The organism is Subtercola boreus (genome assembly GCF_006716115.1).
In the GTDB taxonomy this organism is placed as follows: domain Bacteria; phylum Actinomycetota; class Actinomycetes; order Actinomycetales; family Microbacteriaceae; genus Subtercola; species Subtercola boreus.
In genome coordinates, this window is the sequence record NZ_VFOO01000001.1 from 2,571,323 (window position 1) to 2,683,964 (window position 112,642).

The following is a 112,642-nucleotide window of genomic DNA, read 5'->3' on the forward strand; positions in this document are numbered from 1 at the left end:
AGTCCCATGTCGAACGTTCCCCCGCCGCCGCCCCCACCCGCTGGCGATGTGCCGCCGTACGCCGCTCCGGGGGCAGGATCCGCTCCCGGGCCCGGCTATCCCACCCCTGCCGGCCCGGACAAGTACAACGTGCTGGCGATCGTCTCGCTCGTCACCGCCTTCTTCGTCTCGCTCGTCGCGGTCATCACCGGGCACATCGCGCTCCGTCAGATCAAGCGCACCCAGGAGAAGGGCCGCGGGCTGGCGATCGCCGGGCTGATCCTCGGCTACGCCGGAATCCTCGCGGGGATCATCACGATCATCGCCCTCATCGTGATCTTCGCCTTCGCCGGCAACAAGATCGCCACCGATCCCGACTTCGGTTCGGGTTCAGGCTTCGACAGCACGATCGAGCCCTTCCCCAGCGCGACCTCCGACCCCGGCGCCTCGGGCTCGCAGACCACGGCTGAGGCCTGCGACCTGCTCTACTCCGCCGTGTCGGACGACGCCCAGAATCTGTCGCAGAACCTTTCGGAGCTGCAGACAGACCCCGCCGCAGCTGTCACCGCTCTCCAGAAGCTCTCCACCGACTTCGACACCGGCCTCGCCCAGATCGAGGACCCCGACGTCTACGCGGCGGGCGACCAGGCGAACACCTCGCTGAAGATCATGATCTCCGACATCCAGGCCCTCGTCGCTGACCCCAGCGCCGGGAACAGCACGATCCTCGACGATGCCCAGGCCGTGCAGGAGGACTTCTCGGCGATCGACACCGTCTGCGGCTAGGGCCGGAACGCCCTCCCGCGGCACTGCGCCGGCCGCACAACGAAAGAAGCCCCCCGAGACGGCGAGATCTCGGGGGGCTTCGTAGCGGGAGCGGGACTTGAACCCGCGACACCACGATTATGAGCCGTGTGCTCTAACCACCTGAGCTACCCCGCCCTGGACTCCGTTCCTGCGAGCTGAAAGCCGCGGGACCGGATCCGGAGCCCCCTGTGGGAATCGGACCCACTACCTCTTCCTTACCAAGGAAGTGCTCTACCAATGAGCTAAGGGGGCGCACTCGGCTGCCCCCATCAGGGGCAGCGTTTGGCACCGTAAGAGAATAGCATCACACGGGGCATCAGAAAGACCCGGCCGCTCCCATTAGGGTTTTACCATGACAACCGAGCTGAATCCCGAAATCGGCGAGCCCACAGAAACCGTCACGTCCGGGTCGGTCGACCCCCTGACGCTGGTGGCGACGGGTTCCGAGTGGTGGCGCTCCGCCGTCATCTACCAGATCTACCCGCGGTCGTTCGCCGACTCCGACGGTGACGGGCTGGGCGACCTCGCGGGCATCACCAGCCGGCTCGACTCGCTGAAGGAGCTGGGCGTCGACGCTATCTGGCTCTCCCCGTTCTTCACCTCCCCGCAGCACGACGCCGGGTACGACGTGGCCGACTACTGCAACGTCGACCCGCGGTTCGGCACCCTGGCCGACTTCGACACCCTGCTGGCGGCGAGCCACGCCGAGGGTATCCGCGTGATCGTCGACCTCGTGCCGAACCACACCTCGTGGGACCACCAGTGGTTCCAGGATGCCCTGGCCTCCCCCGAGGGCAGCCCGGAGCGTGAGCGCTACATGTTCCGCGACGGCCTCGGCGAGAACGGTGACACTCCCCCGAACAACTGGGAGTCGGTGTTCGGCGGGCCGATGTGGAGCCGCATCACGAACCCCGACGGCACCCCCGGCCAGTGGTACCTACACATCTTCGACATCTCGCAGCCCGACCTGAACTGGGAGAACGAGTGGGTGCGGGCGCAGTTCCGCGACATTCTGCGGTTCTGGCTCGACCGGGGTGTCGACGGTTTCCGGGTGGATGTCGCACACGGCCTCATCAAAGAGGACGGTCTGCCCGACTACACTCCCCCGGCCGAGGCGGGCAGCATGGGTGGCGGCGCGATCCCGCTCGAGGTCGAGCCGGAGAAGCTCGACGACATCCCCACGCCGCCCTACTGGGCGCAGGACGGCGTGCACGAGATCTACCGCGACTGGAACGCCGTGCTCAGCGAGTACGACGGCGAGCGGGTGCTCTGCGCCGAGGCCTGGGTGGAGCCGCTGAACAAGCTGGCGCGCTGGGTGCGGAGTGACGAGATGCACCAGGCCTTCAACTTCACCTACCTGTCGGCGAACTGGTCGGCCGAGGAGCTGCGGCTCGTCATCGACACGTCGATCGCGTCGTTCGCGACGGTCGGCGCCCCGAGCACCTGGGTGCTGTCGAACCACGACGTGATCCGGCACGCCACGCGACTCTCGCTCGGCCCCGGCCACCTGCAGGGCGACGGCATCGGTCCGCGCGATCAGGACCGACCGGATCCCGTCGCGGGCGTGCGCCGCGCCCGTGCCGCCTCAGCCGTGATGCTGGCCCTCCCCGGCAGCGCCTACATCTACCAGGGCGAAGAGCTCGGCCTCCCCGAGTCGATCGACCTGCCCGACGAGGCCCGGCAGGATCCGACCTGGTTCCGCACCCATGGTGAACGTTATGGGCGCGATGGATGTCGCGTGCCGATCCCCTGGGAGGCCGGGGCCCCCAGCTACGGTTTCGGCCCGGCGGATGCCGCGTGGTTGCCGCAGCCCGCGGGCTGGGACGAGTACGCGCGCGACTCGCAGAGCGGCGTTCCCGGCTCGACCCTGGAGCTCTACAAGCTGGCGCTCGTGCTCCGCGGTGAGAACGACCTCGGCTTCGGGCGCGTCGAGTGGCTCGACGACCTCGGGTTCGGCAGCGACGTGCTGGCGTTCACGAACCGGGGCATCACCGTGATCGCGAACACCGGCACCACGCCGGTCGAGCTGCCATTGGAGGGTCTCGGCGAGCTGCTGCTCTCGAGCGCCCCGGTCACGGAAGCCGTGCTCCCGCCCGACACGACGGTCTGGTTGCGCGCCGCCTAACTCGCCGCCCCCTCCCCCCATCAATCGAGTGGGCGATTAGGGCCCTGAAACTTCGTTTTTGGGGCCCAAATCGCCCACTCGATCAGGTTTGGGGGGGGCGCGAGGGGGGTGGGGTCAGAGGCCGGCTTCGGCGAAGAGGTGGGCCAGGAGGGGTTCCAGGCGCGCGGCGAGGGTCGGCTCGGCGGCCAGGGTGAAAGCGGCGGAGGGCGGCGCACCGTCGAACCCGCCCACGTGCGCCCCAGCCTCCCGCGCGATGAGGGCGCCCGCGGCGTGGTCCCACGGCTTCAGTCCGCGCTCGAAGTACGCATCGTGCCGCCCAGCCGCGACGGAGCACAGGTCGAGGGCTGCCGAACCGATCCGGCGGATGTCGCGCACCTCGGGCAACAGCTTCGCGATCACCAGGCCCTGCTTCGCGCGGATCTCCGCGCTGTAGGCGAACCCCGTCGCGACCAGCGCCTGCGAGAGGTCGGTCGGCGGGTTGACGTGCAGCGGGGTGTCTCCGAGGAAGGCTCCCCGGGCATCCGACGCCGTGAACACTTCACCGAGCAGAGGATTCACGACGCAGCCGGCGAGCGCACGCCAGGTCGTCGGATCGGCGTCGCCCTCGACGACGGCGATGCTGACGTTCCAGGCCGGGATGCCGTAGAGGTAGTTGACCGTGCCGTCGATCGGGTCGACCACCCAGGTCAGGCCGCTCGTTCCGGTTGTCGCGCTGTCGGTGGACTCCTCGCCGAGGAACCCGTCGTCCGGCCGGAGGGTGAGGAGCGAGCTGCGGATGAACGCCTCGACCTCCCGGTCGGCGAAGGTCACGATGTCCTCGGCGGACGACTTGCTCGCCGCGACCTGCACGCCCTCTGCCCGGCGGCGGGCCGCGAGGGCGGCGGCGTCGACGGCGAGGGAACGGGCGATCTCGAGGAGGGAACGGTGCGGATCGGTTGTCATATGATCCGACGGTAGCGCATGGCCGTCGGGCCTATGTCAGCTTTCGGTTGTCAGCGAAATGCTTCGAAAAGGTGTTGACGCGCCATCGAGCCGATCCCTATGCTCGCAGGTGACCCCGGCCAAGACCTTGTCGAGGAACTCGAGCCACCAACGTGTCCTCCAGTCCTGCGACGACGGAGGACACGTTGGTCTTCTTACTGCACGTGTGTCAGCCGGCGCTGACGGTGACGCCGATCTCCCCGCACCGCGTGCTGAGGTCAGTGAAGAGTTCCTGGCCCTTCGCCATGCCCTCGCTGCTCGTGTCACCGGCCAGAGCGACCAGCTCGGCCATGTCGGAGGCCAGGGGCTGCCAAACGGAGTCCGACGACGCCGCGCCCGCTGCGGACTGCGCGGCCTGGGCCTGCGTCGCGGGGAAGGTCGCGGCATCCTGGGACAGGCTCGACTGCCAGGATGTGCACGCGTCGACGACCATGGCGAGCGGGGTGGACGTGGGAGGCGCCGGATCGGGCGTGGACGGCGCCGGAACGGAGGGCGCGGTCGTGGCAGGAGCCGGGGCTGTGGCCGAGGGAGTCGATGTCGGCGTCGATGAGGGTGTCGCCGGGCTGGATGACGCCGTCGCCGAGGGCGATGCGGTGCTGCCGGCGGACACTCTCTCGCCCGCGCAGCCTGAAAGCAACAGCACTCCCACGAGTGCCACCGGAACCATCCACCGCATAAATCTCCCTGTACCGTGAGCCTGCCGGCGTTCATGCTCCAAGAGACATATTGCCCGCCGCATGTCAGTATGAAGCTATCGCATCCTGACCCCCATGTGGGTGGGACACTCCTCAGACCGAAAGCCCAGATATGACAGACGCACGATGGAGGCGCCGATGGGGTGCCATGGCGGCGGCGTTCATCGTGCTCGCGGCGAGCATCCTGGGCCTGGCTCCGCTGCCGGCCACCGCGGCGGGGGGACCGCCGGCCGTCTCGAGCAACCCCATCGAGCTCGCCCAGACACTGGTCAAGGCAGAGAGAGCCGGGGACTTCAGAACGAATCCGTCCACCATCTTCGACCGTGAGATCGCACCGCTCGCGAACGGGGAGGCGATCGCCGGCTGCGCCCTCGACATCCGGGTACTACAGGTTCTCGTGCTGACACTGCAGAACTTCGGCTCACTCTCCGTCTCCGACCTGCAGCGCCCGTGTATCGGGTCGAACCTGAACTGCGGGGCACCCACCTATTCGGTGCACTGCCTCAACCCCGGCGAGGCGATCGACTTCACCAGCGTGGGCGGCCGGGGGCTGAACGGGGCGAACACGGGGACCTTCGAACTGCTCCGCTTTCTCGACTCGTTCGTTCCCCGCTCCACGAATGCCGGGCAGGCGAACTGCCGCAGCGGCCTCTCGCTTGCCAACATCAACCAGTTCTCTGACTCGTGCAACCACCAGCACGTCGACTTCCGCAACACGAACGCGCCTCTGAACGTGACGGAGGCGGCCGGTACGCTGCCCTCGATCGACGACAGCGGGGCCTACGTCGCGGCGCTCTACAAGGACTACCTGAGTCGTCCGGCGTCCGGCGACGACCGCCTCTGGTGGGGTCGACAGTTGGCGTACGGCTCACCGCGCACCATCGTCTCCGATGCGTTCGTCACCAGCGACGAATACCGGCTGATCCGCATCGACGCCGCCTACAAGAACATCCTCGGCCGGACGTCGGACGACGGCGGACGGGTCTTCTGGCTCGGGCTGATGAAGGCCGGCTCGATCTCGACAGACGACATCGAGACCCTGCTCTACGCCTCGGATGAGTTCTACGCCCAGCACACCGGCACAGACGCTGGCTTCGCTGCGTCTCTCTACACGCTCCTGCTGCACCGCAACGGGTCGGCCGACGACTACGCGTTCTGGGCCAACCTCGTCGCGGTGAACGGCCGCACCTGGGTCGTCGACCAGTTCTGGGATTCCACGGAGACGATCAGCGAGCGGGTGAGCCTGATGTACAAGAAGTACCTCGGGCGTTCGCCTGACGCCGGCGGGCTCGCAGGCTGGGTGCAGTCCGCGCTGCAGCTCGGAGACTCCGGGCTCCGCTCGGGGCTGACGTCGAGCGACGAGTACTTCGCCCGCTCTCTCAGTCGTTTCGGCTGAGCTGCCTCAGGCCACGCCGGCCAGACGGGGTGCCGAGGTGGCGGTGGCCGCCTCTTTCGCCACCCGGCGGAAGTGGTGCAGGATCGGCTCGGTGTAGCCGCTCGGCTGGCGGGTGCCCTCGAAGACCAGCGCCCGCGACGCGAGGAACGCCGAACCGTCGAAGTCGGGAGCGAGCGGCCGGTAGAGCGGATCCTCCGCGTTCTGCGCGTCGACGATCGCCGCCATGCGCCGGAGCGACTCGTCCACCTGCTCTGCGGTGATGACGCCGTGCAGCAGCCAGTTCGCCACGTGCTGCGACGAGATCCGGCAGGTCGCCCGGTCTTCCATCAGCGCCACATCGTGGATGTCGGGCACCTTCGAGCATCCGATGCCCTGGTCGACCCAGCGCACGACATAGCCGAGGATGCCCTGCACGTTGTTGTCGAGCTCGGCCTGCCGCTCGGCAGGGCTGTACTCGCGCGTCGCCAGCGGAATGCGGAGGATCTCGCTCCGGGCCGCCGGTGTGCGCTCGGCGAGTTGCCGCTGCACGTCGGGCACATCCACACGGTGGTAGTGCAGCGCGTGCAGGGTGGCCGCGGTCGGCGAAGGCACCCAGGCGGTGGTCGCGCCCTGGAGCGGATGCTGCACCTTCTGTTCGAGCATGTCGGCCATCAGGTCGGGCATCGCCCACATACCCTTACCGATCTGGGCCCGGCCCGGAAGCCCGGCGGCGATGCCGATGTCGACGTTCGACGCCTCGTAGGCGGCGATCCACGGCTCGGCCTTCATCTCGGACTTCCGAACGAAAGGCCCAGCGAGCATGGACGTGTGGATCTCGTCGCCGGTGCGGTCGAGAAAGCCGGTGTTGACGAAGACGACCCGGTCGGCGGCTGCACGGATGCACGCGCGGAGGTTGACCGAGGTGCGCCGTTCCTCGTCCATGATGCCGAGCTTGATCGACCGATCGGGCAGCCCGAGGAGCTGCTCGACCCGGGCGAAGAGTTCGACGGCGAAGGCGACCTCCTCCGGCCCGTGCATCTTCGGCTTCACGATGTACATCGATCCGGTGAGCGAGTTCGGCAGGGCACTTCCGCCCCGGATGTCGCCGACCGAGCCGAGCGCAGTCATGACGGCGTCCAGCATTCCCTCGAACACCTCCTCGCCGTTCTCGTCGAGGATCGCGTCGGTGCGCATCAGGTGCCCGACGTTCCGCACGAAGAGCAGTGACCTGCCGCGGAGGGCGGTGGTGCCCCCATCCGGAGCCGTGTACTCGCGGTCGGGATTCATGCCACGAACGAAGGAACGACCGCCTTTGGTGACCTCTTCTGACAGGGTTCCCGTCATCAGTTCGAACCAGTTGCGGTAGCCGATCACCTTGTCGTCGGCATCGACGGCGGAGACCGAGTCTTCGAGGTCCATGATGGTGGTCACCGCGGATTCGAGCAGCACGTCGCTGACGCCCGCACGGTCGGTGCGGCCGACCGGATGCCCGGGGTCGATCTGGATCTCGAGGTGGAGCCCATGGTGCACGAAGACGAGCGCCTCGGGGGCCACGGGTGTTCCGCGGTAGCCGAGGAATGCTGACGGGTCCGCGAGAGCCGCCACGCCCTGCGGCGTGCGCACCTGCACGGCGCCGTCGGCCACGGAGTAGCCGAGCGCGTCGGCATGGCTGGCGCCATCGAGCGGGATCGCTTCGTCGAGAACCTGGCGCGCCGCCGCGACGACGGCCGCACCGCGCACCGGGTTGTAGGCCGGACCCACCGCCTGTTCGCCCGAGCGGTCGATGGCATCGGTGCCGTAGAGGGCGTCGTAGAGCGAACCCCAGCGCGCGTTCACCGCATTGGCCGCGAACCGGCGGTTCAGCAGAGGAACGACGAGCTGCGGGCCGGATTGGGCGCGGATCTCGAGATCCACGCCCTCGGTGGTCACGAAGGCGGCACCGGGTGCCGCGTCGCCCTCGTCGGCTTCGAGATACCCGATGCGTTCGAGGAAGGCGGTGTACTCCACCGGATCCACCGCTCCGGGGTGATCGCGGTGGAAGTCGTCGATCTGCCCCTGCAGGGCGTCGCGGGTGGCGAGCAGCCCGGCGTTCCGCGGGGTGAGATCGCCGAGCAGGCCGGCAACCCCACTCCAGAACGTGACGGCGTCCAGACCCGCCTGGGGCAGCGCCTCGGCGACGAAGCGGTGGAGGGGGGCTGCGACGGAGAGACCCGCCGCCTGTATTCGATCGGTCATTGTTCAGATCCTTTCACGACGGGTCACGGGCGTCACGCGATCACGCCGCAATCGCCAGCTCGTCGGAGATGTCGACCAGGTAGTGCGCGTACGCGGGGATCGTGAGGTAGGTGGGGAACTCCTCCTCGAGCGCCACGAGACGCACGAGGTCGGCCGCGGTGTCGAACTGGTCGCCGTCGAAACGCTCTGCAGAGCGCACCTGCTCGTCGAGCTCGGCCAGGACCGATTCTGTTGTGATGCGAGTGCCCTCTGCCGTGACCACGGAGTAGTGGATCCACTGCCAGAGCTGGGCGCGCGAGATCTCGGCTGCGGAGGCATCCGCGACGATGTTCTCGAGCTCCACCGCGCCGATCCCGCGCAGCCAGCTCTCGATGTAGCGGAGCGCGACCGAGATGTTCGAGCTGACCCCGGCATCGGTCACCAGCTTGTCGAGCGAACGCACATCGAGCAGTTGCTCGGCCTTCACCTCGACCTCCGGGCGCAGCCTGTCGATCTGGTTCGGGTGGGTGCCGAGCACTTCGTCGAACTCGGCACGGGCGGTCAGCACCAGGGCCGGGTTGGCGACCCAGGTTCCATCGAAACCGTCCTGCACCTCGCGGCGTTTGTCTTCAGACACCCGAGCGAGTGCGGCCTCCGTGAGCTCGGGCTTCGAGGCATCCGGAACGAACGTGCTCATGCCTCCGATGGCATATGCCCCGCGCTTGTGGCAGGTCGCGACCAGCAGCTCGGTGTAGGACCGCATGAACGGCACCTCCATCGTGATGTGGTCGCGGTCGGGGAACACGAACTGCGGTCCGCGGTCGCGGTAGCTCTTGATGAAGCTGAAGATGTAGTCCCACCGGCCTGCGTTGAGCCCGGCGCAGTGGTCGCGGAGCTCGTAGAGGATCTCCTCCATCTCGAAGGCGGCCGAGATCGTCTCGATGAGCACGGTCGCACGGATCGTTCCGGGGTGCAGGCCCAGCGCATTCTCGCTGAACGTGAAGATGTCGTCCCAGAGCCGCGCCTCGAGGTGGTCCTCGATCTTGGGCAGGTAGAAGTACGGACCCTTGCCCGAGTCGATCAGCTTCTGGGCGTTGTGGAAGAGGTAGAGGCCGAAGTCGACGAGCGACGCAGACGCCGCCTGGCGCTGCCCGGTGCGGTCGACGAATCGGAGGTGCTTCTCCACGAGGTGCCAGCCGCGCGGTCGCATCACGATCGTCGGCAGCTCCCCGGTGCGGAGCCGCTGCACGAGCCCGTCCTCGTCGACGAACTCGAGCTGGCGACGCACGGCGTCGAAGAGTGTCAGCTGGCCGTCGACGATGTTGCTCCACGTCGGGCTGGTGGCATCCTCCAGGTCGGCACCCCACGCCTTCGCCCCGGAGTTCAGGGCCCGCACAGCGCTCTCCCGGTCGACGGGGCCGGTGATCTCCACGCGTCGGTCCTCCAGCCCGGGGCCCGCGCCGGCGACTCTCCACGTGTCGTCGGCGCGGATCGGGGCGGTCGCTGCGAGAAAGCGCAGGTCGCGGCCGTTCTCAACCGCGAGACGGCGTTCCATGCGGGCGTGCAGTCGCTCCTGGCGGCGGTGCGCGAACGCGTCGTGCAGGCGCGTCACGAAGGTGAGAGCATCGGGAGTCAGAATCTCGTCGAAGCGGGCGGCGTCGGCGCCCCGGATCTCGATGCGGGTCTGTGTGGTCATGATCGTCTCTTCCCTTTCAGCACGGGGCGGGTCACGGGTTCCCGTTGCCTCTGCTTCGAATCCGGCAGTCGGCGTGTTTTCCGACCTGCGTCCACTCTGGGGTCGCCAGATCGACGCCGATGCGGATTCGCCACCAGAAGATTCCCGAATCTTCTGCAAACCGAAAAGAGGGAACCGCAGGGGCGTTCACTTTCTCTCCCGTTTCACCGATGTGACACGCTGTTGCGCCACTCGGATGCGCGCAATACGCCCGACCCGCGGCCGTAATCCTCCTGTCGCATTCGGCACATAGCGTCAGTCCGGCGGGTTGCATCGAACCTGCGACGACGCAAGGAGTACCGGATGTCAGGTTCGCTGGCCGGAAAGCAGGCCCTGGTGACGGGCTCCACGAGCGGGATAGGCCGTGCCATTGCGCGGGCCATGGCCGCGGAGGGGGCATCCGTCGTCGTGACAGGCCGATCGGAGGAGCGGGGACGCGCGGTGGTCGACGGCATCACGGCCGACGGCGGCACGGCATTCTTCGTGCGTGCCGACCTGAATGACGGAAAGGCCGGCATCGACGCCCTGGTCGCCGCGATCCAGGACCGCACCGGCCGGGGCGTCGACATCCTCGTCAACAACGCGTCGTACAACATCGTCTCCGCCATGTCGACGGTGGAGACCCCCGAGTCGCTGATGGATTCGGCACTGCTCGGCAGCGTCAAGGGCACCTTTCTCGTCACCGCGGCCTGCCTGCCCTGGATGATCGCCCAGGGCTCGGGGCGCATCATCAACATGGGGTCTGTCATGGGCATCATCGGCAAACCCGGTGGCTCGTTCTATACGGCCGTGAAGGCGGCTGTGCACGGCATGACGCTGGGCTGGACGGCGGAGTATGCGTCTCTCGGCATCAACACGAACACCATCGCCCCGGGCACGGTGCTCACCGACGCCGTCAACGACGTCTACGAGAACGTCGCCCCGCAGCTGCCGTTCACGCCGACGCAGAAGTTCAGCACCCCCGAAGACGTCGCGGCCGTCGCGGTCTTCCTCGCCGGCCCCGGCGCCGCGAACATCTGCGGCGTGACCATCCCCGTCGACGGCGGGTGGGTCGCGGTCTGAAGGCCCGGCCAGTCGGCCGCGCGTCAGGACGCGTGCGACTCCGTGCGCACCGTCACCCGGTCGCCGCGCGCATAGCTGTACGACAGCACCAGCACCCGGTCGTTCACATCCCGCAGGTGGTATTCGCGCAGCAGGATCGGTGCTCCCTCGGCGACATTCAGCAGCGTGGCCACCTGGGCGTCACAGGCCACGGCCTCGATGGCGGTCGAGACGCGGCCCATGTCCTGTCCGAGCAGGGCTCTGAACCGCTCGGCGAGCGTCTCGTAGGAGTCGTCCTCGTCGATCTCCAACCCCCTGCTGAACAGCGCCACCGAATCGAAGTCCGGCGGGTAGTAGTTCAGCTGCACCGAGATCGGTTCGTCGCCCATCATCGACATGCATTCGTAGAGCAGGGCGTACTTGCCCTCGATGCCGAGACATTCGCGCACCCAGGGAGGCGCGATGACGGTCTCCATCGCGGTCGTCACGATGCGGACCTGCCCTGCGCCGCCGTCCCGGGCGTTGACGGCACGATCGTCGTTGGAGTCGAAGAGAGCGGCGTCGAAGGTGGTTCCCACGCGCTGCTTGCGCTGGATGAATCCCTCGCTGCTGAGCGTCGTCAGCGCTGAGCGGATGGCGCTCCGCGTGAAGTTGAGCGAACGGGAGAGGGCGCGGTCGTCGATGTCGAGGGCACGCATCACGCCCTCCCGCATCGCGGACCGGATCGCGACGTACGCGCGGAGGCTCGACTTCTGGGCGGCGAGTTCGTGCGGCACCACGAGGTCGATGGGATCGGACTCCTGCATGCTCTCCCCTTCATGATCGACGTGACGAGAAGTGTCCCGTAGTCAAAGGTAACGGATCGTGCCTGAACGAACGAGGAAAGCGGGGTACCGACCGGTGCGAACCGGCCGGTACCCCGCCCACGGTGGTGCAGAGGGGCGCGGCGCCCTACTTCGTGCCGGCGAAGGTGTCGAAGTTCCAGGCCGTGTAGATGTTCGGGACGAAGCCCGAGACGTTCTGGACGGCGTACTGCGAGGCCACGTTGATGACGCCGACGAAGTTGAACTGGTCGTTCATCGCGTCGATGATCTTCTTCAAGGCCGTCTGGCGGTCGTCGAGCGTGACGGCCGACTTCGCAGCGAGCAGGTCCGCTGCAACACCGCTCGGGTCAAGGCCCGTCCACGGCCAGTAGGCCACAGGAACCGGCGAGAGCGGGTCCATGTTGGTGGGCGAGGTGCCCCAGTCGTCGACCGCACCCATCTGGTAGTTGCCGCTCGACAGCGCACTGATCACGCCGGCCTGGTCTGACGCCTTGAGGTTCAGCGTGATGCCGACCTCCGCGAGGTTCGACTGCATGACCTGGGCCGTCGCCGTGGCGACGGTGTCGGCCGCGTTGTAGAGGTAGTCCACGCTCAGCGTCGTGACTCCCGCAGCGGCGAGGAGGCTCTTCGCCTTGGCGACGTCGTACTGGTACGGGTTCGTCGGCTGCACCTCGTCGGGCATGTTGATCGAGTTGGCGCTCTTGGCCGCAAGGGCGCCACCTCCGGTGAGCGACGCGATGTCCTCACGGTTGATCGCGAGAGAGATGGCCTCGCGCACGGTCACGTCGCTGAACTGCGGCAGGGCGGCATTGATCAGGTAGCCCTTGACCCGATCCGGAACCGCCGTGACGACCTGGTCGGCCGACACCTGGGCGCGCTGGGCATCGTCGGGATCGGTGATGATGTTCACCGCGCCGTTCTGGAACTGCAGCAGGCGCTGGTTCGCGTCGGCGATCGCCTCGATGGTGACGCTGGAGGCCTTGGGGTAGCCCTCGCTCGCACGCCAGTAGTTCGGGTTCTTCTCGAACACGAGCTTCTCGGCCGCGCCACCGATGTCGGTGGCGGAGGTGACCTTGTAGGGTCCCGCGCCGATGGGGGCCTGCAGGTAGGCCTCCTTCGTCATTCCGGCGTAGTCCTTCGGGTAGATGGGGCCGTTGCACCAGGTGAGCTGGTAGGCGAAGAACGAGTCCGGCACGCCCAGGTGGAAGACCACCGTCTGGGTGTCGGGCGCCTCGGCCGACAGGATGTTCGTGTAGTACCCGCCCGAACCGGTTCCCGCCTTCCAGACCCCGAGGTCCCAGACGATGTCGTCGGCCGTGACCGGGTTGCCGTTGCTGAACTTCGCCGCCTCGCGGATGTGCACGGTGTAGGTGAGGGCGGCTGGGTCGTAGGTGTAGGTGTCGGCGAGGCCCGGCTCGAGCCCGGAGGCGAAACCGTCGACCGGAGCGGCCTTCGAGTCCTGCTGGAACCGCAGCAGGGAGTCGTAGACCAGGGGTCCGGTCTGCTGGCAGCCGGCCAGGTCGCCGTCGAAGGTGCTCGAGGGGTTGGCGCGGGCGATGACCACGGGGCCGGAGCCCGAGTCGGTGCTGGTCGCCGTCGTGGATGAACCGGCGGAGCAGCCGGTGATGACGACGGTCGCGGCGACTGCCACGGCCGCCGCGATGAAGCCTGTACGTTTCTTCACGGTGAACCTTTCAGGGTGTGTGGTGCGGAAGGTGGAGCCGGGTGCAGGTGGTCGTCGTGCGGGTGTAAATCGGGGGGCGCGGTGGGGCGTCAGAACGCGAACAGATTGTCGCGGAAGTGCTCGTTCGAGTACTCGGTGCGGGTCAGGCCGCGGCGCTGCAGCTCGGGGATGAGACCATCGGTGATCTCGGCCACGGCCTTGCGGGTCATGGTGGGCAGCAGGAAGAGGAAGCCGTCGCCGCCGACCTCGTCCATGATGTGTTCCATCGTGTCGGCGCAGGTCTTCACGCTGCCGATCACGTCCATGCGCCTCGTCCAGGCCACCTTCGCCGCGAACTCGCGCACCGTCAGGCCCCGCCCGAGGTTCAGGTAGTCGTCGAGCGACGACTGGTTGCCCGTCGTCTTCATGCCCTTGGTGGCCTCGTCCATCATGGCGTCGGGGTCGAGACCGGAGAAGTCGACCTCGGTGACGTACCCGATGCCGGCGAAGACATTGGCAGGGTCACGGCGGGCCGCTTCGCGGATGTCCTCGATGCGCTGCTCGGCGAGCTCGTCGGTCTCCGCGACGATCGGATGCACGACGAACAGCACCTTCACGGCGTCGGCACCGCGGCCGTTCTCGATCGCGAGCCGGCGCACGTCTTCGCGGTAGGCCTTCGCCTGCTCGATCGTGGTGCAGCTGGCGATGATGACGTCGGCGTTCTTCGCCGCGAACTCGCGGCCCCGAGCAGATCCGCCGGCCTGCACGATGACCGGGCGCCCCTGCGGTGTGGGCCCCGAGACGAGGGGGCCACGGGATTTGAAGTACTCGCCGTCGTGGTCGAGGGTGTGCACCTTCGCCGGGTCGGCGAACCGGTCGTTCTCCTTGTCCATGACGATGGAGTCCGGTTCCCACGAGTCCCAGAGCTTGAACACCACGTCGACGAACTCGTCGGCCCGCTCGTAGCGCTCGTCGTGCGGGTAGATGGCGTCGCGGCCGTAGTTCTGCACGGCGAGGTCGGAGCTGCCGGTCACGACGTTCCAGCCGGCCCGGCCCTTGGAGATCTGGTCCATCGTGCCCACCATGCGGGCGACGGGGTAGGGCTGCCATTCGCCGGTCGAGAGGGTCGGGACGACACCGATCTTCGAGGTGCCGGCCATGATCAGGGTCGTCAGCACTCCCGGGTCCTGTTTCGGCACGGAGTAGCCGTGTTCCACGTAGTAGTCCGTCGAACCGCCGAACGCGCGGGGCACCCAGGACGAGTCCTCGCAGACCATGAAGTCGAAACAGGCCGTCTCGAGTGTGCGGGTGAATTCGATCCAGCGGTCGGGAGACATCCAGTCCTTGCCGTTGTCGCCGCCGAAGGCGACGTTCCAGGCCTGCGGGTAGTACCCGCCGAGAAACCAGCCGAGGTGGAACTTGTTTGCTGTCACGGTTGAGACGTCCTTTCGGGGCGCGCCGGAGACACGCGTGGCGCGTGTGTCCTGTGATGAGGTGAGGGTGAGGGGTGTGGACTGTGTGGGTATGGGGGGCAGGAGGACGGGTGGATGATCGCCAGGGGTCAGCCCGCCAGGAGAACGTCCTCCGGGGCCCGGCCGAGCGGGAAGAGGCAGACGACGTCGCCGTCGGCGGACACGACCCGGGGCGGCACTGTGGTGCGGCACTCGTCCCTGGCGATCGGGCACCGCGGATGGAAACGGCAGCCCGACGGTGGATCGATGGGGCTCGGGGGTTCCCCGGTGAGGGCGTTCGAGCCGGGTCGCCTGAGATGGTGGAGTTCGGGGGCTGCGCGAAGCAGAGCGGCCGTGTAGGGATGCTGCGGAGCGGTGAACACCGCATCGGAGGTCGCCTCCTCGACGATCTCACCGAGGTACATCACGGCCACCCGGTCGCAGATGTTGCGCACGACAGACAGGTCGTGCGAAATGAAGACCATGGTGAGCCCGAGCTCGGCCTTGAGCCTCTGCAGGAGGCCGAGAACGGAGGCCTGCACGCTCACGTCGAGAGCCGCGACAGCCTCGTCGAGCACGAGCACCTCGGGATCGGCGGCGAGCGCCCTGACGATGCCGACACGCTGCCGCTGGCCGCCCGAGAGCGACCCGGGGTAGCGCGTGAGCACACTCGGCGGCAGTTCGACCAGCGCCAGCAGTTCGAGACTTCGCGCTTTCACGCGGGAGCGGGGAACACGACGGTGGAAGACCAGCACCTCTTCGATGGTCTGGCCCACGGTCATCCGTGGATTCAGCGACGACATCGGGTCCTGGAAGACCATCTGCACGCGGCGGGAGTCCTCGCGGCTCCGGGTGCGACCGACGGGCCGCCCGTCGAGCGAGACCGTGCCGGAGGTGAGGTCCTGCAGGCCGATCAGGGCAGCCGCCAGCGTGGACTTGCCGCACCCCGACTCTCCGACGATGCCGAGGGACTCGCCGCGGCTGACCGCGAAACTCACATGCGAGACGGCGGTCAGGTGCGCAGTGTGCGACCGGAGTCCGCGTCCCGCCTGTTTGATCGGAAAACGCACGACGAGGTCGTCGGCCCGCAGGACGACGTCGGCGAGAGGGGTCTCGACCCGCTCCCGCAGGGCGAGAAGCTCGTCGCTCATGCGGCCACCCCTTCGGTCTCGAGGGCCAGTTCGCTCTCACGGATGCAGTTCGACACATGCGCGCCCACGCCCAGAGTGGTGGGCACCGTGCGGCAGGAATCGGTGGCGAACCCGCACCGCGCCGCGAACCGGCAGGTGTCGGTGAACGTCGTCGGGTCGGGCGGCAGCCCCGGGATGGGCCGGAACGGCCTCACCTCCGCGGTGATCGACGCGTCGAGCAGTGCCCGTGTGTACGGGTGCTTCGGCGACGTCAGCACCTCGGCGGCCGGACCCACCTCGACGATCTCGCCCGCGTACATCACCGCGATGCGCTGGCAGAGGTTCGCGACGACCGCCAGGTCGTGGGTCACGAAGACGAGCGCGACGTTCCGCTCCCGGCGGATCTGGTCGAGCAGCCCGAGGATCTGGTCCTGCACGGTGACGTCGAGCGCCGTCGTCGGCTCGTCGCAGAGCAGCACCTCGGGGTCGGTGGCGAGCGCCATGGCGATCATGATGCGCTGGCGGAGGCCGCCCGAGAGTTCGTGCGGCCACATGCGCATACGGCGGGCGGCGTCGGAGATCCCGACGTCCTTCAGCAGCTGGAGCGCACGCTCCGCCGCCTGCTTCTTCGTCACACCCTCCCGCGACAGCGCGGCATCCATGATCTGCCGGCCGACGCGCCGGGTGGGGTTCAGAGCGCCGAGCGGATCCTGGAAGATCATCGCGACGTGTGGGCGACGCTGATCGGGCTTCATGACATCGCCGTCGACGAGGATGTCGCCACCACTGATCTCTGCACCGCGGGGCAGGGCGCCCATCGCCGCCCGCAGGGTGAGACTCTTGCCGCTGCCGGACTCACCGACGATGCCGAGCGTCTCGCCGCGTTCGAGGTCGAAGGTCACCCCGGTGACGGCGTCGATGATGCTGTGCCCGCGGGAGATCGCGACATGCAGGTCGTCGACGCGGAGTCCGGCCGAAGGAGCATCCGGTGCCCGGCGCACGAGGGGTTCGCTGAGTGCGGTCATCGCCTGTTCCTTTGGTCGAGCCCGTCGCTGAGAACCGAGAACGCGATTCCCACGACGAGGATGAAGAGGCCAGGAAGGGTGGAGATCCACCAGGCCGTGCGGATGTACTGCTGGCCGTCGGCGATCATCGCACCCCATTCGGCGGTGGGTGCAGGCACGCCCACCCCGAGGAACGAGAGGCCCGCGAGGCCGAGCAGGCAGAAGACCATCTGCGAGGCGGAGAACACGATCACCTGCGGGATGGCGTTCGGCACGATGTGCCGGAACAGCTGCCGGAACTTCGAGTAACCGAGGCTGCGGGCGGCCCGCACGTAGTCGAGTTCTTTGATCAGCATGACCTCCGAGCGCACCAGCCGGGCGAACGGCACCCAGAAGATGACCGCGGCCCCGACGAGGTAGGCCGAGACGCCGCCACCTGTCGCGAACACCATGACGAGGAAGAACACATAGGTGGGGAATGCCTGCAGCACGTCGCAGAGGCGCATCACGAAGGAGTCGAGGATGCCGCCCACATACCCGGAGAGGGCGCCGAGCACGGTGCCGATGATCGCCGGCCCGATGGTCGCGGCCAGTGCGAGCGGAATGTCGATGGTCGCCGACGCGAGCGTGCGGGTGAAGACATCACGCCCGAACGAGTCCGTGCCGAACAGGTGGGCTGCAGACGGGGCGAGCAGCCTCGAGGTGAGGGCCTGGGCGTTCGGGTCGTAGGGGGTGAGCACCGGGCTCAGGATGCCCAGCAGCAGTATGAGCGCAGCGAGGGAGCTGCCGACGATGACGCGCTTCGTGGCCGGGGACAGCTTCGTGCGAGGAAGACGGGCACTCCGGGCGACGGCGCGGCCGGCGGGCGACGCTGCGATGGCGTTCATGCGAGCCTCACTCTCGGGTCGAGGAGGCCCCGCACCACATCGGCGACGATGTTCGAGAGCACCACCAGCACCCCGATGATCAGCACGACGCCGAGCACGATGTTGGCATCCCTCGACTTCGTGCCCTGCACGAGCATCTGGCCGAGACCCGGCAGCCCGAATGTCGTCTCGATGATCACCGTTCCGCCGAAGAGGTAGGCCATCATCGACGCGGCAAGAGGGATCATCGGGATGACGGCGTTGCGGAAGAGCGTCTTCGTCAGAAGCCCGAACCCCTGGTTTCCGAGGCTCCGCGAGACGTGCACATAGTCGGAGTCCCCGATGGAGATGAGCGACGAGCGCAGGCTCTTCAGCAGAACGGGGATGATCGTGAGCGACAGAGCGAAGGCCGGAAGGATGATCGCATTCAGCCGGGCGCCCGTGTCGGCCGGCCAGCCACCGATCGGGAAGAGACCGGTCGGCAGGGCGATGAAGACCACCAGCATGATGCCGATCCAGAAGCTCGGCATGGCCATTCCCGCGACGGTCAACCCGCCGGAGATGACGTCGACGAAGCCGCCGGGCCTGCGGGAGGCCAGAATGCCGAGCGTGATCGCGATGACGAGCGTCATGATGATGGAGGCCCCCGCGAGCCAGAGCGTCGGAACCGCCGCATTGGCGAGCAGCGGGCCGATCGGGGAGCTGCCGACGATGGTGGTTCCGAAGTCGCCCCGCACGACGTTGCTGAGGTAGTTCCAGTACTGGGTGATGAGGGGCTGGTTGAGGCCGAGGCTCTCCCGGATGGCCGCCCGCTGTTCGGGGGAGGCCTGGGTTCCGCCGATCAGGTCGGACGCGTCGCCGGGAGCCAGTCGAACCAGCAGGAACGAGATGACACTGAGCGCGACGAGCGTGACGACACCATGAAGGAATCTTCGGGTGAGGTAGCGGGTCATGGGTACCATCCATCGGGTTGGGTGGGGGGTGTGGGAATGACGTTACGGTGGCGACGTTCCAGTCGCACGACATGCGGGTTACAGTCTGTTTACGCCGACAAGAAAGGCTGGTCAGCGGCATCTTCTCGACCGAATCTGCCGAGCATCCTGTGCCGTGGGAGCATCAGAATTCGAGAAGGTTCTCGGCCAGGAGCGTCGAGGAGTACCCGGTGCGCATCGCTCCCCGGGCGACCAGCTCGGGCGCGAGACCGTCGACGACCTCGCTGAGGTAGCGCCGGTTGCCGATACCCGCGATGAGGAAGCCGTCGCCGCCGATGAACTCCATCGCCTCGCACATCCGGTCGGCCACGTCGGCATGGGACCCGACGAGATCCAGGCAGCTGATCCCCCACTGCTGGGCGAGCTCACGCAGGGTCGTCATCGACTCCCCCATGCGCATGAACTCCTGCAGGTAACCGAGGTGCCCGTTCGTCGTCAGCTCCGTCGGCACCGGTGCGTCGAGGTCGAACAGCGAGAAGTCGATCTCGGTGATGGCCGAGAGCGCGCCGAGGGCGATCTCGACCTGAGCGGATGCACGGCTCTTCTTCGCGACCGCCTCTGCGGTGGTGTCGCCGAAGGTCGGCATCACGACGAAGAGCAGCTTCACGCTGTCGGGGTCGCGGCCGGCGCGTTCGATGCGCTGGCGCAGGTCGTCGCGATAGGCCTTCATGGCGGGCAGTCCGTGCGCCGACACCAGGATCGTGTCCGCATGCTTCGCGGCGAAGTCACGGCCCCGCGGCGAACTCCCGGCCTGGCAGTACACCGGTTTGCCCTGCCGGGAGGGCATCGTGCCGAGTTCTTCGGGCGAGCCGAAGAGCCGGGTGACGTTCGCCACATAGTCGTCGGCGCGTGCGTACCGGTCGTCGTGCTCCGGCAGCTCGGGCAGCCCGTAGTTCTGGGCGGCCCTGTTCTCACTCGAGGTCACGATGTTCCAGCCGGAGCGACCCCGGGTGAGCCCGTCGAGGGTGGAGATCGTGCGCGCGAGCTCGTAAGGGGGGAAGAAGGTGGTGGATCCGGTCGTGACCAGACCGATGTGCGACGTGGCGTGCGCGATCATCGGGATGAGCATCAGCGGGTCGTTCTTCGGCGCGAACATCCCGTACCGCAGGTCGGCCTCGGAGGTTCCGCCGTAGGCGTCGGAGACCATCACCGAATCCTCGAACATCACGTAGTCGAAGTGCGCCCGCTCGAGTTCGGTGACCATGTCGACCCACAGGGAGCCGTCTGCCCACAGGTGCTTGTTCTCGCCACTGAAGGCGCTGCGCCAGTCGAGCGGCTTGAAGGAGGTGAATGCACCGAGGTGGAAGCGGTCGTCAGACATGGAGGGGCTCCTTCGGGTCGAGTGCAGCGACGGGTTCTGCTGCGGCGAGGCGGTCGAGGGCGGGAACCAGCCCCTCCGCGATCTCGGCGACGTACCGCCGGTCGGCCGGGCCCACGATGACGAATCCGTCGTTGCCCGTTTCGTCCCGCAGAGCGTGCAGGCGTTCCGCGACCTCGGCGGGCGTTCCCACCAGCCCGAGGCGGACCGCCGCGCCGACACCCGGGTGGCCCGCTTCCCGCGCGCTCCGCGCCTCCGCGTCGGCCCGGGTGTCTGCGAGCACCGGATGCACGCCGAGCAGCACCTCGAGCTCAACGGGGTCGCGCCCGGAGTCCGACACGGCCAGGCGTACGTTGGCGACGCGTGCGGGGAGGTCGTCGGCCTCCGCGGTGAGAACGAGAACGTCGGCGCACCGTGCGGCGAAGGCGCGGGCATCCGGAGTCTGCTGGGTGACCGTGATCAGGGGTGTGCGCACCGGCGGGAGGGCGTTCAGCGGGCCCCGGCTGGCGAAGTGCCTCCCCCGATGGTCGATGGGCAGCACCTTGGTGAAGTCCGCGAAGAGCGGGGCCTCGGCATCCAGCACGAGCGAACCGGGCTGCCACGATGCCCAGAGGGCTTTCATGACCTGGCTGAACTCCACCGCGCGCTCGAGAGCATCGGGACCGTTCTCGAGCCGTGCGTTCCAGCCGACGCGGCCGCCGAGCAGATTGTCGAGCGTGGCGAGGCTGCGGGCCACGTGGTACGGGGCGAGCGTGCCCGTCGAGGTCGAGCCCACGATCCGGAGGCGCGAGGTGACCGAGCCGAGCAGCCCAACGAGCGGGAACGAGTCGTGCCGGGCTCCCTCGCCGTCGGCGGCGGTGCGGGGCCGGCCGTCCGGTCGGTCGCCGGGTGCCTCGTCGTCGACGATCACGAAGTCGAAGCCTGCCCGTTCGAGCTGGCGCGCGAGGGAGACGTGGGCGCTGCCGTCGGCCCAGTCGTCGGCGGCGGCCGGTCGCGCGGCGTTCGGGCCCGTCGGCCCTGTCGGTGCCGCGAACGTCGTCAGCCAGCCCAGGCCGAGTGGTTGAGTGGTCATGGTGTGCGCCTTCCTGAAACCCGTCGCGAGTCGTTGGCTGCGACGGCGCGGTAGTAGTCCGTGTGGGTGAGCCCTGCTGCCGCCTCTTCGTCGACGAGCACCGTGACGTGCGGGTGCAGTTGCAGAGCCGACGCCGGCCAGAATGCGGAGACCGCGCCTTCGACCGCCGCCCTGACGGCATCCGCCCGCGACGCGCCGAGGCCGAGGAGCAGCAACCGGCGGGCATCCATGATCGTCGCGATGCCCTGCGTCAGCACCTGGAACGGAACGAGATCGACGCTTCCGAAGATCGACTGGTAACCGGCCCGCGCCGAATCCGGCAGGGTCTTCGCGCGGGTGCGGGAACCGAGCGACGACGTCGGCTCGTTGAAACCGAGATGGCCGTTCGGCCCGATGCCGAGCACTTGGAGGTCGACTCCCCCGGCAGCCGCGATGGCCGTCTCGAAGCGCGCTGCTTCGGCGGCGACATCCGGGGCGCTCCCGTCGAGACCCACCACCCTGTCTTCCGGGATGCCGACCGGGTCGAGCAGCTGCTCACGGATGACCGAGCGGAACGACTCCGGAGCGGAAGCGGGCACGCCGACGTACTCGTACAAGGTCACGGCGCGGGTGTTCGCGAACGACAGGCCCTCGTCGTCGTGACGGCGCACCAGCTCGCGCCAGACGCCGAGCGGGGTGGACCCGGTGGAGACGCCCAGGGTGAAGCCTGCGTTCGCCGGAACCGCCGGCCCGGGCACCGCGGCCCTGTCGATCTCCGTCTGGATCACCTCCGCGGCCGCCGCCGCAACGGACTCCGCGTCGGGAAGAATCAGAACGCGCACCGTCAGGCTGCCTTCGGCACAGCGACGCTGCTGGAGAAGGCGATGCGGTCACCGCGGTACTGGGTGTGGAAGAGCATGCGGGGCACGCCGTCGCGGCCGAAGAGCACCGTCTCCCGCCACAGCAGCACCGCGGAGAAGGCGTCGGCGAGGCCGAGCAGCGCACCGACGCGGTGGTCGCACGAGATCGCTTCGCTGGCCGACTCGGTGCGGGCCGGGGCCTCTCCGTACCGCCGCTCGAACTCGGCCTCGACCGTCAGGCCTGAGGAGGTGTTCGCGTGCTCCTCCACCGTGACGTCGGTGTAGAGGGTGCGCACACCGACGGGGTCACCGTCGACATGGATCACGTCGACCACCACCCGCGCCACCCCGCCGGGAAGATCGATGCGGCCGGCAAAGGGCCACCCGAGTGCGAGCTCCCCCGAACTGACCCGGCGGAGGTCACCCGGCGGCACGCTCGCGTCGGGCAGCGCGATCGACGTCGGCCGGCGCGAGACGATCGTTCCGACCCGGGGACGCCGCGCCAGCACACCCTCCGCGGTCAACTCGCCGAGCGCGAGGCGCACCGCGGTGCGGCTGAGGTGCAGGGAGTCGACGAGCCGGCGTTCCTCGAGCTGCTCGCCGAGATCGAACTGGCCGGAGCGGATCGCCGACCGGATCAGCAGGTAGGCGCGCCGCGACGACATCGCCAGCGGTTGCCGCTCACGGATCGGCCCGCGCACTGTGCGGAAGCCTGCCTCCCGGGTCAGGGCCACCTCGCGATAGATGTTCATGCTGAGAAGCATCCTCGAGCCTTGCGTCGAGGATGTGTCGCTGTCGTAACTTTCTGCTTGCGCCGACCGTCGACGAGAGGATGCCCGGATCAGCGGCCTGATCGGGCATCCGGCCGAGGCGAAAACGCGCATCGCTCCCACGACGTTCCACGTGCCCCGACCCGTTCGACAGGGCAGAATCGAAAGGGGGCCGGATGCCCGGCCCACCACCCTCGCCTCCCCCCTCTCTCCCCGACCGCCGTGTGGAAGCAGCATGAGACCCGATCCGAGCACGACCGTCGCACGCACCTACGAATCCGTCCGTTCGGCGATCCGCAGCGGGGCACTGCCCTCCGGCACCCGCATCGACGAGGCCGACGTCATCCGTTCGCTCTCTTCGAGCCGCACCGCCGTGCGGGAGGCATTCACCTGGCTCGCCGAGGAGGGTCTCGTCGAACGGCGCCAGAGGAGCGGCACCGTGGTCACGCGCGTGCCGAACAGCTTCACGGGCGACCGCTTCACCGGTCTCGTCGAGCATCTTCTGTACGACCGTGTCGACCCTGCACCCGGCCCGGTGGCCGCGCGGATCGTGTCGGGCGGCCGGATGCGGGTGCTCTCCCATCTCCTCCTCACCGGGGGTGAGCCTGTCGCCGTGCGCACCGTCTACCGCTCGGCGGAACAGCCGGCCGAGGGAGCGCGGCCGGAGGTCTCCGGGTCGGCGCAGAGCGACTTCCGGGCGACCTTCGGCATCGACCTGGCGCGTATCGACACGACGGTCGAGGCGATCGGTTGCGACGAACAGACCGCGCAGTTGCTTCGCGTCGCGCCCGGTTCACCGATCCTGCTGCGGGAACAGGTGCTGGTCGGGGTCGACGGGGCGGCTCGGCTGCTCTCCCAGGCCCACTACGCGGGAGCCAGGTCGTCGTTCGTCGCCGGGCTCGCTCCCGAGCATCCAGACGCCGGCTGATCGCTCGCGGCCCGCGTTTTCGCCACCGACCGACGTCGCTCTCCCGCGCTCGCGCTGGCCAGCACACCGGTCGGCGGTGTCGGCCAGACGCGCAAAGGCGGCGTAACAGCGCCGGTTCCCGGGCGAAACGCCGACCGACCACGCTCGCAGCATGAGCATCCGTCCGCCCGACACCACCCCCGCACTCCCGCCGAAGAGACAGCGTCGCATCGTTCTCGGCCTGATGATGGGCGTGGCCCTGTCGTCGCTCGACAGCATGGTCGTCGCCACGGCGCTGCCGACCATCGCCGGCGACCTCGGCGGCCTGAGCCAGATCGCGTGGATCGTGATCGCCTACGCCGTCGCGACGACCGCCGTCATCCCGCTGTACGGCAAGCTCTCCGACGTGTTCGGGCGCCGTCCCATCTTCCTGCTGGCGATCATCCTGTTCATCGTGGGTTCGGTCTGGTCGGGTCTCGCTCAGAACCTGCCCGAACTCATCGGCGCCCGGGCTCTCCAGGGTCTCGGTGGCGGCGGACTCATCGGTCTCGCGCAGACCGTGATCGGAGACGTCGTGCCGCCCCGCGAACGCGGTCGGTACCAGGGGTACATCGGCGTGGTCGTGGCCCTGATGAGCATCATCGGCCCGAGCGTCGGCGGAATCGTGACAGACGCCTTCTCCTGGCGCTGGATCTTTCTCGCGAACCTCCCCCTCGGGCTGATCGCCATGATCTCGACCTCGCGGGTGCTGCGCGGGGCACCGCAGCAGCGGGTTCGGCACTCGATCGACTATCTGGGGTCGGTGTTGCTGCTGCTTTTCGTCGTGCCGCTGGTTCTCGGGCTCTTCCGGGTACCGGATGCCGGACTCGCCGACCCCGTGACCATCGCCCTGCTCGGCAGCGGCGTTCTGTTTCTCGGGGCGTTCCTCTGGCGGCAGCTCGTGGCCCGGGAGCCGATCATGTCGCTCAGCCTGTTCCGTCTGCCGGACTTCCGCCGGGCATCCCTCGCCGGCTTCTGCGTCGGACTCGCGACAGCCGGCATCACGCTCTACTTCCCGTTGCTGCTGCAGACCGTCAAAGGTCTCTCCGCCGCGGAATCCGGGCTGCTGTTCATCCCGCAGTCACTCTCCCTCATGGCGATGAACCTGGTCTGCGGTCGCATCATCAGCCGCACAGGCCGCTACAAAGCGGTGCTCGTGGCCGGGCTCTTCACCCTCGCGGCCTCGGCGGCGCTCCTCGCGCTGTTGCCGGGCGACGCCCCGGTCTGGCCGTACGTGATCGGCATCGTGCTGTTCGGGGTGGGCATCGGATGCTCGACCCCCGTCCTGATGCTCGTCGTGCAGAACGCGGTCGGCCCCGACCAGCTCGGAGTCGCGACCGCCACCCTGGCCTTCACCCGGTCGATGGGAACCACCCTCGGCACGGCGGTCTTCGGCACGATCACCACGGCGGTTCTCGTCTCGCGCCTCGGCAGCGGAACCGACTACCTCTCGGCGGCGCCTTCGGACGTGGCCGCCCTGCCTCCGGCGCTCCGGGACGCCGTGCTCTCCGGCATCACCGATGCCGTCGGCGCGGTGTTCGCCGTGAGCATCCCGATCGGCATCGCGGCGGCAGTGCTGGCGCTCGCCATTCGGGAGACGCCGCTGCGTGCACGCGTCTGACGCGCGCAGCCTGCCGCCATCAGAGAGCGGCGGCCATCCTGCTGCCGATCTCGGCGAGCACATGGGTGGGCGTGCCGATGTTCAGGCGCACGCAACGGAAACCCTCCGGTCCGAAGTGCTGCCCCCGGGACATCCCCACCTTCGCGTGCTCGATCAGGTACGGGGTGGGCTCGTCGACCCCGAACTCGCCGAGGTCGAGCCAGACGGTGAACCCCGATGCCGCCCGGGCAATACGGATGCCCGGCAGCAGCTTCGGGAACTCCTCCTCGACGAAACGCGCGTTGCGGTCCAGGTAGGCCGTGAACGAGGCCAACCAGCCGTCGGTCGAGGTCAGCGCCGTGACGAGCGCCTCCGTTCCGACGAAACTGGCCTGCGACATGACCCGATCCATTCCCGGCGTGCGGAGCGTGACTGCCGTCGCTTCGTCGGCGGCGTACAGGATGGCCGCCGGGAACGCCCGCAGATTCCAGACCTTCGAGCCGGTCGTCACGGTGACACTCCGCCTGGCGGACTCGGCGTCGAGCGAGGCGAACGGGGTGAACGTCTCGCCCGGGAAGGTCGACGGCGCGAACACCTCGTCAGCGAAGACCCGAACGCCGTAGCGGTCGGCGAGCGCGGCGAAGGCGGCGAGGTGATCGCGGCTCGCCACGAAGCCGTGCGGGTGGTGCGGGTTGATCAGCACGAAGGCACGCACGCCGTCGGCGAAGGCGGCCTCGATGACGTCGAGATCCATGTACTCGGCCGGCCGGTCGAGCTGGAGGGCATGGTTGATCTGACGCGGGACAAGGCCCGCGCGCTCGATGATGCCGACGACGGAGGCGAAGCCGGGCGTCGTGTACGCCACCTCGCTGCCCGGTTCGAGTAATGCGCGCATCGCCTCCGAGAGCCCGTTCGTCGGGTAGTCGGTGCAGAACGACAGCGCGGCATCCGGGGCCCAGCCGAAGTGCCGGTCGGAGAAGCCCGCCCACGCCTCGAACAGGTGCAGCGGAGGTTTCGGGAAGTTCGCGTAGCCGGTTCGGCCCGCCTCGACCATCTCCATGATGCGGCTCTGCACGGCACCCGCGACAGGGAAGTCGGTCTCGACCGTGCACGCCGAGATGACGTCCCGGTCGTACCGCCCCCACTTGCCGCCGCCCCGGTCGAAGAGGGTCTCGAGCGTGATGTCGTCGTAGGGGTGCGCCGTGAACAGGGAGGTCTGCAGAGTCATGCGCCGATCATCCGGCACCGGGCGCGCGCCCGCGTTCCGCGCTCATGACGGGCGGATTACGCGTGAACCGCACCGGCCGATCGGCGCGGGCGCGGGGTTGTCGCCGGAAGAACGCCGGTCGCGACGACCAGATCCGTCCATCGAGGGTTGTCTGCTCCGAGACTATGAAAAGTCATTTGAGATTTTCGGCCCCGCGAGCCCCGCCGGTGTGATGTGCCCGGGGGACCGCCATGCGATGAATGAACGCCAGTGCCAGGTGAAAGCATGTCAGTCGAAACGCCTGATCAGGAGCTCCTCCGCTTTCTAAAACATGCTTGTAACATGCCGTGGTAGTCTTCATTCATAAACACCGGCCCCTCTTCCAGCTCCGAGCTGGTAAGGGCCGGTTTTCTTTTCAGGTGAATTGACGACATGCCGATCTACGCAAAGCCTCATCTCAGTCTTTCCGATCAGGTTCGCCACCTGAGTGCTCAGGGTCTGGATTGTGATCCGGAGGCCTCCTCAATCGAGGCTCTGCACGACTACGGCTACTACCGGCTTACGGCCTACACCTACCCGTTCCGGCGACTCTTACTGCCCAGCGAGCCGAAGGATTCGGCCTACCAGTTCAGGGCGGACGACTATCTTCCGGGAGCGCGTCTGTCGGAAGCCGCCGAACTCGCTCGGTTCGACCACGGTCTCAGAGACAAGCTGTTCGACGGTATCGCTGCATTGGAGCTCGCGCTCCGATTTCAGATCGCCCATGTGCTTGGCAAGAGAAATCCTTTTGGGCACACCGATCAGGCGTCGCTGGACGGAAGAGCTTGCGCCGAACCAGCTCCGCATCGAGTACGCGCAAGGTTCGCGTCAATGTTCGACTTTTGGATCGACGAATACGGCAAACTGATCGACCGAGCGGGTGGCGAAGACTTCATTCGGCACGTGAGGGCCAAATATCAAGGCGAAGTTCCGGTTTGGATCGCGGTTGAAACTTTCGACTTTGGAGGTCTGGCCAGGCTCTACAGCCTTTTGGAGCGCTATGACCAGAACCTGATCGCAAGGAGGTTCGGCATGTCTGACGGGCGCCAGTTCCACCAATGGCTTGTCGGACTGGGCGTGATCCGAAACCATTGCGCGCACCACAACCGACTGTGGAACCGTCAGCTTCCGCACGCCCTCGCAAAGATTCCACCACTGACGGTCAAGCCGGATCTGCACCATCTCTCGAATGTGGCTCACCGCCGAAAACTCTACGGATGGATTTCAGTGCTCGCCTACACGCTCCGCAACTATGACAACACTTCGAACTGGTTTCGAACCATCAAGACTCAACTCGGCAAGTTTCCTGCCAGCAATTTCGTCAGTTTGTCCGTCGATGTGGGCTTTCCTGCTGGGTGGGACGGTGAGTCTCTGTGGAACGGTGCGCCGTCCGCCACGCGAACCCTGCCCACTCCTGTTTAGAGTGCGCTCGACTGCCATTCTGCGGTGGTGAATCTGATGGGTCGAGGCCCGCACAGGATGGCCGTATTCCCCGGATCCGCCGGGCCTTGGTTGCGGATCCGCCGGGGCCGCGTTGCGGATCCGCCGGGCCTTGGTTGCGGATCCGCCGGGGTCGCGTTGCCGATCCGCCGGGCCTCCGTTGCGGATCCGCGCCGTACCGACCCGCGATCGATGCCCCCCGCGCGGCCCGGCAGCCGTCTCGCCACTAGGGTGGGCTCAGCGGAGCATCGCAGAGCTGGAGGTGGAGAACGGTGGCCCTCCCGAAGCAGCACGGCCAACGCGCGCCGACGATCTACGACGTCGCCCGCTCGGCCGGGGTCTCCCACCAGAGCGTCTCGAGGATGCTGAACGGCGAGACCGTCAGGCCGCTCACCCGGAGCCGCATCGAAGCGGCGATCACCGAACTCGACTATCGCCCGAACCCGACGGCCCGCGCCCTGGCGACCAGCGTCTCGTACCGGTTGGGTGCGCTGGTCTACGAGTTGCAGGAGCTCGGGCCGAGCCAGATCGCGCAGGGCGCCGCCGACCAGGCCCGGGCCGCGGGTTACCTGCTCGACATCGTCGCTCTCAATCCGCGCGACGACGCTTCCATCGCCCACGCGATCGAGCTGCTCGACCAGCAGCATCTCGCGGGGATCCTGGCGCTCGCTCCGACACAGCGGCTGGTGGATGCCCTGCAGACGGTCGACTACCGAATCCCTGTCTACATCGACTCTGAACCGCTCTTCGACGGCACGGCGGCGACAGAGACTCTGAACACGACCGGCACGAGGCTCGCCCTCGATCATCTTGTCGGGCTCGGTCACAGCCGCATCTTCCACATCTCGGGCCCGCCGGAGTGGATCTCTGCGCGCAACCGCCTGGCGGCGTACCGCGGGTACGTCGCCGACCACGGCCTGCCGGCGTTCGAGCCCGTGTACGGCGACTGGACGGCGGCGTCGGGGTTCGAGGCGGCCGCAAGGATTTCCCGCGACGCCGGCATCACCGCCGTCTTCGTCTCGAACGACCAGATGGCGATGGGGGCGCTGCGGGCGTTCTCGGAGGCCGGCATCCGGGTTCCGGAGCAGCTGAGCGTGGTCTCGTTCGACGATGTTCCCGAATCGGGTTTCACGATCCCCCCGCTGACGACGGTTCGGCTGGACTTCGCCGAGCAGGGTCGCCTGGCGGTCGAACGCCTTGTGGCGATGATCAGGAACGACCCGGAGCCGCCGCTGCCGGAGCGGCCCCGGGTCTCGCTGGTGGTGCGGCAGTCGACCGCCGCCGCCCCGCCGGTCTGACATTCCGCTGGCTGCCCCGACTTTTTCCGGCCGCTCTTGCATTCTCGGATGCTGTCGCTTATGTTTGCTCCAACGACAAACTGTTACCGGTAAAAGTTTGTCGCCCACACAGTCACGACAACGAAGTCCACGAGCTCAGCGGCTTCTGAATCGCCCATCCGCCCGCACCCCTGTGGGCCACCCACACAGCGAGACCCGCCGAACCTCCGGCGGTCATCCGAGTCCCTCAGCGAAGGAAGAATACCCATGCCACGATCTGCACGACGAACAGCAATGACGCTGGGCGCGGGAGCGGTTGCTCTCGGCTTGCTCCTCACCGGATGCTCCGCCGGAGCCAGTTCCGCGCCGGCGGCGACAACGTCGCAGGCCGACATCGACAAGGCGATGACGACCCCCACCACGATCACCTTCTGGACCTCCAACAAGCTGCAGGAGGAGGTCGACCTCTTCGAGAAGAAGTACCCGGCCATCACCGTCGACCTGGTCGACGCCGGCTCGGGAACCGACTACTACACCAAGCTCCGCAGCGCGATCAAGGCCGGCAACGGTGCTCCGGATGTCGCGCAGATCGAGTACCACCACATGCCCTCGTTCATCCTCCAGGGTTCCCTCGTCGACCTGACCCCGTACGGTGCAGCCGATGTGAAGGACCAGTTCGCGACCTTCGCCTGGGACCAGGTCGCCACCGACAAGGGCGTCTACGGCATCCCCCAGGACACCGGCCCCCTCGGCCTGCTCTACCGCAACGACATCTTCGCAGCAGCCGGCATCCCCGCCCCCACCACCTGGGACGAGTTCGCAGCCGACGCGGAGATCATCCACGCCGCCAACCCGTCGCAGTACATCGCCAACATCTCGCCGAGCAACGCCAGTGCCACCATGGGGCTCTTCTGGCAGGGCGGCGCGCAGCCCTTCTCCTACGACGGCGACAAGACGGTCTCGATCAACCTCGACAGCCCTGAGATGGTGAAGGTCGCCGAGTACTGGCAGAGCATGGTCGACGCGGGAACGGTCTCGACCGACCCCGACTTCACCGACCAGTGGTACCAGGGCCTCGCGAGCGGCCGTTACGCCTCATGGGTCTCCGCGGCCTGGGGTCCTCTCTTCCTGCAGGGCACCGCAGCAGACACCACCGGCAAGTGGACCGCCTCCGAGCTCCCCCAGTGGAACGCCGGCGAACACAAGTCGGGCAGCGTCGGCGGCTCCGCCAACGCCGTCATCTCCACCTCCGCCGCCCCGATCGCTGCCGCGAAGTTCGCCGAGTTCATCAACAGCGACCCCGAATCGAGCCTGACCATGGGCACGAAGCAGTTCCTGTTCCCCGCCGCCACCGCCACCCTGGCCGACCCGGCTTTCACCGACCAGGACGTCGAGTTCTTCGGCGGCCAGCAGATCAACAAGCTGTTCGCCCAGATCTCCCCCACGGTCAACCCGAACTTCCAGTGGCTGCCCTTCATGGACCCGGTGTTCGAGAGCTACAACGCCACCTTCGGCAAGGCGCTCACCGACAAGACCAGCCTGACCGACGCTCTCTCCGAGTGGCAGAAGCAGGTCGTCGACTACGCGACGAGCCAGGGCTTCACAGTCAAATAGACCCACCGAACGAGCGAACGCACCAGCGAACGAAAGCCTGACATGACAACGAACACGCCTGTGGTCACCGCCCGGCCCCCCGCGGCCCGGTCGAAGACCAGGAGTCGAACCAGCCCTGCCCGCCGTCAACAGAACCGCGCCGCCTACTTCTTCGTGGCACCGTTCCTGCTGTTCTTCGTGCTCATGCTGGTCATTCCGCTGGTCTACTCCGGTTACCTCAGCGTGTTCCGCGAGCAGCTGATCGGTGGGCTGTCGTTCATCGGGCTCGACAACTACGCCCGGGCCCTGCAGGATCCAGAATTCCTCGCAGGGCTCGGCCGTGTCGTGCTCTTCCTCGTGGTGCAGGTGCCGATCATGCTCGCGCTCGCGCTGCTGTTCGCGCTGGTGCTCGACAGCGGGCGACTGCGGTTCGCCCGGTTCATCCGGCTCGGCATCTTTCTGCCCTATGCGATCCCCGGTGTGATCGCAGCACTGATGTGGGGTTACCTCTACGGCCAGGACTTCGGACCCTTCGCCCAGGTGGCGCAGTTCTTCGGCCTGCCCGCCCCGCAGTTCCTGTCGGGCCAGTGGATGCTCGCCTCCATCGGCAACATCACGACCTGGTCTTTCGTCGGCTACAACATGATCATCATCTTCGCCGCCCTCCGCTCGGTACCCGAAGAGCAGTACGAGGCGGCGACGATGGATGGCGCGGGTCCGATCCGTATCGCCTGGAGCATCAAGATCCCCGCCGTCCGGCCCGCCCTCATCCTCACCGTGATCTTCTCGGTCATCGGATCGTTCCAGCTGTTCACCGAGCCCCAGCTGCTCAAGTCGATCGCTCCCACCGTGATCGACGGCGCCTACACGCCGAACCTCTACGCCTACACGCTGGCCTTCAGCCGCAACGAGCTGAACTACGCCGCCGCCGTCTCGTTCCTGCTCGGCTTCATCATCATGGTCGTCTCGTACGTCGTCCAACTCAGCACCCAGCGCAAGGAGCGCACTCGATGACCGTCGCCCTGTCCCCCGTCCAACCCTCCGCGACGGCTCCTGTGCCGGGTCGCCCGCCGGTTCCGCCGCGAAAGCGTTCGAAGACCGGAGCCGCACCGCGGAAGAGCACCTTCATCACCGTCGTGATGCTTGCAGCAGCCGCGTACTTCCTGCTGCCCATCGCGTGGCTGGTGATCGCCTCCACGAAGACCAACAGCGGACTGTTCCGCTCGTTCGGGTTCGCCTTCGACCGCGACTTCGCGCTCTTCTCGAACATCGCCGATGTCTTCACCCGCGACAACGGGATCTTCGTGCGCTGGCTGCTGAACACCGTCGTCTACGCGTCGGTGAGCGCCGTCGGAGCGACCCTGCTCGCGACCCTCGCCGGCTACGCCTTCGCCAAGTACCAGTTCCCGGGTGGTCGGCTGCTGTTCAGCGTCATCCTCGGTGCGATCATGATCCCCTCGACGGCACTCGCCATCCCGACCTACCTGCTGTTCAGCGGCGCCGGGCTCACCGACACCCCGCTGGCGGTCATCCTGCCGAGCATCGTGAACCCCTTCGGCCTCTACCTCATGATGGTCTACGCCCAGGGCGCCATCGACACCAGTCTGCTGGAGGCCGGCCGCATCGACGGCGCGGGAGAGTTCCGCATCTTCTGGCAGCTGTGCCTGCGGGTTCTCGCTCCCGGCATGGTGACCGTTCTGCTCTTCTCGCTGGTGGCGACCTGGAACAACTACTTCCTGCCGCTCATCATGCTGAACACCTCCGACCTGCTGCCGCTCACGGTCGGCCTCGCCCAATGGCAGTCGGCGGCCTCGCGGGGCAACGGCGGCGAGGCCCTGTTCTCGGCGGTCATCTCGGGTTCGCTCGTCTCGACGATCCCGCTTGTCATCGCGTTCCTCTTCCTGCAGAAGTACTGGCAGTCGGGCCTGACCGCCGGAGGGGTCAAGGGATGACCCTGCGATACGGCGGCGACTACAACCCGGAACAGTGGCCCGAGGAGATCTGGGCCGAAGACGTACGACTCATGCAGGAGGCCGGCGTCAACTTCGTCACGGTCGGAGTGTTCTCCTGGTCGCTGCTCGAACCCTCCGACGGGGTGTTCGAGTTCGGCTGGCTCGACCGGGTGCTCGACCTGCTGCACTCCGCGGGCATCCGCGTCGACCTCGCGACCGCCACGGCCTCGCCTCCCCCCTGGCTGACCACCGCCCATCCGGAGATGCTGCCGCAGGATGAACGCGGAATCGTTCACTGGCCGGGCTCCCGCCAGCAGTACTCCCCCACCTCACCCGCCTACCGCAGGTACGCCGCGCGGCTGGTGCGCCGCATGGCGGAGCGCTACGGTTCCCACCCCGCCCTCTCGATGTGGCACATCAACAACGAGTACGGCTGCCACACCAACCTCGACTACTCCGACGACGCCGCCATCGCGTTCCGCGGCTGGCTGCGCGACCGCTACGGCGACGTCGAGACCCTCAACCGGGCCTGGGGCACGACCTTCTGGTCGCAGCGCTACAGCTCGTTCGACGAGATCCTGCCACCGCGCATCGCGCCGAACTTCCGGAACCCCTCGCAGTTGCTCGATTTCCAGCGCTTCAGCTCGGATGCCCTGCTCGAGTGCTTCCTGATGGAGAAGGCCATCCTGCGGGAGTTCACCCCCGACATCCCGATCACGACGAACTTCATCGGGGCCTTCAAGCCCGTCGACTACTGGAGCTGGGCGCCGCACATCGACGTCATCTCCGACGACAACTACTACGACCCGCTCGACCCGCGCTCGCCCATGAAGGCCGCCCTGACCCGCGACCTCATGCGCTCCCTCGGGGGTGGCCGGCCGTGGCTGCTCATGGAGCAGGCGACCAGCCACGTGCAGTGGAGAACCACGAACGCCCGCAAACCCACCGGGCAGATGCAGGCCCTGTCGCTGCAGGCTGTGGCGCGGGGCGCCGACGGCATCAACTTCTTCCAGTGGCGGCAGTCCGCGGCCGGCGCCGAGAAGTTCCACACCGCGATGCTTCCCCACGCCGGAACTGACAGCCGGATCTGGCGGAGTGTCGTCGAACTGGGCAGGCAGCTCGCTGCTCTCGCCCCGGTCGAGGGCAGCGGCGAAAAGGCCCAGGTGGCGATCGTGCTCGACTGGCCGAGCTGGTGGGCGAGCGAGGCCGGTGCCCTGCCGCAGACCCTCTCCTACATCGATGCCGTCGAGAGCTGGTACGAGGCGCTGTACGACGCGAACGTGCCTGTCGACTTCGTGCATGCTGCAGCCGACCTCACCGGCTACAGCGTCGTGTTCGCGCCCCAGCTCTACCTCCTGCCCGACACCGCAGCCCAGTCGCTCGACTCCTTCGTGCGGCAGGGCGGTGCCCTCGTGCTGACCTACTTCTCGGCGATCGCCGACGAGAACGACCATGCTCACCTGGGCGGCTATCTCGGCGGTCTCCGCACGGCCCTCGGGCTCCGGATCGAGGAGTTCGCACCGCTCGCGCTCGACCCGTCCTCACTCGGCTCGGTCGTCGCGGTCACCAGCGAGCGGCTCGGCGACTTCAGCGGCACCCTCTGGTCGGAGCTGGTGACGGCCGACACCGCAGAGGTCGTGGCACGGTTCGCGGGCGGCGACCTCGACCGGCTGCCGGCGGTGACGACGAACCATCACGGGCGGGGAACCGCCTGGTATGTCGGCACCCAGCCCGACCGGGCCGCCGTGGCACGGATCGTCGGCACGATCCTCGGCGACGCAGGCGTTGCCCTGCCCTTCCCCGATGCGGGCGCCGGCATCGAGGCGGTGCGACGCGGCGGGATCCTCTTCGTCATCAATCACGGGCCCGAGGCCGCGCTGCTCGACCGGTCCGGCCTCGACCTGCTGACGGGCGAAAGGTCGGAGGGCTTCACCCTGCCGCAGTACGGTGTCGTCGCTCTTCGAGAGACGCCCTCGCACGAGCATCCGGAACCCCACGCCCCGGGCGTCGGCAAACCTTCCCACTTCGAGACACGAAAGGCTGAGAGTGAAGTTCACTGACGGCTTCTGGCAGCTCCGACCCGGCGTCACCGCCCTCTACGCTCGCGAGGCATACGACATCGAGAGCACGCCGAACGGTCTCGTCGTCACGGCGCCGACCGCGGTCATCCGGTCGCGGGGAGACACCCTCAACCGAGCCGTGCTGACGGTCGAGCTGAGTTCACCGCTCGACGGGGTGATCGGGGTTCGGGTGACCCATCACGCGGGCGCCCACCGGCACCCCGGATTCGAGCTGCCGGGAGCCGAGGCGGGCCACGGAATCCCGCGGGTCACCACCGCGGCTGACGGCGGCCTCTCCGCCGAACTCACCAGCGGCAGCCTGACGGCCAGAGTCACCGGGGGCTCGCCCTGGAACCTCACCTTCGAGGCAGACGGCAGGGTTCTGACCCGGAGCGGCGACAAGTCCGTCGGCTACATCTCTCTCAGCGACACGGCGTCGGTGGATCGCGGCCCTGCCGGGAACGCCCGCGCCGGCACCCCCGGCCCGAGCGCCACCGTCTTCACCCACGAGCAGCTCTCGCTTGGCGTGGGCGAACTCGTCTACGGCCTCGGCGAGCGCTTCGGTCCGCTGGTGAAGAACGGCCAGGTCGTCGACATCTGGAACGCCGACGGCGGAACGTCGAGCGAACAGGCCTACAAGAACATCCCGTTCTACCTCACCAACCGCGGCTACGGCGTCTTCGTCAACGACACCGGGCACGTCTCGTACGAGGTCGGTTCCGAGACGGTCGAGCGCGTGCAGTTCAGCGTGCCCGGCGAGAGCCTCGAGTACTTCGTCATCCACGGCCCGACCCCGAAGCAGATCCTGGAGCGGTACACGGCACTCACCGGTCGACCCGCCCACGTGCCGGCCTGGTCGTGCGGCCTCTGGCTGTCGACCTCGTTCACGACCGACTACGACGAACAGACCGTCACCGGCTTCATCGACGCGATGGCCGAGCGCGACCTGCCGCTCAGTGTCTTCCACTTCGACTGCTTCTGGATGCGCGAGTTCGCCTGGTGCGACTTCGAATGGGATGCCCGGGTCTTCCCCGACCCCGAAGGGATGCTCTCCCGCCTGCACGACCGCGACCTGCGGGTCTGCGTCTGGATCAACCCCTACATCGGCCAACGCTCCAAGCTCTTCGCCGAGGGCAGGGATCTCGGCTACTTCGTGAAACGGCCCGACGGCAGCGTCTGGCAGTGGGACCTCTGGCAGGCCGGCATGGCGCTCGTCGACTTCACCAACCCCGCGGCAACCGCCTGGTACCAGTCGAAGCTCCGCGCCCTGCTCGACCAGGGGGTCGACTGCTTCAAGACCGACTTCGGCGAGCGCATCCCCCTCGAGGTCGACTACTTCGACGGCTCCAGCCCAGACCGTATGCACAACCTCTACACCCAGCTCTACAACGCGGCCGTGTTCGAGGTGCTGCGGGATGCCCGGGGCGAGGGTGACGCGGTGCTGTTCGCCCGCTCCGCCACCGCCGGCGGGCAGCAGCTGCCCGTGCACTGGGGTGGGGACTCCACCAGCACCTACGAGTCGATGGCGGAGACCCTCCGCGGCGGCCTCTCGCTGGCGCTCAGCGGTTTCGGCTTCTGGAGCCACGACATCGGTGGGTTCGAGGGCACACCCGACGCCGGTGTGTTCAAACGCTGGACAGCGTTCGGGCTGCTTTCGTCGCACAGCCGCTTCCACGGCTCCGACTCCTATCGTGTGCCGTGGGCCTTCGATGAGGAAGCGGTCGAGGTGACCCGGTTCTTCACGAAACTGAAGCTCTCGCTGATGCCCTACCTCTACGCGGCCGGCCTCGAGGCAAGCGCCTCGGGCACCCCGGTGCTGCGGCCCCTTCAACTCGAGTTCCCCGACGACCCCGCCACCGCTCACCTCGACCGGCAGTACATGCTGGGTGCAGACGTCCTCGTGGCGCCCGTCTTCACGGCCGACGGAACGGTCGAGTTCTACCTGCCCGAGGGGGTCTGGACGAACCTCCTCACGGGTCACCCGGTGACCGGGGGCCGGTGGCTCCGGGAGCAGCACGGCTTCCTCAGTCTGCCGCTCTATGTGCGGCCCGGGGCCGTGCTGCCGCGCGGCGCGCGCGACGACCGGCCCGACTACGACTACCTCGACGGGCTCACACTCGAGGTGTATCCCGGAGCCGGCGACCGCACCATCACGGTGACCGAGCCGTCGGGCAGGAGCGCCGAGTTCACGGTCAGCCACGACGCCGGTAGTGACATCCACGTCACGTCGACGTCACCGGCCGGCTTCGAGGTGCGCCAGGTCAGCGCGGCCACCGAGCCACCCGTGCGCTGACGCGCGCCGGGGGGCCGGGCAGCCGGTCCAAACCGTCTGGCAGGCTCCCGCGCCTACTTCACGCCCCGGATCGGCAGCACGAGCACCGCACCGATCACGGCGGCGATCGCACCGGCGATGAAGAGGGCGGCGTAGTTCTCGGTGAGCGCCGCCGTGGCTCCGATGGCGAGGATGGCCGGGGCGATCGCCGGCACGATCGACGAGGGCAGCGTGTTCGCGAGCGCGATCACACCCATGTCCTTCGCAGGGTTGTCGGGGTCGGGCAGCACCTGGGTGACGAGGGCGAGGTCGACAGCGAAGTAGATGCCCTGGCCGACGCCCACGATCCCGATCGCGAGCAGGAAGCCCGGGAATGAGTTCGCGTTCGCGGCGATCAGCAGCCCGATCGCGAAGAGGATGGACGAAGCCATCACGAAGGGCTTCCGCCGGCCGATCCGGTCGGAGACCTTTCCGGCGATGGCGGCGAAGATGAGCGCGGCGATCGTGAGCACGAGGGTCGACAGGAACACCGCACCCGCCACATCCTGCGGGCTGAAGTGCAGCACGAAGATCAGGTAGAGGGCCTGGTACGCCTGCACGGCGGCGACCCCGAAGAACAGCAGGCACCGGCTCCACCACGCCCAGGCGAAGGCTGGGCTCTTCGCGGGATTGACCCAGAACGTGCTGAAGAACGACACCGCGGTGAAGGCGGGGCGGCGGTCGCGCGGGAACGGCTGGTCGTGCAGAACGACCGCGAACAACAGGATGCCCACCACACCGACCGCCGCGGGAACGAGGATCATCAGCGAGAGCGTGGGTGAGAACAGCTGCGCGATGAACAGTCCGATGACCGCTCCGACCGGTAGCGAGACGCCGACGATCGACGAGGCCGGGCCGCGCTTCGCCGGCTCGAACTGGTCGGGGATGACCGAGGTGACCGCCACGGTCGCCGCAGCGAAACCGACCTGCGTGAAGACACTGCCCACCGTCAGTACGGCAGTGGTGCTCGAGGCGAAGGTGATGACAGCGCCGATCGCGATGAGTACGGCACCGAGCACCAGGAGGGGCCGGCGGCGGCCCGAACGCGACGTGATGCGGTCGCTGATGCGGCCGAACAGCGGCAGGGCCACGAGCGAGAAGAGCGCTCCGACCGCGACGGCGATGGAGACGATCGTTCCGGCGTTGGCGGGATCGATGATGGTCGCTTTCAGTGAGATCGTCAGCACCGCGGGCACGAGCAGGGCCATCGCCGTTCCGATGGCGGCGAAACCGAGGAAGAACAGAAACCCTCCGCGAGGGTTGGCCCAGCCCCCGACGGGGACGCTCTGGGTGTACAGGCCGGGCGAGGCCGCGGCTGTGTCACGGGACACGGGGTTGGTCATGGCGGGCACCTTTGCATCGCGACCGATCTCGGTGATCGGTTCTGGCACAAGTTCTAGCACAATTAGTTATAACTGTTTAGTCTTTCGGTAGAAAAGTTTTCGACTCGACGGGGAGAATGAAGCCATGACCACCCGAACATCGCTCACCCGTGCCGAGGTTCTCGTCGAGCAGGTCGAGGCCGACATCCGACAGCGCGGACTGAAGCCCGACGATTGGATCACCAACAAGGAAGAGCTGCGGATCGGGTCGGGAATGGCCCGGGCCACAGTCAACGAGGCTGTGCGATTGTTGCAGGACAGAGGGATGGTCGTACCGAAGCCGGGCCCCGGCGGCGGCCTGTTCGTCGCCTCCCAGCATCCGATCGTGCGCCTCGGCCGCACCCTCCTCAGGGTCGAGGATTCACCCTCATCGATCGCAGACGCCATCGAGATGCGCGAAGAGCTGGAGGGCCTGGTGATGGCGCAGGCGGCTGCGAACCGAACCGAGACCGACATCGACGATCTGCGGGAGCACGGCCGGTCGATCGTCGACGCGACGGGAGACGCCGAGCTGTTCATCCATCGCAACTGGGCCCTGCACCGCCGCATCGCTGCCATCGGCCAGAACCAGGTGCTGAGAAGCACCTACCTCGGCTTGCTCGAGTACGTCGACTCCCGGTCGGTCGCGGCCAGCCGCGAAGACACCCACGACGATGCGTCGTACTTCGCCCACCGCATCCGGCTGCACCTCGACCTCATCGACGCAGTCGCCTCGGGCGACGAGGCCACCGCGCGCGAGGCGGCCGCGCGGCACTCGCACCGCGGCTGACGCACGGCTCGGGGTGCCCTCGGTTGACATCCGTCGCGAGTCGGCCTATCGTTCCAAATGGTTATACCTAATTGGCACACACCCTCAGCACGACGCCCACACCGCGCAGCGCACAACCCGGCAGAGCAGCCGGAGATCGGATCCCCATGAGATTCATCGGCCTCGACATCGACGGCTCCCCGTGGGTGGCCCGACTCGGTGACGACGGCGTGCTGCCGATCACGACCGTCGACGAGTTCTGGGCCGACGCCGCAGGCTGGATGAAGCGGGCCGAGGCCGCGACCGGCGACCTGCTCCCGCGCGGCGAGCGCCGGGAGATCCCGTTCGTGCCGCCGGCAGCGCGGGTCTTCTGCATCGGGCTCAACTACCGGGCCCATGCCGCAGAGGGTGGATTCACCCCGCCGGAATACCCCACCATCTTCGGTCGCTGGACCGCCTCGCTGTCGGTGAGCGGCGTCGCCGTTCCCCTGCCGCTCGGCGAACAGGGCCTCGACTGGGAGGCCGAGGTCGCCGCCTACATCGGCACCCCGGTGTGGAACGCCGACGAGACCGAGAGTGCGGCATCCGTCTTCGGCTATTCGACCTTCAACGACCTCACCGCCCGTCGCGCCCAGAAGCTCACCGCCCAGTGGACCCTCGGCAAGAACGCCGACAAGAGCGGCCCCGCGGGCCCCCTGGTGACGGCCGACGAAGTGGGCAGCCTCGAAGACGGCCTTCAGGTGCGCACCCGGGTCAATGGCACCGAGGTGCAGAACGGCAACACGCGTGACCTGATCTTCTCGATCCCGAGCATCATCTCGTTGATCAGCAGAACCCTCACCCTGCACCCGGGGGATGTCATCGTGAGCGGCACACCCGAGGGCGTCGGTTACGTGCGCACCCCGCCGTGGTACCTCGGCGACGGAGACGTCGTGGAGGTCGAGATCGAACGCCTCGGCACTCTGGTCACCCCGATCGGCGGGCCGAGTGCCCGGGAGGGCGCGTGATGACCACGCCACCCGCCACGCCGCAGCCGACGCCGCTCGCCGCGCTCCCCGACCACGTGCCCGTGCTCATCGCCGGCGGCGGGCCGAGCGGGCTGTTCCTGGCGCTCGAACTCGCGCACCGCGGCATCCGTTCGCTCGTCGTCGAACCGCGAGTGGATGTCGACCCCCACCGCCCACGCGCCAAGACCACGAACTCCCGCACCATGACCCATCTGCGCCGACTCGGGCTCGCACAGGCCCTCCGCGCCGCGGCCGCGCTCGACGCCGACTACTCCGAAGATGTGATCTTCTGCTCGAGCCTGACCGGTTTCGAGGTGAAGCGGTTCCGGCACGCCTTCCAGCTGCACCGCGAGAGGTTCGAACTGCAGCCGGAGGCCGGCCAGCAGATCGCGCAGCCGGTCGTCGAGACGGTGCTGCGGGAGGCGGCCCGCCGCTCCGACCTCGTGACGCTCTGCACAGGGCTCCGCGTGACGGGCGTCGATGGCCACACCGTGACCGTCTCCACTGCCACACCGATCTCCACCACCGCAGCGGCCTCCTCCACCGCAACGACTCCCGCCGTCACAGACGCCGGCAGCCGACAGGTGCACGCCGATTTCCTCGTGGGAGCGGATGGCGGAACCTCCGTCGTTCGCAAGAGCCTCGGCATCGCGATGCAGGGCGGCTCGGCGAACCGGTCGAACCTGAACGTGCTGTTCCGGTCGACCCGCCTCGCCGACGTCGTGACCCTCGACCCCGCGGTGCAGTACTGGGTGATGGCTCCGGAGGCCTCGGGCATCATCGGCCGCGCAGACCTCACCGACACGTGGTGGGCGATCGTGCAGGGCGTGGACATCGAGCGGAGTGACCTCGACCCCGCGGCACTCATCCGCGCCATGGCCGGTTCAGACATCGACGTCGATGTCATCGCCACCGACCCCTGGACCGCCCGCATGCTGCTCGCCGACAGTTACGGCCGCGACGGCGTGTACCTCATCGGCGACGCTGCCCACCTCAACCCTCCGTGGGGCGGCCACGGCTTCAACACCTGCATCGGCGACGCCGCGAACCTCGGCTGGAAGATCGCCGCCACCCTCGACGGGTGGGGCGGTGACGCGCTGCTGGCAAGCTACGAGCCCGAACGCCGGCCGGTCGCGGCCCGCACGATCCGCGAGGCGGCCGCGAACGGCCACGCCCTCGCGAACGACTTCGCCGACGCCCTGCTCGGCAGCGACAGCCCCGAGGGCGAAGCACTGCGTGCCTGGGCATCCGACGCCCTCGACGTTAAAAGGAGTGAGTTCAGCTCTCTCGGCCTGGTGCTCGGGTACTCCTACGCCGACTCCCCGCTCGTCGCCCCCGACCCCGAACCGGCACCCGCCGAGAGTCCCATCGACTATGTGGCCTCGGCTCGGCCCGGGATGCTGCTGCCCCACGTCTGGCTCGCCGACGGCACTTCGGTCTACGACCTGCTCGACGACCGGGGTTTCACCCTGTTCGTCGCCGCCGGCGCGGACTTCGACCTCGACAGCAGGCACGGCATCCCCGTTCACACCGTCGTGCTCGCCGACACCGCCCTCTTCGCCCGCTGGGGTGCGCCGGCCGTTCTGGTGCGACCCGACCAGCACGTCGCCTGGCGCGGGTCGACCGCTTCGCATGCCGCGGCCGCACTCGACCGCGCCGCAGGCTGGGCGCGCACCCTCCAGGAGGCAGCCCCGTGACCAGCTCGAACTTTCGCGACTACGTCTATCCGCCCGAGCATCCGAGAGTAGCCTCGCTCCGCGGCCTCGACGCACGCGCCTACGCCGAGACCGCCACGACCGACAGCTTCGCCGGCCCGATGATCGAGGGCTGGGCGAAGCTCTACCCCGTGGCCTATGTCGGGCTCACCACCGACGGGCACGTGCAGCCTGGTCTCTTCGACCTCCGCGACGAGAACGCACCCGTGCGGGAGATGACGGCCGCGGCATCCACTCTGCTCGACTCCCTCGAGACCGCGGAGGCCGCACGGCTCCGCTACCCGCTCGACGCGCACGAGTGGCGCAGCTGGGCGAACCCCGAATTCATGCAGCACGACACCGGTCTGCGGCTCGACGAGCTCTCCGACGAGACCGTCGCCGCCATCCTCGCCGTCGTCGAAGCGAGCCTCAGTCCGGAAGGATTCCGGCTCGTGCGCGACCTGATGTACATCAACGGCTACCTCGGCGCGGTCGTCGAACTGCCCGCGCTGATGAACGAGCGGAGCTACAACTTCGCCCTCTACGGCGACCCCTCGCCCGATGCACCCTGGGGCTGGCAGCTGTTCGGTCACCACGTCGCGCTGAACTGCCTGGTGGTCGGCGGCCAGCAGGTGGTGTCACCCGTCTTCCTCGGCGCAGAACCGAGCTCGGTCGACAGCGGCCCGCGCGCCGGGCTGCGGGTCTTCGACGACCGCATCGCGACCGCCCGCGCCCTCATGGCCGCCCTCGAACCGTCGGTGCGGCATCGGGTCGTCAGCTACGCACAGCTGGTGGATCCCGCCATGCCGCCCGGACGCATCCACCCCGGCGACGAACGTCATCTCGGCGGATGCTTCCGCGACAACGCGGTCGTGCCCTATGAGGGCGTGCGGGTCACCGAGTTCGACGCGCGCGGGCAGCAGCTCGTGCTGGAGCTGGCGCGGCAGTTCTTCGCCATCCTCCCGGCGGGACCAGCCGCGGCGAAACTCGCCGACGTCGAAGCGCACCTCGACGAGACGTGGTTCTCCTGGATCGGCGGCTTCGAGGGTGCTGCTCCCTTCTACTTCCGCATCCAGAGTCCGGTGACCATGCTCGAGCTCGACCACCACACGGGTGTGTTCCTCTCGAACGACGAGCCGGGCGACTTCCACATCCACACGGTCATCCGCACCCCGAACGCGAACGACTACGGCCGCGTGCTCGTCGAACTCGCGACCGGCCGGAAGCTCATCGCGTGAGCGCCGTGGGTGTGCAGGATCACAACCGAACGAGGGGATGGCAATGAGAACGGTGGAATTCGCGGCCGGCCTGAAGGCCGACATCTACGTGCCTGCCAGTGATGCCCGGGGTGCCGGCGAGGCTGGCGACGCCGGCGTCGCGCGCGAAGCCCTGCCGGTCATCCTCTGGCTGCACGGCGGAGCCTGGCGGGTCGGCGACCGCACCCTCGCCCCCGACCTGCAGCGCTACTTCGCCGACCGCGGATTCGCGATGGTGAGTATCGACTACCGGCTCAGCGGCGACGCCGTGTTCCCCGCGCAGCTCGATGACGTGCGCACGGCGATCCGCTGGGTGAAGGAGCACGCCGCCGACTACAGCTTCGACCCCGACGCGATCGGCCTCTGGGGCTCGTCGGCGGGCGGGCACCTCGCGGCCCTCGCAGCGGTGACCGCCGATGCGGCGGATATCGCCACCGCCGTGCACGCGGTCGTCGACGGTTACGGCGCGGCAGACCTGCTCGCCCCCGACCAGGACGTTCCGCCGACCGTGGGCCTCCTCGGCGGCCCCGTGCAGGAGCGCCGCGACCTCGCCATCGCGGCAAGCCCGGCCCGCCACGTGACATCCTCAGCACCGCCGTTCCTCATCCTGCACGGCGGCGCCGACCCGCTCGTGCCCGCCAGCCAGAGCGTCACCCTCTTCGAGGCGCTGGCGGCCGCCGACGTGCCTGCCACCCTCTACGTGATCGACGGCTTCGGCCACGGCTTCTTCAACCCGGTCGGGGGCGAGGAACTGGCCGGCCCGCCGATCGACGCGGGGCACCTCGAAGCCGACCCGCACGCGAACGCGACTGTGCGCGTGCACCCCGCGGCTCCCGGCGACGCCATCAGCCCGCCCGCGGCATCCTTCGACCTCATCGAATCCTTCTTCCGCACCCACCTCACCCGCCCCTGACGCCCATCCCCACCAGGCGATCCCACCCGACGACCGCCCCACCTGAAAGCGACGACGATGCCCGACACCCCACCCACCCCCGTGGTCAACCAGCTGCCCGGTGAGACCCTCCCCTACGTCATGAGTGCCGGCGAAGGTGCCCGCTACGAGATCGACGGACGCCTGTTCACTCTCATCGCCCGCCCCGAAGACACCGGATCCCTGTTCGGCGCCCACTACGTCTCCGGCGGGCGCGGCGCCGAAGCCCCGTTCGCCGTGCACGCCACCGAGCACCAGACCGTCGTCGTCTTCGACGGACTCGTGCACTTCTGGCTCGGCGACCGGGCCCGCATCCTCGCCCCCGGCGACACCGTCTCGATCCCGGCCGGCACGCCGTTCGCCTACCGCTTCGCCAGCAACTACACGCGCATCCTCCTCTACTCCGCGGGCGGCGCCTCCCTCGGGCTCGTGCCCCGCGTCGGCCTGCCGGTCGATGCCCACGTGCATCCGGCCCGCCCCGAGCATCCGGTGACCGTCGACGAACTGCGCGACGTCGGCGCCGAATTCGGTATCGGCTACCCCGACCTGCAGAAGACGGATGCCGCCCTGCAGCACGACGAGACCCGGCCGGCCGGCACGGTGCCCTACTTCCTGAGCTCGGGCGAAGGCGAGCGCACGCGCACCTTCAACCAGCTCAACACCTTCCTCTCGCGCGGCGAGAACACCGGCTCCGACTACTTCGCGATGCACACCACGGGGGCGAAGGCGGGATACATTCCCCTGCACTTCCACCAGCGGCACACCGAGAACTTCCTCTGCCTGGAGGGGCGCATCTGGCTGCACGTCAACGGACGCGAGGTGCTGCTCACCAAGGGCGATTTCGTGCACGCGCCAGCGGGCACCATCCATTCCTTCTCACTCGACTCGAACCACACCCAGATGATCGGATTCCTCGCACCCTCCATCTTCGAGAAGTTCTTCGACTACATGAACGAACCGACGACGGATGCGGTCTACCCCGAAGGCGGCGAGTTCTTCTTCCCGGGCGAGGGTTTCGCCCGGGCCCAGGCCGAACTCGACCTCGTCGTCGTCGGCGCTCCCCCCGCCCGGACGGTGGCGCTCGATGTCTGAAACCTTCGCGCCCGACTTCCTCTGGGGCGTCGCCACCGCCGGCCACCAGGTCGAGGGTGACAACAACACCAGCGACACCTGGTTCCTCGAGCACGTCACGCCCACCATCTTCCGCGACCCGTCGGGCCGCGCCTGCAACAGCTGGGAGCTCTGGCAGACCGACCTCGACCTCGCCGCCGGCATGGGCCTGAACGCCTTCCGCTTCTCTGTCGAGTGGGCGCGCATCGAGCCCTCCCCCGGCGAGTTCTCGGAGGAGGCCCTCGCGCACTACGAGGCGTTGATCGATGGATGTCTCGCCCGAGGCCTCGCGCCCGTTGTCACCTTCAGCCACTTCACCTCGCCCCACTGGTTCGCCGCGCGTGGCGGCTTCCTCGACCCGGAATCGGCCGATCTCTTCGCCCGCTACTGCGGCATCGTCATGGACCGGTTCGGTGACCGCATCGCCCTGGCCGTGACCTTCAACGAGCCCAATCTCTGCCAGATGCTGAGCTGGGCGAACCTGCCCCCGTTCATCGCCGACCTCGAACGAGCCACCCTCGAAGCCGCCGCTCGCGCAGCCGGCGTCTCGTGCTACCGCGTCGGCAACGTCATGCTCCCCGAGGACTTCGCCGCCATGACCGAGGGCATGACCCGAGCGCACCTCGCAGCGAAGGCCGCCATCAAGGCCCGGCGCCCCTCACTCCCCGTGGGTCTCTCGATTGCCATCGTCGACGACGTCGCCCTCCCCGGCGGCGAGGAGTTGCGCGACCGCAAGCGCGCCGAGGTCTACGACCACTGGCTCGACCTCGCCCGGGCCGATGACTTCATCGGCGTGCAGAACTACGAACGCCTGACCTACGACGCCTCGGGCGAGGTCTCGCTGCCGACCGGCACCCCCGTCAACGAACAGGGCACCGCCGTCGAACCCGACTCCCTGCGGGGCGCCGTCGCCTACGCCTTCGCACGAAGCGGCGTGCCGGTCTTCGTCACCGAGCACGGCATCAGTGCCGCAGACGACACCCTGCGCGCCGGCTTCATCGAGCCGTCGCTCGCTGGCCTCGGCCAGGCCATGGCTGCGGGCATCCCGGTGCTCGGCTACTGCCACTGGTCGCTGATGGACAACTTCGAGTGGATCTTCGGCTACTCCCGCCACCTCGGCCTGCACTCCGTCGACTTCACCACCTTCGAGCGCACCCCCAAGCCGAGCGCCGCCGCCTACGCGGCGGCCGTCGCCGCCCGCCGCACACCGACCGCCAAGTTCCGAGAAGGTTTGATCGCCAGCAGCTAGATTCGGTCGAACTGAAGGCCGAAGTTGAACAATGCCCTCAAAACTCCACTCTCGATCAACCTGCCCTAACCGAGATTCTTCTATCAATGCAGAAGACCCGTTGAGTGCGACGCATGTATTCAAGGATGCTGTGCCCGAACACACATTGGGTGCTTGGTGGGACTGTTGGCTAGGACCCGGCTATTACCCCCAAAGGCTGTCCGATCTGAGTAGACCGTTTTGAAACGACGTCATGCTGCCATTGGAATAGCCTGCTACCAGAGCACATTGTCAGTCCGGGTGGGTCGGGGGATTTAGTAATGGTGAATTTTGGGTCAGAAAGCGATCTAGTCGCAAGACTTTCTTATGCGATAAGCGACAATAATCCGCGACCGATTGCCTTCCTTACGGGGTCGGGTCTAAGTGTGCCGTCAGTTCCGGGAGTCACTGCGACATTGCAGATACTCCGGAAAGCGTTCCCGGTCGAGGAGCAGGTTGAACTGGATGCACTGCTGGCGAAACATAGAGAGGCGGGAGAAAAGTATCGACAAGCTTTCCAGTTTCTCGGTATTCGTCGCCCTCCGGCATTGTCCGAGCGCGTCCTAAAAATTGCCACACTTAGGGCATACGACCGAACCGGGATCGATGAGAATGACCTATTGTCCATGGCTCCGGAACTGGAAGCGAACCAGAGCGGATGGAAGCTTCCGCCGGGACAGGCCGCACTCGGCCGAATTCTCTCGGGTCTTCCACCTCGTTTGCGTGGCCCTGTCTTCACGACCAACTTCGATCCCTTAACCGAGATTGCGGTACGACGAGCGGGCGGGGTTGCAACACCCTACATACATGCAGACGACAGTTCATTTATTGCTAATTTACGAGTACAGACGGGCGCGAGCGTCATCCATCTGCACGGCTATTGGCGAGACTCGCAGGTGCGCAACACCTCAGATCAGTTAGAACAAGATCGGCCCAACCTAGCGGCTTCCCTTCGAGTGACTTTGGAGAGACATACTCTCTTGGTGATCGGTTATGGCGGATGGTCCGACGTGATTTCTCGATCGCTCCTTAGCGCGATAAGGCAGCAGCAGAGCGGCGAGCTTGACGTTTTGTGGTGCTTGCATGAAAGTGAACGTGAACTCACGACGGGATCATCAAGCGAAGAAACCCTGAGCGGTTTCTCAAGTGCCCCGGGAAATGTGCAGTTCTACGCGGGAATCGACGCGAACGTGGTGCTGCCAATGCTCGAAAAAAGAATTGCTAGCGTCCTCAGTTACGACGACGGGCGCCGCCTAAGCGGTGCCAGTCTCCTCGGCTGGACGACCATCACCCGCTCGGAGCTCGATGAGGTGAAGCCAAACGCTACCGTCGCTGCGGCTTTGACCTTTTTTGACGGCCGAATTCCGTCTTGGCACGACGCCGTGAGTTCTCATATACCAAGACGTGACTCGACGATACAGATCTTCAACGAAATTTCAGCTTCAGATGCCGCGAAATTGTCTACTTTGACCGTGCTAACGGGGCCTAGTGGCGAAGGAAAGTCTACGGTTTCGCGTCAGGTGGCTGCGATGCTAGCAAGCGATGAATCTCAAAACTTTCGCGTCTTCGTTCTGGAGGGTGATCACTTTGGAACGCTTGCTTCCATTCTTCGGTTACCGACGGATGCCTCTTACCTTCTGCTGATAGATGAGGCCCATAGGTTTGTAAATCGAATCCAAGATTTGGTAAAGGATCTTCAAGCCTCTGGCCGCTACGGAATCCACCTTCTTGTTGTTAGCGGCGATACTGATTGGGCTTCGGTTGGAGGCTCGAATTTTGCGTGGAACCGATTCGTCTCAACGAACGTCCACCAACTAAACGGCTTGACTCATATCGACGCTACGGCGATGGTCGGTGCGTGGGAAGCGATTGGCGCCAAGGCGCTGGGTGAACTTCAGTGGTACGACTCACAGGAACAACGTGTAGATGCGCTCTTGGATTTCTCATTTGGCGAGGCGATTGCCGGACCGGGAACACTCTTGGGTGCGCTGCTCACCACGCGGTACGACCGCAAAGGACTGCGAGAACACATCAAACAACTTTTGGAGCGTTTGCGCACCCGACTCATTCCCCCAGCTAACAATTCGTCGTTGCTGGACGCGTTGGTAGCTATCTCGGTCCCGCACGCCTACGGTGTTTTCGCGCTAAACTCCTCTGTCCTGGCTGACGCGTTCGACATGAGTCCTGTCGAACTCAACGCCTACATCCTGATTCCGCTTGGCGAAGAAGCGGCAATCACTTTTGCGTCTGGCCACATAGTTGTGCGTCATGAGCTGATCGCTTCGGCAATCATCGACCTCTGCCTGGAAACAGGCTACGACCTTGAGTCGGCAACCAAACGCATTGTCGCTGCAGCGGCCCGCCACATACTTCATGGCGGCTACAGCCCTGGGATGGCGCAGATTACATACCTTGCGTCCCGCATTACGGACATGCCAAAGCTCGCTTTAGTTGCTGCCGATGCCGCGGTTGAGGCTGCACCGGACAGACTCTCCTACCGGACTTCGAGGAGTAAAGTGCTCCGCACCGCGAGAAGAGCGATTGACGCAGCAACCGAAAACGAATCTTCGTTACCGTTAATCCTTCACCCTGACAATGTGAATCAGGCTCGAGGTTACTTTGTGGAATGGGGGGTAGTTGAGGGGTTGCTTGAGAACTTCGCACGCAATGCGATGTTGGCGGGAGTAGCGCTTCAAGATGGAGTATCCCTCGGCGGGCTAGACACGGAACAATCCGAAAGAGGACTATCTTGCCTCGTATTAGCCCTCCGCCGGCTGCAGGAAAACAATCCACAACCCGAGATCCTGCAGGCGCTTGCTGCTGCCACTGTCCTTGCTAGAGCTTGTGGGCAGAAGTCGGCAACTGGGCGGGAATGGCTTCGAGTGGCGGAGCGAATGGTCGACAAAAATGGAGCGAGTTATCCGAAGCTCGATGGCAGTGACTCTGCGACCAAGGCGCTCAGAATCGGGCTAAATGCATGCCGGGCCCGACTTGAGAGGCCATTCCCGACTGCATTTCCACGAACCGACTTCCAATTCTTATCATTGCAAAGGCTTCTCGCAAATCCCAGACAGTGGTACTAATTTAACCTGACGTTTAGCTTGGTGCGCTTTGTGAGGCATGCGCGACCAACCTGAGGCAAAGCGGCGTGCCGGTCTTCGTCACCGAGCACGGCATCAGTGCCGCAGACGACACCCTGCGCGCCGGCTTCATCGAGCCGTCGCTCGCTGGCCTCGGCCAGGCCATGGCCGCGGGCATCCCGGTGCTCGGCTACTGCCACTGGTCACTGATGGACAACTTCGAGTGGATCTTCGGCTACTCCCGCCACCTCGGCCTGCACTCCGTCGACTTCACCACCTTCGAGCGCACCCCCAAGCCGAGCGCCGCCGCCTACGCGGCGGCCGTCGCCGCCCGCATCTGAGAATGCCCGGCCGGCAGGATAGCGGGCAGAGTGGTGTCATGACGTTCACCGGATTCGGCTCAGATGCGAGTAACTTCTTTCAGGCTCTCGCGAAGGACAATTCACGAGAGTTCTTCCAAGCGCACCGGCAGCAGTACGACGATGCCGTTCGGCAGCCTCTCGAAGATCTGCTCGGTGAAGCGGAGAAGATCTACGGACCCGGTCGCGTGATGCGACCCAACCGGGATGTCCGGTTCAGTAGGGACAAATCGCCCTACAAGACCAACGCCAGCATGTGGGCCGGCTCGGTCGGGGGCGTCTATCTCAGCCTGAACGCCCGGCACCTCGAAGTTGGCGGGGGTATCTACGAGCCGAGCCGGGATCAGTTGGCGCGCGCTCGGACTGCCATCGACTCTGTTCCCACAGCTGCATCGCGGCTGACGGAGATCATCGACGCCCTCGTCTCCTCAGGCTTCGAGATGGCCGGCCCGTCTCTGAAGACCGCACCCCGAGGCTACGACCGCGACCATCCCAACATCGAACTCCTCCGCTTGAAGCACTACGCGGCACTCACAACGCTCCCGGTCAGCGCTCTACCGAAGAGGATCCTGGGCGCCTGGGAGGCCGTTGAAGCGCTCATCGAATGGGGAGACACCCACGTGGGCGCGGCCCAGTCCTGGCCGTGAGGGCCGACTACCCGTCCGTGCCGAGGGCGGGGTCGGTTTCGGCGGAGGGTGCCTTCTTGGTCTGCCAGGGCCAACGACCCGTGATCTCGAGCTCGAGCGAGAAACTCAGGAAGGTGCGGATCAGGATGATCGCGGCAAGCACCGCGACGCTGTCGAGAGTGGGTGTCACGGCGACCGTGCGGATGATGTCGGCCGCGACCAGGAACTCGAGGCCGAGCAGGATCGACCGCCCGAGGTACTGCCGGTAGGCGCGATACACCGGGCGCAGCCCCCTGATCATCCTGAGCAGAACGAGCGCCGTGGAGATGACCGCGCCGCCGAGGATGATGAGCACCCCGGCGCCGTCGATGAGCGTTCCGGCGAATTCGACGATGTTCTGAAAGTCCATGAGCTAAGACAGCCAGAAGGGTGACGCTGCCGCAAGGCCTGTTCGAACCCGACGGCATCAGTTCGGACAACCGTGGATCGTGACCTACCAGGGCGCGCGGTTGCCGTCCCACGACCAGAGGGCTCCCGTCGGGCCGTCGTCGGGCAGGAGCGCCAGACGTACGACTCCCGTGGCGGCCTCGGTCGGGTCGCCGCCGACCGACATGCCGGCGATGAGGTTGGTGCGGCGGAGCCCCGGTGCAATCGCATTCACCTTGAACCTGTCGCCGAGGGCCTGGGCCGTGAGCATCGTGACGGCGTTCACGGCCGTCTTCGAGCTTCGGTAGGCCAGGCCGCCGCCCTTCGCGCGTTCCCAGTCGAACTGCGGATTCGGGCTGCTGCTCCACGTGAGCGATCCGGTGCCGCTCGACACAGTGACGATGCGCGGATGAAGCGACCTCCGCAGTGCCGGGAGGAACGCCTGCGTGACGGAGACGACGCCGAACACGTTGGTCTCGTAGGCGGTGCGCAACTGCTGCAGGGTGGTGCCGTCGATGTCTTCGCCGCCGGGGTTCACTCCTGCGTTGTTGACAAGGATGTCCAGTTCGCCGACACGGTTCGCCGCTGCGGCGATCGAGGCCGTATCCATGACGTCGAGCTGCACCGCGTGTGCAGCAGGACCGAGATCCGCGGCGACCTGCTCTCCCTTCTCGAGGTCGCGAGCTCCGATCCACACGGTCAGGCCATGCCCCAGCAGCTGTCGCGCTGTCTCCAGACCGATGCCGCTGTTCGCCCCCGTCACCAGCGCGACCGAGCCCGGCTCGGGTGAACGGATTTCGGCGGGAAGCCGGTCGATGTCTGTCATGGTGTTCCTCTCCAACTCCAACGATGTGGTTGGAATGCTACTCCGGGCTGAGCTGATCTCCAACTCAGGTGTTGGTATTCTGGGGCGATGGCCTGGGACACCGACGGAACGCAGCGTCGACTTCGTGACGCCGCACTCGTGGAGTTCGCTGCCCACGGTTTCGAAGGCACGACGGTCTCCTCCATTGCAACCCGGTCGGGCGTGAACAAGGAGAGGCTCTACAGCTACTTCGGCGACAAGAAGTCTCTCTGGGATCTCGTGCTGACGACCGAGCTCGAGCGCCTCGCCACCGCGGTCGAACTCGCCGGGGCCGGCTTGAACGACATCGGCGAGTTCGCCGGAGCGACCTACGACTACCACGCGGCCCATCCTGAACTCGGCCGCCTGTTGCAGTGGGAGGGCCTACAGTCCGGCCCACCAGCTCACGCCGAAGTTCGAACAACGCACTACCGGGAGAAGGTGGCGCGCTTCGCCAGCGCCCAGCGCGACGGCTTCGTCGACCCGGAGATCGATCCCGCACATCTCGTCTTCACCCTGATCGCCCTCGCCGCCTGGTGGCAGACCGTGCCCCAGCTGGCAGAGATGATCACGGGCGCACAGCCGGACGACCAGCAGGAACGGGCAGCCCGCCGCCGGTTCGTCGTCGAGGCAGCACGGCGTATCGCATCGCCGTCCTCCTCGAGCGAATCCGCCCGCACGTCTCCGTAGCCGAGCCGCTGCCGCTCGACGGCGCCCCGATCATCCTGTCGCTCGTGGAGATCACTGCTGAGTTCACGATTGTGAGAACACGCTCGAGCGCCTACCGAGACCCACTCGTGTCGCCGATTGCGATAGGCCTTCGCGACGACACCGGCGACACCTACCAGTGGATGCAAGCCATCTCCGGCGGAGGCTTGATGGCGGATGTTCGAAGCGACGTCTTCGCCGGCGCGCCCCCTTCCACGGCGAAACTTCTCCTCGTGACCATCCAGAACGAGAGCCACCCTGACTTCACCGAGACGGTGATTGATCTGGCCGCACCGTTCGCCTGACACGCGCTCAGAACGGCATGACACAAAGCGAGATAACAGATTCGCGACGTCTTGCCCGAATGGACTTAGCCGACGAAGCATCCTCCCCGGGAGTAGCGCGGCTGGCGGAACCACCGCCCGCGGGGCGAGAAGACACGTGTTGTCGGGGGTGCGGGGTGGCGCAACGAGCCGTTCTCCCTCGGGAAACGGGCACGCAACGGCGGTCGGTGAAGCTGGGCGGGCTCCTGCACCTCTTTCCGCACCATTCGATGCTCTTTCGACAGTTGGAGAACCCATGCCCACCCACCATCGGCGGCTCGCCGCCTCGGCCGGCGCCCTCGCCGCGACCGCCCTGCTGCTCAGCGCCTGTTCGACCGGCTCCTCGCCTTCCGCCCCGACCTCGGCGGCATCCCTCACCGTCGGAAGCGTCGACCTCGCGGCCGCAGGCTGCCCGGCGAACGTGGTCATCCAGACGGGCTGGAACCCCGAGGCCGAGCATGGGCACCTGTACGAGCTCCTCGGCGACGACTACACGGTCGACGCAGGCAAGAAGGTCGTCTCCGGCCCGTTGATGGCGAAGGGCTCGTACACCGGCGTGAACGTCGAGATTCGTGCGGGCGGCCCTGCCACCGGGTACCAGACGGTCACGAGCCTGCTCTACTCCGACCCGTCCATCACGCTCGGCTACGTCTCGACAGACGAGTCGATCTCGCAGTCCGCCACCATGCCGACGACCGCCGTGTTCGCCTCGCACGACATCAGCCCGCTGATGATCATGTGGGACCCCTCAGCCCACCCCGATGTCACCGACATCGCCGGTCTGGTGAAGTCGGGCGCGATCATCCGCTACTTCGGCGGAACGGCTTACATGTCGTACCTCACAGCGGCGGGGATCATCCCGGTCGACCAGACCGACGGCTCCTACGACGGCACGCCGGCCGCCTACGTGGCGTCTGGCGGCAAGGATGCCCAGCAGGGATATGCCTCGGCAGAGCCCTACGTGTACGAGAACGAGGTCGCGGCCTGGATGAAGCCGGTGAAGTACCAGCTCGTCGATGACCTCGGATTCCGGCCCTACCAGGATCCGGTGGTCGTTCGAACCGCCGACGTCGAGACGCAGTCGTCGTGCCTCAAGGCGCTCGTGCCTGTGCTGCAGCAGGCCGAGGTCGACTACTTCGCTGCTCCGGATGCCGCCAATGCGCTCATCCTGGATCTGGTCGACCAGTACGACACCGGCTGGGTCTACACGAAGGGCGTGGCCGACTATTCGGTGAAGACGATGCTCGACGAAAAGATCTCGGGCAACGGCGACAACGAGACCATCGGCGACTTCGACGAAGCGCGCGTGCAGGATCTGATCGACAAGGTCACGCCCGTCTTCCAGTCGCAGGGCATCACGCCGGCCGAAGGCCTCGCACCCGGTGATCTGGTGACGAACCAGTTCCTCGACACCTCGATCGGCATGGCCGGCTGATCGACCTCACGTCTGGCAGAGCCCCCACTGGGCGGCCTCTCGGAATGAACGCGCAGGCGATCCTCGTCTGCGCGTTCATCGCGTCGGCCCAGATGACCTGGGGCGTGATCGTGCCCGCACTCCCCCTCCTGGTCAAACGGTTCGACATCGGCACGGGCAGCATCGGTCTGCTGATCGCGGCTTTCGCGATCGGCCGCGTGATCGCGAATGTGCCGGCCGGGCTCGCACTGCGGCGCATCCCGCCGCGGCGTTTTCTGCAGACGGTGTCGGTGCTGCTCGCCGTGGTCACCGCACTCACGGGGCTGCTGCCGAGCGAGCCCCTGCTGCTCACCGCCCGACTCGTGGCGGGCATTCTGGGGGGCGCCGCAGTCACGATCGGCTTCTCGGTTCTCGTGGCGGGCTCCCCACCCGAACGGCGTGGCCGGATCATGTCGACCGCCACGGTCGTCATGATGAGCGGCTCGGCGGTCGGCGCCCTGCTCGGCGGTGCGTCGGTCTCGGTGCTCGGGGTTGCCGGGGCGTTCGCGGTCGCGGTGCTGCCGCTGCTCCTCTGCGTGCTGGTGGATCTTGCGCGGCCCGCCGCGCACTACTGGGCGGCGTTCGCCTCGAAGACGGATGCCCGATCCAGCGACTCGAAGACGGACGCTTCTTCCACCGCACCGCAGCGAGCGCTCCCGCCGGCCGGCGCGCTCGTCGCAGGTCTCGTGGCGGTCTCGTTCGCCACCTTCCTGGCTCGCTTCGCCGGCGAGCAGGGGCTCATCCCGGTGCTGGCGTACGAGTCCGGCGGGCTCACCCCCCTGACCCTGGGCGTTGCGATGGCGGCGGGAACGGTGATCAGCATTGCGGCGCTGCCCGTGGTGGGCCGGGTCGTCGACCGGGGAGCCCGCCTCAGCGTGCTGATTCCCTCTGCTCTTCTCGGAGCCGTGGCGCTGCTGTTCTTCCCGGTGGTCGACGAGCCGCTGGCCTTCGGCGCCGTGATCGTCGTCTACTACGTTTCGACCAGCGTGGCAGGCGTGGTGCCGAATGTCGTCACGGGCGAGCGGTTCGAGCCGGCCGCGGCCGGTGCGGTGGTGGGACTGACCCGCACGGCCGGCGACATCGGGGCAGCGGTCGGCCCGCTGGCGGTCTTCGCGCTGGCCGACGGGGTGGGTGCCCAGGCGGCGGTCGCCACGATCGCCGCGGTGCTCGTCGCCGCACTCGCGGTCCTCGCGCCCGCGGTCGCCGGGCGCCGTCGGCCGGAGCCGGTGGCTGGTACCGCTGTGCCGTCGGGACCCCGCCCGCTCTAGAGGTCGCCCCGCGACGGTTCGAGCGCCACCCGCACCAAGTCCGAGCGCTGCCGGCCGTGGTAGATCATGACCACCGTTCCCCCCGGCTCGCGAACGGTGGTCTCGATGAAGAGCAGCGGTGTGCCGACCTCGGTCGAGAGCAACTCCGCGGCAGAGAGATCGGCCGAGATGGCCGTGATCTGCCGATCGGCGGTCAGCCGCTCATGACCGAACCGGCCCTCGAGAATGTCGAACACATCGTCGTTCGCGTCAGCCCGGTCGAACACGTCTGCCGGGCGAAGCGGCAGGTAGTAGGTGCGCAACGAACCGGGCAGCCCCTTGTGCAGGATGACGCGCTCGAACACGGCCATCCGGTCGACACTCTCGTCGAAGTGAACCGCCATCGGCACCGGAACATCGCTGGTCTCGCGCCAACCGATCAACACGTAGTCGTGGTCGAGCGGTGGCGGGTCGATCTTCAGCTGATCGAGCAGCCGATCCGTGCGCCAGGTGAGCGGCCGGGCGTTGGCGTAGGTGCCCTGGCCGGCCGTGCGACCGATCGTGTTCTCCTGGACGAGCATCTGCATGGCGATGCGGGCGGTGTTGCGGGTGCAGGAGAACTCCCGGGCGATCTCCTCGTCGCTCGGAAGCCGCTCCCCGCTGGCGGCCGATGACAGCAGAAAGGCCGAGACGAGGTCACGCAGGCGCCGTGCTTCGTCCTGGCGGCGGTGCTGGCCGAGGTCGAGCATCTTGGCATCGGTGAAGCTGCGCCGGCGTGGTGGGCCAGCGCGGTCGGCACTCGGGTTCTCACTGCTCACGGTCTCAGGCTCTCATGCGAACGCGGGCACTCCGAGGGTGTCGCGCAGGGTCGTGCCGTCGTACCGCGTGCGGAACCGGCCGCGTCGCTGCAGCTCGGGCACGAGCAGCCCCACCACGTCGATCAGGTCGCGCGGCGTGACCTGCGGGTGCGCGATCATGAACCCACCCCTGCTGCCCGTGGACTCGTACGACTCCTCCAGATAGTCGGCCACTTCGGCGGCGCTGCCGGCGACGGTGTGCTCGTACCCCGTCGCCACCTTCCACAGCGAGTCGAAGAACTCCTCGCGGCTCAGTTCGGTGTCAGCGCCGTGTTCGTTGACCAGGTCGCGGAAACCCATCGGGCTGGCCTGCTTGGCGATGACTTCGGCCTGCAGTTCGGCCAGGGTGAACCGCGCGGGGAGTTGCGCGAAGTCGTAACCGGTGTTGTGCGCGAACTGCGCGGCCGACGCCTCGGGTGGCAGCAGGTCGGCGAGCTGCTCCTTGCGCCGCCGGGCGTCGCCCGGAGTGTCGCCCACGATGAGGTGCAGGTCCCACAGAATGCCGACCCTGGCAGGATCGCGACCCGCAGCAAGCAGTTCTTCATCGAGCAGGGTGCGGTGGCGCACGCGGTCGGCCTCGGCGAAGGCGCCGCCGAAGACGACGTCGGCGAACCCGGCTGAGGCGCGGATGCCGCGGGGCGATCCGCCGGCCTGGATGAGCACGGGCGCCTGCTGGGGGCTCGGCACCGAGTTCAGAGGCCCGGCCACGGTGAAGAACTCACCCTTGTGGTCGATCGCACGGATGCTGCCGGGCTCGGCCACCATCCCCGTCTCCCTGTCCCACACGAAGGCGTCGCGGTCGACGCTCCGCCAGAGCTCCTGGCACACCTCGACGAACTCCTCCATGCGGCGGTAGCGGGCGTCGTGGTCCATCAGCTCTTCGAAACCGTAGTTCGCGGCATCCGCCCCGCGGCTCGACGTCACGACGTTGAAGGCCATCCGCCCCGCGGTGACGATGTCGAGCGAGTTGAGCAACCGGGACACATAGAACGGATGCATGAAGGTCGACGAGTAGGTCAGCCCGAACCCGATGTGCTGCGTCTCTTGCGCGAGGGCAGCGATGAACGGGCTCATGTCCTGCCGGGGAAACCCGATCCCCCACTCCACGGCCGGGTCGATCGACGCGCCGTAGGTCGAGGGGATTCCGGTGCCGTCACCGAAGAACACCATGTCGAGGCAGCCGCGCTCGGCCGCGAGCAGCAGCTCGCGGTACATGCGCAGGTCGGGAAAATCCCGGCCCGCCCACGATCCGGGCAGCCGCCAGCGCCCCTGGTGGTGCGAGAACGAAAGGTCGAGCGCAAGACTCATCTGGTAGGGCACGGTCAGCCTTTCGGGGCAGCGGTCAGGTGGTCGAGTAGGGGCATGACCTCGGTGCCGAAGCGTTCGAGACCCTCGGTGAAGTCGTCGAACGTCAGCATGACCCCGGCGGTGCCGTCGACGGCCGCGATGGCATTGAGGTGGTCGGCGATGGTCTGCGGCGACCCGATCAGAGCACTCCCGCCGTAGAACGGCGACACGTCGGCGCGGTGGCTCTCGGCGACTGCCGCGCTCGATCCGTCTTTCGTCGTGTCGTTCGAGTACTCGCCCACCATGTTGGCGACCGCCTGCAGATCTGTACCCTGCTGGTAGAACTCGGCCTTACGCGCCGCGTCAGCATCCGTGTCGCCGATGACCAGCAGCGACGTCGCGAACGAGCCGGGTACCCGCCCGAGGTGTTCGCTCTCCGTGCGCAGCGCGGCATTCGAGCGGGCAACGGATGCTGCGTCGCCACCGGCACCGAAGTGATAGTCGGCGAACTCGGCCACGAAGCGGCGGCCACGGGGCGAAGATCCCGCGGAGATCAGGTCGATGTGACCGACCGGCTTCGGCAGCACCTCGCAGTCCTCGATGTCGAAGTGTTCGCCGTGGAAGGTCACCCGGCCCATCTCCCACGCCGTCAGCAGGATCTGCGTGAACTCGGTGAGGTAGTCGTAGCGATAGCCGTAGTAGTCGTCGCCGGGCCAGGCATCCATCTGTGCGTACTCGCTGCGGTTCCAGCCCGCGATGAGATTCAGACCGAAACGCCCGCCCGACATCTCGTCGATCAGCTGCGCCATCTTGGCGACCACGATCGGGTTGTAGCTGAGTGGCGACACCGTGGCGTACAGCTTGATGCGGGAGGTGAGCGGCGCGAGCCCCGCCATCAGGGTCAGCGGGTCGATGGTGCTGTTCCAGTGCTGGGTCTCGCCGCCGAAACCGCGGTACTTGAGCATCGCGAGCGCGAAGTCGAGGCCGTAGTGCTCTGCCCGCTCGACGATGCTCCGGTTCAGGGCGAAGGTGGGCTCGTACTGCGGCGATGTCGTCGAGAGGATCCAGCCGTTGTTGCCGACCGGCAGAAAGACTCCGTAGCTGACCATGTGATTTTCCGATCGAGGGTGGGGCGGGAGCGGCGGGAGGTGTGGCCCGGCGCCTAGTGGGTGTCGAAGATGTGCTGGTACTCGGCGACCTTCGCGCGGATGGCGTCGAGCTCGGCCGGGGTGGGGGCATCCGCATCGGCCGGGAGCGGCAGCGTGCCGAACTTCAGAAGGCTCGCCATCAGCAGGATGCGCGCCTTCGGCGCTGAGAGGTTGCTGCCGCGGATGAGCAGGCCTCCCATGGTCGACTGGCCGAACGCGTAACCGCCGCCTCCCCGGCCCACCGCGACGACCGGCATGCCCCGGAACACCCCGCGGAGCAGAGCCGCGCCCATCGATTCGTAGACCCCGCCGTAGGGCGCCGAGCCCTCGGCGATCATGCCGGCCAGTGGATGATCGCGCAGGTTCTTCTCGATGCGGGCGAGAATCTCCACCTCGCTGTCGGCGCTGTCGCTGAAGTCGTCCTGGCCGTAGTTCACGTACCGCGCGATGGTGACCTTGGGCATCGCCTCCGGCCTCAGGTGCCCCGTCTCGGTGAGGGTGTGTACCGCTTCGCCGCCGAGACCCGGCACCGAGGAGGGCAGAGCATCCAATGTCAGCTCGGAAGTGTGCGTGTGCAGGGCGACCGGCAGAAACGAGAGCACAGGCTGCTCGACGGTGTTTCCGACAATGCCGCCGTGACCACCGTGGGCGACGTACCCGCCCGGGCGAGCGTCGGCCTTCTGCACCTCGCGGGCCGTGAAGACCTGGCCGTTCTGGATCATCACCGCGCCCACGCGATCGTGCCCCCGGGCATCCGCCCACACCTTCGAGGCGATGTACGTCGCCGACTGCACGAGATTGTGGTCGCCGTCGTTGCCGAAGACGCCGTGGCCGTACTGCGAACAGTTGCCGATCAGCGGCTTGGTCGTGCCGATCACCAGGTTCAGCCAGTAGACCGTCTCCTCGGTGGTCGGGCTGCCCTCGAGCCAGATCGCCCCGTCGTAGTCGCCAGCAGCGAGGGTGTCCGCGACGATGTTCGTGAGGGCCGCGAGAGTCGGCAGCGCCGGCTCCTGCCGCATCGGCATGTATGGGAAGAAGTCCTCGCCGAGAACCTCGGGCGCCAGATCGCCGGGCTCACCACGGTGGCCTGCAGCCGTCGGGGTGTCGGTGCGATCGCCCGCTGACTGGCCCTTGGTGTAGCCACCGGATGGCGCGGCCCTCACGAAATCGAAGTCGGCCAGGCTCGACATCAGGTTGTTGCCGCCGTAGCCGTCGAGCCCGAAGTGGTCGATCTCCTCGACGATGCGCGAGGCGTCGGGGTAGAACAGCTGCCGGGCGTTGCCGGCGTCGTCGAACGGTCCGTTCCACGGCTCGCCGTTGGCCTGGGTTGCCGCGTACGGCAGCGGGTAGGGGCCGTCGGCCGGGTCGAGCGTCACCTCATAGACGGCGGTGCCGCCGGGCATCTCCTCAGCGCTGAACACCCCGGTCTCTGGATGCAGCCAGCCATCGACAGGGCCGTACAGCTCGCTGGCATCCTGTTCGAGGGGATGCGCGGAGTACGCCTCGACGTACGCCGTGACCGGCGCGGCCAGCCGCTGCGCACGCAGCGCCTCGGGCAGCGCCGCGTCGGCGCCCGGGAGGTTACGCGCCCGCCGCACCGACTGACTCGTGCGGAGCGCCGGACTGTTCTGGATCGTGGCGCGAGGACCGGAGAAGATGACGATGCGGGCACGCGCTGCGGGAAGGGAGGCCATGCCCAGAGCGTAGGCGGCGCCTGTTTCCCCCTCGTTGCGGCAATGTGATCACCGCGCTTCGCCACCGCGGGCGGTCTCGGAACCGCATGGGCGCGGGGCCGCGGCCGCGCCCGCGCCGGTTCGGCGGCCGCTGCCCGGCGCCTTCGACTCAGAGTCTTGGGTGTCGGCTTCGGTGGAAGGCGTGCTGGGGCGACGTTGTCCCTTTGGGCCGACGGCGAGCACAGCCTGCGCCGGTCATCCAGAGGCGCAGCGCTGTAGCCCTGGGCCAGCCGCGGGCGCCCCCGATCCCCTTTCTCGACGGGTTGAGAGAGCAAGAGGCACCCCCGGGTCTCCGAAGGGAGGCTGGGGACCTGTGGGTCTTCGACCCGCAGCAGGCTGCCAGCCGCCTTCAACGCGACGTTCTGGTGGGGGCTCGCGTTCAGAGCGGTGCCGCTGGCGCTGGCGTTCTTCCTGCCGCGAGAGCAGAAGCGGCCGGATCGCCTATGGCGTCGCGGTCCCCGCGGGGTCTGGAGCCGTGGGGGTCTGCCCCTGAACGGCCAGCCACGCCAGCACGTCGTCCGCGACATCCCGCCATCCAGCATCGAGGGTGAGGGAATGGCCTTTGCCCTCGTACTCGTGGTACTCCGTGACTGACGATGTGTTGTCGGCATAGAGCTTCGAGACGGCCACGGTCACAGACTTGGGTACGGTGTGATCTTCTGTGCCTGAAGTGAGCAGAAGCGGACCACGAACCGCGGTGTGGGTGTTGACAGCGGCTGGGGAATTCCGCACGAAATTGGCCGTCGCGTCTTCGAACAGCGGGCGACCCGGGCCGGGGATCGTCCAGGCTGCGTGCAGCGCATCCGACTCCTCCTCTGTGAGCACATTCCCGAAGGCGTACTTGAACTGCTTCTCGTTCAGGGCGACCGTGCGGGACTTGTTCGCCGGGTTGCCGAGCACCGGCAGACCCGACTTCAGTTGGGCGAACGGCAGAACCTTCACGCCCTTGATCGGAGCGGGATCGATCGCGACAGCGGCCGCCACCAGGTCGTTCGCAAGCAGCTCCTGAGCGATGAGGCCTCCGAACGAGTGACCGACGACGATCGGTTTCTGGTCGAATTCGGCGATGATGTCGGCGTAGTGGTGGCAGATCTCAGCGATGCCCTGATTGTTGAGACCATCTGGGTTCGCTCTGGTCGCTTCGACCGTCTCGAGGTCCCCCGGCCAGCCGGGTGCCGAGGTCGTGTAGCCCTTCTCTTCGAAGAGATCCTGCCAGGGCCTCCACGCGGACGAGTGAATCCAGAGTCCGTGGATGAAGACAACGTGCTTGATCATGTGTGCTCCTTGGTCTTGGTCGTGGTCGTGTCCGTGGTCGTGCTCGGTCAGAGGGTCTTGATGAGGCCACCGTCGATGAGGAAATCAGCTCCGGTGACATTTCCGGCGCGGCTGCTCGCGAGGATGAGCGCAAGATCCGCCACCTCGGACGGCTGCGTGAACCGTCCCGTCGAGAAGCCACCTTGGCTGGACACGACGCGGTCGCGCGCGGTGTCGAAATCGACGCCCATTGCCCGGGCGGCCGTCGCCGCGACGCCGTTCTCACCGAGCCAGAGTTGAGTCGCGACAGGCCCGGGGCTGATGGTGTTGAAGCGGATGTTCTGGGCCCCGAATTCCTTGGAGAGGGACTTCGAGAGGTTCCAGACCGCGGCTTTCGAAGCGGAGTAGTCGACCACCGGCGGGTCGGGCAGGAACGCGTTGACCGATCCGATCGTCACGACGTTGCCGCCGCCTCGCTCGATGAGGAGGGGTATCGCGGCCCGGGTCGTGCGCACAGCCGCCATGAAGCTGAGGTTGAGGGTGTCGAGCCACTGCTCGTCGGTGACGGCCAGAAAGCCTTCGAAGCGGAAGGCGACCGCTCCGACGTTGTTCACGAGGATGTCGAGCCCGCCCAGCTCGGCCGATCGCGCGACGAGCCGGGCTGGCGCATCCGGGCGTGAGAGGTCGACACTCTCGAACAGCACCCCGCCCGTGGCGACGAGCTCGTCGAGCTCGGGTGTCGACGACCTCGCCCCGGCGATGACGCGTGCCCCTTCGGCGACCAGCGCCTGAGCGATAGCGAGCCCGATGCCCTTGCTTGCGCCCGTCACGACGGCGATCTTTCCTGCGAGTCCCAGATCCATGCGCCTCACAATAAAGTCACCCACGGCTGACAGCGTGCCCCGGCTGTGGCTGGTAGTGCGGCTACCTCCCAGGCGCCAACCCCGCGAGAGCTCTCTCGGTGGGCGTGCCCGGCTCGGCGAAGTAGAGAAAGATGGAGTGGTCATCGGCGCCGACGAGCGGCAGGTGGGCATAGTGTAACGAAAGGGCTCCCACCGTGGGGTGCATGATCGGATGTGTACCCTCGGTCATCCCCTCGATGTCGTACCGGTGCCAGAGCTCTCGGAACCGATCGCTGTCGCGCATCAACTGCGTGATGATCTCCTGGCTTCGAGCATCATCGGGATGCAGGCCCGCCCGCGAGCGGAAGAGGGCGATCGAGCGCATGCTCAGGCCCTCCCAGTCCCTCTGAGTGTCGCGCACTTCGGGATCGAGCAGCAGCACGGCTACGGAGTTGCGCCCCGTACGATAACCGGGGATGAGGGCGCGCATGAGCGGGTTGGTCGCCAGTATGTCGAAGTGTCCATCGAGGATCATCGCCGCCGTCGTCGGCCAGGAGTCGATGAGCCATCGGGCGCGCTCGACGGCCGGCGGTGAGATCGGCGCGGCCGGTTTCGGGATGATGCGAGCCAATGCATGAAGGTAGGAGTTCGCTGTCACGTCGAGCCTCAGAGCTCGCGACAGCGAATCGAGTACCTGGCTGGTGGGATGGGCCTCCTGGCCCTGCTCGAGCTTGATGTAGTACTCGGTGCTGATCCCCGCGATGGCCGCCACTTCAGAGCGCCTGAGCCCCGGCACTCGGCGAGGTCCTGCGCCATCGGGGAGCGCGACGTCGGCAGGTCGCAGTAATTCCCGGCGGGCTCGGAGATATTCGCCGAGCGGATGAGGACTGGGCATGCCGAATTTTATCGGCGCCTCCGCGGCGACGGAAGAGCGCCCACGAATTGCGCTCCTGGGATCTCAGCGGATGAACGGCGCCGGGTACGGGCCCGCCAGGCTGGCGGCCTCAGAGCATTTCGAGCGGCACTGCACGGGTGGGCGGCGGGAAGGCGCGGTCCAGACGCTCGAGGTCGGCGTCACTGAGCCGAAGGTCGCGGGCGGCGGCGTTCTCGCGCACGTGCGAAGCCGTCGATGCCTTCGGGATCGCCAGCACCGAGCCGCTCCGCAGGGTCCAGGCCAGCGCGACCTGCGCGGGCGTCGCATCCAACGACCGAGCAATGTCGGCCAGCGCGGAGTCACCGATCAGCCGCCCCTGCTCCACCGGCGAGTACGCCATCACGGGCATCCGCACCGACGCCGCCCACGGCAGCAGGTCGAACTCAGGGCCGCGGCGGGTCAGGTTGTAGAGCACCTGGTCGGTCTGGCATCCGGGCGGCAGCTGCGCGAGCTCGTCGGTGTCGAGGTTGCTCACACCCCACGCCGCGATCGACCCGTCGGCGACGAGGGTCTCGAACGCCGCCACGGTCTCGTCGAGCGGATAGCGGCCGCGCCAATGCAGTAGGTACAGGTCGAGACGGTCAGTTTTCAGGCGGCGGAGGCTCGCGTGGCACGCCTCGACGGTTCCCTTCTTCGAGGCGTTCGAAGGCAGCACCTTGCTGACGAGAAAGACGTCGTCGCGCAGGCCGCCGATGGCCTCGCCGACGAGTTCTTCGCTGCGGCCGTTGCCGTACATCTCGGCAGTGTCGATGACGGTCAGGCCGAGGTCGATGCCGGTGCGGATCGCGTCGAGCTCGGCGTCGCGGGCGGCCGGCGAGTCGCCCATGTTCCACGTGCCCTGGCCGAAAGACGGGACCTGGATGCCCGTGGGGAAGGTGATCATGCTGTCAACGCTACGCGTGGTTCGGGCCGATCAAGCGACTGGCGGCACCGCGCTAAGCAGCGTTCTGGATCAGATGGAGCTGCGTCCCGTCAGGGTCGATGAGGAATCCCGCCCGTTGCCCCCAGGGCTGCAGCCGCACCGGATGCAGCCGAGGCCGTCCGGTGGACTTCTCGACGACGCCTGAGTCCCTGATCTGCCGATACAGGTCATCGACGTCATCGACGCGGACACTGCACATGAACGAACTCTCTTCAGGCACGAGGTCGGGGAACGGAAAGAATTCCAACTGAAGCTCGCGCCGACGGAGAATCAACCAGTCCTCAGCCCGATACGCCAGGTCGAATCCGAATCCGCCGTAGAAGGCGATCGTGTCATCGAAATCGCGAGACGGCAGGTTCGGCACCGCGTGATCGGTCATGCCGAAAGCCTAACGACGCTCTGCGTGGCGCGGGCCGTTATTGCAGACGTGGGAGCACTGCGCGTGCCACGCCGACTACAAGGGCGTCGTCGTACGCCGCCTCGGGGTCGAGGGTGTTCGTGAAGATCGTCACGACGATCAGATGCCCGCCGGGAGGGGTGACGACGGCGATGTCGTTGCGGATGCCGCCTGCCCCGCCCGACTTGTCGGCCACGCTCCAGCCCGAGGGAGCTCCGGCGCGGATGAGGGTGTCGCCGGTGGTGTTGCCGGTCATCCAGTCGAGGAGGATCGTGCGGTCATCCGGAGCAAGGTACGACCCGTCGATGAGTCGGGAGAGGTCGGCGGTGAACGCGGCGGGGGTGCTGGTGTCTTCGGTACTGCCGGGCTCGATCGCGTTGAGGGCCGGCTCCGAGTTCACCACTTCGGACGTGTCGTCGCCGAGGCTGCTCAGTGTCGCGTCGAGCGCTGCGGGTCCGCCGAGCCGTTCGAGAATGAGGTTCAGGGCAGTGTTGTCGCTGCGACGCACTGCCGCCTCTGCGAGCTGGGACAGGGTGAGGCCCGTCTCGATGTTCTCAGCCGTCACCGGCGAGTATCCCGCCGCTTCGACGTCGTCGGCGGTGAAGGTGACGACCGTTTGGCGCTCAGAGGCGGGCACGTCGTGCAGGAACGCTGCCGCGGCGAACACCTTCAGGGTGGAGGCGTAGCCGAATCGCTCGTCGGCGCGGTAGGAGAGCTGCTCCCCCGTGCCCGTGTCGACGGCGCTCACGCCGACGCGGGCGCCGAACTGCTGCTCGAGGTCCTGGAGGGCCGCTGTCTGGTCTGAGGCGGTCGGAGTCGGCCGGGGAGCTTCGCTGCTCGCCGTGGCCGCGGGTGAGATCGTGGTGCCACATCCGGTCATGCCCAGCAAGAGAATGACGGCAGCTCCAAGGGATGCGAGAGCTCTCGCCCGTCTTAGAGGGTCAGTGGTGCCGGCGAAATCCATTCAACAAGGGTTGCATGAAGGAAGTGCTGAACAAGGGGCTACTGATCAGCGCGGCCAATCCTCGAAGCGGCTGCACCGGCACGTCCTGATGGCTCATAACGCGAATCTTGAGGCGTCCGGTGTATGAGTAAAATTCACATAATGTCGGATCGACAACTCCACCAGCAGTTCGGGAGAACTCGGGGGGTTTCCGTCAGGAATGAAACAAAAAACCCCGGCCGTCACACCTGAGTGCGCTGCGCCGGGGGCTATGCAACAACTGTAGACCGAAATTCGGCTCGGAGCAATCAGCCCCTGAGCCCGTAGATCTCCATCACCAGGGAGAGTGCCCGTGCACCGACTTCGCGCCACCGTTCCTCAAATCCGTATGCAGCGATACGACCTTGCCTGCCGTCACAATCCGGAGGTCGACGGGGTCGAGCTCTATGTGTGGGCACGCTCAGTTGCTCTTGCCCTGTTCGACGACATCGGTCACGTGGAGATCGCGATGCGGTCGGCTATGGCAAAGGAAATGGCGAGAACCTATGGCCTTACGTGGTACGAGCAGGATGCCATCCTCGACGATGGCACCCTCGAGTTGATTGATGAAGCGAAGAGGCGCAGCCGCGTACGGGATCTACCGAATGATTCAGCCCTGATCCACGGCAAGGTGGTAGCGAGCCTGATGCTCGGTTTCTGGGTGAAACTGCTTGGCCGGGGCATGTATCGCGAGCACGGCGACCAGAGGAACAGACGTATTCACGACACGCTCATCTGGAAAGCAGCCGCACACCGCGCTTTTCCGAACGTTGACGAATTAGCGAGGCAGCGGGTCGAGGGAGTCGCTCGGTATGTTCAAACCCTGCGCAACCGCATCGCCCATCACGAGCACGTGGTCTGGGGTGTCCCTATCGCCGGCGAGAAGGATGTTCGGGGCAACTCAGTCAGACTTTCCTTGGGCGCCGCCCACGAAAATGTCTTCGTACTAGCGAGTTTCATAGATCGAGGCTTTGCGTCGTGGCTTCGTGAGAACAGCGCAGTCCAATCGCGCATAGACGCCTGCCCCATTTACGCGGGCGAGTTGATGCTCATCGACGAGATGAGGGCGTGAATTTCTGGAACTCAGCTTCGGCCGCACCAGACGACAAGACAACTCTTCGCTGGCTGGTGCCTAGTCGCGGGTGACGCGGTAGATGCCGTAGATCACGCCGGGAACGTGACCGACGAGCTGCAGCAGGAAGGCCCAGAGAACCTTCAGGCCGAGGCCGTCGTGGATGAGAACGGCGACGAACGGGAAGAAGAAGCACAGGATGATGAGCAGTACTTTGCGCATGATGGATCCGATCTGATGGGAAGGGGAGTGCGGGGAAGAGCTTACTTTTTGAGGTCGTTCATCGTGCCGGCGATCTTCTTGCCCAGCTTCTTGCGGGCTTTCTCGTTCTTGGGGTCGCGCCAGAGTCGCTCGGCCTGGTGACGCAGCGTCTCGGACTGCTTACCCTTCACCGGTCGGTGCGAACGGGCGCCTTGAGGTAGATGGCCGCGGCGATGATGCCGACGATGATGATCTTGTTGCGCATGAGGTTTCCTTCGTGTTGTGGAGCAGTCGTGTTGTGACGCAGTCGTGTTGTGTAGCGGGGCCTGCGGTCGGGCAGGATCAGCGGTTCGTCACCTGGGTGATCAGTTGTTGGATGAACGGGATGACGTTCTCGATCTGGCTGACGCTCGAGAGCGCGGTGGCGACGAGCGGCCAGACCGAACCGACGAGGGTGGCGATGACTGCCGCGGTGGCGGCGATCCAGGCGAGGGCGCCGATCCGGGAGACGAACGTGAGCGCGAGGAAGCCGAGGGCGACGAGGTAGCTGATCACGATCGAGGCGATGATCGCACCGACGGGCACGTTCAGGGCGCCGATGGTGGTGGCGTCGGCCGCCCCGATCAGGCCGAGTACCGGTAGCAGTACACCTGCCACGATGAGGATGCAGAGGACGACGCCGGTGATGAGCGCGGCCCAGACCGCCCGGCTGCGGCGGCGACGGGCGGTGCCGATGGAGCGCGATCTCATGAGCGGTGTTCGGTGGGGTCGGGGTCCGCGTCGGGGCCGGACTCTGCGGCATCCGCGTCGACGATCACCGGCACGACCACGACGACGGGGCTCTCCTGGTGTGCGGGTTCCACGTCGACGGGCTCAGCGTCGACGACGCTCGTGTTCGCAGTGGATGCATCGGCCACGGGTACCGCGTCGGCCTCCTCTGCCACCGTGTCGGCGGCATCCGAGACGACGTCCGCCGCAGCGGCGACAGTGTCGGCGGCACTCACCTTCACGGTGTCGGTCGCCGACGAGACGGCATCGGCCGCGGCATCCTTCGCCGAGGAGACCGCGCCGGCGGCGGTCGATGCCGCCTCGGAGGCCTTCGACTTGACGGTGTCGGCTGCCGCGGAGGCGCGTGCAGCCAGCGACTCCGAGGGGTCGATCTCCTCGTTCGCGGGCCTGACCTTGTCGAAGGGGCCGTGCACGTCGGTGACGTTGACGTTCACTTCGACGGGCTCGCTCACGAGCTGCGCCGCCGCACGGGTGACCTGCCGTCTGACCGTCTCGAGAACCTCGGCGATCGAGTGCGGGTACTCCACGACAAGATCGAGATCGATGATGGTGCTGCCGTCGGTCCGGCTCACGGTGACTCCGGGAACGGTCGAGGTGCCCCGGATGCGACGGCTCGCCCGGTCGAGGGCACGCGAGGCGAGACCACCGAGGTGGTGCACGCCGGTGACAGCGGCCGCGGTCTCGGCGACGGTGGTGCTCAGCAGGTGCTCGGGGGTTTCGGGATCGGGGTGGGTGGTCTCGATGGCTCCGAGGTCGACGGGAACGGGCTGGGCGTGCAGCGCGTCACCGGTCAGGGCGTCAGTCATGTGGGGGTCTCCTTGGTCGAAGTGGGGTGTGGTAAGAAGTCGGATGCGGTTCAGTCGTGGGGTGACAGCGAACGGGCGCGGGTGAATTGGCGGTGCAACAGGCCGGCGATCGCGGCCCCCACCAGCGGAGCGATGATGAACACCCACAGCTGAGCCAGGGCCGTCGGTCCGCCGCAGAGGGCGGTCGCGATCGATCGCGCCGGGTTCACGGAGGTGTTGCTGATGGGGATGCTGATCAGGTGGATCAGGGTGAGGGTCAGTCCGATGCCGATCGGCGCCACTCCCCTGTACTCGGGCTTGGAGGTGATCGAGAGAATGACGGTGACGAAGACGGCGGTGAGGATGATCTCCGCCACGATCACGGCAGTGATTCCGAAACCACCGGGCGAAGCCTCGCCGAAGCCGTTGGAGGCGAAACCGCTGTCCTGGGCGTTCGCAAGGTAGCCGGCGGGGCCGTTGGCGGCGATGAGGGCGAGCGCGCTCGAGGCGATGGCGCCGCCAATGATCTGGGCGAGAACGTAGCCGGGCACGTGACGCCATTCGGTACGACCTGCGATGGCGAGGCCGACCGTCACGGCGGGGTTGAAGTGCCCGCCGGAGATGTGGCCGACGGCGTAGATTCCGGCCATGACGGTGAGGCCGAAGGCCAGCGCCACACCGAGGAAGCCGACGCCCGTGGCGTTGGCGCTGTCAGGGAAGGCCGAGGCGAAAAGGGCGGTGCCGACACCGCCGAAGACGAGGAGGAAGGTACCGAAGGCCTCGGCGATGAGGCGGGAGGTGGTGGGGTAGGTCTGAGCCTGCTGGGTGCGTTGCTCTGCGGTGGACCGGCTGACCGGGCGTGTGGTGCTCATAGGAGGGGGGCTTTCGCTGGGGGCGAGGATGTCTCGGGGCAGGGCTGCTGGCGGAGTCGGCGACGGCCGGCCGCCAACTGCGGGGAGGAAGTCCGGCCCTCGCTGTGGGGGAAGCGGGGGCCGGACGGTTCTGGGGGTGGGTGTTACTTCTTGAAGACGTCTTTGATGTCTTCGACCTTGTCGCGGGTCTGGCCCTTGGCCTGGTCGGCTTTGCCTTCGGCGACGAGTTTGTCGTTGTCGGTGACGTTGCCGACGGCCTCTTTGGCCTTGCCGGCGACGTTCTCGGCGGCGGCTTTGATCTTGTCTGCTGCACTCATCTGAGTTGCTCCTTCTGTAGAGGTGACGACTGTCACCGGGTGTGGTGGGTCAGGCGACCCGGGTACTGCTGCTCGCCACCGAGGCGCGAAGCCCGCTGACGATCTGGATGACGACAGGTGTCGTCTGGCCGAGCACGTCATCCCATTCCGTGACCGCACTGTCGATGACGGTGCGGATCCGGACGGGCGAGGCGCCCTTCCGGGCATGGGCTGTGATCCGGAGCACGTTCTGCTTCCGGACTTCGAACGCGACGACATCGACCGCGGCGATCTCGGGCTGCCGGGTGAGGGCATCCTCGAGAACCTGCGCTGCGACCTTCACGTCGACAAGCAGGTCACCACCGATGGGGGTGTTCGCCGTGGAGTTCTGCCGCAGGGTGAGGAGGTTCTGGGTGCGACCCCGGCCCTGCCGGAACACGAACCACAACAACACCACAATGAGCACGAGGGCAGTAGCCGCGGTGACCCAGAGGATCCACGGGTTCGCAGAGAACGTGCCCTGGACGTTGTTGTTCGCGGTCTGCGCACCCTCGCTGATCGGCTGCTGAAGGTCAGGAAGCAGAGCCCCGACAGCGAGCACGGCGCCGGCGGCGAGGACCACGAGGCCGATGATGAAGAGGAAGAACCGGTTGAGGAAACGGTTGGTGGAGTTCATCAGGCGACCTTCCCCTTCTTCGACACATGCACGTTTGAACGAAGTGCCGGCCGGTAGTCATAGGAGCTGACATCCTGGGCGACGGCGTCCTGGATCGCCTGCCGGTCGACAGCCCGCCCGGAGGTGGGTGTCACATCGACTCGCACCGTGCGGGCCCCGACGCTCACGGACACGTTGTCGGGGTTCACATCGCCGGCGTAGCTGACGGTCCGGGCGATGGACTGCGCGATGACCCGGTCATCGACCACCGCCGCGGTACGTTCCGTGATGCTGCCCCGGCGACCCCGACGCCCGGGAGCCACCGAGATCACAATGATGATCAGGCCGATGATCGCGGCCACCGCGCCGATCGCTGCAAGCAGCGGTACCGGTGCTGCCGCCGCAGACAGCGTCGATGACACAAGGGCTTCAGGGGTGACGAGTAATGGGGGCTGCCCGATCGCGGAGAGGACCGCTTCCACACCGAGATACGCCAAGCCGATCATCAGGATGGCGGCGATGGTGATCGCGGCCCCGGAGCGGGGGGAATGCGACTCGCGGCGCACGATCCGCCGGTAGAGAGCAGGGGTGCTCATTTCACTCTCTTCCTTTCGTTCAGTCGCACACCCGTAATGTGCAGGTCGATCTCCGTGATCGACGTACCGGTCAGGGTCAGGCTCTGCTCCCGGATCGTGGACTGGGCTCTCGTGAGGCGCTCGACGATCGTGCCGGCCCGGCGGGCGCCGGTACCGAGGGGCGCGACGTGGATCGGCGCACTCGCCGTCATAGTGAGGTCGCCCCCATGGTCGGAGAGGCTGACGGAGACGTCTTTCTCGTCGACGCCGAGCTGCTCCGCGGTGACGGCCGACACAACGCGCCGCACGGCCCGAGGAGCGATCACGTTCCGGCCGCCCAGCGATTCTCCGGCCTGCACGTTCCGGGACTGCACGTTCCGGGCCTGCGTGCGGTCGGCCGTCACCGCCGTGCTCACGACGACCGCCGCCCGCGCAGAGCGTCGGTGACGCCCCGGACATCGAGCTTGCCCTCGAGCACCCGGCCCACCGCGTAACCCACCGCGACGAACAGGGCCACGAGGATCATCGCCCAGAAACCGAACGCCACAGCCGTCACCGCGAGCACCGCGCCGACGAGCATCCCGCGAGTCGTCGGGGTCACTGGACGCGGCTTTCAGCAACGTCGTCATCGTTGTCGTCCGACGGGATGAAGACGTCGGAGATGGTCACGTTGACCTCGGTGACCTCCATGCCCACAACCGTCGAGATGGCGTCGGTGACGCTGGCGCGAACCTCATCAGCGAGCTTCTGCAGCTCGACGGGGTACTCCGCGACGAGGATGATGTCGGCAGCGACCTGCGTCTCGCCGACCTCGACCTTGACGCCCTGGCCACGGTCCTGCTGGTTGATCGCGTTACGGATCGCACCGATCGCGCGCGCCGCACCATTGCCGAGGTCGTGCACCCCGGCGACCTCGCGGGCCGCGATGCCGGCGACCTTTTCCACGACGCCATCGGCGATCGTGTTCTTACCCGTCGACGACGAGCTGTGCGCCGGGGTCTTGGGGGCAGAAGTGGGGGTGATGTTCGTCATGGTGCTACTCCAGGGTTCTTCAGGTGCACCGGCCGGGCGGCCGGATTTTCGGGTGCCGCATCAACCCCGGCAAGGGTTGTGATCGGCTACACAATTGAGACGATCCCCACAGGGGAAACGTCACAAATCAATTTCACGAGCTGTGAGAACGTGCGTTCTCCGCCTGGCGCCGTCGAGAAGGAGAGCGTTCCCGTGGACCGCCTGCTGGCGATCTACGACTACCTCGCAGAATGGTTCGACACCGACTCGTTCCGGGGCTGTGGATTCATCAACTCCTTCGGGGAACTCGGTGCCGTCTCGCCCCAGGTCGCCGAGACCGCTCGCGTCCACAAGCAGCAGTTCCAGGACTACGTCGGGCACCTCGTCGACGAGGTCGGCGGCACCCCTGACCTCGCCGCGCAACTCGCCATCCTCGCAGAAGGCGCCCAGACCACGGCCGCCATCAGTGGCCAGAACTCAGCAGCCGGGCAGGCCAGGCGCGCGGCCAAAACGCTCATCGCCGTGAACACCGCACCAGGAGCGGACGCCGCCGCGCTCTGAAGCCGGGATACGAGCCGCTCGCGGGGGCCGGTGTTCAGAGGCTGCTGGCCCGGTCGGTGATGGCGCGGGCAGCGGCGACGAGGGTGCGACGATGGGCGCTCATCCGGATGTCGGTCGCGGGGTCCCGGCCATCCGACTCTTTGAGTCCTGTCGGTGTGAAGAACCACGCCTGGGCCATTCCGTAGAGCAGCACGAGCAGGTCGACCGCCGCGTCGGGAGTACCGATCGTTCCCGCCATTGCGGCGACTTTCTGCTCGTACAACGGTGAGTGGTCGGGTCCGGATTCGGGTCGTTCGAGTTCGCGCCAGAGACTGATCCGCACGCCGGCAGGATGCGCCCGGTGATAGTCGAAGAGACGCCCCACCCACCCCGGCAGATCATCGACATCCACGGGCACAGCCTCGGCCAACGCCGTCAGCTCGTGATGCAGAACCGCGCTGAACAGGTCTTCCTTGCTGCCGAAGTGCGCGTAGATGAGGCGCACGTTGGATGCCGCGCCCGCTGCGATGCGGTCGATGCGGGCGCCGGCCAGTCCCCGTGCGGCGAACTCGTCCGCCGCCGCTGCCAGAATCCGATCCCGTGTCGCCTCTGCGTCTCGTGCCATCCGCCCATCGTAGTGAAACGTTCACTTACTTGCGTTAGAGTGCAAGTAAGCAACTACTTACTTGAGGAGCACAATGGATGATCGCGCCGAGCGAGCACTGGCGATAACCCCTGCGTCCCCAGCCACATCACGCACCATCGACATCACCACGATCGGCGCCCGAACGGGAGCTGCACGACGGATCGAGATCTGGTTCTACCGAGTGGACGGAGAGATCTACCTCACCACCCAGCCCGCGACGCGGAGCTGGTACGCGAACCTGCTGGCGAACCCCGAGTTCACCTTCCATCTCAAGCACGGCATCCGTGCCGATCTCGCCGCGACGGCGGCACCCGTGCTCGACGTCGCCGAGCGGGAGAGGATCTTCACCGCCATCGTCGACGATCTCAACCAGCCCCTCCACCGAAGCTACCTGTCTCAGCCCGTCGAGCCGGTGAACCGCTGGGTCTCGGGCAGCCCCCTCATGCACATCACCTTCCGCTGAACCGAATCTCGAGAGAAGACACGACCATGCAGACACGCACCCTCGGCACCCAGGGCCTCAAAACGTCAGCGATCGGCTACGGCGCCATGGGCATCTCCATGGCCTACGGAGACGGAGACACCTCCGGCAAGGCTGCGATCACCGCGGCATTCGACAGCGGAGTCACTCTCTTCGACACCGCGGAGCTGTACGGCTGGGGAGAGAACGAAAAGGCGCTCGGCCAAGCGGTGGCACCCTTCCGCGACGAGGTGCTCATTGCGACGAAGTTCGGATTCACCCGGGACTACGGCTTCGACAGTCGGCCTGAACACATCCGCGAGGTCGTTCACAACAGCCTGCGCTTTCTGGGAACCGACCACATCGACGTGCTCTATCAGCACCGCTTCGACCCCACTGTTCCCATCGAAGACGTCGCCGGAGCCGTGAAAGCCCTCATCGACGCCGGAGACGTGACGTATTTCGGCCTCAGTGAAGCAGGGGAAGAGACCATCCGCCGGGCCCACGCCGTGCATCCGGTCTCGGTGCTGCAGACCGAGTACTCCCTGTTCGAACGGGACATCGAACAGCTCTTTCCGCTGCTCACCGAGCTGGGAATCGGCCTGGTGCCCTACTCCCCGCTGGGCCGTGGTTTCCTCACCGGAACCGCGAGACCGGCCGGGCAGTACGACGCCGACGACATGCGCAACACCGACCCGCGGTGGCAGCCCGGCAACTTCGAGAAGAACCTCGCGGCAACCGAGCACCTGCAGGCCCTCGCCGCGACGATCGACGCGACCGTCGGGCAACTCGCGCTCGCCTGGCTGCTCGCGCAGGGCGAGCACATCGTTCCGATCCCCGGCAGCCGCGACCCCCTCCGCGTGGCCGAGAACGCGGCCGCCGCCGCCCTCACTCTCACGGACTCACAGCTCGAACGGATCGCAGACATCCTGCCGACCGGCGGATACGGTGCCCGCTACACCCCGGAGAACATGCCCACCTGGCAGTGACCGACCGGTTACGGGTTCACACTCTCCAGCCGGGACGCGGCGAGCTGCGAAGCGGCTGCCCGCGCCCCGCGCACCGCGATGGCGACACTCATCAGGGTCGGGTTCATCGCCGTGGCCGTCGGAATGAGCGCGTTCCCACCGACGACCAGGTTGTCGAAGCCCCAGACGCGCGACCACGGGTCGGCGACGGAGGCGCCGTCGTCGGCGAGCCCCATACGCATGGTGCCCATGTAGTGCAGGCTCGACCCGGCCGGCAGCAGGCGCGGTTCGGCGACGAAGTGCCCGAGGGCCCCGCCTGCACGACGCAGCAGAGCCGTGCCCTGCGCGATCTCCGCATCCTCCGACGGGGTCAGCGCGTGCTGCACGGTCATGTTCGGGAAGCCGCGGTAGTCGAGTTCGCCGTCGTCGAAGGTGACGCCGTCTTCATAGCGGGGCTGCTTGCGCATGCCGTAGCCCATGTTCACGTACCCCCACCGGTTGTCGGCGTACGGAGCATCCGGAGCCATCGGGAAGGGCGTGGTCTCCGAGTACATGACCTGCAGCGAGAAGGGGTGGTCGGGCTCCGAGAACGGGATCCGGTTGACCGCAGCGACCGGGTCGACGGGGTTGGTCGCGCGGCGGGCGAGCTCCTCGTCGAGCTGTTCCTCGGTGGCGAGGCGGGCCATCCGTTCGGCGTCGAGAGCGACGGTCGAGATGACGACGGGATGCTCGGTGAGGTAGTGGCCGAGAGCCCGGGGGCGGATTCCGGATGCCCAGAGGAGCTGGGGCGAACGGAAGGCATCCGCGGCGACGACCACCAGGTCGGCCTCGAAGGTGGAGGTCTGCCCGGTTCGGAGATCTTCGACGGTGACACCGGTGACCCGCGTCCCGTCATGCTCGATGCGGCGCACGAGCGAGAGGTCGCGAAGGGTGAAACGCTGGGCGAGTGGCGACTCCGGGTCGATCAGTTCGCCGAGCACGACGTCAGAACCCGCCCAGCGCATCGAGCCGTCGGGCTGGGGGTCACCCGCGACGGGGAGGGTACTGGGGCCGTATCCGTCGGGCAGTTCTGCGGCGAACTCCCCTTCGAGCAGGGTGCGGATCGCCCCTCCCACGGCAGAATCGGCGAAGGCTGCACTCTGTACATGCAGGAGTTTCTCGGCGACCCCGATCAGTTCGTTCCACTCAGGCTCGCCGATGAACGGGATCTTCTCGCTGAAGGCCGGCCGCGGAGTCGCGCAGGTCCAGTGCGCCGCCATGCCGCCGACGTTGGTGGAGGCGGCTCCGGCCGGGAACGTCTCCGCGTGTGCCGAGCCGGCACCGCCGAAGTCGAGCAGGTGGGTGCCTTCGCGGGCGGTGAACATGCCCTCGACCACCGGCGCCAGCGAGAGGCCGAGCTCCTCCCGGAGGCTGCCGGCCTGCGGGCCCTGCGACAGGTCCCGGGCTCGCTTCTTCTCGTCGGGGTCGGCGATGTTCCGCACGCTCTCCCCCGGCGTCGACGTCAGCTGCGGGCCGGCTTCGAACATGGTCACGCGCGCATCGGGCAGGCTCTCGAGGAGCAGCCGGGCGTAGGCGGCACCGATCGGGCCGCTGCCGACGACGGCGATGGTGGGCTGGTGCGTCATGAGTGCTCCTTCGTTTTCGGACATGTGGTTCAGACAGCGAGTGGTTCCGGTTCGGCGACGCGCTCGGCCGAGAGCCGGCCCGCGGGCAGGAGCACGCTGGCGACGATACCGACCCCGTAGGTGATGGCGAGCGCGAGGAACACCGGCGAGAAGACATCGTGGTAGATCGCGGCGACCTCGGCCTGCACGGCACCGCCGGAACCCTGCACGAGCTGCGGCGTCAACGTCGAGGCATCGAGCCCGGCGGGCAGCAGGGCGGCCACGCCGAAACCGACGACCCCGCCGATGACCGCCGTCGCGACGGTGGATCCGACCTGGCGCACCAGATTGACGGTCGAGGTGATGGTGCCCGTCTCGCGGTCGGAGACCGCGCTCTGCACCACCGCGACGATGAGGCTCATGAAGGCTCCCGTGCCCACCCCGACGACAGCCATGACGACCATCGGCACCCAGAGCGGCAGTCCGGCCGGCAGCACCGACATCACGAAGAGGCCGCCGGCGCCCAGAGCTGTTCCGATCAGGGGGAAGGGCCGGTAGTGGCCCGTGCGGCTGGCGAGCCAGCCGGTGAGCAGGTTGCTGACGAGCATCCCGAAGACCGTCGCGATCGGCACGAGCCCCGACGCTGTCGCGCTCAGTCCGTACGTCATCTGGAAGTAGGTCGGCAGGTAGGAGGTGATCGAGAACAGCCCGACGCCGATGATCGCGGAGATGGCCACGCCGGCCGCCACGGTGCGGTTCGCGAAGACGCGGAGCGGCACCAGCGGGTCGGCGACGCGGAACTCCACGACGAAGAAGACGATGAAGGCCAGGGCCGAGACCGCGAACGCCAGAACCGACGGAGAGCCGAGGGCGGGGTCGCCGATCCAGGTCACGGCGAGAACGAGGGCGGTCAGGGCGACCGTCAGGGACGCCGCGCCGGCGAAGTCGAACCGGGCTTTCACCCCGGGAGCGACGTGCGGCACCGCGAAGAGCGCGAGAGCGAAGGCGGCGAAGCCGATCGGGATGTTGATCCAGAAGATCCACGGCCAGCCCCAGGTGTCGGCGATGAGCCCGCCGAGAACCGGTCCGACGAGGATCGCGATGGGGAAGGCCGCCCCGATGATGGCCATCAGGCGCGGCCGCTCGCGGGGCGACGTGACGCGCGCGACGATCGTCTGCGACATCAGCTGCAACCCGGCGGAACTCATGCCCTGCACGACCCGGGCCACGATGAGCCAGGCCATGCTGGACGCGAGTCCGCAGGCGAACGACGCCGCCACGAAGACGACCAGCGATGCCAGGAACACTGCGCGCGGCCCGAAGAGGTCGCCGAGCTTGCCGATGATGGGGAGCGTGACGGTGCTCGCGAGGGTGTAGCCGACGATCACCCAGCCCAGGTGCTGCAGCGCACCGAGGTCGCCGGCGATCGTCGCGAGCGAGGTGGAGACGACCGTGTTGTCGAGGGCGCCGATGAAGGAGACGGTGAGCAGGGAGACGACGAGGAGACGAAGTCGGAGCGGGGAGAGTGCCATAGGTGTTCGCATCACCCGAGAGATCGGGCCGTCGACGAGACCTTCTGTGCCCCCGGAGCATCGTCACTCCGAGGAACGGGCGGGAAGCCCCTGCGTCCAGTCCAGCTTAGACCGGCTTATGTCGAATTGCAACTGAAGTCGGTCACAATGCGGCGCTTGCGGCAGAGTGACGGATGCTGTCGCTCATGTACTTCGAGCCGCCGGCCGAGGTGAACCCTCCGTCGACCGGGATCTCGGCGCCGGAGATGTACGACGCGGCATCCGAGCAGAGGAACACGGCCAGTTCGGCCACCTCCTGCGCCGCGCCGAGCCGTTCGAGCGGGGTCAGCGCGAGCTGCGCGTCCCGCATCGCCGAGGGGGCACCCCGGGTCATGTCGGTCTCGATGAAGCCGGGGTGCACGGCGTTGACCCGGATGCCCCGCGGCCCGTACTCGGCCGCCGCGACGTGAGTGAGACCGCGGAGGCCCCACTTCGACGCGGTGTAGGCGGCCGTGTAGTGGGCCGTGAGCGCCGCCGACGATCCGACGTTCAGGATCGACGAACCGGCACCCATCAGCGGAGCGAGCGCCTGGATGCCGAGCATCGGACCGGTCAGGTTCACGGCGAGCACCCGCTCCCAGTCGCTGAGGAGAGTCTCGCCGAGCCGCGCGCGGTGCGTGATGCCGGCGTTGTTGATGAGTGCGCGGAGGGTGTCGCCTTTCAGCTCGGCGGCGAGGAGCGCGGCAAGCTGCTGCCAGCCGTGCTCGCTGGTCACGTCGAGGTGCCGGTAGGTGACGTCGGTGCCCGCGAACACCTCGGGCGTCTCCGTCGGCAGGTCCACCGCGATCACCCGGGCACCGGATGTCGCGAGCAGCAGCGCCTCGGCCGCGCCCTGTCCCCCGCCGGCACCCGTCACCACGACCATCCGCCCCGCAAGGCCCGGGTACGTCATCGGTTCGCGCCGCGGGTGCGGGCGCGGCTGCGCACCCGGGCTGGCGGGATGATCGGGGCGGGCGACGCAGCCCCGACAATCGACACCAGCTCGCCCACGCCCTCGACCGTCATGCGAACCACGTCACCCTCGCGAAGCGGCGCGGGTGTCAGATCGCCGCGGCGCCCCCAGAGCTCTGAGAGACATCCACCGTTGCCGGTCGTGCCCGAACCGAGCACGTCGCCTGCGACCACCCGCGAGTTGCGGCTGGCGTAGGCCACGAGGTCGCCGAACGGCCAGCCCATGTTCGACACGAGGTCTTCGCCGACCAGCTCGTCGTTGACGCGAACCTCGGCGCGAACCGCGAGGAAGCCGTCGGCGTCGAGATACGGCTCGAGTTCGTCGGCCGTGACGATCCACGGGCCGAGGCTCGTGCCGAAGTCCTTGCCCTTCGCAGGACCCAGGCGCACCTTCATCTCCCGCGACTGCAGGTCGCGCGCCGACCAGTCGTTCATCACCGTGTAGCCGAAGATGGCGCCCCCGGCCTCGGCGGGCGTGAGGTTCGTGCCGCCGTCACCGCCGATCACCGCCGCGACCTCGAGCTCGAAGTCGAGCCGCTCCGTGACGGGAGGACACACGGGTTCGTCAGGACCGAGCACGGTGTGCGGGTTCGTGAAGTAGAAGGTGGGTGCTTCATACCACTCGGGAACGACCTCGCTCTTGCCGTCGACGGAGGCGCTCACCCCTTCGACGTGCTCCTCGAACGCCACGAAGTCGCGGATGCTCGACGGCACCAGCGGCGCGAGAAGCTGCACCTCGGCCAGGGATCGACCGGCCTCGGCGAGCGACCTGCCCGGAGCCGCCTCGCGCTCCACTTCCGCGTGGAGCTCGGCCGCGAGCGCCAGCCCGCCGTGAAGCACCGCGCCCACGGTCAGCCCGCGCGGGAACTCCACCACGCGCGATCCGATCACGAAGCCCTCGCCGGCGACATCCTCCCCCACGGCGCCCGGCTGCCCGGACACCGTCCAGCGGGCGATCCTCACGGCGTCACCCGCGCGCCGAGCAGCGCGTCGGCGTTGCCGCCCAGGATCTGCTGCACCGCGTCGTCGTCGAGCGCGGCCGACCGCACGAACGCCACCGGATCCTCCGGCCCCATGTCGAACGGGAAGTCGCTGCCGAGCAGCACCTGCGACGCACCGACGATCTCGACGAGATGCCGGAGCCCCCGCGGGTCGTGCACCACCGTGTCGAACCAGATGCGCGACAGGTAGCTCGACGGCTCGTGCGAGCAGCCGTGCGCCTCGGGACGAACCCGCCAGGCGTGGTCGGAGCGGCCGATCGCGGTCGGCAGGTACCCGCCGCCGTGGGCCGCCACGATCCGGAGTCCCGGGTGCCTGTCGAGCACCCCCGAGAAGATCAGGTGCGAGAGGGCCACCGCGTTCTCGGTCGGCTGTCCGACGGTGTTCGAGAGGTAGAACCGGTCGAGCCGTTCGTCGAGGCTGCAGCCGAACGGGTGCAGGAAGACGATCGCCCCGAGCTCCTCGGCCCGCGCCCAGAACGGCTCCAGCCGTTCATCCGACAGCTCGACGTCTCCCGCGAACGACGAGATCTCGACACCCGCGAGCCCGCGGCCGAGCACGGCGTCGTCGAGGCACTCCACCAGGCGGGACGGATGCTGCAGCGGCACGACCCCGAGCCCCGTGAGCCTGTCGGGGGCGCCGGCGACGTGTTCCGCGACGAGCCGGTTCGTCTCGAGCGCGATCCAGACCGCGAGGCCCTCCTCTGCCCAGGGGTAGAAGTGGCTGGGCGAGGCACTCACCCACTGCCGATCGACCTGCTGGGCATCCATCGCCGCGAGCCGCGCGCCGAGGTCGGTGAGGCGGCCGAAACGCTCGCGGATCATGGCCCCGGATGCTGCGAGACTCTCCGGCCCGTTCCGTCGGGCTTCGAGCTGCTGCGCGTCGGCGAACCCCTCGGGTGCGCGGCCCTGAACCGCCGCCTGGAGAGCGGGAAGCAGCACGTGGGCGTGCACGTCGGTGGTCACGTGCGCGCTCATGCCGGCTGCGCCATCTTCTGGGCGATGCCGAAGATCAGCCCGGGGGCGTCAGCGTCCCTGTTGTGTTCGAGCTGCCATTGGCCGAGCTGCACGGATGCCTCCACCACCGCCTGCGCACGCGGCAGCCGACGCTCGTGAAAGGTCTGCCACAGCGACTCGTCGAGCGCCGGGGACTCGACGAGGAGCTCGCTCAGCACGAATGCGTCTTCGAGCGCCTGCGCGGCACCCTGCGCGATCGTCGGCGGGCAGCTGTGCGCCGCGTCGCCGATGATGACGATGCGGCCGCGGTTCCATGGGGCAGGCACGATGTGCGAGGTGAACCAGGTGTAGTTGACCCGCGCATCGGTTCCCGCGAGGTCGCGGCGGATCGACTCCCACGGCCCCTGGTAGGCCAGCGACTGCTCGCTCATCAGTCGGGCCGCGTCTTCTGACGTGATTCCGGCGCGATCGTGCGACGCCTCGACGAGGAACGCGTACATCGAGTTCTCGCCGGTGGGCGTGTAGCCGGCGATGTAGGCGGGGCCGCCGTAGTACAGCTCGCTGTGCTCGACCTCGGCCGGGCGCGACACCTGGGCGCGCCAGATCCCCATGCCCGTTCGAACAGGCACCGTGTCGATGCCGATCAGGTCGCGAACGCCCGAGTGCACACCGTCTGCCCCGACAAGCAGGTCGTACGTGCCGACCGACTCCCCGTTCACCCACACCTCGACCGCGTCGTCGCCCACCTGTTCCGCACCGGTCACGGCCGATGCGAAGTGGATGCCCACCCCGACCTCCTCGGCCCGTTCGAGCAGCACACGGTTGAGGTCGGGCCGGTACATCCCCATAGCGGCCGGGTAGTCGGGGCCACCGGTCTGCACCTCGGGAAGGTCGGCGATCACGGGCGCCCCGGGGCCGGGAGCCCTGATGCTCAGACCCTCGAACGGGTAACCGAGCTCCCGGATGCGCGGCCAGACGCCGAGCGCATCGAACACCCGGAGCGCATTGCCCTGCAGCGTGATTCCCGAGCCGACGGTGCTGAGTTCGGGCTTCAGCTCGAAGACGTCGACCTCCACGCCGGCTTTCGCGAGCTGGATGGCGGTCGCGAGCGCGGCCGCCCCGCTTCCGGCGATGGCCACTTTCTGCACTGCTGTCATGTCAGAACCTCTCTGTCCTGTGGTCTTGCGTTCGGGTGATTCGGGTCGTTCGGGTCGTTCGGGTCGTTCGGGTCGAGCGGGTGCGTCAGAAGATGGCGACCGGGTTGATCGGCGAGCCGACAGCCCCCGTGATGGCGAGCGGCGAGGCCACGAGCAGGAACTCGTACCGGCCCCGCGCCAGGCACGACTCGGCGAGCGCGTCGAGATCCCACAGCTCCCCGATCGTGAGCCCGATGTTCGGGATCGCCACCTGGTGCAGCGGCTGGAACGCCGCCACGTCGAACTCGTTGGGCCGCACTTCGAAGCCCCACGTGTCGGTTGCGATCGCGGCGACCTCGGTACGGTGGATCCAGCCCGCCGTGGTGAGCGAGAGCCCGGGCGCGGGCCCGCCGGCGTAGTCGCCCCAGCCGTCGCGCTTCGCCCGCGCCAACTGGCCGGTGCGCACTACGACCATGTCCCCCCTGCCCACGGCGCTCGTGGCACCCTGGGCGGCGATGCAGGCGTCGAGGTCGGCAGCCGTGATCGCGTAGCCGTCGGGCAGCTCACCGGTCTCGGGGTACAGGTGCCGGCCGAGGTCGAGCAGTACCCCGCGCGAGACGCCCGCGGCCGCTGCATGCTCGATGCCCGTCACGAGGTCACCGTCGCTCGTCACGACGTCACCCGCCCGCCGGCCGTTCCAGGCGAAGCCGTGGTCGAAGATGTGGCCGAGGCCGTCCCACTGGGTCGAGCACTGCAGGGGCATCGCGACGATGTCGTCGGCTCCCCCGATGCCGTGCGGGAATCCCTGGTTGCCCCGTTCGGCATCCGTCCCCGTGTCGAGCATGGTGTGCACCGGGTTGGTGCGGCGACGCCAGCCCTTCTGCGGTCCGTTCATGTCGAACGGCTGCGTCAGCGAGACGACGGTGCCATCGGTGACGAGGGCCGCCGCCTGCCGGCGCTTGGCGGCGTCGACGAAGTTGAGAGTGCCGAGAACGTCGTCTTCGCCCCAGCGACCCCAGTTGCGGTAGGCCTCGGCCCGCGCGTTGATCTCCGCCTCGGGGTCGCTCCGGTCGAGGCCCTCCGGATGCTCGGCAGGGGCCGTCACGATGCACCCTGTTCGGCGACGCAGGCCACGGTCTGCGTCCCGAGGCCGGTGATCGAGCCCGTCATCACGTCGCCGTTCTGCAGGAACCGTTTCCAGTGCTGGCCGTTGCCCGCCGGGCTCCCGGTCAGCAGCAGGTCGCCCGGCAGGAGCGGCATCGTCTCGGATGCTCCCGAGATGAGGGCCGCGATGCCGAAGAGCAGGTCGCTGGTCGAACCGTTCTGCTTGGTCTCGCCGTTGAGTTTCAGCTCGACGGTCGCCGAGTCGACGTCGACGAACGGTGCCGGCACGAGGAACGGACCGGTCGGCAGAAACCCCGGCGCGTTCTTCGAGCGGTACCAGTCGGTGCCGATCTCCTTCATGTCCTTACGGAACACCAGATCGCGCGTCGTGATGTCGTTGACGATCGTGTAGCCGGCCACGTGGCCGAGAGCATCCTCCCGGCTCACCCGGAAGGCGGGCGCGCCGATCACGATGGCGAGCTCCAGCTCCCAGTCGTGCACCGCGCTGTAGGCCGGCAGCGCGAGATCGACGTCGTCGCCGACGACGCAGGCGGGCAGGCCGATGAAGAAGTAGGGGTCGCCGTGGGCGGCCCGCTTGTCCATCATGTCGGCCGCGAAGGCGCGGGCCTCGTCGGGGGTGCGCGAACCGTCCTGCGTGAGGCCCGCCGCGACCAGTTGGATGACGTGCTCGCGGTAGTTGGCTCCGGCCTGCAGCACCTGGCGGGGCTCGACGGGGGCGGTGAGCACGACGTCGGCCAGCGACATCCACCCGCCTGCGGCGTCTGCGGCGTCTGCCGCCAGACGTTCGAGCCGCGCCCAGTCGGCGGCCGCGAGGAAGGCGTTCAGGTCGGGTGCGCCGAGATCGTCGGCACCGAGCGGCCGGATCCGGTCACCCGCCACCAGGCCGAGGCGAACCTCGTCGCCGTCGCGGTAGCGCGCCAGGGCGTAGGGGGCGGTGAGCCCGTCGGTGTGCGCCACGGTCAACCCCGACCCTGCTCGGCGTACGGGTTCAGCAGAGCGTGCTTGATCTCGTCGGGAACACCCTCCTCCGTGGCGCTCGGGCCGTCGGCGGGCGGGAACGACTCGGTCATCGACATCGGCATCGCGCCGTTGCGGTAGAAGTTGTTCGAACCGAGCGACGGCTTCCAGGTGTTGGGCTCCCAGTCGGGCACGTAGTTGCGGTAACCGCCGGTGTTCAGCTCGATGCGGAGGCCCGAGGGCTCGCGGTAGTAGAGGAAGACCTGCTCGCCGATGCCGTGGATCGAGGGGCCGTACTCGATCGGGTAGCCCTGCTCCATCAGCACGTCGGCCGCGATCAGCACCTCTTCGCGGGTGTCCGACCAGAAGGCGTAGTGGTTGACCCGGCCGGCGCGGCTCGACCCGTCGAGCACGACACCGAGGTCGTGGCTCTTCTCGTTGGTCGTGAGCACGGAGAACACCGAGATCGGGGCCTCGTCGAGCACCGTGCGGGCCATGATGCGAAAGCCGAGCACGTCGTTGTACCACTTCGCGAAACCGTCGACGTCGCTCGCAGCGACCGTCACGTGGTCGAGCTGGCGGGGGGCGCCGGCGACGGTGCTGCGGCGGGAAGGACGGTCGGGGTAGATCGAGGCGGCCCCGGTGGTGTCGTGGTGCCGGGTGACGTCCCAGTGCAGGGTCATGCTGTGGCCGTAGGGGCCGGTGAAGCGGTAGGCGCGACCGATCTGCGGAACCTCGACCCATTCGCCCTCCACACCGGCGGCCTCGATGCGCTTGGCCGCCTCGTCGAGGGCCTCCGCGCTCGAGGTGCGCCACGCCATCGTCTCGAGCGACGCTTCGTCACCCGGCACGACGACGACGCTGTAGGCGTAGTAGTCACCCCAGCAGCGCAGGTACACGGCGCCGTCGATGCGGTCGACGACGGTCAGTCCGACCTTGTTGACGTAGAAATCGACGGATGCCTCGACATCGGGCGTCGTGATCGCCACGTAGGAGAGGTGGGAGAGGAGCTTGATCATCTTTGATCCTTTCGGAGGGCGAAGCGCCCAGGGGCAGCCAGTGCATCCAGTCTCGAAGGCGAAGAGGTATCAGGGAACCACATATCGCCAATGCCTCAAATCACCACGGCTGATACCGCCTGGCGGTAAGGGGGCGACACCGCGTCGAGGAGGGCGGCCGCGAGCGCGCTGTCGTGCATCCACTCGCGGAGGTCGGCCACCGGCTCCCCCGACACGGCGGCCCCGAGGGCTCGGCGGAGCGCCAGCCGGGTGGATGACTCGTACCGCGGTGCTGCGCGGAAGGTTCCGGCCGCCGTGGCGGTGTCGACGTCTGCCACCCCGGCGACCGGGTCGATGGTCACGTCGCTCCGGGTCTCGCCGAGAAGACCGACCCGCAGCAGTCCGGCCGCGCCCGGCGCCTGAAGCCTCGTGGAGAGCACCGTCACGGGCAGCATCCCCGGGCCGTCGAGGAGGGCGACGAGCCCGCCCGCCTGCCGGCCGACAGACCGGACGACGAGCTCACCGCCCGCGAACACCCGGGCCCAGCCGATGCCGTCACCGAGGAGCCCGGCCGTCTCCGCTTCGCCGCCCGCGCACTCCACCACAATGGCTCGCGGCGGAACGCCCGCCCTCGCCCGGACCGCCGCATCGCAGAGGTCGGGCCGCAGGTACCGCCGTTCGAGCACGACGGGAAACGGCAACGACAGCAGCGCGGCCAGGGCCGGGCCCGGCACCGCGACCGGGTTGTCGACCACCGCCGAAGCGGCCCCGGCCCGTGCGGCCGCTTCGAGGAGTCCTGGCCAGCCCGCTCCCCCGGCGAGAGCCGTCACAGCTCCACGGGCCCCCGCCACGAGCCCCGCACTTCGCCCGAGCCCGCCGAGCGCCTGCCGGTACGGGGCATGGCTGCTGTGCACCCCGGTCGTCATCGGTCTCCCCCTCGGCTGATCCAGTCGGCCGCAGCATCCGCCAGCGCGATGCCGTAGAGGGCATCCGCCCGGAGCTCGTCGTACTCGACGGGCTCCGATCCGGCCAGGAGGTCGGCCAGGGCGCGCCACTCCGACAGGTAGCCGTCCTCCGGCGAGCGGGAGTATGTGGTGCGCCGGCCGTCGACCCCGCGCACGCGCACCGTCGCGCTTCCCGAGTGCACGAACGCCGGCGGGAACTCGACCTCGATCCGGTCGTGGGCCGTCGCGATCGTCATCCGCCACAGCGCATCCGCGCCCTCCGGGTGCATCACGGCGGCGAGCTGCACCAGCACGCCGCTCGCCCGGTACGCGAGGAGGTACCCGACCGGAGCGGCCGCGCGCGCGAAGACCATGCCCTCGAACCGGGGCGCAAGATCCCGGAGGGCGGGCAGATCGTGCACCGCCAGGCCCGAGACCAGCTGACGCACCATGCCGGCGACCACGTCGGGGTTGCCGAGGTCGGGACGGGCTCGGCGCGGCATCCGGATGTCGCCGAGCTCAGCCACGGCGTCGTGGTAACGGGTGTTCGGGGGCAGGGAGACAACGACGGAGACCGTCTGCACCGGTGATCGCGCCGCCAGGAGGTGGTGCTTGGCCCGCCCCCAGGAGAAGTCGTAGAGGTGGTTGGTGCCGACCACCAGCACGGTGCCGCTCGCTCGGCACGCCCCGATCACGGCCTCGACCTCGCCGGCATCCTGGGCGAGTGGTTTCTCGCAGAAGACCACCCGTTTGCCCGCCGTGACCGCCGCGAGGATCTGGCGCGCGTGCTGCTCGGGCGGGCTGCAGACCAGCACGATGTCGACCTCGGGGTCCGCCAGGAGAGCGGCCTCACCCGACGACCACCGTGCGCCGAGGGGCGCCGCGAGCGCCTCGGCCCGGCCGCTTCCGGCGTCGGTCACGTGCACGACGCTGTACAGGTCGTCGAGCAGGGCCAGGGTGGGCAGGTGCAGGGCTCCGACGCCGGCACCCGCACCGATCACTCCGACTCCGTGGGTCATGATGCGACTCGCTCTCTTCTGTCGCAATTATGCCTAAGTTCTGTTGCAGGAGTCCATAGCGGGTGGGTTGGCGACACTTGTGCACTGAGCTTGTGTGAGAATCGATCATGGCCCGCGAATCATCCCTGCGCTTCGGCGCACAGACTGACGAGATCACCAGTCTGCTCCGCATCATCAATCTGGTGCGCACAGAGGAAGCCGTCACCCGCCCCGAGATCGGCAGGCTCACCGGTCTCGGCCGCGGAGTCGTCACCCAGCGGGTCGACGCCGCCATCGAAGCCGGCTTTCTCGAAGACGGCGAATTCGGGCAGTCCTCCGGCGGCCGTGCGCCCCGAACACTGCGCTTCCGCTCCGACCAGGCCCACATCATCGTGTGCGCCCTCGGCGCCCTGCACATCCGGGTCGGCATCGCCAGCCTCGACGGAACGGTGACCTCGCAGACCCACCGCGAGTGGGACATCGCCACAGGTCCCGCGGCCACCCTCGACACCGCGCTCGGCATGATCGACGAGCTCCTCGCCGACGAGCCGGAGCGCCCGGTCTGGGCCGTGTCGGTCGGAGTGCCCGGCCCCGTGGACTTCGAGAGCGGATCGCCGGTCGCGCCGCCCATCATGCCGGGCTGGAACGGCTTCGACATCCGCCGCCGCTTCGAGCAGCGGTTCGACGCACCGGTCTGGGTCGACAACGACGTGAACCTCCTGACCCTCGCCGAACGGCAGCGTCGACGCGACGAACCGATCGACCTCATCTACTGCAAAGTGGGCAGCGGAATCGGCGCGGGACTGTTGTCGCGCGGGCGCCTGCACCGCGGGGCGAACGGCGCCGCCGGCGACATCGGGCACGTGCGGGTGCGCGATTCGGCCGAGCCGTGCCGGTGCGGAAAGGTGGGCTGCCTGGAGGCAGAGGCGGGCGGCTGGGCGTTGGTGCGCCGGGCCAACCGGGCCATCGAAGACGGCGCGACCGGGATGCTCGCCACCCAGTTCGCCGGCGGGCTGGCCATCACCCCCGAAGCCATCGCCGTGGCCGCGATGGACGGGGACGCCCTCGCCATCTCGCTGGTGCACCACTCGGCCGGGCTGGTCGGCGAATCGATCGCCGCCCTCGTCAACATGTTCAACCCCAACGTCATCGTGATCGGCGGCTCCGTCTCGGCGGCGGGCGAGATCTTCCTCGCCGAGGTGCGACGACGCGTGTACGAGCTGTCACTGCCGCTCGCGACCCGCGACCTCAGCCTGGTGCGGTCTGTTGGCGACGAGAAGGAACCGCTGCGCGGCGGCGCCCAGCTCGCGATCGAGCAGCTCTTCGATGCGACGTTCCCTCGTTGGTTCGCCGAGGGCCGGCCGACGATCGTCGGGGTACGCGCAGCAGCCTGACCTACTTCTTCCGGAATTAGACATAAGCGTGTATGTTTTCGTCTTATGACACTCTCCGCACTCCGGTCTGACGCCCTGGCGGCCACGCCGAACGGGTTCGAGCTGCGGCTGGGGCTGCCGTGGATCCGGTCGATGCCCCTCTCGAGCGTCGGGGAGCTGGCCCTGACTCTCGATGACACTCCGGTGGCCGTCGACATCACCGTCGGCGACCGCTGCGTCGCCCCCGACCACCTCGCAGACGAGCCGGGGTGGTGGTTCATCCAGGATCGCCTCGTACTCGCCGGCCACGAGCATCCTTTGCCCGGCGAACACGACGTCGAGGTGCGGTTCACTCTGATGGTGCCGTACCTGCAGGGTGGACCCGGGGCGCCGTTGGCCCTGCCGTTCCGGATCGCGGGGACGCTCACGCCCGACGCCGCGGCAGGCGTTCCCACGGTGTCGCGCGATGTCGCCTGAGCCGGAAGGCTGGACGTTCGCCGCCAGCACCTTCAACTGGACCCCCGACATCATCGCCGCCGAGCGCGAAGCGGCCGACATCGTCTGCTCGATCGTCGCTGACGGCGTGACCGAGACCGTCGAGCTCGAAGCGGGCTCCGTGTGGCGATCGTTCCCGTCGCCCGCCGACGCCGAGGTCGACGCGCTCCACGAGTCCCTCACCGCGGTGGGCGGCACGGTCAGCATGGTGGGCCTCAGCCTCGACGACTACACCGCCACCCTGAGGCCGCGGAGCCACGACGAACGGCTGGCCTTCCTCTCACCGCAGCTCCGGGCTGCGAACCGGGTCGGCGCACGCGGGGTGCGCCTGCCGATCGGCCAGGCCGGGCACCGGCTGCTGGATGACCTGCTGCCCCTGCTCGAACAGTACGACCTCACGCTCTACGAGGAGATCCAGGGCCAGCAGGCGCCCTCGTCGCCGCCTGTCACCGCCGCTCTCGAGACGATCGACTCGCTGGCGAGCGACCGCGTGCGGGTGCTGGTCGACGTCAGCCTGCTCATGCCCGCCCTCCCCGTCTCCTATCTGGAGCGACTGTCGGCCGCGGGCCTGCCCCCCGACCTCCTCAGCCGGCTCGACTCGGAGTGGCGCGACCCGGCGACCGGGGACGCGGTGACCGCGTTCCTGCGGTCTGGTGGGGTGCCGGCATCCATCCACACCCTCTACATGAACCTGCTGATCCGCTTCGGCCGATCCCCCGTCGACGACCTACGAGGCGTCCTGCCGCTCATCGGTGCGTTCCACCTCAAGTTCTGGGACCTCGACGACACCGACGCGCGGGTCTCGGCCCCGCTCGCCGACCTCGCCCGGCTGCTGCGCTCCTCGGGCCGACCCTTCGCGGGCACCCTGACGAGCGAGTGGGGCGGCCACGAATGGCTCGACGGCGTGGATGCGACCGCCGTCACGCGCGCCCACCTCGCACTCGCCCGCACCGCCCTCGCCTGAGCCCGGGCTGCGTCAAGAGCGCCGCGAGGAAGTCTTCATCAGCCTGTCGTACTGAGACGCACCATGGCGTCGTAGAGCTGCCCGTCCGTCATCGGCGGCTCGGGAAGCGGATGCGCCCGATCGGCGCGGTAGGCGTCGAGCATGAGGTGGAGCTGCCGCCGCCACGCGTTCGGCGCCGAGGTGAGCGTGGTGTCGAGCATCCGGCCGTTCGACCAGATGAGGTTGACGATGTCGGCCAGGGCGATGTCGGGGCGCACGTGGCCGGTCTTCTGGGCACGGGTCAGAACGTCCTCGATCTGCTGGCACATCTGGTCGTGGATGCGCTCAGTGTCGGCGCTGCCCGGGAAACGCCGGGAGAGGAAGTCGTTGAACCCGCGGTCCCCCGCCTGCAGGCGGAAGAGGTTCTCGAGGTAGTTCACGAACGCGTCCCACGGGTCTTCGATCTTCAGAGCTTCGAGGGAACCCTCGGCGAACTCTCCGAGCCGAGGTTGCAGGGCCGCCAGAAGCAGGTCGAGTCGGGTCGGGAAGTGGCGGTACAGGGTGCCGATGGCAACGTCGGCTTCACGGGCGATCTGCTCCAGCGAGGCATCCACCCCCCGGGCTGCGAACTCGCGCCGCGCAGCGGCGATGAGCCGGTCGTGACGCTCCTGGGCGTCACGGCGCCAGGGTGCCCGCGGCTGCGTCCGCTCACTCTCGCTCGTGCCCACCGAGCCAATTACCAAGGAGCACATCATGGGAAGCATCAGCATCATCGGCGCGGGGAACATGGCCAGCGCCATCGGCACCCTGGCTCTTCAGGGCGGCAACACCGTCGAGATCGTGAGCCGGGATGCGGCCAGGGGCGCCGCCCTGGCCCAGGCGCTCGGCAACGGTGCCACGGCGGGAACCTGGGGCGCTGCGCCGGCCGGAGACATCGTGATCCTCGCCGTGCTGTTCGAAAGCGCCGTCGAGATCGTCACCGAGTACGGGGAGGCGCTGGCCGGCAGGATCCTCGTCGACATCACGAACCCCTTCAACGCCACGGGCACCGGGCTGGCCATTTCCCACGACACCTCTGTCGCAGAGCTGGTCGCCCAGGCCGCGCCCGCGAGCGCGCAAATCGTCAAGGCGTTCAACACCCTCTTCCGCGACGTGCTCGCTGCCGGCGGCCGGGACGTGTTCCTGGCCGGCGACGACGAGGGGGCGAAAGCGACCGTGTCGACGTTCATCGCAAGCCTCGGACATCGACCACGGGATGTCGGCGACCTCAGCATGGCGCACTGGCTGGAGGGCGCGGGGCTGCTGGAGATGGGGCTCGCCAGGAACGGTCTGGGGTTCACGATCTCCCTCAGCGTCGATGTGAGTGGAGTGCAGTAGGGCGATAGCGAAATGGGGAGGGAGTGACTGCGCCGCGCACGACAGTTCGGCGCTGTCAAGGCGTCGGCCCGGTCGCACCGCCCCGCTCAGGGGTGCGTAAGGTCGAAGGATGACCCCTCCGTGGACCGCCGCCGACATCCCCGACCAGTCCGGAAAGACCTTCGTGATCACGGGGGCGAACAGCGGGCTGGGCAGAGCGGCGGCTGCGGCCGTCGCGGGCGCCGGTGGCCGCGTCATCCTGGCCTGTCGCAACACGGCGAAGGGTGACGCCGCCGCGAGAGAGATGACCGGCGACGTGATCGTTCGGCGCCTCGACGTCGCCGACCTCGCCTCGGTGCGCGAGTTCGCTGCCGAGACGGAGCAGGTCGACGTTCTCATCAACAATGCAGGAGTGATGGCGACCCCGGAGGGCCGCACCGCCGACGGTTTCGAGACGCAGTTCGGCACGAACTTCCTCGGCCACTTCGCCCTCACCGGCCTGCTGCTGCCGAAGATCACCGGGCGGGTGGTGTCGCTCTCGAGCCTCGCGCACCTGATGGGCCGGATCGATCTCGCCGACCCGAACTGGCTGCAGCGACGCTACAGCCGCTGGCCCGCCTATGGACAGTCCAAACTCGCCGACCTCATGTTCGCCTACGAGTTGCACCGCCGGCTGAAGGCGTCAGGCTCCGAGGTCCGCTCGCTTGCCGCCCACCCCGGCCTTGCCCGAACCGAGTTGCACACCCACACCGATTCCGTGCAGAGTGCGCTCATCGCCGCATTCACCGGCGTGGGCCAGAGCGCGGCGATGGGCGCGCTGCCCGTTCTGTACGCTGCAACCGCCCCGGATGCGGCGAGCGGTGCGTACTTCGGCCCGGGTGGGCCGGGCGAGGTTCGCGGGTTCCCGCGACCCGCTTTCTCCACCCCCGCCGCCCGCAATCTGCAGATGGCCGCCGACCTGTGGGCGATGGCCGAGGAGCTGACGGGTGTGAGCTTCCTCTCCCCTGCGCCGGTGGGCAGTGCGGCGGTACCCGTCGCGGGTGCGCCGAGTTCGCGCTCGCTGGCCGTCGGCGGAGCGGTGGGCGCGGGTGCTCTCCTTGCGACGGCAGCCCTCGTCGCAGCCCGACGCCGCCGCTGACGCGACCTACTTGGTGGAGAAGGCGGCGTCGAACGCGGCCGCCGACGGCTCGTACGTCGAGAGGCGGCGCACGAAGCCGAGCGCCTCGGGCGCGCCGACGAGGCGGTCCATGCCGGCATCCTCCCACTCGACGGAGAGCGGCCCGGCGTAGCCGATCGCATTCAGCATGCGGAAGGCGTCCTCCCACGGCACGTCGCCGTGCCCGGTCGAGATGAAGTCCCAGCCGCGCCGCGGATCCGCCCACGCCAGATGGGAGGAGAGGCGGCCGTTCCGTCCGTTGGCGAGGCGCTTCTTCGTGTCTTTGCAGTGCACGTGGTAGATCCGGTCCTTGAAGTCCCAGAGGAAGCCGACGGGGTCGATGTCCTGCCAGACCATGTGCGAGGGATCCCAGTTGAGACCGAATGCCTCGCGGTGGCCGATGGCCTCCAGAGCGCGCACGGTGGTCCAGTAGTCGTAGGCGATCTCCGAGGGGTGCACCTCGTGGGCGAACCGCACGCCGACCTCGTCGAAGACGTCGAGGATCGGGTTCCAGCGGTCGGCGAAGTCCTGGTAGCCGGCGTCGACCATCGCCTCGGTGACGGGCGGGAACATGGCGACGTATTTCCAGATCGACGAACCGGTGAAACCTGTCACGGTCTTCACGCCGAGCGCGGCCGCGAGGCGCGCCGTGTTCTTCAGCTCCTCGGCCGCACGCTGGCGCACCCCCTCCGGGTCGCCGTCGCCCCAGACGCGGTCGGAGAGGATGTCGCGGTGCCGCTGGTCGATCGGATCGTCGCAGACCGCCTGGCCCTTGAGGTGGTTCGAGATCGTGAACACCTGCAGGCCGTTCCGTTCGAGGATGTCGAGCCTGCCCTGCACGTAGGCCGCGTCATCCCAGCGCCAGGGGTCGAGGTGGTCGCCCCAGCAGGCGATCTCGAGGCCGTCGTAGCCCCACTCGCCAGCGAGCCGGGCCACCTCCTCGAAGGGCAGGTCGGCCCACTGGCCGGTGAACAGGGTGATCGGTCGAGCCATAGTCAGATTCTCCTACGTCAGAAGGGCGGGTTCGGTGACGCTCACCCAGGCCGAGTCGCGCGCCGAGCTCTGCTCGACAGCGTCGAGCACACGCTGCACCCCGAGTCCGTCAGCAAAACTCGGCCGAGGGTCTTCACCGCGCACGATGGCTTCGACGAAATCCTTCGCCTGGTGCGAGAAGCCGTGTTCGTAGCCGAGCAGGTGGCCGGCAGGCCACCAGCCCGAGACATACGGATGCACGGGTTCGGTGACCAGGATGCGCGTGAAGCCCTGCCGGTCATCCGGTGCCGTACGGTCGTAGAGCTGCAGGCTGTTGAGGTCTTCGAGGTCGAACGCCAGCGCGCCGCGGTCGCCGGAGACTTCGATCGTGAGCTGGTTCTTCCGCCCGGTGGCGAAGCGGGTGGCCTCGAAGCTCGCGAGAGCACGGGACGATAGCCTGCCGGTGAAGAGGGCGAGATCGTCGACGGTCACGTCGCCGAACCCGGCACCGGCGACGCCCGAGAGTCCCGACGACCCCGGCCCGGACTGCGGGAGCGGCCGCTGCTTGACGAGCGTCTCGACGACGCCCGTCACCGAGTCGACAGACTGCCCGGTGACGAACTGCGCCAGGTCGATGATGTGCGCCCCGATGTCGCCGAGGGCCCCCGAGCCGGCGTGCTCCTTCTGCAGGCGCCAGGCGAGAGGTTCGTTCTCGTCGACGAGCCAGTCCTGCCGGTAGGCGGCACGCACCTGGCGCACCTCCCCGACCGCACCGGAGGCCACGAGGTCGCGCAGCAGGGTGACGGCAGGGACGCGCCGGTAGGTGAACCCGACCATCGAGCGGACGCCGCGCCCGGCCGCGAGCTGGGCCGCGACATCCATCGCGGAGGCCTCGGCCACCGAGTTCGCGAGCGGCTTCTCGCACAGCACGTGCTTGCCCGCCTCGAGCGCGGCGATCGCGATCTCGGCGTGCGAGTCACCGGGGGTGACGATGTCGACGATGTCGATGTCGTCGCGGGCGATGACCTCGCGCCAGTCCGTGGCCGACTCGGCCCAGCCCCACTTCGCTGCGGCCGCCGAGGCAGCTGCAGCGTTCCGGCCGACGAGCACCGCCATCTCGACGCTGTCCGGCAGGTCGAAGGCGGCGGGCGCCTGCCGCCAGCCGACCGAGTGCGCCGCCCCCATGAAACCGTGGCCGATCAGGGCCACCCGGAGGGTCACGCCAGCACCACCTGGCGCTCGACTTCGACGCGGTTGCCGACGTAGCGCATCGGGGCGATCTGCATGTAGAGCAGGCGCAGGGTGAGCACGAGGTCGACGTCGATGCTCGCGCCCGCCTCCGGAACAACGGGCAGCGGGATGATCACCTGCGGTTTGTCGGCGACGAACCAGAGCGTCTCCCACTGATCAGGCAGTTCGGCGATCGAGTACGACGTACCCTGCAGCTCGAAGCGCAGCGACTCCCGCGGAATCTCGACACCGTCGACCGTCGCAGCGACGTCGTCGACACACGAGAGCCAGAGGCTCCGGTACCACGGCAGCTGGATGGAGACGGCGATGCCCTCGGGATGACGCGCGACGTCAGCCTCGGAGAAGAGGGAGTTGTGGGTTGCCATGGGATCCTCACTCGGCGTTCTGTAGGGCGGCGGCGGCGGTTGCCGGTGCGGTGGATGTCGCGGCAGCCCCGCGAGCGACAGCATTCTCGATCGTGCGGCGCATCAGCGTGTGCTGCTTCTTCACCAGGTCGATCGGGTCGCTCTCGCCGAGGTCGCTGAACGCGTGCCCCTCCCACTCGCTCGAGAGGTAGCCCTGGTACCCGCCCGCGACGAACTGCTCCACGATGCGCGGGATGTCCATGGCCGGCTCGTCGCCGTTCGCGTCGATGTCGTAGAACTTGGCGTGCACGTGGAAGATCTGCGGCATGATGTCGAGCCACTCCTCCGGCGGCACCAGCCCGTGCATGTTGAAGGCGAGCCGGGTGAAGGGTCCGAGCCGGGCGCCGTCGAAGTTCTCGCTCGCCAGGAAGTCCTCGAACTTCTGGTTGCGCACGTACATCGGGGTCGGCTCGTGCCAGATCTCGTCCATCACGGGGAAGTACTTCTCGGGCATCCCCATCTGCGACAGCGTGCGGAGCAGCGTCGGCGACAGGCTGTGCATGGTGGAGGAGAAGTCGGCGGTGAAGCCGAGCCGCTCGCTCTGCAGTTCGTCGTACATCTCGCGCATCTGCAGCACCTGCGGGTCGTTCGGCCCCGACGGCGCGTGGATCTCGTAGCCGAGCTTCTGGTCGTACTTCTCGGCGAGCGGCAGGAGGCTCCGCAGCAGCTCCTTGCCGTGCGAGCGGATGACGACCTTCGTGAACCCGAGCTGGTGGGCGGTCTTCAACTGCCGGGCGAGGAAGTCGTGCTCCTCGTCAGGCGACATGTCGCGTTCCTTCCGGCGGCCCATGTCGAGGTTGGTGCCGATGGCGCTGGGCTCGAGGCCGTAGCGGTCCATGCTGTCCCGCCAGAGACGGATGAAGTCGTCGTCGACGTCCGGGTAGGTGCGGAGCATCTGGGCGATGTTGAACTCGACGCCCGGGCCGAGGCCCTCGTCGGCTGCCGCCTTGATGAGTGTCTCGGGGGTGTACAACCCAGCCGCGAACTCCGAGGTGAGCGAATAGAGGGTGATGCCGAGCTTGATGCCCGTTCCGGCGATACCGTTCTCTTCAGTCATGATGTGGGCGTCTCTCAGTTCAGGTGGGGAACGGGCCGCGCGAGGTGTGCCGCGAGAACGCTGGCAGCCTCCGCCCGGTCGGTGATCATCCTGCTGCCCGCGTTCGAGGCGGCCGAGCGCTGCACCGCCTGTTCGTCGCGGACGATATCGAAGGGGCTCTGCCAGTGGTTCCAGTGCCACCCCTCGTATTCGCTCGAGATCGCGCCCGAGTAGCCGTTCTCGACGAGCAGCGTCACCAGCTCGCGCACCGGCACCGACGGTTCCTCGTGGTTCTCGTCGATGCCGAAGAACTTGCCGTGCACGTGGCGCACCCAGGGCAGGATCTCGAGCCAGTCCTCGACGCGCGCGGGCCCGAAGAGCCCGGTGCCGTTGATCGCAAAGTCGATGCCGAGCTCGGGCCGGCCGTTCTGGGCGGCGAGGCCGATGAACGATCCGAAGCGCTGGCCGTGGATCTGCTGGTTCGCGGGCGGACCCTCGGCGTAGTAGCCGTTCCAGAGATCCACCACCGCAGCGAGCAGGTCTTCGGATGCCCCGCGGCGCCGGTACGCCTCGAGCAGTGACGGCGCGAACCCCGTGACGGTCGCGCCCCAGTCGGCCGTGAACGCCAGGTAGGGCGAGCCGACCTGCTCGTAGCGGTCCCGGAGGGCGAGGATCCGAGGGTGCGACGCGTACTGGTCGGCATGCACCTCGAGGGCGAGGGTGACGTTGTTCTTCTCGGCGATGGGTGCGAGCTGCTCCATCGAATCGGGAGTCAGCGAGATCTGCACGCGGGCGATCGGGAAGCCGAGCTTCGCCGCCGCCTCGATCTGCAACCGCATGTACTCGATCAGTTCGTCCTGGTTCAGCAAACGGTCGCGGTGGATGCCGATGTCGGCGTTCACCGCGAGCGAGGTCTGCACCAGACCCGCCTCCACGACGAGATCCTTGAACCAGCCGGCGAAGGAATCCTCGATGGCCGGGAACCCGCGGAAGCTCGAGAACCCGATGATCTCGAGGCCGGGGCCGTAGCCGTCGGCGGCCACCTTGCGGATCAGCGCTTCGAGGTCGTACTCGCGCTGGTGCGAGGCCCGCGTGAAGCTGTAGAGGGTCACACCCTGGATAGGGGTGCCGAGAGTCTCGGTCATGCGTTCACAGCCTTCATGGTCTTGGTGTCGTGCTCTTCGATGTGCAGCACTTCGTTGTCGGAGATGACGATGTAGGGGATGTAGAGCGTCAGGTCGACGTCGACCGTGTGCTCGCCGTCGCCCGCAGCCAACGGCACCTCGCCGGAGAGCACGGCCGAGTCGAGCGGGAACCACCACTCGTCGGTGTTGGTGCGGAGCTCGTCGAACGTGAACTCCGTGCCGTTCATCTCCCAGCGGAGCGTCTCGGGGGCGGCCGGGATGCCGTCGATCGACAGTTTCGCCCCGGCGATGCAGGAGCCGGGCAGCGCCCGGTACCACGGAATGCGTACCTCGACCGCGCTCCGCGATCCGTTCGTCGTGAGCGTGCCCTGTTCGATGATGCGATCGGGGATCATGAGAACCTCCTTGTTCGTCTTCTTCTGAATTCTAACACTCTAATGTCGGTTTAAGACATAAGTTGCGAAGCAATATGGCGCGCGCCCCGCACGGCGAGCGCCACGCTGGTCAGCGTCGGGTTGCACGCCGTCGCCGTGGGAATGACGCCGTTGCCGGCGACGTGCAGCCCGGGTGCTCCCCACACCGCACTGTTCGTGTCGCACACGCTCGTGCCGTCGTCGACGAGACCCATGCGCGTGGTCCCCTGGTAGTGCAGCGACGACCCGAGCGGCAGGCGGAACGGGCGGTCGTTGAGCAACTCGCCCACGGCACGGCCGAGCACGACAATGCGGTCGGAGGCGCGCGCGAAGGTCTCGTGGTCCTTCTCCGTCAGGGTGTACCGGATGCTCGGGGCCGGCATCCCGTTGTCGTCGAGGTTGCCCTCGCTGAACTCGACCCGGTCCGAGGCCTGCAGGTCTTTGGCGCAGAAGAGTCCTAGCCCGACGATCGAGCCCGGCGTCACCGGGTCGTCCTCCGCCAGCGGCACCGGCGAGGCATCCAGCTGCATCACCTGCCCGTGGAAGGGCTGCGCGTCGGTGTAGGGCACCCAGGTCACCCCGCTGTATTCACTGAGGCCCGTGGAGGAGGCGCCGTGGCCGGCATCGAGCCCCTCCACACCGCGGAGCCGCGCCGCGAAGACGATCTGCGCCTGGTCGTTCAAATATCGCCCGAGCGCCTCGGGCCTGATCCCGGATGCCCAGAGGAGCTGCGGCGTTCGGAGGGCGTCGCCCGCGACGACCACGAAGCGCGCGGCGACCTCGGTCGTCTCGCCGGTGCGGAGGTCGCGCACCGCGATGCCGCGCGCACCGTCCCCGCGAGCACCGTCCCCGCCGGCGGCGCCCTCGGCGCCGTCCCCGCCTCGGAGCACGCGCGTCACGAGCGCCTCGGGGTACAGCGCGAAGTCGGGATTGTTCGTCGCCGCCTCACCGAGCACCACGTCGGAGCCCGACCACACCAGGTTGCCGTCGTCCCGGCGGTGCGCGGCCAGAGGCATCCGCTGCACCCGTTCGCCAGGCGCCCGGCCCTCGTCGACCACTGCGGCGAGACGGTCCCGCACGATCTCCGCGAACGGCGAGCCGTCGAACGCATCCGTGGTGACTCCGAGGAGTCTCGCCGCCTCGCCGAGCAGCTCGTCGAGGTCGGGGAGGAAGGTGATGCGCTCGCTGCCGCGCGGGGTCGGGCATGCCCCCGTCCAGTGCGCGGACATGCCGCCCACGTTGGTGGACATGGCGGCGACGGGCAGCCCGTCCTCACCCTCGGCCTGGAAACCGGTCTCGAGCAGGTGGGTGCCGGGGCGCCCACTCCGCTGCCCCGAGGTCACCGCGCCGGGGGAACTGATCGTCGAAGCGCCGGCACTCGAACCCTGCGACGCCCGCTGGGCACGTGCCCGGGCATCCGGGTCGGCGATGTTCTTGACGTGCGCCCCGGGAGGATCGGAGACGATCGGCCCGGCCTCGAACAGGGCGATGCGGGCACCGGGCGCCGATTCACTGAGGATACGCGCGTAGGCCGCACCCGTGGGTCCGCTGCCCACGATGGCGACGTCGACCGACGCCGGAAAGCGGCCGCTCATGCGTCGCCGGCCAGCCCGCGGATGAACGCCGTCGAGGCGACCGTCTCCTGGGTGGGGTAGTACTCGAGCCCGATCGGGCCGTCGTACCCCGAGGCCCGCAGGTCGCCGAGGCGCGCGGGCCAGTCGATCGAACCCGATCCGGGCTCTCCGCGGCCCGGAGCATCGGCGATCTGCACGTACTTCACTGTGTCCCCCGCCTCGGCCAGGGCGGCAGCCGCCGTCTCCCCCTCGACGGTCGAGTGGTAGAGGTCGTAGAGGATGCCGAACTGCGGCGAGTCGACGCCGCGAGCGACATACGCCGCCTCGGCGGTGCGGTCGAGCAGGGAACCGGGATGATCGACCCGCACGTTCACGGCCTCGAGCACCAGCGTGATACCCGATCCCTCGATCTGGGCGATCGCGCGCGTGTAGATGTCGATGAGCTTGTCGAGCTGCACCTGGCGTTTGCTGCCGCCGAAACCGGTGCCGCTGCCGACGACGAGACGCGGGCAGCCGAGCTGCTGCGCGATGGCCACACCCTCGTCGAGGTGGTCGAAGAACGGGCTGTCGTCGAACGGCGGGATCATGAACTGGGTGCGCGGCTCGGAGAGCTGGGCGGTCAGCTGCAGCCCGGTCTCCTCGAGGGCGGCTTTCAGCGCGGGTACGTCCTTCGGCTTCGAGGGCGCATCGATGCCGGTCGGGCCCCACATCTCCACCGCGGTGAACCCGGCGGAAGCGGCTGCCCGCACACGGTCGTGGTACTCGGCCTCTTCGGTGAAGAGCAGCTCGATGTTCGGGGCAAGTTGGTACACAGAAGTCTCCTAGTGGTGGGGGGTGTGCAGAGAGGTCGAGCAGAGAAGAGAGGGGCAGGTCAGAACATCGGATGCGCGCTGACCGGAGATTCGGGAACAGCCTGCAGAACGTCCCAGTGCTCGACGATCCGCCCATTCTCGAAGCGGTAGATGTCGGCCACGGCCGTGTCGGCGCGGTCCGGCCCGGATGCCCGCACATGCACCATCGCGAGATCGCCGTCGACGATGATGCGCTGGATGTCGAAGCGGGAGTCGGGCGACCCGTCGAACTTGGGCGTCAGGCCGACGATCGCCGGTTCCGGCCCGTCGGGCAGCCCCGGGTTGTGCTGGATGTAGTCGGGCGAGACGAGGAAGTCGAACGCCGCCCGCACGCGCTTCTGCGTGTAGAACAGGTCGCAGAACGTCTCGAAGGCCGAACGATTGTCGCGCATCCGCTCAGCCCTTCAGCCCGCCGGCGAAGCCCTGGATGAAGCGCTTCTGGGCGAAGAGGTAGAAGGCGAGGATCGGGATCATCGAGACGATCACGATCGCGAAGATCACGTTCCACTTCGACACCAGCGACCCGATGAAGTAGTACATCGACACCGGCAGGGTCTGGTTGGCCGAGCCGCCGAGGAAGATCAGCGCGGTGAAGAAGTCGTTCCAGACGATCAGGCCGCAGAGGATCGCCACCGTTCCGGTGGCCGGGGCGAGCAGCGGGAACACGATGCGGAAGAAGACCTGCCAGCGGCTCGCCCCATCGATCGAGGCGGCCTCCTCGTACTCCGTGCCGAGGCCCCGGAGGAACCCCGCGTAGAGGAAGATCGCGAGCGGCAGAAGCATGCCGGTGTAGAGGAAGATCATCCCCCAGACCGAGCCGGTGAGGCCGATCGTGCGGGCACCGATGTAGAGCGGCACAGCACCGAGCTGGGCGGGAAGCACGATCGCGATGAGGAAGAGGTAGTAGGTGGCCTTCCCCCAGCGCCTCGTGCTGCGGGCGATGACGTAGCCGGTGAGCGACCCGAGAATGATGAGGCCGAAGATGCTGCCGGCCGTGATGATGATGCTGTTCATGAGACCGAGGAGGATGTTCGACTGCCCGGACGCCACGAACAGGGAACTGAAGTTGTTGAACGTGGGGTTCACGGGCAGGGCGAGCGACGACGTCGTGTAGACCTCTGCGTCGGGCTTCAGCGCCATGGTGATCAGGAAGTAGAACGGCAGGAGGAAGACGATCGCGAGGATCCAGACACCGATCTCGCGGATCAGGCTGCCGGAGGTGTACCGGAACATGTCAGCTCTCCGTTCCGCGCGTGACGCGCTGTTGGATGACGGCGAACACCAGGATGATCGCCGAGAGGATGAGGGCCAGGGCGGCTCCGTAGCCGAAGTTCGCGAGCGAGAAGGCCTGCTTGTAGACCTGCGTCGCGAGGGTCTCCGTCGCACCCGCCGGACCGCCGTTGGTGAGGGCCATGATCTGGTCGAAGACCCTCAACCCGTTCACGATGCCGAGTGTGGTCGAGATGGCGACGGCGGGGCGGATGGCCGGCAGTGTGACGTGCCAGAACCGCTGCCAGAGGGTGGTGCCGTCGATCGCGGCGGCCTCCTCCACCTCGGTCGGAACGCCGGCCAGGCCGGCCAGGTAGATCACCATCGCGAAGCCGGTCTGCTGCCAGACGATGACGATGAGCACGGCCCAGATCGCGAAGGTCGGGTCGCCGAGCCAGCTCTTCTGCCACGACTCCAGGCCCGCCGACTTCAGGATCGCGTTGATCGGACCGTTGAAGTCGAAGATGAACTTCCAGATGTATGAGACGGCCAGTGGGCTCAGCACCACCGGCATGAAGAACAGCACCCGGAGGATGTAACGGCTCTTCAGCGTGCGGTTCAGGGCCAGCGCGATGGCGAGCCCGATGATGTTGACGATGACGACCGACCCGAAGGCCAGGAAGAGCGTGTTCCCGAGCGCCAGGATCTTCGAGGGATCCCCGAGGATCTTCTGGAAGTTCGCGAGCCCCACCAGCTGGAACGAGCCGATGCCCGTCCAGTTGGTGAAGGCGAAGAAGCCGCCCACGCCCGTGGCGACGTAGTGGATGGCAAGCACGACCAGCACTCCGGGGAGCGCCCACCACCAGTGGCCGAAGCCGACCACGCCCCGCGACCGCCGGGAACGGGTCTTCCGATCCGGTCCCGGCGTGCGGTGGTGCGGCCCCGCCACGGTGTTCGCTTCGGTGTCTGAGTGCATCGTTGCAGTCATTGCTTACCCATCGGTTGTTCGAGTGTGGCGCGGCTTCGTCGGTGTTCCTTGGCCCGGGAGTTACTGGTCCCAGGCGGCATCCATCGACGCGAGCACGCTGTCGATGGTGGTCTGGCCGGTCAGCAGACCCTGCACTCCGGTTCCGAGTGCATCGTAGACCGACGAGTTCGGCCAGCCCGTGTTCGGGAAGGCGACGTACGAGCCGCTCTTGACGATGTCGGACACCGGTGCGTAGTTCGTGCCGGAGAGGTCGAGGTCGGCCAGACCGGTCACCGGGAGCGAGCCCTGGGCATCGGCGAAGGTCTTGGACTGGGCGGGCTCTGCCATCCAGTCGAGGAACTTCTTCGCCGCATCCTTGTTCTTCGAGCTCGCGTTCAGCGACAGCGAGTAGTTGGCGCTGGCCAGGCCGAAGGCCTTGTCGCTCGACGTCGCCGGCGGGAAGGCCTCGACCGTGTAGGTGTTGCCGGCGGCGGCCTTCGCCAGGTCAGCGGCGGATCCACTCGGCCCGAACATGGTGAGCGTCGTGCCGGTGGTGATGCCGTTCGTGATGGCGTCGAAGCCGGCACCCTCGGCACCGCTCTGGAAGCAGCCCGCATCCTTCATGTCGATGATGGCCTGGAGGGTGTCCTTCCAGCCCTGGGTTCCCGCGAAGGTGGTCTTCTTGTCGGTGCGATCCTGGTTCCAGGTCGGGTCTTCGGCGTAGACGCGGGTCGCCGCGATCGAGGAGGCCGTCGCACCCGTGTTGGGTCCGGCTGCGCCGGCGAGCACGAACATCGACTTCCCACCGCTTGCGGCGACGCTCTTGCAGTCGGCGAGAACGCCCGTGAAGTCGGTCGGGAAACTGGTGATGCCTGCTGCCGTGGCTGCGGTCTGGTTCAGGATGTTGCCGACGAACGAGATGCTGAGGGCCTGGCCGTAGGTCTTGCCATCGATCTGGAACAGGCTCTCGTTGCCGCTCGGGATGAGGGCGGTCGCGCTGTCGTCGAGCGGCTCGAGGAAGCCCGCCTTCGCAAGGGTGATGATGCCCTGGCCTGCGCCGCTGCCGGGCTGGCTCTCGATGACATCGGATCCGTTGCCCGCCTGGAACTGCGTGCTCGTGGTCTGGCTGAAGGAGTCGTTGGGCACCGCGTTCAGGGTGATGGTGACGCCCGGGGTCGCGGCCATATAGGCCTTGGCAAGGGTCTCGAACGGGCTCTCGACGCCGGTGGAGACGGCGTAGGAGAGGGAGAACGACTGGGAGCCGTCGGAGCTGGAACCGGAGGTGCCGGAGCAGCCGGAGAGAACGAGGGCGCTGACGGCGAGGGGGGCGGCGAACAGGCCGATCCGTCTGGCGTGAGAGCGACGGTGCTGTGTCATGAGGAGCCTTTCTGACTTCGTTGTCGGGTGCACGATCGCTGCGCAACCGGGCTATTGCCTCAGTATCACAGGGATGTGTCGAAAATGCACATAAGTCTTCGCTATGCCCGACATAACCCGACGGCGGCCCGCGCTATCTGAAAGGCCGATGAGAACCGCGCCGCACATCACCGTCATTGATAGAGTTTCTGCACACCTGTCTGCGAAGGAACACAACGACGTGCCTGACCCTTCTCCCCTCTCCCGCCTCGACCTGAACCTCCTGGTCTCCCTCGATGCGTTGCTGACGGAACGCAGCGTGACGCGCGCCGCGGAGCGCCTGCACCTGAGCCAGCCGGCCCTCAGCGCTTCGCTCTCGCGCCTGCGGCTGCACTTCAACGACCCGATCCTGGCGCGGCGCGGAAATGCCTACGAGCTGACGCCGCTCGCCCTCCGGCTCATCGACCACACGTCGACCACCCTGGAGTCGGCGCGGCGGGTCTTCGAGAGCCAGGCCACCTGGGCACCGACGGAATCCGTGCGGGAGTTCTCGATCTACGGCTCGGACTACGGCTTCGTCACCATCGGCAAGGTGGTCTCCGAGCTCGCCGCCGACCGGGCACCGGGCGTGCGGTTCCGCTTCATGCTGCACAACCCCACGATCGTCGAAGACGCGGCCAACCGGCTGCGCGCCGTCGACGGGATGGTCATCCCGCACGGCCATGTGACCGACCTGCCGTTCGCCGATCTCTGGCACGACAACTGGACCGCGATCGTCGCCGAGTCGAATGACCAGATCGGCGACGAACTGACGATGGCAGAGATGGACTCGATGCCGTGGGTGATGACCTTCCAGTCCCGCTCCGCCTACACCTCCGCCGCGCGCCAGGTGCAGCAGCTGGGGGTCGAGCCCACCATCGCGGTGGTGGTCGAGAGTTTCCTCTCGATGCCTCACTTCATCGCCGGCACGAACAGGGTCGGCCTCATCCAGTCCGCGCTCGCCCCGCTGGTTCTGAAATCGGGCGGCGTCCGCGCCGTCGCGCTGCCGTTCGAAGCGACACCCCTCGTGAACGCCCTGTGGTGGCATCCGGCCCACAGCACCGACCCCGAGCATGCCTGGATGCGCGCCCTATTCGTCGAGGCAGGTCGCATCGTCGAGCAGGGCGCGCACCACGCGGAGTAGGCCCGCCGCGCGGTGTCACGGGTCACCGCAGGGCGACCGGCTCAGGCCGGCTGCAGCGACCGCATCGTGCGCCGGATGAGGTCGTGCTGGCGGCGCACCAGCAGCAGGGGGTCGACCTCGCCGATCTCGGCGAAGGCGTGGCCCTCCCACTCGCTCGACCAGTAGCCGCGGTAGCCACCCTCGACGAACACTCGAACGAGTTCCGGGTAGTCGATCGCGGGCTCGTTGCCGTTCTCGTCGATGTCGTAGAACTTGGCGTGCACGTGCATGATCTGCGGCATGATGTCCGACCATTCGGTCGGGGCGACATGGCCGTGCATGTTGAACGCCAGGTGCGCGAACGATCCGAGGCGCCCCGGGTCGAAGTCGCGGCTCTTCAGGTAGCCGATGAACTCCTGCTGGCGCTCCCGCATCGAAGCGTCGGTGGCCCAGATGGCCTGCAGCCGGTCACGCCCCTCCGCGTCGACGCCCGCACGTTCGACGGCCCGCAGGAGGGTGGGTGACATGCTGTGCATCGTCGACGAGAAGTCGGCCACGAACCCGAGCAGGGGCGAGTCGAGTTCGGCATAGACATCCCGTACCTTCAGGATCTCGGGCGCGTTCGGCCCCATCGGCGCGTGGATCTCGTAGGCCAGCTTCAGCTCGAGCTCCTCGGCGATGGGCAGCAGTCGGCGGAGGAGGTCGGGCTTCGCGCTCTGGATGCGCACCAGCGGGAAGCCGAGCCGCTTCGCTCCGCGGAAGAGCGTCTCGCTGAACTCGAACTCCTCGTCGGGCGTCATGTCGCGGTCGCGGCGGCGGCCCATGTCGAGGTTCGCGCCGAAGGAGCTCTCGTCGAACCCGTGCTTGTCGAAGGCCGTGCGCCAGGTGCGCACGAAGTCGTCTGAGACGGCCGGGTACGTCGGCAGCACCTGCGAGGCGACGATCTCGATGCCCGGGCCGATGCCGAGTTCGGCGACCCGGTCGAGCAGTCCCTCGAAGTCGAACCAGCCGGCACGGAACTCGGCGCTGGCCGAGTACAGCGTGAGACCGAGCTTGAACGGGTCGTCCTCGGTCGCGGGCGGCGGCGGAGTCACATCGGAGACGAGGGCGGGGTGGGGTGCATCCGTCTCCCGCACCTCGAGCTCGAGGCTCTGCCGCACGACGTTCGGCACGTACATGCCGGGCCCGCCGGCGTCGCCCGGGGCGATCTGCATGTACGGCAGCCGCAGTTCGCCGAAGACGGTGATCTCGTGGCTCTCGCCGAGGGCGAGGGGATGATCGTCCCGCACGACCAGCAGGGGATGCTGTTGCAGGTACCAGAGCACCTCGCTCTGTGCGGGGAGGTCGGCGACGGCGAAGCGAGTGCCGTCGAGCTCCAGGCTGAGGTCGGCCTCGGGGATGTCGCGGCCGTCGATGCTCACGCGGAGGGTCGAGACGGACGACAGCCAGAGGCTCCGGTACCAGGGGATCGTGAGGGAGAGCGCGAACCCCTCGGGGTGGGTGCGCAGGCTGGCGTCGTCGATGAGGCCGTTGGGCATGGTCGTTCTCCTGGTTCGGTCGGGGTGGGCGAGTGTCGGGTCGTCGGCGGGGGGGCTAGTCGAGCGTGTCGGTGATGCTGCGGATCAGCGAGTGCTGGCGGCGCACCTGCTCGATCGAACGCCAGGGCTCGCGAACGCCCTCGTACTCGCTCGAGAGGTAACCGGTGTAGCCGGAATCCTTCAGCGACTGCAGAACGGGGCGCCACGGAATCTGCTGGTCTTCGAGGTTCTCGTCGATGTCGTGGAACTTCGCTTGCACGAAGACGACGTACTCCGCGACATCCGCGAAGTCCGCCGGGTCCACGCCGATGCCGTCGAGGAACGCCGGGCGGGTCTCGCGCGTCTCGCCGGGGCCGAGCGGGATGGGCCGGTCCTGGAAGATGCCGGTGTCGATCAGCAGCCCGAAGTGTTTCGTCCCGGTGCGCTGGATGAGACCGATGTAGTCGTCGACGACCGGGTGCCGGATCGGGGTCGGGGAGTGGATCTCGGGGCAGATGATCACGTCGAGATCGTGCGCGAGGTCGAGGGAGCGTTCGACCGACTCGGTCCAGATCGGGTCGGGAACGAGGTCGCCCGACACGACACCGATCTTGGGTCGCACGAAGCGGAAGCCGAGCCCCTTCGCGAGGCGGAGGTCGCGCTGCAGGGTCGCCGCACCCTCTTCGGCGGTCATCGCGCGGGCGTGCGGCCCGCTTGAGTGCAGCCGGGTGTCGATCCACGAGCCGTAGTTCGTCGGTTCGAGGCGGTACTTCTCGAGCAGGCGGAACCACTCGTCGCGCCAGGCGGTGCTCGGCTCGGGGTAGTTCGCGACATGCCCCTCACCGAGGATCTCGACGCCTGTCGCACCGACGTCGGCTACCGCGGCGAGCGCCGTCTCGAGGTCGAGCACGGTGCCGTAGTCGCCCATGAAACTGTAGAGCGAGACACCGTACTGGAACGGAGCGCCACCGCCATCCGGTGCCAGCGTGACGTGCTTCGTGACCCGGTAGACCGAGGGCTGGTGCTCCTCGGGCACGTACGACATGCGGAGGCGCAGTTCGATCGACACCTCGTGCACGCCCTGCGGCAGTCCGCCCTCGAACGGCACGGTGACGACGGCGGCATCCTCGAGCTGCCAGCGGAGTCCGTCACTCTGCCAGAGCTCTTCGAGCGTGTGGGTGCGGCCGCCCAGTGTCCAGAGCGGCACGTCGGCGGGAACGTCGACGAGGCCCGGGATCCTGATCGCAACCCCGTCGACGAGCGACGCCGCCATGCCCCGGTAGGAGGGCATCCGGAGTCTCAGCTGGAAGCCGGTGATGCGATCGCCGTCGCGAACGTTCCGAAATCCGACGGACTGGATCAGGTCTCTCTCGAGAAGCATCCTTGCTCACTCTCTGCTCGGGGTGGGACACTGATGACCGTAGCACTCTTATGTCCGTAATGTACATAAGTGCGTGCGCATCGATCTGAAGAGACAAAGGACACTGATGACCTCTCGCCCGTTCGCCGACCTCACCGGCAGAGTCGCCGTGATCACCGGTACCGCCAGCGGCCAGGGTCGCGCAGCTGCCCTGGCCTTCGCGCGGGCGGGAGCGACGATCGTCGGATGCGATCTCGACGCCGCGGGCGACGCCTCGACCCGGGACCTCGTGGCGGCACTCGGCGGCTCGATGTCGAGCACGGCACCCCTCGACCTCGCCGACGAAGAAGCGGTCGAAGAATGGATCGGGTCGATCGACCGGGACCACGGCCGCATCGACATCTTCTACGCGAACGCAGCCGCAACGAGGTTCTCCCCCTTCGAATCGACCAGCCGCGACGAGTGGCACTTCGTGCTGCGGAACGAACTCGACGTGGTCTTCCTGCCCCTGAAACACGCCTGGCGGCTGCTCCGCAGGAGCGGATCGGGGCGGGTGGTGCTCGTGGGGTCGACCGCCGGCATCTCGGGGTCGACCACCAACAGCCGCGTGGCCCACACCGTCACGAAAGGCGGGATCGTCGCGCTCACGAAGCAGCTCGCCGCAGAGGGGGCGCCCGACGGCATCCGCGTCAACTGCGTGAGCCCCGGGATGATCGCCACCCCCGCGACCGCGAACGACCTCCTGGCTCCCGATCATCCGATGGCCTCGATCGCCCGGGCCATCCCCCTGAAGCGCGTCGGAACGGCCGAGGAGGTGGTGGCCTGCGCCCTCTTCCTCTGTTCGGACGAGGCCGCCTACGTGACGGGCGCGAACCTCGTCGTCGACGGCGGATGGTCGGCGGTGCTCCCCGGCTGACCCTGATCGCCCGTTCCGCGGATCGGCGTCAGCGTGCTGCGGGCGGCGGTTCGGTCTCGGCGAAGACGCCGCTCGCGATGCGGAAGGCCGTGTTGGCCGCGGGCACGCCCGAATAGATGGCGGACTGCAGGATGACCTCACCGATCTCCTCGACCGTCAGGCCGTTGCGGAGGGCCGCCCGCAGGTGCATCGCGAGTTCCTCCTGGTGGCCGTGGGCGATGAGCGAGCTGAGCACGGCGATCGACCGCGAGCGACGGTCGAGGCCGGGCCGCGACCAGACGTCGCCCCAGGCGACACGGGTGATGAAGTCCTGCCAGTCGGCGGTCAGCGGGGTGGTCGCCGCGGTGGCGCGGTCGACGTGAGCGTCGGAGAGCACCGCGCGGCGCACGGCCATGCCCTGCTCGAAGCGTTCGGCGTCGGTGAGTCCGTCGCCCTGGGGACGCGTCATGAGGATGCTCCTTCGGAGTGCGGTCGCGCGGCGTGTCGGTCGAAGAGCCCGATGAGCGCCGCAGCGGTGGTGCCGGGCTGTTCGGCGGGCGGCAGGTGGGCTGCTCCTTCGATCACAGCGCTCTGCCCGTGTGCAACGCCCTCGGCGATCTCGACCGCCTTCGGCTCGGGCGCGACCGCATCGTGTCGGCCCCACAGCGCGAGAACCGGAGCCGTCACGGCGCCGAGCTCTGCCCGCACGTCGTAGGCGGCGAGCGCTTCGCAGCAGAGGGCGTACGATTCGTCGTCGGCGTCCTGCAGAGCATGCAGGAGCCGGCCGGTGAGGTCAGGGTGCGCGGCCATCGACCCCTCGGCGAACCAGCGCTCGGCCGAGGCGATGAGGATGCTCGACGTGCTCTCGGCGCGCACCTTCGCGGCCCTCTCCCGCCACGCCAGCGGCTCGCCGAGCTGCGCTCCCGAGGCGATGATGGCGGCGGCACGCACCCTGCTGCCGTGCCGCAGCAGCAGTTCGAGGCCGGTTGCGCCGCCGAGCGAGACGCCGGCGTAGAGGAAGGGTTCGCCGTCGACGGTCCCCTCGATGGCATCGACGGCTGCCGCGACCGCGTCGGCGAGCTCGGCCACGGTGAACGGATCGGTCGCGGCCGGTGCCGCCCCGTGCCCGGGCAGGTCCCAGGCGAGCAGCCGGTAGCGCTCCCGCAGAAGAGGCGCGCACGTCTCCCAGAGGATGGTCGAGGTGCCGAGCGACGGCCCGAGCACGAGCAAAGGCAGGTCGCGGCCGCCGCCCCACTCGCGGAGGGCCAGGGTGGGTGTCGTCATGAGGGGCTCTCTCCGGTCATCCGGTCGGCCCCGGTCACCGGGTCGGCCCCGATCATCGGGTCGACCCCGGGCATCCGGTCGACGGCCGCCGCCGCCTCGCCGGTGTAGCCGGCGGGGTCGAGCAGGGCGTCGATGTCGAGGCCGGCGGTCTCGGGCACGTCGCGGAGAAGCACCGCCAGATCTTCGCCCGCGCCAGCGGCCGCCACCAGGGAGGCGACACGCGCGGCACCGATCAGTGGCCCCAGCACGATCGAGAGGCGCTCGGCCACGATGAGGCCGCGGGTGAGCGCGAGATTCCGGACCACGGCCCGGCGGTCGACCCGGAGCGCGGCGGCGAGACCGGCCGCGTGCGCGGACGCCCCGAGGGTGAGCCGCAGCAGCTCTCGCAGGGTCGGCCACTCGGCATGCCACGCTCCGGCGGGGCGCTCGTCTTCGGCGAGGGCCGCGCACAGGTGCAGCGTCGCGGCGAGCTGCGGGGCGCGAAGCGCGGCCGAGCGGATGAGCACCGCGGCCACGGGGTTGTTCTTCTGCGGCATGGCCGACGATCCGCCACCGCTGCCGGCGCTGAGCTCGCCGATCTCGGTGCGGGAGAGGGTCACCACGTCGCCGGCCAGCTTGCCGAGGGCGTCCGTCGTCTGCGCGAGGGCGTCGGCCAGCTCGGTGACCGGCCAGCGGCTGGTGTGCCAGACCGTGCCGGCGTCGTCGAGTCCGAGCGCTTCGGCGTAGTGGGCCGGCAGCGCGGCCGCGGCGTCACCTCCGAGCGCGAGGAAGGAGGCGCGCGTTCCGGCCGCCCCGCCGAGCTGGGCGGGGAGCGTCAGCTGTTTCAGCCGGGTGGATGCCCGGCGGAGGCCCGACAGCCAGCCGGCCGCACGCAACCCGACCGTGATCGGTACCGCGTGCTGCGCGAGGGTGCGCCCCGCCGCCACGAGGTCGCGGTGCTCGGCCGCGAAGGCGGCGAGGTGCTGCTCGGCCTCCGCCAACGAGGCGAGCACAGCATCCACCGCCCGGCGGGACACGAGCATCAGGGCGGTGTCGAGGATGTCCTGGCTGGTCGCACCGCGGTGCACCCACGGCCGGAGCTCCGCGGGCAGCGTCTGCTTGAGCAGGCCCACGAGCGGGATCACCGGATTGCCCCCGGCCACAGCGTCCCGGGCAAGGCTCGCGACATCCGGATGCCCACCCCACGCCGCGCCGATGGTGTCGACCTCGCCCGAGGGCAGCGCGCCCACCGCGGCCCACGCGCGCACGAGCCCCAGCTCGGCCTCCACCAGCGCCGCGAGCACCGCCTCGTCGGACACGAGCGCGTCGTGCCCCACGGTCACCGGAGACAGGAGTCCCCGGTCGAGCGCGCCCGGAAGAGGGGCGTCAGAAGGCAAGGAACACCGTCTCGTTCTCGCCCTGCAGGCTGATGTCGTGTTCCAGGTGGCCCTCCGGTGTTCGCGTGGCCACGAGCGTAGCGCGCTCGGCGGGCTCGAGCGAGCCCAGGAATGTGTCGGCCGCGAGCGCGACCGCGTCATCCGGCAGGTAGATGCGGGTGTGCAGACGATCGGGCAGGCCGCGCGCGTAGACGACGACCGCGAAGAACGCCGCCCGGCCCGGTTCGGCGCCGGGGTTGCGGGTGAAGAACTCGTAGTGCCCGTCGTCGTTCGTGAACGCCCGGCCGAAGCCCGTGAAGGTGTGGTCGTCGCGCCGGAAAGCCCCGCGCTCCCGCGGCACCCGGCCGTTCCCATCGGCGCCGAAGATCTCGACGAACGCGTCGGGCACCGGGGCACCGGCGCCGTCGGTGATCGTGCCGCCGAGCAGCACCGCACCCGGGGAGTACGGGTCGACGACCTGGTGCATCCGGTCGTACTCCACGCCGTACGCGAAGAACGGCCCGGCGGTCTGGCCGGGGGTGGGCCGGAGGGTGCGCGGGGGAACGGGCATCGTCACTCCCCCTCGTTCTCGAACCACGTGGCATCCGGACCGTCGACGACGATGTCGAACCGATAGCCGGTCGCCCACTCCTCGGAGGTGAGGTCGTGGTCGTAGACGCCGATCAGGCTCTGCCGGTCGCGCTCCCGCCAGATGCTGTTGAAGATGGGGTCGAGCGCGAACAGCGGGTCTCCCGGAAAGTACATCTGCGTCACCAGCCGCTGCGTGAACGAGCTGCCGAAGACGGAGAAGTGGATGTGCGCCGGGCGCCAGGCGTTGACGTGGTTCTTCCACGGGTACGGGCCCGGTTTGATGGTGGTGAAGGCGTAGTCGCCCGCAGCATCGGTGATCGCGCGGCCGGCCCCGGTGAAGTTCGGATCGAGCGGTGCCGGGTGCTGGTCGCGCTGGTGGATGTAGCGACCGGCCGAATTCGCCTGCCAGATCTCGACCAGCTGGTTCGCCACCGGCCTGCCCCAGGAGTCCGTGACACGGCCTCGCACGGTCATCCGCTCGCCCAGCGGCTCGCCCGCGTGCTGGATCGTGAGATCGCTCTCGATGGCGGCCACGTCACGCTGGCCGAACGCCGGCGAGAGCAACTCGATCGTCCCGGGGTCGACCAGCTTGAGGTTCTTGGTGGGGTGCCGCAGGATGCTCGACCGGTACGCCGGGAAGTCGAGAACGGTCGACGGGATGACCTCACCCTCGCGCTCGCGCCGCTGCAGGTCGGCGTGCAGCGCGCCGATCTCGGCGGTGATCTCGCGCTGGGATGCCCGGGCG

110 protein-coding genes, 2 tRNA genes and 1 pseudogene (1 of these 113 only partly in view) are annotated in these 112,642 nt (G+C 67.9%); 39 read left to right on the top strand and 74 right to left on the bottom strand.

What is annotated here, in order from left to right; translation table 11 throughout:
* Window positions 1-6: 6 nt before the first annotated feature.
* Window positions 7-765 carry a DUF4190 domain-containing protein gene (locus tag FB464_RS11950; RefSeq protein ID WP_116413665.1) on the top strand — a complete coding sequence of 253 codons (759 nt, stop codon included), beginning with the start codon at window positions 7-9 and terminating at the stop codon, window positions 763-765.
* 82 nt (window positions 766-847) lie between these two features.
* Here FB464_RS11950 and FB464_RS11955 read toward each other — a convergent pair.
* A tRNA-Met gene (locus tag FB464_RS11955) sits at window positions 848-921 on the bottom strand.
* 45 nt (window positions 922-966) lie between these two features.
* Window positions 967-1,038 (bottom strand) — tRNA-Thr (locus FB464_RS11960).
* A gap of 100 nt (window positions 1,039-1,138) precedes the next feature.
* Here FB464_RS11960 and FB464_RS11965 point away from each other — a divergent pair.
* Window positions 1,139-2,911 (top strand): glycoside hydrolase family 13 protein, encoded by a 1,773-nt coding sequence (locus FB464_RS11965; RefSeq protein ID WP_116413664.1) that lies wholly within the window; start codon window positions 1,139-1,141, stop codon window positions 2,909-2,911.
* Window positions 2,912-3,025: 114 nt separating this feature from the next.
* Here the strand turns inward: FB464_RS11965 and FB464_RS11970 are convergent, their stop codons facing one another.
* Window positions 3,026-3,853, bottom strand: coding sequence for an inositol monophosphatase family protein (locus tag FB464_RS11970; protein ID WP_116413663.1), 828 nt, complete (start codon window positions 3,851-3,853; stop codon window positions 3,026-3,028).
* Between the two features lie 208 nt (window positions 3,854-4,061).
* On the bottom strand, window positions 4,062-4,325 hold the full coding sequence (locus FB464_RS11975; protein ID WP_116413662.1) for a hypothetical protein: 264 nt from the start codon (window positions 4,323-4,325) through the stop codon (window positions 4,062-4,064).
* A 10-nt stretch (window positions 4,326-4,335) separates the two neighbouring features.
* On the opposite strand from FB464_RS11975, the gene FB464_RS11980 reads away from it, so the two are divergent.
* On the top strand, window positions 4,336-4,587 hold the full coding sequence (locus tag FB464_RS11980) for a hypothetical protein (protein WP_142206685.1): 252 nt from the start codon (window positions 4,336-4,338) through the stop codon (window positions 4,585-4,587).
* A 112-nt stretch (window positions 4,588-4,699) separates the two neighbouring features.
* The gene (locus FB464_RS11985; RefSeq protein WP_116413660.1) at window positions 4,700-5,983 is read left to right on the top strand and encodes a DUF4214 domain-containing protein; all 1,284 of its coding nucleotides are present in this window, start codon (window positions 4,700-4,702) and stop codon (window positions 5,981-5,983) included.
* Window positions 5,984-5,989: 6 nt separating this feature from the next.
* Here the strand turns inward: FB464_RS11985 and FB464_RS11990 are convergent, their stop codons facing one another.
* Complete coding sequence (locus FB464_RS11990; RefSeq protein ID WP_116413659.1) at window positions 5,990-8,197, bottom strand: malate synthase G; 2,208 nt, start codon at window positions 8,195-8,197, stop codon at window positions 5,990-5,992.
* A 40-nt stretch (window positions 8,198-8,237) separates the two neighbouring features.
* Complete coding sequence (aceB, locus tag FB464_RS11995) at window positions 8,238-9,872, bottom strand: malate synthase A (protein WP_116413658.1); 1,635 nt, start codon at window positions 9,870-9,872, stop codon at window positions 8,238-8,240.
* Between the two features lie 342 nt (window positions 9,873-10,214).
* Between aceB and FB464_RS12000 the strand changes: the two genes are divergently transcribed.
* Entirely contained in the window at window positions 10,215-10,973 is a 759-nt protein-coding gene (locus FB464_RS12000; RefSeq protein ID WP_116413657.1) for an SDR family NAD(P)-dependent oxidoreductase, read from the top strand.
* Between the two features lie 23 nt (window positions 10,974-10,996).
* Here FB464_RS12000 and FB464_RS12005 read toward each other — a convergent pair whose 3' ends face one another.
* From FB464_RS12005 to FB464_RS12055, 11 genes are all read right to left on the bottom strand, one after another.
* Window positions 10,997-11,758 (bottom strand): GntR family transcriptional regulator, encoded by a 762-nt coding sequence (locus tag FB464_RS12005; RefSeq protein WP_116413656.1) that lies wholly within the window; start codon window positions 11,756-11,758, stop codon window positions 10,997-10,999.
* Window positions 11,759-11,903: 145 nt separating this feature from the next.
* Window positions 11,904-13,460, bottom strand: a complete 1,557-nt coding sequence (locus tag FB464_RS12010; protein ID WP_170151847.1) for an ABC transporter substrate-binding protein — start codon at window positions 13,458-13,460, stop codon at window positions 11,904-11,906.
* 89 nt (window positions 13,461-13,549) lie between these two features.
* Window positions 13,550-14,872, bottom strand: coding sequence for an NtaA/DmoA family FMN-dependent monooxygenase (locus FB464_RS12015; protein WP_116413654.1), 1,323 nt, complete (start codon window positions 14,870-14,872; stop codon window positions 13,550-13,552).
* Between the two features lie 128 nt (window positions 14,873-15,000).
* Window positions 15,001-16,041 (bottom strand): ABC transporter ATP-binding protein, encoded by a 1,041-nt coding sequence (locus FB464_RS12020; RefSeq protein WP_116413653.1) that lies wholly within the window; start codon window positions 16,039-16,041, stop codon window positions 15,001-15,003.
* Window positions 16,038-17,045, bottom strand: coding sequence for an ABC transporter ATP-binding protein (locus FB464_RS12025; protein ID WP_116413652.1), 1,008 nt, complete (start codon window positions 17,043-17,045; stop codon window positions 16,038-16,040). The genes FB464_RS12020 and FB464_RS12025 overlap by 4 nt, the downstream gene beginning before the upstream one ends.
* Window positions 17,042-17,911, bottom strand: a complete 870-nt coding sequence (locus FB464_RS12030; protein ID WP_116413651.1) for an ABC transporter permease — start codon at window positions 17,909-17,911, stop codon at window positions 17,042-17,044. The genes FB464_RS12025 and FB464_RS12030 overlap by 4 nt, the downstream gene beginning before the upstream one ends.
* Entirely contained in the window at window positions 17,908-18,843 is a 936-nt protein-coding gene (locus FB464_RS12035) for an ABC transporter permease (RefSeq protein ID WP_170151846.1), read from the bottom strand. The genes FB464_RS12030 and FB464_RS12035 overlap by 4 nt, the downstream gene beginning before the upstream one ends.
* Window positions 18,844-19,006: 163 nt before the next feature.
* A complete protein-coding gene (locus FB464_RS12040) occupies window positions 19,007-20,203 on the bottom strand; it encodes an LLM class flavin-dependent oxidoreductase (RefSeq protein ID WP_116413649.1) in 1,197 nt (398 codons plus the stop codon).
* Complete coding sequence (locus FB464_RS12045) at window positions 20,196-21,272, bottom strand: LLM class flavin-dependent oxidoreductase (RefSeq protein ID WP_116413648.1); 1,077 nt, start codon at window positions 21,270-21,272, stop codon at window positions 20,196-20,198. The genes FB464_RS12040 and FB464_RS12045 overlap by 8 nt, the downstream gene beginning before the upstream one ends.
* Window positions 21,269-22,093, bottom strand: coding sequence for a glucosamine-6-phosphate deaminase (locus tag FB464_RS12050; RefSeq protein ID WP_116413647.1), 825 nt, complete (start codon window positions 22,091-22,093; stop codon window positions 21,269-21,271). The genes FB464_RS12045 and FB464_RS12050 overlap by 4 nt, the downstream gene beginning before the upstream one ends.
* 2 nt (window positions 22,094-22,095) lie before the next feature.
* Window positions 22,096-22,863, bottom strand: coding sequence for a GntR family transcriptional regulator (locus FB464_RS12055; RefSeq protein ID WP_170151845.1), 768 nt, complete (start codon window positions 22,861-22,863; stop codon window positions 22,096-22,098).
* Window positions 22,864-23,116: 253 nt separating this feature from the next.
* On the opposite strand from FB464_RS12055, the gene FB464_RS12060 reads away from it, so the two are divergent.
* Together FB464_RS12060 and FB464_RS12065 are read left to right on the top strand one after the other, a co-directional pair.
* The gene (locus FB464_RS12060; RefSeq protein ID WP_116413645.1) at window positions 23,117-23,809 is read left to right on the top strand and encodes a GntR family transcriptional regulator; all 693 of its coding nucleotides are present in this window, start codon (window positions 23,117-23,119) and stop codon (window positions 23,807-23,809) included.
* Between the two features lie 151 nt (window positions 23,810-23,960).
* Window positions 23,961-25,448 (top strand): MDR family MFS transporter, encoded by a 1,488-nt coding sequence (locus tag FB464_RS12065; protein WP_116413644.1) that lies wholly within the window; start codon window positions 23,961-23,963, stop codon window positions 25,446-25,448.
* Window positions 25,449-25,467: 19 nt separating this feature from the next.
* On the opposite strand, the gene FB464_RS12070 is transcribed toward FB464_RS12065, so the two are convergent.
* Window positions 25,468-26,655, bottom strand: coding sequence for an aminotransferase class I/II-fold pyridoxal phosphate-dependent enzyme (locus tag FB464_RS12070; protein WP_116413643.1), 1,188 nt, complete (start codon window positions 26,653-26,655; stop codon window positions 25,468-25,470).
* Window positions 26,656-27,066: 411 nt separating this feature from the next.
* Between FB464_RS12070 and FB464_RS12075 the strand changes: the two genes are divergently transcribed.
* From FB464_RS12075 to yicI, 7 genes are all read left to right on the top strand, one after another.
* Window positions 27,067-28,095 (top strand): Abi family protein, encoded by a 1,029-nt coding sequence (locus FB464_RS12075; protein ID WP_116413642.1) that lies wholly within the window; start codon window positions 27,067-27,069, stop codon window positions 28,093-28,095.
* Between the two features lie 290 nt (window positions 28,096-28,385).
* Complete coding sequence (locus tag FB464_RS12080) at window positions 28,386-29,411, top strand: LacI family DNA-binding transcriptional regulator (protein ID WP_116413641.1); 1,026 nt, start codon at window positions 28,386-28,388, stop codon at window positions 29,409-29,411.
* Between the two features lie 246 nt (window positions 29,412-29,657).
* A complete protein-coding gene (locus FB464_RS12085; RefSeq protein WP_246093040.1) occupies window positions 29,658-31,004 on the top strand; it encodes an ABC transporter substrate-binding protein in 1,347 nt (448 codons plus the stop codon).
* A gap of 42 nt (window positions 31,005-31,046) precedes the next feature.
* Window positions 31,047-31,997 carry a carbohydrate ABC transporter permease gene (locus FB464_RS12090; RefSeq protein ID WP_116413639.1) on the top strand — a complete coding sequence of 317 codons (951 nt, stop codon included), beginning with the start codon at window positions 31,047-31,049 and terminating at the stop codon, window positions 31,995-31,997.
* Window positions 31,994-32,935: a carbohydrate ABC transporter permease gene (locus FB464_RS12095; protein WP_116413638.1), complete on the top strand. Its 942-nt coding sequence runs from the start codon at window positions 31,994-31,996 to the stop codon at window positions 32,933-32,935. Before FB464_RS12090 ends, FB464_RS12095 begins: the two co-directional genes overlap by 4 nt.
* Window positions 32,932-34,995, top strand: coding sequence for a beta-galactosidase (locus tag FB464_RS12100; RefSeq protein ID WP_116413637.1), 2,064 nt, complete (start codon window positions 32,932-32,934; stop codon window positions 34,993-34,995). The genes FB464_RS12095 and FB464_RS12100 overlap by 4 nt, the downstream gene beginning before the upstream one ends.
* Window positions 34,982-37,288 (top strand): alpha-xylosidase, encoded by a 2,307-nt coding sequence (gene yicI / locus FB464_RS12105; RefSeq protein ID WP_116413636.1) that lies wholly within the window; start codon window positions 34,982-34,984, stop codon window positions 37,286-37,288. The genes FB464_RS12100 and yicI overlap by 14 nt, the downstream gene beginning before the upstream one ends.
* Before the next feature lie 53 nt (window positions 37,289-37,341).
* On the opposite strand, the gene FB464_RS12110 is transcribed toward yicI, so the two are convergent.
* Window positions 37,342-38,649: an MFS transporter gene (locus FB464_RS12110; protein ID WP_142206687.1), complete on the bottom strand. Its 1,308-nt coding sequence runs from the start codon at window positions 38,647-38,649 to the stop codon at window positions 37,342-37,344.
* A gap of 124 nt (window positions 38,650-38,773) precedes the next feature.
* On the opposite strand from FB464_RS12110, the gene FB464_RS12115 reads away from it, so the two are divergent.
* The 10 genes from FB464_RS12115 (at window position 38,774) to FB464_RS12160 (ending at window position 50,787) form a co-directional block, all read left to right on the top strand.
* Window positions 38,774-39,457 (top strand): FadR/GntR family transcriptional regulator, encoded by a 684-nt coding sequence (locus FB464_RS12115; RefSeq protein WP_116413634.1) that lies wholly within the window; start codon window positions 38,774-38,776, stop codon window positions 39,455-39,457.
* A 146-nt stretch (window positions 39,458-39,603) separates the two neighbouring features.
* Window positions 39,604-40,443 carry a fumarylacetoacetate hydrolase family protein gene (locus FB464_RS12120; protein ID WP_116413633.1) on the top strand — a complete coding sequence of 280 codons (840 nt, stop codon included), beginning with the start codon at window positions 39,604-39,606 and terminating at the stop codon, window positions 40,441-40,443.
* Window positions 40,443-42,140 carry an FAD-dependent monooxygenase gene (locus tag FB464_RS12125; protein WP_116413632.1) on the top strand — a complete coding sequence of 566 codons (1,698 nt, stop codon included), beginning with the start codon at window positions 40,443-40,445 and terminating at the stop codon, window positions 42,138-42,140. Before FB464_RS12120 ends, FB464_RS12125 begins: the two co-directional genes overlap by 1 nt.
* Window positions 42,137-43,375 carry a DUF3500 domain-containing protein gene (locus tag FB464_RS12130; RefSeq protein WP_116413631.1) on the top strand — a complete coding sequence of 413 codons (1,239 nt, stop codon included), beginning with the start codon at window positions 42,137-42,139 and terminating at the stop codon, window positions 43,373-43,375. The genes FB464_RS12125 and FB464_RS12130 overlap by 4 nt, the downstream gene beginning before the upstream one ends.
* Window positions 43,376-43,418: 43 nt before the next feature.
* Window positions 43,419-44,306 (top strand): alpha/beta hydrolase, encoded by an 888-nt coding sequence (locus tag FB464_RS12135; protein ID WP_170151844.1) that lies wholly within the window; start codon window positions 43,419-43,421, stop codon window positions 44,304-44,306.
* A 57-nt stretch (window positions 44,307-44,363) separates the two neighbouring features.
* Complete coding sequence (locus tag FB464_RS12140) at window positions 44,364-45,416, top strand: quercetin 2,3-dioxygenase (RefSeq protein ID WP_116413629.1); 1,053 nt, start codon at window positions 44,364-44,366, stop codon at window positions 45,414-45,416.
* Window positions 45,409-46,683, top strand: a complete 1,275-nt coding sequence (locus FB464_RS12145; protein WP_116413628.1) for a glycoside hydrolase family 1 protein — start codon at window positions 45,409-45,411, stop codon at window positions 46,681-46,683. The genes FB464_RS12140 and FB464_RS12145 overlap by 8 nt, the downstream gene beginning before the upstream one ends.
* Before the next feature lie 434 nt (window positions 46,684-47,117).
* Window positions 47,118-49,784: a P-loop NTPase gene (locus tag FB464_RS12150; RefSeq protein ID WP_170207465.1), complete on the top strand. Its 2,667-nt coding sequence runs from the start codon at window positions 47,118-47,120 to the stop codon at window positions 49,782-49,784.
* A 65-nt stretch (window positions 49,785-49,849) separates the two neighbouring features.
* Window positions 49,850-50,122 (top strand): family 1 glycosylhydrolase, encoded by a 273-nt coding sequence (locus FB464_RS12155; protein WP_246093041.1) that lies wholly within the window; start codon window positions 49,850-49,852, stop codon window positions 50,120-50,122.
* 38 nt (window positions 50,123-50,160) lie between these two features.
* Window positions 50,161-50,787, top strand: a complete 627-nt coding sequence (locus FB464_RS12160; protein WP_170151842.1) for a DUF2461 domain-containing protein — start codon at window positions 50,161-50,163, stop codon at window positions 50,785-50,787.
* A 7-nt stretch (window positions 50,788-50,794) separates the two neighbouring features.
* Here the strand turns inward: FB464_RS12160 and FB464_RS12165 are convergent, their stop codons facing one another.
* Both FB464_RS12165 and FB464_RS12170 read right to left on the bottom strand, forming a co-directional pair.
* The gene (locus FB464_RS12165) at window positions 50,795-51,175 is read right to left on the bottom strand and encodes a DUF1622 domain-containing protein (RefSeq protein ID WP_116413624.1); all 381 of its coding nucleotides are present in this window, start codon (window positions 51,173-51,175) and stop codon (window positions 50,795-50,797) included.
* 84 nt (window positions 51,176-51,259) lie between these two features.
* On the bottom strand, window positions 51,260-52,018 hold the full coding sequence (locus FB464_RS12170; protein ID WP_116413623.1) for an SDR family NAD(P)-dependent oxidoreductase: 759 nt from the start codon (window positions 52,016-52,018) through the stop codon (window positions 51,260-51,262).
* Between the two features lie 87 nt (window positions 52,019-52,105).
* On the opposite strand from FB464_RS12170, the gene FB464_RS12175 reads away from it, so the two are divergent.
* From FB464_RS12175 to FB464_RS12190, 4 genes are all read left to right on the top strand, one after another.
* A complete protein-coding gene (locus FB464_RS12175; protein WP_116413622.1) occupies window positions 52,106-52,726 on the top strand; it encodes a TetR/AcrR family transcriptional regulator in 621 nt (206 codons plus the stop codon).
* Window positions 52,727-52,770: 44 nt separating this feature from the next.
* On the top strand, window positions 52,771-53,049 hold the full coding sequence (locus FB464_RS12180; protein WP_116413621.1) for a hypothetical protein: 279 nt from the start codon (window positions 52,771-52,773) through the stop codon (window positions 53,047-53,049).
* Window positions 53,050-53,323: 274 nt separating this feature from the next.
* Window positions 53,324-54,502 (top strand): ABC transporter substrate-binding protein, encoded by a 1,179-nt coding sequence (locus FB464_RS12185; protein WP_116413620.1) that lies wholly within the window; start codon window positions 53,324-53,326, stop codon window positions 54,500-54,502.
* 44 nt (window positions 54,503-54,546) lie between these two features.
* Window positions 54,547-55,788: an MFS transporter gene (locus tag FB464_RS12190; protein ID WP_116413619.1), complete on the top strand. Its 1,242-nt coding sequence runs from the start codon at window positions 54,547-54,549 to the stop codon at window positions 55,786-55,788.
* Here the strand turns inward: FB464_RS12190 and FB464_RS12195 are convergent.
* The 10 genes from FB464_RS12195 to bla all read right to left on the bottom strand — a co-directional run bounded on the left by FB464_RS12195 (window position 55,785) and on the right by bla (window position 66,021).
* Entirely contained in the window at window positions 55,785-56,585 is an 801-nt protein-coding gene (locus FB464_RS12195) for a GntR family transcriptional regulator (RefSeq protein ID WP_116413618.1), read from the bottom strand. The two genes, FB464_RS12190 and FB464_RS12195, sit on opposite strands and share 4 nt — an antisense overlap.
* 12 nt (window positions 56,586-56,597) lie before the next feature.
* Window positions 56,598-57,944 (bottom strand): NtaA/DmoA family FMN-dependent monooxygenase, encoded by a 1,347-nt coding sequence (locus FB464_RS12200; RefSeq protein WP_246093042.1) that lies wholly within the window; start codon window positions 57,942-57,944, stop codon window positions 56,598-56,600.
* A 2-nt stretch (window positions 57,945-57,946) separates the two neighbouring features.
* Window positions 57,947-59,020 carry an LLM class flavin-dependent oxidoreductase gene (locus FB464_RS12205; protein ID WP_116413617.1) on the bottom strand — a complete coding sequence of 358 codons (1,074 nt, stop codon included), beginning with the start codon at window positions 59,018-59,020 and terminating at the stop codon, window positions 57,947-57,949.
* A gap of 53 nt (window positions 59,021-59,073) precedes the next feature.
* On the bottom strand, window positions 59,074-60,753 hold the full coding sequence (locus FB464_RS12210) for an asparaginase domain-containing protein (RefSeq protein WP_211327283.1): 1,680 nt from the start codon (window positions 60,751-60,753) through the stop codon (window positions 59,074-59,076).
* A gap of 480 nt (window positions 60,754-61,233) precedes the next feature.
* Window positions 61,234-62,067 (bottom strand): alpha/beta hydrolase, encoded by an 834-nt coding sequence (locus tag FB464_RS12215; RefSeq protein ID WP_116413616.1) that lies wholly within the window; start codon window positions 62,065-62,067, stop codon window positions 61,234-61,236.
* A 47-nt stretch (window positions 62,068-62,114) separates the two neighbouring features.
* A complete protein-coding gene (locus tag FB464_RS12220) occupies window positions 62,115-62,909 on the bottom strand; it encodes an SDR family NAD(P)-dependent oxidoreductase (protein WP_116413615.1) in 795 nt (264 codons plus the stop codon).
* Between the two features lie 61 nt (window positions 62,910-62,970).
* Window positions 62,971-63,783 (bottom strand): helix-turn-helix domain-containing protein, encoded by an 813-nt coding sequence (locus FB464_RS12225; RefSeq protein WP_116413614.1) that lies wholly within the window; start codon window positions 63,781-63,783, stop codon window positions 62,971-62,973.
* A 109-nt stretch (window positions 63,784-63,892) separates the two neighbouring features.
* Window positions 63,893-64,705, bottom strand: a complete 813-nt coding sequence (locus tag FB464_RS12230) for an aldo/keto reductase (RefSeq protein ID WP_116413613.1) — start codon at window positions 64,703-64,705, stop codon at window positions 63,893-63,895.
* Window positions 64,706-64,757: 52 nt separating this feature from the next.
* Entirely contained in the window at window positions 64,758-65,123 is a 366-nt protein-coding gene (locus FB464_RS12235) for a bleomycin resistance protein (RefSeq protein ID WP_116413612.1), read from the bottom strand.
* 37 nt (window positions 65,124-65,160) lie between these two features.
* Window positions 65,161-66,021, bottom strand: a complete 861-nt coding sequence (bla, locus tag FB464_RS12240; protein WP_170151841.1) for a class A beta-lactamase — start codon at window positions 66,019-66,021, stop codon at window positions 65,161-65,163.
* Window positions 66,022-66,436: 415 nt separating this feature from the next.
* Between bla and FB464_RS12245 the strand changes: the two genes are divergently transcribed.
* A complete protein-coding gene (locus FB464_RS12245; protein WP_147306537.1) occupies window positions 66,437-67,195 on the top strand; it encodes an Abi family protein in 759 nt (252 codons plus the stop codon).
* A 60-nt stretch (window positions 67,196-67,255) separates the two neighbouring features.
* On the opposite strand, the gene FB464_RS12250 is transcribed toward FB464_RS12245, so the two are convergent.
* The 11 genes from FB464_RS12250 to FB464_RS12295 form a co-directional block, all read right to left on the bottom strand.
* Complete coding sequence (locus tag FB464_RS12250) at window positions 67,256-67,417, bottom strand: YqaE/Pmp3 family membrane protein (RefSeq protein WP_116281788.1); 162 nt, start codon at window positions 67,415-67,417, stop codon at window positions 67,256-67,258.
* 41 nt (window positions 67,418-67,458) lie between these two features.
* The gene (locus FB464_RS20445) at window positions 67,459-67,587 is read right to left on the bottom strand and encodes a hypothetical protein (protein WP_281279770.1); all 129 of its coding nucleotides are present in this window, start codon (window positions 67,585-67,587) and stop codon (window positions 67,459-67,461) included.
* A gap of 151 nt (window positions 67,588-67,738) precedes the next feature.
* Window positions 67,739-68,146: a hypothetical protein gene (locus tag FB464_RS12255; protein ID WP_116413609.1), complete on the bottom strand. Its 408-nt coding sequence runs from the start codon at window positions 68,144-68,146 to the stop codon at window positions 67,739-67,741.
* On the bottom strand, window positions 68,143-68,991 hold the full coding sequence (locus tag FB464_RS12260; RefSeq protein WP_116413608.1) for an Asp23/Gls24 family envelope stress response protein: 849 nt from the start codon (window positions 68,989-68,991) through the stop codon (window positions 68,143-68,145). Before FB464_RS12260 ends, FB464_RS12255 begins: the two co-directional genes overlap by 4 nt.
* 50 nt (window positions 68,992-69,041) lie before the next feature.
* Window positions 69,042-69,842 carry an aquaporin Z gene (gene aqpZ, locus FB464_RS12265; protein ID WP_116413607.1) on the bottom strand — a complete coding sequence of 267 codons (801 nt, stop codon included), beginning with the start codon at window positions 69,840-69,842 and terminating at the stop codon, window positions 69,042-69,044.
* Window positions 69,843-69,985: 143 nt separating this feature from the next.
* Window positions 69,986-70,159 (bottom strand): CsbD family protein, encoded by a 174-nt coding sequence (locus FB464_RS12270; RefSeq protein ID WP_116413606.1) that lies wholly within the window; start codon window positions 70,157-70,159, stop codon window positions 69,986-69,988.
* A gap of 49 nt (window positions 70,160-70,208) precedes the next feature.
* The gene (locus FB464_RS12275; RefSeq protein ID WP_116413605.1) at window positions 70,209-70,814 is read right to left on the bottom strand and encodes a hypothetical protein; all 606 of its coding nucleotides are present in this window, start codon (window positions 70,812-70,814) and stop codon (window positions 70,209-70,211) included.
* A complete protein-coding gene (locus tag FB464_RS12280; RefSeq protein WP_116413604.1) occupies window positions 70,814-71,389 on the bottom strand; it encodes a DUF6286 domain-containing protein in 576 nt (191 codons plus the stop codon). The genes FB464_RS12275 and FB464_RS12280 overlap by 1 nt, the downstream gene beginning before the upstream one ends.
* Entirely contained in the window at window positions 71,386-71,784 is a 399-nt protein-coding gene (locus FB464_RS12285) for a hypothetical protein (protein ID WP_116413603.1), read from the bottom strand. The genes FB464_RS12280 and FB464_RS12285 overlap by 4 nt, the downstream gene beginning before the upstream one ends.
* Window positions 71,781-71,969 carry a DUF2273 domain-containing protein gene (locus tag FB464_RS12290; RefSeq protein ID WP_116413602.1) on the bottom strand — a complete coding sequence of 63 codons (189 nt, stop codon included), beginning with the start codon at window positions 71,967-71,969 and terminating at the stop codon, window positions 71,781-71,783. The genes FB464_RS12285 and FB464_RS12290 overlap by 4 nt, the downstream gene beginning before the upstream one ends.
* Window positions 71,966-72,400 (bottom strand): Asp23/Gls24 family envelope stress response protein, encoded by a 435-nt coding sequence (locus FB464_RS12295; protein WP_116413601.1) that lies wholly within the window; start codon window positions 72,398-72,400, stop codon window positions 71,966-71,968. The genes FB464_RS12290 and FB464_RS12295 overlap by 4 nt, the downstream gene beginning before the upstream one ends.
* A gap of 171 nt (window positions 72,401-72,571) precedes the next feature.
* Here FB464_RS12295 and FB464_RS12300 point away from each other — a divergent pair.
* Window positions 72,572-72,940, top strand: a pseudogene (locus FB464_RS12300) (TetR/AcrR family transcriptional regulator); the annotation flags it as partial.
* A 34-nt stretch (window positions 72,941-72,974) separates the two neighbouring features.
* Here FB464_RS12300 and FB464_RS12305 read toward each other — a convergent pair.
* On the bottom strand, window positions 72,975-73,544 hold the full coding sequence (locus FB464_RS12305) for a TetR/AcrR family transcriptional regulator (RefSeq protein ID WP_116413600.1): 570 nt from the start codon (window positions 73,542-73,544) through the stop codon (window positions 72,975-72,977).
* 73 nt (window positions 73,545-73,617) lie between these two features.
* Here FB464_RS12305 and FB464_RS12310 point away from each other — a divergent pair, with 73 nt between their 5' ends.
* Together FB464_RS12310 and FB464_RS12315 are read left to right on the top strand one after the other, a co-directional pair.
* Complete coding sequence (locus tag FB464_RS12310; RefSeq protein ID WP_116413599.1) at window positions 73,618-74,028, top strand: nitroreductase/quinone reductase family protein; 411 nt, start codon at window positions 73,618-73,620, stop codon at window positions 74,026-74,028.
* Window positions 74,029-74,054: 26 nt separating this feature from the next.
* Complete coding sequence (locus tag FB464_RS12315) at window positions 74,055-75,014, top strand: aldo/keto reductase (protein WP_116413598.1); 960 nt, start codon at window positions 74,055-74,057, stop codon at window positions 75,012-75,014.
* 8 nt (window positions 75,015-75,022) lie between these two features.
* On the opposite strand, the gene FB464_RS12320 is transcribed toward FB464_RS12315, so the two are convergent.
* The 11 genes from FB464_RS12320 to FB464_RS12370 form a co-directional block, all read right to left on the bottom strand.
* The gene (locus FB464_RS12320) at window positions 75,023-76,618 is read right to left on the bottom strand and encodes a GMC oxidoreductase (protein WP_116413597.1); all 1,596 of its coding nucleotides are present in this window, start codon (window positions 76,616-76,618) and stop codon (window positions 75,023-75,025) included.
* A gap of 29 nt (window positions 76,619-76,647) precedes the next feature.
* Window positions 76,648-78,129 (bottom strand): MFS transporter, encoded by a 1,482-nt coding sequence (locus FB464_RS12325; protein ID WP_116413596.1) that lies wholly within the window; start codon window positions 78,127-78,129, stop codon window positions 76,648-76,650.
* A 142-nt stretch (window positions 78,130-78,271) separates the two neighbouring features.
* The gene (locus FB464_RS12330; protein WP_116413595.1) at window positions 78,272-79,060 is read right to left on the bottom strand and encodes an SDR family NAD(P)-dependent oxidoreductase; all 789 of its coding nucleotides are present in this window, start codon (window positions 79,058-79,060) and stop codon (window positions 78,272-78,274) included.
* On the bottom strand, window positions 79,057-80,082 hold the full coding sequence (locus tag FB464_RS12335) for a fumarylacetoacetate hydrolase family protein (RefSeq protein WP_246093043.1): 1,026 nt from the start codon (window positions 80,080-80,082) through the stop codon (window positions 79,057-79,059). Before FB464_RS12335 ends, FB464_RS12330 begins: the two co-directional genes overlap by 4 nt.
* Complete coding sequence (locus FB464_RS12340; RefSeq protein ID WP_116413594.1) at window positions 80,079-81,095, bottom strand: amidohydrolase family protein; 1,017 nt, start codon at window positions 81,093-81,095, stop codon at window positions 80,079-80,081. Before FB464_RS12340 ends, FB464_RS12335 begins: the two co-directional genes overlap by 4 nt.
* Entirely contained in the window at window positions 81,092-82,231 is a 1,140-nt protein-coding gene (locus FB464_RS12345) for an FAD-dependent monooxygenase (RefSeq protein ID WP_116413593.1), read from the bottom strand. Before FB464_RS12345 ends, FB464_RS12340 begins: the two co-directional genes overlap by 4 nt.
* Window positions 82,232-82,316: 85 nt before the next feature.
* Entirely contained in the window at window positions 82,317-83,315 is a 999-nt protein-coding gene (locus FB464_RS12350) for a cyclase family protein (protein ID WP_116413592.1), read from the bottom strand.
* Window positions 83,312-84,298, bottom strand: a complete 987-nt coding sequence (locus FB464_RS12355; RefSeq protein WP_116413591.1) for a fumarylacetoacetate hydrolase family protein — start codon at window positions 84,296-84,298, stop codon at window positions 83,312-83,314. Before FB464_RS12355 ends, FB464_RS12350 begins: the two co-directional genes overlap by 4 nt.
* Entirely contained in the window at window positions 84,295-85,311 is a 1,017-nt protein-coding gene (locus FB464_RS12360) for a VOC family protein (RefSeq protein WP_116413590.1), read from the bottom strand. Before FB464_RS12360 ends, FB464_RS12355 begins: the two co-directional genes overlap by 4 nt.
* Before the next feature lie 95 nt (window positions 85,312-85,406).
* Window positions 85,407-86,216, bottom strand: coding sequence for a hypothetical protein (locus FB464_RS12365; protein ID WP_116413589.1), 810 nt, complete (start codon window positions 86,214-86,216; stop codon window positions 85,407-85,409).
* The gene (locus FB464_RS12370) at window positions 86,213-87,253 is read right to left on the bottom strand and encodes a Gfo/Idh/MocA family protein (protein WP_116413588.1); all 1,041 of its coding nucleotides are present in this window, start codon (window positions 87,251-87,253) and stop codon (window positions 86,213-86,215) included. Before FB464_RS12370 ends, FB464_RS12365 begins: the two co-directional genes overlap by 4 nt.
* Before the next feature lie 107 nt (window positions 87,254-87,360).
* Here FB464_RS12370 and FB464_RS12375 point away from each other — a divergent pair, with 107 nt between their 5' ends.
* From FB464_RS12375 to FB464_RS12385, 3 genes are read left to right on the top strand one after another with little or no spacing between them, the layout of a single operon-like run.
* On the top strand, window positions 87,361-88,626 hold the full coding sequence (locus tag FB464_RS12375) for an ROK family protein (RefSeq protein ID WP_116413587.1): 1,266 nt from the start codon (window positions 87,361-87,363) through the stop codon (window positions 88,624-88,626).
* Between the two features lie 45 nt (window positions 88,627-88,671).
* Window positions 88,672-89,082, top strand: a complete 411-nt coding sequence (locus FB464_RS12380; RefSeq protein WP_116413586.1) for a hypothetical protein — start codon at window positions 88,672-88,674, stop codon at window positions 89,080-89,082.
* The gene (locus tag FB464_RS12385; RefSeq protein ID WP_116413585.1) at window positions 89,072-90,064 is read left to right on the top strand and encodes a restriction endonuclease subunit R; all 993 of its coding nucleotides are present in this window, start codon (window positions 89,072-89,074) and stop codon (window positions 90,062-90,064) included. The genes FB464_RS12380 and FB464_RS12385 overlap by 11 nt, the downstream gene beginning before the upstream one ends.
* A gap of 38 nt (window positions 90,065-90,102) precedes the next feature.
* Here the strand turns inward: FB464_RS12385 and FB464_RS12390 are convergent, their stop codons facing one another.
* Window positions 90,103-90,771, bottom strand: coding sequence for a TetR/AcrR family transcriptional regulator (locus FB464_RS12390; protein WP_246093044.1), 669 nt, complete (start codon window positions 90,769-90,771; stop codon window positions 90,103-90,105).
* 25 nt (window positions 90,772-90,796) lie between these two features.
* Between FB464_RS12390 and FB464_RS12395 the strand changes: the two genes are divergently transcribed.
* Window positions 90,797-91,420: an NADPH-dependent F420 reductase gene (locus tag FB464_RS12395; RefSeq protein WP_116413583.1), complete on the top strand. Its 624-nt coding sequence runs from the start codon at window positions 90,797-90,799 to the stop codon at window positions 91,418-91,420.
* Between the two features lie 109 nt (window positions 91,421-91,529).
* Window positions 91,530-92,537: an oxidoreductase gene (locus FB464_RS12400; protein WP_116413582.1), complete on the top strand. Its 1,008-nt coding sequence runs from the start codon at window positions 91,530-91,532 to the stop codon at window positions 92,535-92,537.
* Between the two features lie 6 nt (window positions 92,538-92,543).
* Here FB464_RS12400 and FB464_RS12405 read toward each other — a convergent pair whose 3' ends face one another.
* From FB464_RS12405 to FB464_RS12460, 12 genes are all read right to left on the bottom strand, one after another.
* Window positions 92,544-93,548 (bottom strand): sugar phosphate isomerase/epimerase family protein, encoded by a 1,005-nt coding sequence (locus tag FB464_RS12405; RefSeq protein WP_116413581.1) that lies wholly within the window; start codon window positions 93,546-93,548, stop codon window positions 92,544-92,546.
* A gap of 12 nt (window positions 93,549-93,560) precedes the next feature.
* A complete protein-coding gene (locus FB464_RS12410) occupies window positions 93,561-94,748 on the bottom strand; it encodes a Gfo/Idh/MocA family protein (RefSeq protein WP_281279771.1) in 1,188 nt (395 codons plus the stop codon).
* The gene (locus FB464_RS12415) at window positions 94,745-95,143 is read right to left on the bottom strand and encodes a C-glycoside deglycosidase beta subunit domain-containing protein (protein WP_116413580.1); all 399 of its coding nucleotides are present in this window, start codon (window positions 95,141-95,143) and stop codon (window positions 94,745-94,747) included. The genes FB464_RS12410 and FB464_RS12415 overlap by 4 nt, the downstream gene beginning before the upstream one ends.
* Before the next feature lie 7 nt (window positions 95,144-95,150).
* Entirely contained in the window at window positions 95,151-96,239 is a 1,089-nt protein-coding gene (locus FB464_RS12420) for a sugar phosphate isomerase/epimerase family protein (RefSeq protein ID WP_116413579.1), read from the bottom strand.
* 14 nt (window positions 96,240-96,253) lie between these two features.
* Window positions 96,254-97,363 carry a sugar phosphate isomerase/epimerase family protein gene (locus tag FB464_RS12425; protein WP_116413578.1) on the bottom strand — a complete coding sequence of 370 codons (1,110 nt, stop codon included), beginning with the start codon at window positions 97,361-97,363 and terminating at the stop codon, window positions 96,254-96,256.
* Window positions 97,360-97,758: a C-glycoside deglycosidase beta subunit domain-containing protein gene (locus FB464_RS12430; protein WP_116413577.1), complete on the bottom strand. Its 399-nt coding sequence runs from the start codon at window positions 97,756-97,758 to the stop codon at window positions 97,360-97,362. The genes FB464_RS12425 and FB464_RS12430 overlap by 4 nt, the downstream gene beginning before the upstream one ends.
* A gap of 50 nt (window positions 97,759-97,808) precedes the next feature.
* The gene (locus FB464_RS12435) at window positions 97,809-99,371 is read right to left on the bottom strand and encodes a GMC oxidoreductase (protein ID WP_116413576.1); all 1,563 of its coding nucleotides are present in this window, start codon (window positions 99,369-99,371) and stop codon (window positions 97,809-97,811) included.
* Window positions 99,368-100,162 (bottom strand): TIM barrel protein, encoded by a 795-nt coding sequence (locus FB464_RS12440; RefSeq protein ID WP_116413575.1) that lies wholly within the window; start codon window positions 100,160-100,162, stop codon window positions 99,368-99,370. The genes FB464_RS12435 and FB464_RS12440 overlap by 4 nt, the downstream gene beginning before the upstream one ends.
* Before the next feature lie 59 nt (window positions 100,163-100,221).
* The gene (locus FB464_RS12445) at window positions 100,222-100,593 is read right to left on the bottom strand and encodes a nuclear transport factor 2 family protein (RefSeq protein ID WP_116413574.1); all 372 of its coding nucleotides are present in this window, start codon (window positions 100,591-100,593) and stop codon (window positions 100,222-100,224) included.
* Window positions 100,594-100,597: 4 nt separating this feature from the next.
* The gene (locus tag FB464_RS12450; protein WP_116413573.1) at window positions 100,598-101,434 is read right to left on the bottom strand and encodes a carbohydrate ABC transporter permease; all 837 of its coding nucleotides are present in this window, start codon (window positions 101,432-101,434) and stop codon (window positions 100,598-100,600) included.
* A gap of 1 nt (window position 101,435) precedes the next feature.
* Complete coding sequence (locus FB464_RS12455; protein ID WP_246093045.1) at window positions 101,436-102,386, bottom strand: carbohydrate ABC transporter permease; 951 nt, start codon at window positions 102,384-102,386, stop codon at window positions 101,436-101,438.
* A 72-nt stretch (window positions 102,387-102,458) separates the two neighbouring features.
* Window positions 102,459-103,754, bottom strand: a complete 1,296-nt coding sequence (locus FB464_RS12460) for an ABC transporter substrate-binding protein (RefSeq protein WP_116413571.1) — start codon at window positions 103,752-103,754, stop codon at window positions 102,459-102,461.
* A gap of 220 nt (window positions 103,755-103,974) precedes the next feature.
* Here FB464_RS12460 and FB464_RS12465 point away from each other — a divergent pair, with 220 nt between their 5' ends.
* The gene (locus FB464_RS12465) at window positions 103,975-104,916 is read left to right on the top strand and encodes a LysR family transcriptional regulator (protein ID WP_116413570.1); all 942 of its coding nucleotides are present in this window, start codon (window positions 103,975-103,977) and stop codon (window positions 104,914-104,916) included.
* Window positions 104,917-104,957: 41 nt separating this feature from the next.
* On the opposite strand, the gene FB464_RS12470 is transcribed toward FB464_RS12465, so the two are convergent.
* Together FB464_RS12470 and FB464_RS12475 are read right to left on the bottom strand one after the other, a co-directional pair.
* Window positions 104,958-106,433, bottom strand: coding sequence for a C-glycoside deglycosidase beta subunit domain-containing protein (locus FB464_RS12470; RefSeq protein ID WP_116413569.1), 1,476 nt, complete (start codon window positions 106,431-106,433; stop codon window positions 104,958-104,960).
* Window positions 106,434-106,488: 55 nt separating this feature from the next.
* Window positions 106,489-107,793 (bottom strand): C-glycoside deglycosidase beta subunit domain-containing protein, encoded by a 1,305-nt coding sequence (locus FB464_RS12475; protein ID WP_116413568.1) that lies wholly within the window; start codon window positions 107,791-107,793, stop codon window positions 106,489-106,491.
* Window positions 107,794-107,899: 106 nt separating this feature from the next.
* Between FB464_RS12475 and FB464_RS12480 the strand changes: the two genes are divergently transcribed.
* Window positions 107,900-108,688, top strand: coding sequence for an SDR family NAD(P)-dependent oxidoreductase (locus tag FB464_RS12480; protein ID WP_116413567.1), 789 nt, complete (start codon window positions 107,900-107,902; stop codon window positions 108,686-108,688).
* 28 nt (window positions 108,689-108,716) lie between these two features.
* Here the strand turns inward: FB464_RS12480 and pcaC are convergent, their stop codons facing one another.
* The 5 genes in view from pcaC to pcaH are tightly spaced (at most 2 nt apart) and all read right to left on the bottom strand, a layout consistent with a single transcriptional unit that may run on beyond the window.
* On the bottom strand, window positions 108,717-109,136 hold the full coding sequence (gene pcaC / locus FB464_RS12485; RefSeq protein WP_116413566.1) for a 4-carboxymuconolactone decarboxylase: 420 nt from the start codon (window positions 109,134-109,136) through the stop codon (window positions 108,717-108,719).
* Entirely contained in the window at window positions 109,133-109,951 is an 819-nt protein-coding gene (locus tag FB464_RS12490; RefSeq protein WP_116413565.1) for an alpha/beta fold hydrolase, read from the bottom strand. The genes pcaC and FB464_RS12490 overlap by 4 nt, the downstream gene beginning before the upstream one ends.
* Window positions 109,948-111,327, bottom strand: coding sequence for a lyase family protein (locus FB464_RS12495; protein ID WP_246093046.1), 1,380 nt, complete (start codon window positions 111,325-111,327; stop codon window positions 109,948-109,950). The genes FB464_RS12490 and FB464_RS12495 overlap by 4 nt, the downstream gene beginning before the upstream one ends.
* Window positions 111,317-111,877, bottom strand: coding sequence for a protocatechuate 3,4-dioxygenase subunit alpha (gene pcaG, locus FB464_RS12500; protein ID WP_116413563.1), 561 nt, complete (start codon window positions 111,875-111,877; stop codon window positions 111,317-111,319). Before pcaG ends, FB464_RS12495 begins: the two co-directional genes overlap by 11 nt.
* A gap of 2 nt (window positions 111,878-111,879) precedes the next feature.
* On the bottom strand, window positions 111,880-112,642 hold the 3' portion of the coding sequence (gene pcaH / locus FB464_RS12505) for a protocatechuate 3,4-dioxygenase subunit beta (protein ID WP_116413562.1). The gene runs 80 nt beyond the window's last position; only the last 763 of its 843 coding nucleotides appear in the window; the start codon falls outside the window, past its right edge; its stop codon occupies window positions 111,880-111,882.

Excerpts from the sequence above, each read along its gene's own strand:
- FB464_RS11950 (WP_116413665.1), top strand. The coding sequence starts at position 7 with ATGTCGAACGTTCCCCCGCCGCCGCCCCCACCCGCTGGCGATGTGCCG.
- FB464_RS11965 (WP_116413664.1), top strand. The coding sequence starts at position 1,139 with ATGACAACCGAGCTGAATCCCGAAATCGGCGAGCCCACAGAAACCGTC.
- FB464_RS11970 (WP_116413663.1), bottom strand. The coding sequence starts at position 3,853 with ATGACAACCGATCCGCACCGTTCCCTCCTCGAGATCGCCCGTTCCCTC.
- FB464_RS11975 (WP_116413662.1), bottom strand. The coding sequence starts at position 4,325 with ATGGTCGTCGACGCGTGCACATCCTGGCAGTCGAGCCTGTCCCAGGAT.
- FB464_RS11985 (WP_116413660.1), top strand. The coding sequence starts at position 4,700 with ATGACAGACGCACGATGGAGGCGCCGATGGGGTGCCATGGCGGCGGCG.
- FB464_RS11990 (WP_116413659.1), bottom strand. The coding sequence starts at position 8,197 with ATGACCGATCGAATACAGGCGGCGGGTCTCTCCGTCGCAGCCCCCCTC.
- aceB (WP_116413658.1), bottom strand. The coding sequence starts at position 9,872 with ATGACCACACAGACCCGCATCGAGATCCGGGGCGCCGACGCCGCCCGC.
- FB464_RS12000 (WP_116413657.1), top strand. The coding sequence starts at position 10,215 with ATGTCAGGTTCGCTGGCCGGAAAGCAGGCCCTGGTGACGGGCTCCACG.
- FB464_RS12005 (WP_116413656.1), bottom strand. The coding sequence starts at position 11,758 with ATGCAGGAGTCCGATCCCATCGACCTCGTGGTGCCGCACGAACTCGCC.
- FB464_RS12020 (WP_116413653.1), bottom strand. The coding sequence starts at position 16,041 with ATGAGCGACGAGCTTCTCGCCCTGCGGGAGCGGGTCGAGACCCCTCTC.
- FB464_RS12025 (WP_116413652.1), bottom strand. The coding sequence starts at position 17,045 with ATGACCGCACTCAGCGAACCCCTCGTGCGCCGGGCACCGGATGCTCCT.
- FB464_RS12030 (WP_116413651.1), bottom strand. The coding sequence starts at position 17,911 with ATGAACGCCATCGCAGCGTCGCCCGCCGGCCGCGCCGTCGCCCGGAGT.
- FB464_RS12035 (WP_170151846.1), bottom strand. The coding sequence starts at position 18,843 with ATGACCCGCTACCTCACCCGAAGATTCCTTCATGGTGTCGTCACGCTC.
- FB464_RS12040 (WP_116413649.1), bottom strand. The coding sequence starts at position 20,203 with ATGTCTGACGACCGCTTCCACCTCGGTGCATTCACCTCCTTCAAGCCG.
- FB464_RS12045 (WP_116413648.1), bottom strand. The coding sequence starts at position 21,272 with ATGACCACTCAACCACTCGGCCTGGGCTGGCTGACGACGTTCGCGGCA.
- FB464_RS12055 (WP_170151845.1), bottom strand. The coding sequence starts at position 22,863 with ATGAACATCTATCGCGAGGTGGCCCTGACCCGGGAGGCAGGCTTCCGC.
- FB464_RS12060 (WP_116413645.1), top strand. The coding sequence starts at position 23,117 with ATGAGACCCGATCCGAGCACGACCGTCGCACGCACCTACGAATCCGTC.
- FB464_RS12065 (WP_116413644.1), top strand. The coding sequence starts at position 23,961 with ATGAGCATCCGTCCGCCCGACACCACCCCCGCACTCCCGCCGAAGAGA.
- FB464_RS12070 (WP_116413643.1), bottom strand. The coding sequence starts at position 26,655 with ATGACTCTGCAGACCTCCCTGTTCACGGCGCACCCCTACGACGACATC.
- FB464_RS12075 (WP_116413642.1), top strand. The coding sequence starts at position 27,067 with ATGCCGATCTACGCAAAGCCTCATCTCAGTCTTTCCGATCAGGTTCGC.
- FB464_RS12085 (WP_246093040.1), top strand. The coding sequence starts at position 29,658 with ATGCCACGATCTGCACGACGAACAGCAATGACGCTGGGCGCGGGAGCG.
- FB464_RS12090 (WP_116413639.1), top strand. The coding sequence starts at position 31,047 with ATGACAACGAACACGCCTGTGGTCACCGCCCGGCCCCCCGCGGCCCGG.
- FB464_RS12095 (WP_116413638.1), top strand. The coding sequence starts at position 31,994 with ATGACCGTCGCCCTGTCCCCCGTCCAACCCTCCGCGACGGCTCCTGTG.
- FB464_RS12100 (WP_116413637.1), top strand. The coding sequence starts at position 32,932 with ATGACCCTGCGATACGGCGGCGACTACAACCCGGAACAGTGGCCCGAG.
- FB464_RS12110 (WP_142206687.1), bottom strand. The coding sequence starts at position 38,649 with ATGACCAACCCCGTGTCCCGTGACACAGCCGCGGCCTCGCCCGGCCTG.
- FB464_RS12115 (WP_116413634.1), top strand. The coding sequence starts at position 38,774 with ATGACCACCCGAACATCGCTCACCCGTGCCGAGGTTCTCGTCGAGCAG.
- FB464_RS12120 (WP_116413633.1), top strand. The coding sequence starts at position 39,604 with ATGAGATTCATCGGCCTCGACATCGACGGCTCCCCGTGGGTGGCCCGA.
- FB464_RS12125 (WP_116413632.1), top strand. The coding sequence starts at position 40,443 with ATGACCACGCCACCCGCCACGCCGCAGCCGACGCCGCTCGCCGCGCTC.
- FB464_RS12135 (WP_170151844.1), top strand. The coding sequence starts at position 43,419 with ATGAGAACGGTGGAATTCGCGGCCGGCCTGAAGGCCGACATCTACGTG.
- FB464_RS12140 (WP_116413629.1), top strand. The coding sequence starts at position 44,364 with ATGCCCGACACCCCACCCACCCCCGTGGTCAACCAGCTGCCCGGTGAG.
- FB464_RS12145 (WP_116413628.1), top strand. The coding sequence starts at position 45,409 with ATGTCTGAAACCTTCGCGCCCGACTTCCTCTGGGGCGTCGCCACCGCC.
- FB464_RS12160 (WP_170151842.1), top strand. The coding sequence starts at position 50,161 with ATGACGTTCACCGGATTCGGCTCAGATGCGAGTAACTTCTTTCAGGCT.
- FB464_RS12165 (WP_116413624.1), bottom strand. The coding sequence starts at position 51,175 with ATGGACTTTCAGAACATCGTCGAATTCGCCGGAACGCTCATCGACGGC.
- FB464_RS12170 (WP_116413623.1), bottom strand. The coding sequence starts at position 52,018 with ATGACAGACATCGACCGGCTTCCCGCCGAAATCCGTTCACCCGAGCCG.
- FB464_RS12175 (WP_116413622.1), top strand. The coding sequence starts at position 52,106 with ATGGCCTGGGACACCGACGGAACGCAGCGTCGACTTCGTGACGCCGCA.
- FB464_RS12185 (WP_116413620.1), top strand. The coding sequence starts at position 53,324 with ATGCCCACCCACCATCGGCGGCTCGCCGCCTCGGCCGGCGCCCTCGCC.
- FB464_RS12190 (WP_116413619.1), top strand. The coding sequence starts at position 54,547 with ATGAACGCGCAGGCGATCCTCGTCTGCGCGTTCATCGCGTCGGCCCAG.
- FB464_RS12205 (WP_116413617.1), bottom strand. The coding sequence starts at position 59,020 with ATGGTCAGCTACGGAGTCTTTCTGCCGGTCGGCAACAACGGCTGGATC.
- FB464_RS12210 (WP_211327283.1), bottom strand. The coding sequence starts at position 60,753 with ATGGCCTCCCTTCCCGCAGCGCGTGCCCGCATCGTCATCTTCTCCGGT.
- FB464_RS12215 (WP_116413616.1), bottom strand. The coding sequence starts at position 62,067 with ATGATCAAGCACGTTGTCTTCATCCACGGACTCTGGATTCACTCGTCC.
- FB464_RS12220 (WP_116413615.1), bottom strand. The coding sequence starts at position 62,909 with ATGGATCTGGGACTCGCAGGAAAGATCGCCGTCGTGACGGGCGCAAGC.
- FB464_RS12225 (WP_116413614.1), bottom strand. The coding sequence starts at position 63,783 with ATGCCCAGTCCTCATCCGCTCGGCGAATATCTCCGAGCCCGCCGGGAA.
- FB464_RS12230 (WP_116413613.1), bottom strand. The coding sequence starts at position 64,705 with ATGATCACCTTCCCCACGGGCATCCAGGTCCCGTCTTTCGGCCAGGGC.
- FB464_RS12235 (WP_116413612.1), bottom strand. The coding sequence starts at position 65,123 with ATGACCGATCACGCGGTGCCGAACCTGCCGTCTCGCGATTTCGATGAC.
- bla (WP_170151841.1), bottom strand. The coding sequence starts at position 66,021 with ATGACCGGATGTGGCACCACGATCTCACCCGCGGCCACGGCGAGCAGC.
- FB464_RS12250 (WP_116281788.1), bottom strand. The coding sequence starts at position 67,417 with ATGCGCAAAGTACTGCTCATCATCCTGTGCTTCTTCTTCCCGTTCGTC.
- FB464_RS12255 (WP_116413609.1), bottom strand. The coding sequence starts at position 68,146 with ATGAGATCGCGCTCCATCGGCACCGCCCGTCGCCGCCGCAGCCGGGCG.
- FB464_RS12260 (WP_116413608.1), bottom strand. The coding sequence starts at position 68,991 with ATGACTGACGCCCTGACCGGTGACGCGCTGCACGCCCAGCCCGTTCCC.
- aqpZ (WP_116413607.1), bottom strand. The coding sequence starts at position 69,842 with ATGAGCACCACACGCCCGGTCAGCCGGTCCACCGCAGAGCAACGCACC.
- FB464_RS12270 (WP_116413606.1), bottom strand. The coding sequence starts at position 70,159 with ATGAGTGCAGCAGACAAGATCAAAGCCGCCGCCGAGAACGTCGCCGGC.
- FB464_RS12275 (WP_116413605.1), bottom strand. The coding sequence starts at position 70,814 with ATGAACTCCACCAACCGTTTCCTCAACCGGTTCTTCCTCTTCATCATC.
- FB464_RS12280 (WP_116413604.1), bottom strand. The coding sequence starts at position 71,389 with ATGAGCACCCCTGCTCTCTACCGGCGGATCGTGCGCCGCGAGTCGCAT.
- FB464_RS12295 (WP_116413601.1), bottom strand. The coding sequence starts at position 72,400 with ATGACGAACATCACCCCCACTTCTGCCCCCAAGACCCCGGCGCACAGC.
- FB464_RS12305 (WP_116413600.1), bottom strand. The coding sequence starts at position 73,544 with ATGGCACGAGACGCAGAGGCGACACGGGATCGGATTCTGGCAGCGGCG.
- FB464_RS12310 (WP_116413599.1), top strand. The coding sequence starts at position 73,618 with ATGGATGATCGCGCCGAGCGAGCACTGGCGATAACCCCTGCGTCCCCA.
- FB464_RS12315 (WP_116413598.1), top strand. The coding sequence starts at position 74,055 with ATGCAGACACGCACCCTCGGCACCCAGGGCCTCAAAACGTCAGCGATC.
- FB464_RS12320 (WP_116413597.1), bottom strand. The coding sequence starts at position 76,618 with ATGACGCACCAGCCCACCATCGCCGTCGTCGGCAGCGGCCCGATCGGT.
- FB464_RS12325 (WP_116413596.1), bottom strand. The coding sequence starts at position 78,129 with ATGGCACTCTCCCCGCTCCGACTTCGTCTCCTCGTCGTCTCCCTGCTC.
- FB464_RS12330 (WP_116413595.1), bottom strand. The coding sequence starts at position 79,060 with ATGACGTACCCGGGCCTTGCGGGGCGGATGGTCGTGGTGACGGGTGCC.
- FB464_RS12340 (WP_116413594.1), bottom strand. The coding sequence starts at position 81,095 with ATGAGCGCGCACGTGACCACCGACGTGCACGCCCACGTGCTGCTTCCC.
- FB464_RS12345 (WP_116413593.1), bottom strand. The coding sequence starts at position 82,231 with ATGACAGCAGTGCAGAAAGTGGCCATCGCCGGAAGCGGGGCGGCCGCG.
- FB464_RS12360 (WP_116413590.1), bottom strand. The coding sequence starts at position 85,311 with ATGATCAAGCTCCTCTCCCACCTCTCCTACGTGGCGATCACGACGCCC.
- FB464_RS12365 (WP_116413589.1), bottom strand. The coding sequence starts at position 86,216 with ATGACGACCGGGGTGCACAGCAGCCATGCCCCGTACCGGCAGGCGCTC.
- FB464_RS12370 (WP_116413588.1), bottom strand. The coding sequence starts at position 87,253 with ATGACCCACGGAGTCGGAGTGATCGGTGCGGGTGCCGGCGTCGGAGCC.
- FB464_RS12375 (WP_116413587.1), top strand. The coding sequence starts at position 87,361 with ATGGCCCGCGAATCATCCCTGCGCTTCGGCGCACAGACTGACGAGATC.
- FB464_RS12380 (WP_116413586.1), top strand. The coding sequence starts at position 88,672 with ATGACACTCTCCGCACTCCGGTCTGACGCCCTGGCGGCCACGCCGAAC.
- FB464_RS12385 (WP_116413585.1), top strand. The coding sequence starts at position 89,072 with ATGTCGCCTGAGCCGGAAGGCTGGACGTTCGCCGCCAGCACCTTCAAC.
- FB464_RS12395 (WP_116413583.1), top strand. The coding sequence starts at position 90,797 with ATGGGAAGCATCAGCATCATCGGCGCGGGGAACATGGCCAGCGCCATC.
- FB464_RS12400 (WP_116413582.1), top strand. The coding sequence starts at position 91,530 with ATGACCCCTCCGTGGACCGCCGCCGACATCCCCGACCAGTCCGGAAAG.
- FB464_RS12405 (WP_116413581.1), bottom strand. The coding sequence starts at position 93,548 with ATGGCTCGACCGATCACCCTGTTCACCGGCCAGTGGGCCGACCTGCCC.
- FB464_RS12415 (WP_116413580.1), bottom strand. The coding sequence starts at position 95,143 with ATGGCAACCCACAACTCCCTCTTCTCCGAGGCTGACGTCGCGCGTCAT.
- FB464_RS12420 (WP_116413579.1), bottom strand. The coding sequence starts at position 96,239 with ATGACTGAAGAGAACGGTATCGCCGGAACGGGCATCAAGCTCGGCATC.
- FB464_RS12425 (WP_116413578.1), bottom strand. The coding sequence starts at position 97,363 with ATGACCGAGACTCTCGGCACCCCTATCCAGGGTGTGACCCTCTACAGC.
- FB464_RS12430 (WP_116413577.1), bottom strand. The coding sequence starts at position 97,758 with ATGATCCCCGATCGCATCATCGAACAGGGCACGCTCACGACGAACGGA.
- FB464_RS12435 (WP_116413576.1), bottom strand. The coding sequence starts at position 99,371 with ATGAGCGGCCGCTTTCCGGCGTCGGTCGACGTCGCCATCGTGGGCAGC.
- FB464_RS12445 (WP_116413574.1), bottom strand. The coding sequence starts at position 100,593 with ATGCGCGACAATCGTTCGGCCTTCGAGACGTTCTGCGACCTGTTCTAC.
- FB464_RS12450 (WP_116413573.1), bottom strand. The coding sequence starts at position 101,434 with ATGTTCCGGTACACCTCCGGCAGCCTGATCCGCGAGATCGGTGTCTGG.
- FB464_RS12455 (WP_246093045.1), bottom strand. The coding sequence starts at position 102,386 with ATGCACTCAGACACCGAAGCGAACACCGTGGCGGGGCCGCACCACCGC.
- FB464_RS12460 (WP_116413571.1), bottom strand. The coding sequence starts at position 103,754 with ATGACACAGCACCGTCGCTCTCACGCCAGACGGATCGGCCTGTTCGCC.
- FB464_RS12470 (WP_116413569.1), bottom strand. The coding sequence starts at position 106,433 with ATGCCCAACGGCCTCATCGACGACGCCAGCCTGCGCACCCACCCCGAG.
- FB464_RS12475 (WP_116413568.1), bottom strand. The coding sequence starts at position 107,793 with ATGCTTCTCGAGAGAGACCTGATCCAGTCCGTCGGATTTCGGAACGTT.
- FB464_RS12480 (WP_116413567.1), top strand. The coding sequence starts at position 107,900 with ATGACCTCTCGCCCGTTCGCCGACCTCACCGGCAGAGTCGCCGTGATC.
- pcaC (WP_116413566.1), bottom strand. The coding sequence starts at position 109,136 with ATGACGCGTCCCCAGGGCGACGGACTCACCGACGCCGAACGCTTCGAG.
- FB464_RS12490 (WP_116413565.1), bottom strand. The coding sequence starts at position 109,951 with ATGACGACACCCACCCTGGCCCTCCGCGAGTGGGGCGGCGGCCGCGAC.
- pcaG (WP_116413563.1), bottom strand. The coding sequence starts at position 111,877 with ATGCCCGTTCCCCCGCGCACCCTCCGGCCCACCCCCGGCCAGACCGCC.